Here is a 115,343-nt window from a genome sequence, read left to right as displayed (position 1 = left end):
GGATGAACGCTTGCGGGCCAATAGAAGACATCAGCCAAATCGATGCAGCAAGCCTCTTATAACCGGTTATAAACTCATAGCATCTTCGCCTAAACGCAGCCCTATAAATATCCGTCTGCCGTTGCTCATCCCTGTAGACACATACAACAGGGAGTTCCTCGATGTTTTTATTCAAACAACAACTACCAAGGCTGACGCTGACGGCGGCGCTGGCGATGGGAGTGTGCACGACATCGGTGATGGCCCAGGAAGTGGCCGGCCAGGTGTTCACCTTCGATATCGCTGGCGGCCCGCTTGATACGGTGCTGCTGGATATCTCCCGGCAGACCGGGGTGATGATTTCGTTCAATCAACAGTGGGTGCAGGGCAAGCGCAGTGCCGCCATCCGCGGCGATTTGGGCAGCCTGCAAGCGGTGGACAAGGCGTTGCAGGGCAGTGGCCTGCAAGTGAGCGACAGCGAACAGGGGCTGACGGTGCATCCAGCACCCGTGACGTCCACCAGCGTCGCACCGGCCGAGGGCAAAAGTACTGATTACCGCCTGGAAAAAGTCACGGTGACCGGCTCGGCGATTCGCCGGGTGGACGCGGAAACGGCAGTGCCGGTAACCATCCTGCGGGTCGAGCAATTGCGCGAGCAGGGTGTGAGCACCACCGAGGAGTTGATCAACCGCATTTCGGCCAACCAGTCTGCCGTTGGCTCCGGGCGTTCGGTGGGTTCCAGCAGCGGCGGTGCGGCGTATGCCGACTTGCGCGGGATTGGCGCGAACAAAACCCTGGTGCTGCTCAATGGCCGGCGCCTGAGCAACAACGCCGTCAACACCACCAACGGTTCCGGGGTGGACTTGAACACCATCCCGTTCGCCGCCATCGACCGCGTGGAAGTCCTGCGCGATGGCGCCTCGGCGCTGTATGGCACCGACGCGATTGGCGGGGTGATCAACTTCATTACCAAGACCAGCCTCACCGGTGGGCAACTTTCCACCAACTACGATTCGCCCACACGCTCCGGCGGCGGCGACAGCCATAACTTCAGTGGCAGCTACGGTTTCGGCGATCTTGAAGAGGACCGCTTCAACGTGTTCGGCGTGGTCAGCTACGACAAGCAGACGCGCCTGGCGGCCAAGGACCGTGACTTCACCTACAACTATCAGCCCGGTCGCGGCCTGGATTTCACCTCCGGCACCGCCGCGCCGGCCAACTGGAGCCAGGGCAGCAACGCGACCAACCCGCTGGCCGGCTCCGGTTGCAATTCCCCCGGGCTGCTGTCACGCAATGGCATCTGCCGCCAAAGCCTGTGGAGTTACCTGGACCTGGTGCCGGAAACCGAAAAAACCTCGGCCTTTGCCAAAGCCACCGGCAAGCTGGCCGATGACCATACCGTCAGCCTCGAATACTTCTGGGCGCGCAACGAAAACCGTACACAGATTGGCCCAGGCACCCTGATGGGCGCCCAGGTCAATCCGGGTACGCCTTTCTATCCGGGCAACGGCATCACCCCGGGCCCCACGGGTTTCGCCCTGGACCCGACACAGCCGGTAGACGTGAACTGGCGTGAAACCGATGCCGGCGCGCGCAAGCACGAAGATGACAACACCAGCCAGCGCCTGCTGCTGAGTTTCGAAGGTAATGTGGCGAACTGGGACTACAACGTCGGCGCGTCCTACAACCAGAACAAAGTGGTGCAAACCATTCTTGATGGCTATGTAAACGACCAGACCATCAGCCAGGGGATTGCCAACGGTGTGATCAACCCGTTCGGGCCGCAGAGTGAAGCGGGCATGGCGTTGCTCGCCTCCAGCCGCGTCGATGGCGATTACGCCACTGCCGTGGGCCGAGTGAAGAGTATCGACGGGCGCGTAAGCCGTGAAATCGGTGACTGGTTCGGTGCGGGGCCGACGGGCCTGGCGCTGGGCGGTGAATATCGCAAGGAGGATTTCCACCAGGATTTCGCCCAGTTTGCCGAGACCGTGCAGAGCCTGGGCGTAGACCCCAATGGCGCGGTGCGCGGCAATCGCAGCGTGTCGGCCGAGTACGCCGAGGTCAACGTGCCGGTGCTCGAAAGCCTGGAACTGTCTGCCGCCGTGCGTCATGACAAATACAGCGACTTTGGCAGCACCACCAACCCGAAATACTCGTTCCGCTTCCAGCCGTTCAAGGAACTGGTGGTGCGCGGTGCCTACAGTGAAGGCTTCCGTGCGCCGTCGCTGTACGAGTTGTACAACCCGACCTACACCAGCTACACCGTGGCCAACTACAACGACCCGCGCCTGTGCCCGGGCGGCACCCCGGCCAATGGCGGGATCGGCAACCGCGACTGCGCCCAGCAGTTCCGCCGGCAAAGCGGGGGCAACGGCAGCTTGAGCCCGGAAACCGCACGTAACGTGACCTTTGGTTTCGTGTTCCAACCGATCGAGCGCCTCAGTGCCGGCCTGGATTTCTGGTGGATCACCATCGCCAACCAAATTGCCGAGTTTCCTGAGTCGTCGGTATTCGATGACCCGGATGCCTACGGCGACCGCCTGATTCGCAAGGCGGATGGCTCCATCGATCACATCGTTACCGGCCTTGCCAACCTGGGTAAAACCAAGACCAACGGCGTGGATGTGAGTTTCGACTACCGCTTCCCGAGCACCGCCATCGGTGACTTCGGCATCGGCCTGCAAGGCACCTACGTCAACGAATACAAATACCAGCAGGAGCTCAAGGGCGACTACATCGACAAACTCGGTGATTTCCGTGGCGGCGAGTTCTCCACCGCGGGCGCCGTTGCGCGTTGGCGCCACAGCCTGACCGGTACCTGGGCGCGGGGACCGCTGGGCGTCAGCCTGACCAACCGCTACACCAGTGGCTATCACGACTCGGACCCCGACACTCACGACTCTGTAGGCTCTTACAACGTCTGGGACCTGGCGGGTACCTACAACTGGAGCAAGTCCCTGGCCGTCACGCTGGGCGCGAAAAACCTGTTTGACCGCGCGCCGCCGTTCAGCAACCAGACCTATGCGTTCCAGAGCGGGTACGACCCGAAATACGCCGACCCGTTTGGCCGCATCCTCTATACCCGGGTCAGCTATAACTTCTGATTGTTCATCAGCGTCAGACACTGCGCTATAAAACCGACGGATCCGCTGCGCCTGCCTCGCAGGTGCAGCGGGTTTCGCCTGTCCATAACCTTATTCCAAAACGGTATTTCCAGGCTTTTCATAAGACTCCTTATGATCACGTCATAACTCGTTATGACAAGTGGTCCTGATGAACGAATCAACCGTCGCCTTATCCCCTCTGTCCAGCGTTCCGCTGCATGCCCAACTGCGGGACCTGCTGCGCAGCCGCATCCTTGATGGTGAGTACGCGCCGAACACCCAGATGCCTTCCGAGAGCGAACTGGGCACGCGCTTCAAAGTCAGCCGCATCACCGTGCGCCAGGCCCTGGGTGATCTGCAAAAGGAAGGCCTGATCTACAAGATCCACGGCAAAGGCACCTTTGTTTCCAAACCCAAGGCTTATCAGAACGTCAGCACCCTGCAGGGGTTGGGCGAGTCCATGACCGAGCGCGGCTATGAAGTGATCAACCGCCTGCGCAGCTACCGCTTCGTGCCCGCCGACAAGCTGGTGGCCGAGCGCCTGGGCGTGGAGGAGGGCAGCACTGTCGCGCAGATCAAGCGGGTACGGCTGATCAACCGCGAGCCGGTGTCGCTGGAAATCACCTACCTCAGCCAGGCCCTGGGCGAACGCCTGGAAAACGCCGACCTGGTAACCCGCGACATCTTCCTGATCCTGGAGAACGACTGTGGCTTGCAACTGGGTCACGCCGACGTGGCGATTGACGCGGTACTCGCCGACAGCGAGCTGACCCAGGCGCTGAACGTCGAGGCCGGCTCGCCGATCATGCGCATCGAACGCCTGACCCACACCGCAGACGGCCAGCCCGTGGACTTCGAACACCTGTATTACCGTGGCGACGCGTTTCAGTATCGCCTGCGCATCGACCGTCAGCGAGGTAGCCGCCCGTGAGCCGCCAAACCCTGGAACTGGAATACGACATCGTGGTGATCGGCGGCGGCACTGCCGGCCCCATGGCGGCGATCAAGGCCAAGGAGGCCAACCGCGATCTGCGCGTATTGCTGATCGACAAGGCCAACGTCAAGCGCAGCGGCGCCATCAGCATGGGCATGGACGGCCTCAACAACGCGATCATTCCCGGCCACTCCACGCCGGAGCAGTACACCAAGGAAATCACGATTGCCAACGACGGCATCGTCAATCAGGCGGCGGTGTACGCCTATGCGACCCACAGTTTTGAAACCATCGAGCAGTTGGACCGCTGGGGCGTGAAGTTCGAGAAGGACGAAACCGGCGATTACGCGGTGAAAAAAGTCCATCACATGGGCGCCTACGTGTTGCCGATGCCTGAAGGGCACGACATCAAGAAGGTGCTGTATCGCCAGCTCAAGCGCGCCCGGGTCAGCATCACCAACCGCCTGGTGTGCACCCGCTTGCTGACCGACAGCGAAGGCGCGGTGAATGGCGTGATGGGTTTTGACTGCCGCACTGCGGACTTCCAGGTGATCAAGGCCAAGGCGGTGATCCTCTGCTGCGGCGCGGCCGGCCGCCTGGGCTTGCCGTCCTCGGGTTACCTGATGGGCACCTATGAAAACCCGACCAATGCCGGCGACGGCTACGCCATGGCCTACCACGCCGGAGCCGAACTGGCGAACCTGGAGTGCTTCCAGATCAACCCGCTGATCAAGGATTACAACGGCCCGGCATGCGCCTATGTCACCGGCCCCTTGGGCGGCTACACCGCCAACAACAAGGGTGAACGCTTCATCGAGTGCGACTACTGGAGCGGGCAGATGATGTGGGAGTTCCACCAGGAACTGGAAAGCGGCAACGGCCCGGTGTTCCTCAAGCTCGATCACCTGGCGGAGGAAACCATCCAGAACATCGAGCAGATCCTGCACAGCAACGAGCGCCCCAGCCGTGGCCAGTTCCACGCCAACCGGGGCACCGACTACCGTAGCCAGATGGTCGAGATGCATATCTCCGAGATCGGCTTTTGCAGCGGGCATTCGGCGTCGGGCGTGTGGGTCAACGAGCGCGCGGAAACCTCGGTCAAGGGCCTGTATTCAGCGGGCGACATGGCGGCGGTGCCACATAACTACATGCTCGGCGCGTTCACCTATGGCTGGTTTGCCGGCACCAACGCGGCAAGCTTTGTGGCCGGGCGCGAATTCAGCGCGGTGGATGCCCGGCAAGTGGCCGCCGAGCAGGCTCGGGTCTATGCGCCACTGGACCGCGAAACCGGTCTGCCGCCGGCCCAGGTCGAGTACAAGCTGCGGCGCTTCGTCAACGATTACCTGCAGCCGCCCAAGGTCACCCGCAAGATGGAAATCGGCTTGCAACGCTTCGCCGATATCGAGCGCGACCTGGACCAGATGAAGGCGCACAACCCCCATGAATTGATGCGCGCCATGGAAACCAGCGTGATCCGCGACTGCGCCGAAATGGCTGCCCGCGCCTCGCTGTACCGCGCCGAAAGCCGCTGGGGCCTGTACCACTACCGGGTCGATCACCCGCAACGCAACGACGCCGACTGGTTCTGCCATTGCCACCTGAAAAAGGGCGAGGACGGGCAGATGGTCAGCTTCAAGAAACCCGTCGAGCCCTATGTGATCCCGCTGGATGCCGAAGAGATGCAGGCTTACGACCGCCTGCGCGTAGGGGCTGACGCCGCCTGAATGTGCCCCCCCAAGCTCGCTCACCACAGGACACCGTGAAATGGCCTATCAGCCCCAGGAAATATTCTTTCGCTCAAACGCCCCGGTAACGGTGGACGAGGACAAGTGCATCGCCGAAAAAGGCTGCACGGTCTGCGTCGACGTGTGCCCGATGGACCTGTTGGCGATCAACCCGGCAACGCAGAAGGCGTACATGGCGTTCGATGAATGCTGGTATTGCATGCCCTGTGAAAAAGATTGCCCCACCGGCGCAGTCAAGGTCGAGATTCCGTACCTGTTGCGCTGAGACCTGCCGCAAACGCCATCCGCCAACCCCGGACGCAGCCCTAGCCACACCCCCTCGTTTCCCACCGCGCCAGACCGTGGCGGAGACGATTCCTTCAACCATGATTCGAGGGGAACTACCCAATGTTATTGCGCGCAACCCTGGCCGGCCTGGTGCTGGCTTGCTTGAGCCTGTCGGCCCAGGCACAAACGATCCGGGTGGCCATCGGCACCCAGGACACCACCATCAACTGTGCCGCGGGCGGCTTGCTGATCCGCGAGCTGGGGCTGCTGGACAAATACCTGCCGCACGACGGCAAGTACAAGGACGCGACCTACGACGTGCAGTGGAAAAACTTCACCAGTGGCGCGCCGCTGACCAATGAAATGGTCGCCGGCAAACTGGACTTTGGCGCAATGGCCGACTTCCCCGGTGCCTTCAACGGCGTAGCGTTCGAGGCGGCGGGCAAGCACAGCCTGTTCATCAGCGTGTTGTCGGGCAACATCAAGGGCAGCGGCAACGGCATTGTGGTGCCGGTCGCTTCCAGCGCCCAGTCCCTGGCGGACCTCAAAGGCAAGACGATTTCCGTGCCGTTCGCCTCCACGGCCCATGGCATGTTGCTGCGCGCTGTTGCGGCCCAGGGCTGGGACCCGCTCAAGGACGTCAACATCATTGCCCAGGCGCCCGAAGTGGCAGGCTCGGCGTTGCAGGCCAACAAGATCGACGCCCATGCCGACTTTGTGCCGTTCGGCGAACTGTTCCCCAACCGTGGTTTCGCCCGCAAGATCTACGACGGCTCGCAATCCAACACCCCGACGTTCCACGGCGCGCTGGTGGACGAAAGTTATGCCAAACAGTACCCGGAAGTGGTCGTCGCCTACCTGCGCGCGAGTATCGAGGCCAATCAGTTGCTGGCCGCAGAGCCGGAGAAGTACAGCGAGCTGATCGAAAAAGTCACCGGCGTCGAAGCCGAGGTCAACTACCTGTTCCATGGCCCGCTGGGCGTGCAGACCCGTGACTTGAGCTGGAAACCCGAATACCGCCAGGCCGTGGGCACCGCGATCGACACCCTCAAGCTGCTGAAAAAGGCCGACCGTGGCCTGGACCTCAATACCTTTATCGATGACCAGTACATCCGTGCCGCGTTCAAGGCCTCGGGCCTGGACTATGCGGCGCAATTGGGCAACTACGCCCAGGCGCCGTTGAAGGCCAACGACGCCCTGAGCGGCGCGCCGATCACTGACTGGAAGCACGTCGCGCAAATCTGGGTCAAGGGTGAGCCCAAGGTGCGCGATTACGCGTCGGCCGAGGCGGCGTTCACCGCGCTGGACAGCCTGAACAAACAAGGCAAGGCGGTGCGCGCCGTGTATGCCCAGGCCGAAGACAGCGGCATCAAGCTACTGGCGAGCCAGGCCTGGTTTGCCACCAACCAGCACGGCCAACTCAGTGCATTCCTGCTCAAGGGCCAGGCGCAGCAATTTGCCCAGGCCCAGGGCGGCAAGGTGTTCAATTTCACCGACGCCGGCGCGCAGGCCGTTGCCGGTCGCTGAGGGAGCGTGTTCATGACAAGCACCCCATGGCGCTGGCTGCCCAAGGCCGCTTCCTTGCTGTTGTGCCTGCTGTTCTGGCAGTTGGCGGCCAGCCAGCACTGGAACCTGTGGCTGGTGACGTTTGCCAATGTGCCCACGCCGGGCTCCGTGGTGCAGGCTGCCCTGGGGCTGGCGGACTCGGGCAAGCTTGTGCGGCACTTGAGCGCAAGCCTGACCCGGGTGTTCGAGGGCTACCTGGCGGCCGCGCTGGTGGGGATCGGCCTGGGCATCGCGATTGGCCGCTGGAAGTGGGCGGAAGACCTGCTGTTGCCGCCGCTGGAGGTGATCCGGCCGATCCCGGCGGTGGCCTGGATTCCGCTGGCGATCCTGATGTTCCCGTCGTCGGAGCTGTCGATGATCTTCATCACCTTCACCGGCGCGCTGTTTCCGGTGCTGCTCAATACGGTGCATGGCGTGGAAGGCGTCGATCCTCGGCTGATCGCCTCGGCGCGCAGCCTGGGGGCAGGGCGCCGGGCGATCCTGCTGGAGGTGATTTTGCCGGGCGCCGCGCCGAGCATCATCACCGGCCTGGCGATTGGCATGGGCACTTCGTGGTTCTGCCTGGTGACAGCGGAAATGATCTCCGGCCAGTACGGCATCGGCTATTACACCTGGGAGTCCTACACCATCCAGAACTATGCCGACATTGTCGTTGGCATGCTGTTGATCGGCGTGCTGGGCATGGGCAGCAGCCTGTTGGTCAAGCGTCTCGGCGCACTGTTCACTCCCTGGCATCGACCACGAGGTAAAGCCTGATGAGTCATCTTGAAGGCCGTGTCGACATACGCGGCTTGTCCATTGTATTGGGCGAACAGCAGCAGGCATTCGAGGCGGTGAAAGCCCTGGATTGCAGGATCGAGCCGGGGCAGTTCGTGTGCATCCTCGGCCCGTCCGGGTGTGGCAAATCGACCTTGCTCGGCGCGCTGGCCGGGCATCTCACGCCAAGCCAGGGCACGCTGGAAATGGATGGCCGGCCGGTTGCCGGGCCGTCCCAGCAACGGGGCATGGTGTTTCAGCAACACACACTGTTCCCTTGGCGTACGGTGCGCGAAAACGTTGCCTTCGGCCTGAAGATGCGCAGCGTAGGCAAGGCCGAGCGCCTGGCCGCCGCCGATGAGATCCTTCACCTGGTGGGCCTGGAAGGTTTTGCCGAGCGCTGGCCCAACCAGCTGTCGGGTGGCATGCAGCAGCGGGTGGAAATTGCCCGGGTATTGATCAATCGTCCCGGCCTGCTGTTGATGGATGAACCGTTCGGCGCGCTGGATGCCCTGACCCGCATGAAGATGCAGGCCTTGCTGCTGGACATCTGGACGCGCATCCGCACCACCGTGGTGTTTGTCACCCATGACATCGACGAAGCGCTGTTCCTGGCCGACCGCATCCTGGTCATGAGCCCGCGCCCCGGGCGCATCATCGAGGATTTCCAGCTGACTTTTCCAAGGCCGCGCAGCACCGAACTGATGACCTCGCCGGAATTTACCCACCTCAAGCGCCATTGCCTGGAACTGCTGCACCACGAAGATGGTCGCCAGTTACCACGGCTGAACCCGCTCGGGCTACCCAACGATCACCCAAGACCGCGATTTGCCATATGACCTATGAAACCGAAAACCCCGACATCCAAGCCCTGCGCCCCCGGCTGCAAGCGCCGGATGCCGGCATGCGCCGGATCGCCCTGATTGACCTGGCTGACCTGGAAGACCCCGACGGCCTGGTGTGGTTGGTGGACAGCCTGCGCCACGACCCGGCCACCGACGTGCGCGCCCAGGCTGCCAGCCTGCTGGAGGCGTGGGAAGAAGACGCAGTGGTCGAGGCGCTGTGCCAGGCGCTGACCGACACTGAAGCGTCGGTACGTGATGCCGCCGCCCAGAGCTTGAGCGTACTCAAGACGACGCAGGCGGGCCGGCTGTTATTGCCATGGGCCACCCACGCTGACGTCAGCGTGCGCACGGCAATCTTCCGTGCCCTGCGCGAGTTGCGCCTTGAAGCGGCGGCGCCGTCGGCAATGCTGGCGCTGAACGATACCGATGCGGGGGTGCGCCGCGAAGCGGTCGGTGTGCTCGGCTGGCTCAAGCACCTGCCGGCATTGGAGGCCCTGGCGAGGTTGGCCAGCAGCGATCCGGACACCGAGGTCCGGCGTGCCGCCACCGGCGCCCTCGGCCTGGCCAGTGATGAGCGGGTACTGCCGGCGCTGTATGAAGCGTTGCAGGACGCCACCTGGCAAGTACGGGAAGAGGCCGCGACCACCTTGGGCAAAGTCGGTAGCACCCGCGCGGGAGACGCCTTGATCACGGCGCTGGCCGATGACTACTGGCAAGTCCGCCTGCGCGCCACCCGCAGCCTTGGGCGCCTGCGGTATGCACCGGCGTTGCCGGCGCTGCTCCTGACGTTGGGCCACAGCATCAGCAACCTGCGCAAGGAAGCCGCCCTGGCGCTGGGCGAGTTGGGCGACCGACAGGCCCTTGGCCCGCTGCGTGACGCGGCCGACGATGGCGACCCGGAAGTACGCAAGGCAGTGCGCATTGCCCTGGCACAACTGCAATGAACAGTGCACCGAACGGCATTGGCCGCGATGATGATGGGCGCTTGAGGCTGGAATGGCGCGACGGCGTGCAATGGATCGACCACGCTCGCCTGCGCCGTGAATGCCCGTGCTCGCAGTGCCGGGCCTTTCGGTTGAGAGGCACGCCGCCGCTGGTGTCGGACCGTGTCCGGGTGCTGGAGGTCCATCCCCAGGGGTATGGCGTGCAGTTGATTTTCAGCGATGGGCACCAGCGGGGGATTTACCCGTGGGCTTATTTGGCACAGATGGAGCCCCAGGCCGGGGCTCCGTCGGACTAAAACAACGCGGCGGTATAACTTCCCGTCACACGGTCCGGATCAGACAAGCCCCGTGAGGTAGTACACGCCAATCACGAAAAACGCCGCCAGTACCTTGAAGATCGTCATGCCGAAAATGTCTTTATAGGCCTGGCGGTGAGTCAGGCCGGTGACCGCCAGCAAGGTGATGACCGCGCCGTTGTGGGGCAGGGTGTCCATGCCCCCTGCAGCCATGGCGGCCACACGGTGCATGACTTCCAGCGGGATATGCGCGGCGTTGGCGGAGGCGATGAAGGTGTCCGACATCGCCGCCAGGGCAATGCTCATGCCACCCGATGACGACCCGGTAATACCCGCCAGCAAGTTAATGGTGATGGCCTGGTTGATCAGCGGATTGGGGATCACCTTGAGCGCTTCAACCACTGCAACGAAGCCAGGCAACGCCGCAATCACTGCGCCAAACCCATATTCCGAGGCGGTATTGAGCGTAGCGAGCATGGCCCCGCCAACGGCGGTGCGGCTGCCTTCGGCGAGTTTGCTGACGAGGGTGCGCCAGGCGAATGCAAAGACCGTGACGATGCCTACCAGCAAGGCCGCCTGGACCGACCAGATGGCGATCATCTTCGATACCTGGGTCTGTATCGGTGCCTTCAGTCCGGGCAGGTCAATTTCATAAATGCTGCCGTACCACTGTGGAATCCAGTGGGTGAAGGCCAGGTTCATCACGCCTACCAACAGCAACGGCAGCAACGCCACTAGCGGGTGGGGCAGGGCGATGTCCTGGGGCGTTTCGGGCTCATTGCGCAGGTCGGTGCCATAACCCTCGCCCGCGCGCCGGGCTTTGCGTCGCTGGCGCTCCAGGTACAGCATGCCGCCGATCAGTACGAACAACGAACCCAGGACTCCCAGCCAGGGCGCCGCCCAGGACGTGGTACCGAAAAACGTGGTGGGAATGATGTTCTGGATCTGCGGCGAACCAGGCAACGCATCCATGGTGAAGGTGAAGGCACCCAGGGCGATCGTTGCGGGCATCAGGCGCTTGGGAATGTTGCTTTGGCGGAACATTTCCGCGGCAAACGGATACACCGCAAACACCACCACGAACAGCGAAACACCGCCGTAGGTGAGCAGCGCACAGACCAGCACAATCACCAGCATGGCCTGGCTGCTGCCGAGCACCTGGATCACGGCTTTGACAATGGAGCGGGAAAAGCCGGACAACTCAATCAACTTGCCAAACACGGCGCCGAGCAAAAACACCGGAAAGTACAGTTTGATAAAACCGACCATCTTGTCCATGAAAATATCAGTGAACGCCGGCGCAACGGCGCCGGGGTCAGTCAGTAGAACGGCAGCGAGTGCGGCGAGAGGCGCGAAGATAATGACGCTGTATCCCCGATATGCAGCGAGCATTAACGCGAACAACGCCAGCAAGGCGATGATGACACTCATGGGATGTCCTTCGAGGCTGGGCCTTTGGCGCAGAGGGCCAGTGTTGGGCTGCGCGATGGCTATGATTTTTGTTGTTGTCGGGCCGCGCACGTGGCGCGACCCGTTGTAGCCAAGCTGTTTTTATTCTGCGATACCGGCGTAAGGGACGTGCTTGTGGCCGTAGCGACGCACGCGGATGTTGGCCTGTTCGCCATGCCCGGAGAACCCTTCGAGGGCACACAGGCGTGAGCAGTATTCGCCGATGAGGGAGGAGGCTTCGTCGGTCATCACTTTCTGGTAGGTGCAGGTCTTGATGAACTTGCCGACCCATAGCCCACCGGTGTAACGCGCGGCTTTTTTGGTGGGCAGGGTGTGGTTGGTACCAATCACCTTGTCGCCGTAGGAGACGTTGGTGCGAGGGCCGAGGAAGAGGGCGCCGTAGTTGCGCATGTTGTCCAGGAAGAAGTCCGGGTCACGGGTCATGACTTGTACGTGTTCGAACGCCAGGTCATTGGCAATGGCGAGCATCTCCTGTTCGTCTTCAGCGACGATCACTTCGCCGAAGCTTTCCCAGGCCTGGCGCGCAATCCCGGCGGTCGGCAGGATCGTCAGCAAGCGCTCGATTTCAGCCATCGTCTCGCGGGCGAGTTTTTCCGACGTGGTGAGCAGGATCGCCGGGGAATCCGGGCCGTGTTCGGCTTGACCGAGCAGGTCCGTGGCGCAGATTTCACCGTCCACGGTTTCATCGGCGATTACCAGGGTCTCGGTCGGACCGGCGAACAGGTCTATACCGACGCGGCCGAACAATTGACGCTTGGCTTCCGCCACAAACGCGTTGCCCGGCCCCACCAGCATGTCCACCGCAGCAATCGACTGGGTGCCCAGGGCCATGGCGCCGATAGCCTGGATGCCGCCCAGGCAGTAGATCTCGTCGGCACCCGCCATGTGCTGTGCGGCGACAATCGCCGGTGCCGGCTTGCCATGGAACGGCGGGGCGCAAGTGATGATGCGTGGAACCCCGGCGACCTTGGCGGTGATCACCGACATGTGCGCGGAGGCCAGCAACGGATACTTGCCACCGGGTACATAGCAGCCCGCCGCGTTAACCGGAATGTGTTTGTGGCCGAGCACTACGCCCGGCAGGGTTTCGACTTCCAGGTCACGCATGCTGTTGCGCTGGTGCTGGGCGAAATTGCGCACCTGGGTCTGGGCGAATTCGATGTCGGTGATGTCGCGCTTGGTCAACTGCGCCATGCAGGCATCGATCTCGGCGCTGGAGAGCCGGTAGTCATCCCGGTCCAGATTGTCGAAGCGGATCGACAGCTCACGAATCGCGTCATCACCCCGTTCTTCGATGTCTGCCAGGGTCTTTTCGACGGTGTCACGCACCTCACGCGCTGCTGATTTGATGACGGACGCTTCTGCGCCTTTTTTGAGCCAAATTGCCATGGGATGAATTCCTAGCGTTGTTGTTTTAGATATTGCATACGTATGCAATTGAGCCGATGCTAAGCCATTCCCGGACGAGATGAAAAGGGGGAGGGCGAAAAAAGACCGAGAAATTTGCGCGAGACGGGCGAGCATGGGACGGGCGACACACCTCGCTTTAAATGGCAGGTATGATCGGCATTTGAAATGTGGATGCAGACTCAATGGCAGACTCCAACGACCCTTCCAGACACCCGATCACTGCCCATGATGTGGCCCGGTTGGCCGGTGTCTCGCAGTCTGCGGTCTCGCGAACGTTCACCAAAGGCGCCAGTGTTTCGCCGAAAACCCGGCAGAAGGTGGAGGCGGCGGCGGCAGCATTGGGCTACCGTCCGAACCAGTGGGCGCGCTCGTTGATCAAGCGGCGCTCCAACCTGATTGGCGTGGTCGCGCCAAGTATGGAAAACCCGTTTTATTCTGCAGTGCTGGAAGCCTTGTCGGCGGCGTTCGAAGAGCTTGGCTATCGGGTACTGTTGTTCTCCACGGCCAACCACGAAGACTCTGACCCGGTGCTGGAAGAGATACTGGGCTACCGCGTGGAGGCGCTGGTGCTGGTGTCGGCGAGCCTGTCTTCGCGGTTTGCCGAGGAGTGCAAGCAAACCGGGTTGCCAGTGGTGCTGGTCAACCGTCGAAATGACAGCACCAGTATCTCCAGCGTGACCAGCGACAACGCCCAGGGCAGCATGGAAATTGCGCAGTTCCTGGTGGCTGGCGGGCATCGCGAGCTGGCTTATATCGCCGGCAAGGAAAGCTCCTCGACCAGTCGTGACCGGGAAATCGCCTTCGTCGACGCACTGCAACGTCTTGGGCATCCGGTACCGCAACGCGCCGTGGGTGACTACACCTTTGAAGGCGCGATGGAGGCCGTACGCCGGCTGCTGTCGAGTGCCAGTCCGCCTGACGGGATTTTTTGTGCGAATGACATCATGGCCCTGGGCGCCATCAATGTCGCACACGAGGAGTTCGGGCTCACACCGGGCAAAGAGATCTCGATTGTCGGGTTCGATGACATCGGCCTGGCCGCCTGGCCAGTGTTTTCGTTGACCACCTACGTTCAACCGGTGAGCGATATGGTGAGTCGTGCGGTTGGGATCATCTGCGCGCAATTGGAAAACCCCGATACGCCTGCCATTCAGGAAGTCGTAAGGGGGCGGTTGATCGTACGCAAAAGTGCGAAAGTCCCGGACAGCGGGGTAGAGCAGGGGCCCGACTGCCGGGTGTGGCAACCCCAGGAACAGGCGTGAGCCATTCGGTCGAAGGCTGGCGACGACCTACCCGGCGTCGCTATGACCCCGCGCGGGCCAGGTGCGGTGGCAATCGGTTGAGGGTCCACCACGCAGTCAGCATCGCCGCCACCGCGCTCAGGGCGATGCCGATCAACATCGGTGCCGGGGTGTGGTCGGCAAACACACCCACCACCGCCATGCACACGGCGGCGGTGATCATTTGGATCGCGCCCAGCAACGCTGATGCAGAACCGGCCACTGCGCCATGGTCTTCCAGGGACAATACCCCGGCCGCCGGCAACAGCAGCCCGAGAAAACCGAAGCCGATAAACAGCAGCGCCATCATCAACGGCAGGCTGTTGACCCACAGCGTGGTGAGCGCCAGCAAGGCCATGACCGTTGCCACGCCCGCCACCGACCAGCGAATCAACGGCGCGAGGCCGAAGCGTGCACTCAAGCGCGCGGTCAACTGGCTCAGGGCAAAAAACGACGCCGCGTTGAGGGCAAAGCACAGGCTGAATTGCGTTGGCGTGAGCCCGTAGTACTCGATGTAAACGAATGGCGCGCTGCCGATGAACACGAAGAACGTCGCAAGGCCAAAACCGCCCACTACCGACAACCCGGTAAACACCGGATCACGCAGCAACGCGCCGTAGCTGCCGAACGCATTGCCCAGGGTCTTGCCCAGGCGGCGTTCGGCGGGGTGGGTTTCCGGCAATTGCACGGCGGTCATGATCAGGCACAGCACTGCGGCCACACCCAGTACCCAAAACACTTCGCGCCAGCTCCACACGGCAATGATCACGCTGCCGGCCAGCGGTGCGAGAATCGGTGAAATGCTCACCACCAGCATCAGCAACGCCATCAGGCGCGCGGCTTCATGGCCGGTGTACAAGTCACGCACAATCGCCCGCGGAATCACCATCCCGGCGCAGGCGCCAAAGGCCTGCAACGCCCGGAAGCCGATCAGCACCTCGATGGAGGGGGCGAGGGCGCAACCAATGCTGGCCACGATGAAAATCGCCAGGCCGGCATAGATCGGCGGCTTGCGCCCGAACACATCGCTGATCGGGCCGTAGAACAGCTGGCACACACCGATGATCATGAAGAACACCGTCAGGCTCATCTGCACCGCGGCAGGCGAGGCATGCAGGCTGGCGCCGAGTGTCGGCAACGCCGGCAGGTAGCTGTCGATGGCAAACGGGCCGACGGCGGTGATCAACCCCAGCAGCAGGGCGAGGTGGGCGATACTTCGAGACATGGTGGTTCCGGGCGGCGGTAAAAAAGAGGGGCCAGCTTAGTGATCGCCCTCGGCGCATACAAGCCGGTGTTTACAGACTCGCTACATAGTCACCAACGGCAGGGTGTCGTGAATAGGCAATGGATACGGGAGATAGACGTAAAGTATTGATTTAACTCAACTAAATATCCATTTAGTCGAGTTGGATATTTCGCGAATTTAAGGCTGGGCGAGGGCGGTCGTTCGGCGCTCACTAATGCGTTCAACCGCCAGCATATGGTCGGTGCCCCATTGGCAAAGCGGCCCCAATGCCTGGGCCAGCGAGCGTCCGAAGGGAGTCAGGGAGTATTCGACCTTTGGCGGTATCTCCTTGTAGTCGATGCGCGCGATGATCTCATCGCGTTCCAGCTCCTTCAATTGCTGGATCAGCACCTTGTCCGTCACGCCGCCAACGGCGCGCCGCAGTTCGCCATAACGGTGAACTTCATGGGCCAGGTGATACAGGACCAACGGTTTCCATTTCCCGCCAATCACCGCCAGGGCGGCGTCGAGCCCGCAGTTAAAGGTGCTGTTTGACATGTTTTTGCCCTCAGGCTGAGGTACTTACCAAAAGGTGCATACTATTCAAACCAATAGCGCAGATCTACGCTTGGGCCTCAACATTTGAGGGAAACACTCATGAACAGGCTCAACGGGAAAATCGCCATCGTCACCGGTGGCAACAGCGGGATCGGCTTGGCCAGCGCCATACGCTTTGCGGCCGAAGGTGCACAGGTCGTTATCGTGGGACGCCGCCAGGATGAACTGGACAAAGCCTTGGTCCTGATCGGGCATGACGCGATCGCGATCCAGGGCGACATTTCAAACCTTCGTGATCTTGAGCGGGTATTCGCGCAGATCAAGGCTGACAAAGGTCGTGTTGATGTGTTGTTCGCCAATGCGGGCCTTGGGGATCTGGAGCCCATTGGTGCGATCACGGAGGAATCGTTTGATCGCACCTTTGGCGTGAACGTGAAAGGCACGTTGTTCACCGTACAGAACGCGTTGCCATTGATGAGCGCCGGTGGCTCGATTGTGCTGACAGGTTCGACGACGGCCTCGATGGGCACCGCAGCGTTCAGCGTCTACAGCGCGTCGAAAGGCGCACTGCGAAACTTCGCGAGAAGCTGGGCGCTGGATCTGCAAGGCACAGGTATTCGCGTGAACGTGCTATCACCTGGGCCGACAACGACACCGGGTTTGGACAGAGCGCTATCAGGTACCGGCCAGAAGGATGCGATTGTCGATTCGATGGTTACGCGTGTACCGCTGGGTCGTATGGGGCAGCCAGATGAAGTGGCGAATGCGGCATTGTTCCTGGCATCGGATGAGAGCAGCTTCATGACGGGCAGCGAGATGTTCGTGGATGGCGGTTTCGCTCAGGTGTGATCCAGGCTCATCGACCAAATCGAGACAGGCTGGGTTTGGTCGATGAGGAGCGTGGTGCACTGGTTGAAATCTGGCTGGCACTGACCCTGATAACGGATCATATGATTACGCATAATGTATATTATGTTAAATTACGTATGGCGCCCGGGATTTGCTTGAGCAGGAAATGCGCTCGAGTGGCTAACGCACCTTGCCCTTTCAGATCAAACCGACCGGCCATGTACTTGGGGACAGTCAGTGCCAGCGCGACGACAGCCAACACCAGCGGTAAAAGCGAAACCCACAGCACTGTATTCCAGCCATAAGCCGACAGCAGCCCACCCGACGAAAAAGACCCGACCGCCATTACGCCGAACACTCGGATCTGGCCTACTACGTCATTTATCGGCCTGAGTGCGCCAGCCTGCCCAAACTGACGACGTTCCGGGACTGGTTGTTGGCAGAAGCACAGCAGACGGTAAAGCGTGAGATCAGCGCCCACTAGGCTGTACTACTCGCGATTCCTCAACGACGACGCTACCAGCAAATCCCGCGTATAGGCATGCTCCGGCGCGTCGAACAACTGCTCGGTACTCCCCGCCTCCACGACCACGCCATCCTTCACCACGATCAAGTCGTGAGCCAACGCCCTTACCACCGCCAGGTCGTGGCTGATGAACAAGTACGTCAGCCCATGCTCCTCCTGCAACCTGCGCAGCAAGCTCACCACCTGCTTTTGCACAGTGCGGTCGAGGGCTGAGGTGGGTTCGTCGAGCAATATCAAATCCGGCTTGATCACCAGTGCGCGGGCGATCGCGATGCGTTGGCGCTGGCCGCCGGAGAATTCGTGGGGGAAGCGATGACGCGTATCGGGGTCGAGTCCGACGTCGCGCAACACGGCAATCACTTGAGCTTCGCGCGCGCAAGCATTGAGGTCCGTGTGTACGCGCAGGCCTTCTTCGATGATTTGCTGCACGCTCATGCGCGGACTGAGGCTGCCGAACGGGTCTTGAAACACCACCTGTAGTTTGCGCCGCCAGGGACGCAAGGCCTTGCCTTTGAGTGCGTCGAGGGCCTGGCCCTGGAAGCGAATGCTGCCTTGGGCGTCGATCAACCGCAGGATCGCCTGGCCAAGGGTGGATTTGCCCGAGCCGGATTCGCCAACAATGCCCAAGGTTTTGCCACGTTGCAGGCGCAGGTCGATGCCGTCCACCGCCTTGATCGGCAGTTTGCGCCGCAGCAGGCCGCCTTGCGGGAACCAGACCTTGAGGTTGTCCACTTCCAGCAGGTTGTCCGCCGTCTCACGCACCACCGCCCTGCCCTCGGGCTCGGCGTCGAGCAACTGCCGGCTGTAGGCGTGCTGCGGCGCGGCAAACAGTGCCTGGCAGTCGGCCTGTTCGACGATCTGGCCGGCGCGCATCACCGCCACGCGCTGGGCGATGCTGCGCACCACGTTGAGGTCGTGGCTGATCAACAGCAGCGCCATGCCCAGGCGTTGCTGCAGGTCTTTGAGCAGCGCAAGAATGCGTCGCTGCACGGTCACGTCCAGGGCCGTGGTGGGCTCGTCGGCGATCAACAGCAGCGGTTCGCAAGCCAGGGCCATGGCGATCATCACCCGCTGGCGCTGCCCGCCGGAGAGCTGATGCGGGTACGCCGCAAGGCGCTGGCGCGGCTGCTGGATGCCCACCAGTTCGAGCAACTCCAACACGCGCTCACGCGCCGCCGCACCGCCCAGGCCTTTGTGCAGCAGCAGGGTTTCGGACAGCTGCCGTTCCACGCTGTACAGCGGGTTGAGCGAGGTCATCGGCTCCTGAAAGATCATCGCGATGCGATCGCCGCGAATCTGCCTTAAACGCTCCGGCCGCGCGCCGAGCAGCTCTTCGCCCTGGCAGCGAATACTGCCCTGGGTACGCGTGGTGTGGGGCGGCAGCAATTGCAGGATCGAGTGGGCGGTCACCGATTTGCCGGAGCCCGACTCGCCCACCAGCGCCAGGCACTCGCCCGGGTGAATATCCAGGTCGATGCCACGCACCGCTTTGTGCCCGTCGAACGCCACTTTCAGGTTACGAATTTCAATCAACGCGTCAGTCACGGCACAGCTCGCTTATCAGGATCGGGGGTCGAAGGCGTCGCGGCAGGCTTCGCCGATAAACACCAACAGGGACAGGATCAACGCCAACGCAAAAAACGCGGTCAGCGCCAGCCACGGGGCTTGCAGGTTGTTTTTCCCCTGGCCGATCAATTCACCCAGGGACGCACTGCCCGTGGGCATGCCGAAGCCAAGAAAATCCAGGGCGGTGAGGGTCGAAATGGCCCCGGTCAAAATGAACGGCAAGTAGGTCAAGGTGGCAGTCAGCGCGTTGGGCAGAATGTGCCGCAACATCACCTGAACATCGCCCACACCCAGGGCTCGCGCGGCCTTCACGTACTCCAGGTTGCGCCCGCGCAGGAACTCGGCGCGCACCACATCCACCAGGGTCAGCCAGGAAAACAGCGCCATGATCCCCAGCAGCCACCAGAAACCCGGTTCGACAAACCCGGACAAGATGATCAGCAAGTACAGGACCGGTAGCCCCGACCAGATCTCGATCAGGCGCTGCCCCAACAGGTCGACCCAACCGGCGTAATAGCCTTGCAGCGCGCCGGCGGCGACCCCGATCAAAGTGCTCACCACGGTCAGCGCCAAGGCAAATAACAGCGATACCCGGGTGCCGAAAATCACCCGCGCCAATACATCCCGGGCTTGATCATCGGTGCCCAGCCAGTTGCTCGCGCTGGGTGGCGCCGGCGAAGGGGTCGTGAGGTCGTAGTTGACCGTGTCGTAGCTGAACGGAATAGGCGCAAACAGCATCCAGCCGCCCTGCCCTTCAATCAGTTCATGCACGTAAGGGTCACGGTAATCCGGCTGAAACGGCAACGTGCCGCCGAAATCCTGCTCGGTGTAGCGCTCGAAGGCCGGGAAATACAGTGAGCCCTGGTACGCCATCACCAGTGGCTTGTCGTTGGCCAGCAGTTCGGCACCCAGACATACGGCGAACAGCGCCAGGAACATCCACAGCGACCACCAGCCGCGGCGATTGCGCTTGAAGTGCAGCCAGCGGCGACGAGTGATCGGAGTAAAAACCGGCATCAATGCGACCTCGCGGAAAAATCCAGCCGGGGGTCCAGCAGGCGGTAGCACAGGTCGCCCAGCAACTTGATGACCAACCCGACCAGGGTAAAGATAAACAGCGTGCCGAAGACCACGGGATAGTCCCGTGCCACTGCCGCTTCGTAGCTCAGGCGACCGAGGCCGTCGAGGGAGAAAATCACTTCAATCAGCAACGAGCCGCCGAACAACATCGCGGTGAGCGCCTGGGGCAGGCCAACCACGATCAGCAGCATGGCGTTGCGAAACACGTGTTTGTACAGCACCTGTTTTTCGCTGAAACCCTTGGCCCGCGCGGTCACTACGTACTGGCGGCTGATCTCGTCGAGGAAGCTGTTTTTGGTGAGGATGGTCAGTGTGGCAAAGCCGCCAATCACCAGCGCCGATACCGGCAAGACAAGGTGCCAGAAGTAGTCCACGACCTTGCCCGCCCATGACAGGCTGGCAAAGTTCTCCGAGACCAGGCCGCGCACCGGAAACCAGTTCAACAGGCTACCGCCGCCGAATACCACGATCAGCAGCAAGGCGAACAGGAACGCCGGCATGGCGTGGCCGATAATGACCGCCGCACTGCTCCACACATCGAAGCGGCTGCCATGGCGCACGGCCTTGCGGATGCCCAGCGGGATCGACACCAGGTAGCTGATCAGCGTGGCCCAGAAGCCCAGGGACAAAGTCACCGGCAGTTTTTGCAGGATCAGGTCGGTGACCTTGGCGCCGCGAAAGAAGCTATCGCCAAAATCCAGCCGCGCGTAGCTGCTGAGCATCAACCACAGCCGCGCGCCAAGGGGCTTGTCGAAGCCGTATTGGCGCTCGATATCGGCCACCAGCGCGGGGTCCAGGCCACGAGTTGTGCGCGATTCAGCGCTGCCGGTTTCCACCCGTGTGCCGGCCACCGACGCTTGGCTGCCGATGCCTTGCAAGCGCGCGATGGCTTGCTCAACCGGGCCACCCGGGGCGGCTTGCACGATAAAAAAGTTGACCAGCAGGATGCACACCAGCGTTGGTACGATCAGCAATAAACGGCGCGCGCTATAGGCCAGCATGTTGGGAAGCCTCAGTCAGTTGACGCATCTGTGCGGTGGTCAGCGGTGTCGGGCTCACTTCCCACCAGGTGTCGATGCCCACGTCATTGAGCGGCGCTGTGCGGGGCCGACCAAAACGGTTCCACCACAGCGAGGACGAGCCCGGCGGGTAATAGTTGGGAATCCAGTAGAAGCCCCACTGCAACACGCGGTCGAGGGCATGGGCGTAGCGCACCATGGTCGGGCGGTCGTTGGCGCGGACAAGGCCATCGATCAAGGCGTCCACCGCCGGGTTGCGCAGTGCCATGTAATTGTTGGAGCCAGGGTCATCGGCACTCTCGGAACCGAAGTAGTTGGTCAGCTCGCGGCCCGGCGATGGGCTGACCGGGTAGCCGTTGACGATCATGTCGTAGTCCCGTGCGCGCACGCGGTTGGCGTATTGGGCCGAGTCGATCATGCGGATCGTGAAGCCGATGCCGATCTGCGCCAGGTTGCGTTTGTAGGGCAGCAGCAAACGCTCGAAGCCTTTCTGGGCATTCAGGAAGGTGAACTGCAATGGCGTGCCCTCGGCGTTAACCAACTGGTCGCCGCGCGGGGTCCAGCCCGCCTCGGCCAGTAACTTCAGCGCTTGCGCCTGCTGCGGCCGAATGCGCCCGCTGCCATCGGTGCGCGGCGGCTGGTAGACCTGGGTGAACACCTCCTCCGGCACTTGCCCGCGCCAGGGTTCCAGAATGGCCAGTTCCTGGGCATCCGGCAGCTGGGTGGCCGCCAATGCGCTGCGGGAAAAGAAGCTGCGCTGGCGCAGGTACAGACTGTGCATCATCTGCCGGTTGCTCCAGTCGAAATCCCACAACAGGCTCAGCGCCTCGCGCACGCGGCGGTCCTGGAACTGCGGTTTTTGCAGGTTGAACACAAAACCCTGGGTGCCCTGCACGGCATTCGGTGCCAGTTGTTCACGTTGCAGACGACCGTCACGCAAGGCCTCGCCGTCGTAGCCCACCGAATAACTGGTGGCGGAAAATTCGCGATTGAAGTCGTAACCCTGGGCTTGCAGGATCTGGCGCGACACGTCGCCGTCGGCAAAAAACTCAAGCCGCAGGGTGTCGAAGTTGTACTGCCCCTGCGTCACCGGCAGGTCTCGCCCCCACCAGTCCTTGACCCGTTCGAAGGTGACACTGCGGCCGTTGTCCACGCTGCTGATACGGTACGGGCCGCTGCCCACCGGCGGTTCAAAGCCGCCGCCGTTGGCGAAATTGCGCCCCTGCCACCAATGTTCCGGCAGCACCGGCAGTGAAGCGAGGTCCAGGGGCAAGGTGCGATTGTCGGCGCTTTTGAAGGTGAACCGCACTTGGGTCGGCGATTCCACCAGCACCTTGTCCACATCGGCAAAGCTTTGGCGATACGCCAGGCTGCCTTCGGTGGTGAACAGCTTGAAGGTGTAGGCCACGTCCTGCGCGGTGATGGGCGTGCCATCGGCAAACCGCGCCTTGGGATTGAGGTAGAAACGCAGCCATGAATGGTCATCTGCCAGCTCCATGCCTTGCGCGACCAACCCGTACACGGTGTACGGCTCATCCTGCGAACGGTACGCCAACGGGCTGTAGAGCCAACCCTGGATCTGGGTGATGCCGGTGCCTTTGTCGACATACGGGATCAGGTGATCAAACGCCCCGCCTTCCATAGACGAGCGACGAAAACTGCCGCCCTTGGGCGCGTTCGGGTTGACGTAATCCAGGTGTTTGAAGTTGGCCGGGTACTTGGGCGCTTCGCCGTATACCGTCAAAGCGTGCGTCGGTTGAGCCAGCAGTGACGGCGCCCAAAGGCCCGTCAGCAGTGCCCACACCATGAAGCGAAACAGGCTCACAAACTCAACTCCTTTTCCAAAAACACTGAAGGCTCACTTATGCAGGGTTGTGCGTCGACGCCAGGGTTTTTATAGAGCACCGGTTAGACCGTTAGCGCATGTGCTTATGCGCTACTTGCCGAAGTGGTAACTCACGTCCAGCCAGACCTGGCGGCCATAGGGGTCGTAGTTGCCGCTGGGGTAATACGGCCAGCCGGCGGAGTCATCGTGCTTGACCTGATTGAGCAGGTTGTTGACGGTCAGGCCGACACTCGCCTGCTCGTTCACCTGGTAACGGGCGCTGGCGTTGAAGGTGGTCCACGGCGACAGGCGCCCATCGCCGGCGCCATTGGTCACGCTGCCGTAGCGAATGCCGGTCAGCGTGGTGGTGAGGTGCTGGTAGTCCCAGGTCAGGCTCGCGTTGACCTTGCTGCGCCAGTCGTGGTTGTCGGTGCTGGAGCGCAGGTTCTGGGTTTGCGCATCGTCCGATTCCTTGAGGTAGTGGGACAGCACCAGGCTGTAGCCAATCGCCGAACTGAACGCGCCGTACTGGCCTGCGCCCCAGCGAATATTACTCTTGAGGTCCAGGCCGCTGACCCGCTCGCTGGCGGCGTTGATCGCATTGACCTGCACCCGTTGCAGCACGTTCGGGTCCACTGCCGCCGTGCTGGCGTTGCGCTGGATGCGTGCCAGGACGTCGGCGCAAGTGGTCGCATCAAGCTGGCCGTTGCGGCACTGGTTTTCCTGTTGCAGCAAGCGGTTGATGTCGACGGTGGTCAACAGGTCCTTGATTTCGACGCGCCAGAAGTCGGCGGAGAAATCAAACTGATGCGAGGGCGACCAGACAAAGCCATACGTCCAGGACTTGCCACGCTCGGAGGCGAGGTCCGAATTACCGGTCTGGGTGTAATCCACGCGGCCTCGGTCACACGCCCCTTCTACGCCCTTGCTGCAACCGTAATAGTCGATCTGGTCAGGCGTGTAGCCATTGGTCGCGGCCTGGTAGAGGTAGTTGAGGTCGGGTGCGCGAAAGCTGGTGCCGTAGCTGCCACGAAACAGCAGGCTGGTCACCGGGCGCCATTCCAGGCCCAGGTTGTAGGTTTTTTGTTGCTCGGTGCGGCCACTGAATTTGTATTGGTCCCAGCGCCCGGCCGCCGAGGCGAGCAAGGTGTCGGTGACGGGAATGCTCAGCTCGCCACCCGCGGCATAGCGGTCACGCGAACCGCCTGAATTGGAGGCCGGCGTGGTGTTGTAAAACGTGCCGTCATTGAGTTGGTCGTCGACATCGACGCTGTAGGATTGCCGCCCCACTTCGGTCACACCGGCAAAGCCCACCGGCCCGGCGGGCAGCTCGAACAGGTCGCCGTTAATGTTGGCGCTGAAGGTTTGGGAAACCGATTTACTCTTCTGCACCAGGTTGCCGCGAAACTGATCCCACTGCTCCGGGGTCAGCGGCTGGTCCAGCCGCGAAGGGTCTGGCGCGAAGACCGGGTGCCCGTCCTGCGTGCCCAGTTGCGGCCCGAGGTAGTAATCGCGGATGCCGCTCAAAGGCGTGTAGCGGGTGGTGCGGTCGCTGGTGTACTCGGAGCGGTTCGCCGCAATCTGATAACCCCAATCACTGTTGGTGAACTTGTCTTCCAGGCCCAGGGTGCCGGTCCAGGACACTTCGCGCCATTTGCTGTTGTTGCTGGTCTTGCCACCGATTTCCTCGCTGGAAAAGTTGCGTGACCAGCGCTCCAGGTTGCCGGTGTTGCGGTTGATAAAGTCCGGCGAGGTGAAGCTTGGGCCGCGCGTGTTGTTCTGCGTGTGATCAAAGCCAAACATCAAGTCTGCGAACACTTTGCCGGTGTCGCTGAAGTGCCAGGTGCCGCGCGTGTAGCCGTCATAGTTTTCCTTTTGCGCCTGCAAGGTCCAGTAGTCGTTGTAGTACTGGTTGGTGGTGCAGCGGGTGCTGCTGCCACCGAGCTTGCCGTTGTAGATACCGCCGTAGGCACCGCAGCCGGGGCCGAGGTAGGCGCCGCTGTCGAGGTTACGGCGGTAGCCCACATCCTTGGCCGGGCCGTCGCTCATAAAGCCGCGCTGGTTGGCCCAGATCGGTTGGCGCTGGGTCAGCTCCAGGCCGAATACCCCGTCAAAATCGCCCCAGGTGTCGCCGCCGCTGATCTGCAGGCGCTGGTTGTCGCCGCCGCCACGCTCGGCGGCGCCACCACGCAGATTGACGTCCACGCCGCTGATTTTGTCTTTGAGGATGATGTTCACCACCCCGGCAATCGCGTCGGAGCCATACACCGCCGAGGCGCCGCTGCTGAGGATCTCGATACGCTCGATCATCACCGCCGGGATGTTCGCAAGGTTGGTGAAGTTGACCGCGCCGTCGTACGCCGTGGGGTAGTCGGCCACGCGCCTGCCGTTGATCAGCACCAGTGTGTGGTTCGGCCCCAGCCCTCGCAGGTTGAGGGCACTGGCGGCCGGTTGGAAGGTGTTGCCGTAGTCTTCGCCCTGGGTCATGCCGGTGTTCTGGGTTTGCGAAGCGATGGCGTCGTAGACGTTTTTGTAGCCCCTGCGGGTGACTTCGTCAGCGGTGATGACCGTGACCGGCGACGGCCCTTCAACCTGGGCACGGGCAATGCGTGACCCCGTGACCACGACCTTTTCCAACGCTACATCGCCCGGGACTTTCGCCGCCGTGGGCGCCGCCTTGACCGCCGCTGCAGGTGGCTTGGCCGCCCGGCGCAGGGTCCAACCGCCGTCGCCACTGGGCACGGCGTCAAGGGCTGCACCGCGCAGTGCCTGTCGCAGCGCTTGCTCGGTGGTGAAGGTGCCCCGCACCGGCGCGCTGGTCAGGCCTTGCACAAGGTCTTGCTGGAAGGAAATGATCTGCCCGCTGCTGCGTGACAGGGTCAACAGCGCTTGGTCGAGGGGGCCGCTGGCGATATCAAAATCAAAAGTCTGGGTGGTCGATATCGCAGACAGCGGCTGTGCCAGCACCGCCGTGCCATGTCCCGCCAAAGTCAGGCCAATCGTCAGAGACAGTGCCGCCAGAGATGCGCGACTGAGAGGTTTGAGTTGCATGGTTGAGGTTCCCATCATTGATATGCCGTTGATGGGTTGAACAACAGATCGGGGGTTTTTATAGGCGGCCGTTAGGCTAAAAAAGCATGGGTTTATAACGCCTCGAAACAACACTCCCAGGCAGATACACCCTGGCCTGTATTGGGTTGTGCAACAGTGGCGGGGGTTTTATAGGGCTGGGGAAATTATTTTTATCGGCGCTCGATACTGACCCAATAAGGGCTGTGATAATCGATCTGCACCGGCAAGGATTTGGCCAGTAATTGCAGGGCGCCCTGGCTGTCGTCCAGCGGGAAAATCCCGCTCAGCCTCAGGCTCGCCGCCTCGGGGCTGACGCGGATGATGCCGCGCCGGTAGTCACGCAGGGCTTGCACCACTTCACCCAATGAGCGGTCACGCACTTCCAGCAAGCCTTGGGTCCACGAGGCCTCGCCGCCGCTGGCGGTTTCCAGGTCGAGGATGCCGTGGGCATTGAACGTGGCTTTCTGGCCGGCACTGATCACCTGCACAGCGCCGTCGCGCGTGGTGATTTCCACTTGGGAATGCAGCATCGTGATTTGGGTTCGATCCTCGCCCTGCTGTACCAGAAACCGCGTACCCAAGGCGCGCATGCGGCCGTGTTCGGTCTCGACGATAAACGGTCTGAGACTGTCCTTGAAAACGTCCACCAGCAACTTGCCGTCGAGCAACTGCAACAGCCGTTGCCGAGCATCGAAATGCGTCAGCACCTTGCTGCGCGCATCCAGGGTCAATGCACTGCCATCCTCCAGCGTGAGGTTCAGGCGCTCGCCCGTACCGGTGCGCAAAGCGCCCAACGGCAACCAGCTGTCGGACAGCCGCGTGATCAGACTTCCAAACGACACAACGCCAACCAGCGCCAGGGTATTGCGCAAAAAGCGCCGGCGGCCCGACGGTGCGTTGAGGGTGTGCAACAGGCTGTCGCGGGGCATGCGGCGCAGTTCGTCATTGTTCAGCACGGCCGGAACGCCGCCCATCATGTTGAAGATTTCGGCACGCCGTGGGTCGCCCTCACTCCAGCGCCGGAACGCCTGGTGCTCCTGAGCACTGGCGTGCCCGGATTGCAGCAACGCCATCCACTGCGCCGCCTCGTTGATGATCGCCTCATCAGGCGCGCTGTGGCTCATGGCTGTGTCATCGCCAGGTAGCAGCGCTTGAACGCATCGGCCATGTATTGCTGAACCCGGCTGACCGAGACCTGCAGGCGCTCGGCAATCTGCGCATAGGTCAAACCGTCCAGCTGGTGATACAAAAACGCCGCCTTGGCCTTGGCCGACAAACCGTCGAGCAATCGGTCGACTTCCAGTAGCGTCTCGATCAACAGCAAACGCTCCTCGGGCGACGGGTGCACCATCATCGGCGCCTGGACCAATGCTTCCAGGTAGGCACGTTCCAGGTCCTGGCGACGCCAGCCCTCATACATCAGGCGCCGCGCGATGGTGGTCAGCAACGCCCGCGGCTCGCGGATTTGCGAAGGGTCGGGCAATGCCAGTACCCGCAGGAAGGTCTCCGATGCAATGTCCTGAGCCCCATGGGCGCAACCCATCGCCCGGCTTACCCGCGTGCAAAGCCAACTGTAGTCACTTTTGAACATCTGCCCAATCAGACCGAAATGTGGGTTCTGATTCACACCCATTGCATGCTCCATGCGAATAAAGGCCATTCAGCCTGGCGGTTGATGAGCAATGGAAAGCCATCGCTGGAGGCGGACTTTGCATGAGGGGAGCATAGGTTAGGAAAGAATAAAAAATAACAGCAGTCTGTCAAATTGGCATATGCAGAAAAATCAGATACGGGGCAGCGCCCTGGCTGTCAGGTCAGTGCGAAGACACATAGACAGAAGGCTGCGCCGGCGCTGGCAGCGAATAGGTTGCTTTCATCCATTCGACTTCAGCATGGGGTGTGCGGCCGAAGTAGCGCTTGAACTCTCGGCTGAACTGCGATGCGCTTTCATAGCCCACGTTAAAAGCCGCAGATGAGGCCGACATGTCGTCGCGGAGCATCAACAACCTTGCCTGGTGCAGACGAGTCGATTTCAGGTACTGCATGGGTGAGGAGTCGGTGACTGTTCGAAAGTGCAGATGAAAGCTGGGTACGCTCATACTCGCCTCCTGGGCCAGGCACTCGACGTCCAGCCGCTCCTGGTAACAGCTGTGTATCTTGCGAATGGCGCGGGTCACCTTTGCGAAATGGCCTTGCTTGCCAAGGGCCGCCCGCATGGACCCTCCTTGTTCACCTGCGATGATCCGGTAGTAAATCTCGCGCACCAGCGAGGGGCCGAGGATCGGGCCGTCGACCGGATGGCTCATCGCTTCGAGAAAGCGCAGTGTGGACTCGCGCAACATCTCGTCCATCGGCGAGGAATACATGCCTTTGGGACGTTCGTGGGTCGGACCGGATTTTTCGTCAATTTCCAGGATCAGTTCGCCAGCGAGTTTGAAATCCAGGCGCATGTATACCGCCAGCATCGGTTCCTCTTCGCTGGCGTCGGTTTCCATGGTGAAAGGCACTGGCACAGACACCACCAGGTAGTGCTGGGCGTCGTAAAGGTAGACCTCATCGCCCAGATAGCCGAGCTTGCGCCCCTGGCACAGGATGACGATGCCAGGCTCGTAGAGCACTGGCGTGCGGGTCAGCGGGCGATTGGAGCGCAGAAAGCGTATGTCTTCCAGTGCGCTCAGGTTGTAGCCCTCCAGGGGGGCCAACTGCTCCATCAGTTGGACCATGCGCCGGGTTCGCGCTGCAAAATGATTCATAGGCCCCTCTTGCGGTTTCACGAAGCGTGACCATCCGTAGAGCGTGTCAGTGCTTCCCATTGGTCGATGTCACGCAGGGATTGCGTCAGCTTTTCGCGCACAAAGCCTATGGCATCGCTGCCGAGCAGCAGGTGGGCCGGTGGGTTGTCGCTGGCGATCAACTGCAGCATGGCTTGCGCGGCTTTTTGCGGGTCCCCCAGTTGGTGGCCGCTTTTCGCTTCGCGCGCCTGGCGTACCGGATCAAAGCTGGCATCGTAGTCGGCGATGCTGCGGGGCGTACGCTGCATCGAGCGGCCGGCCCAATCGGTGCGAAATGAGCCTGGCGCCACGGCGGTGACAAAAATGTTGAATGGCTTGAGTTCTTTGCTCAGGGTGTCGGAGATGCCTTCCAGCGCGAACTTACTGGCGCAGTAGTAGGCGATACCCGGCATCGTGATGGTGCCGCCCATGGACGTGATGTTGATGATGTGCCCGCTGCGGCGCTGGCGGAAGTACGGCACGAACGCCTTGGTCACGGCAACGGCGCCGAACACGTTGACGTCGAACTGACGACGCATTTCTTCCAGCGGCGACTCTTCGAAAATGCCCTCATGGCCGTAACCTGCGTTGTTCACCAGGACATCCACCGGGCCGTAGCGGGTCTCGATCTCGGCAACGACGCTGTCGATCCGCTCAAAGTCGGTGACATCCAGGATCACGCCATGAGCACGCTCCGCTGATAATGCCTCGAACGTTTGCAGCGCGGCTTCGTTGCGAACGGTACCAATGACACGGTGGCCTGCAGCCAGTGCCTCGGTCGCGAGGGCCTTGCCAAAGCCGCTGCTGATGCCGGTGATGAACAGGGTTTTGCGAGTGCTCATGGAGATTCCTCTCGGTTACTGAGTGCTAATGGTAGCCAAGCCACCGCTGGCGACCTATGCCGGATCATCTATGAGGCTTGCCTATTCCTATTCGCTTCTGCTCATACGCTCAATTGTCCCGATGTGGCTCGATTGACGCAGGCTGATGCGTGGTCCGGCCCGCCCCAGTGGGTGTCACTGAGGCGGTCGGCACCACTCCACGTTACGTCAGCCAGACATCGACCTGCCGCTCCGCGCCCTCTATAAACACCAAGGCCTCGACCTGCCCCGCCTCTATCAGGTCTTGGCTGACGCCTTTTATCAGTTCAAGCTGCGCGGCGCTGTCGACCAACTCAACACGTGCTACCGGAGCCTTCATGGACTGGCTGGCATCAGACTTTGCTTTGCGAATCGCAGACAGCACGCTGCTCAGGCTCATCAATAACTGTTCAACAGCCGCGTCAGGGCAAGCGCCCCCTTGCGGCCAGGGCGCCTTGTGCACTGAGCCGCAATTCCAGGATTGCCAGACCTCCTCACACACAAAGGGCAGAAATGGCGCAAACAGTCGCTGCTGCACGCTCAGCGCATGTGCCAATGCATTACGCGCCGAGTAGCCGTCGGGTCGATAGGCACGACGCTTGACCAATTCGACGTAGTCATCGCAAAACCACCAGAAGAATCCTTCGATACGCGACAACGCCCCGCTGTAGTCATAGGCCTCCAGCGCGACGGTAGCGTCCTGGACTACGCCACCCAAGCGTTCAAGCATGGCTTGATCCAGCGGTTGGTCGATATCCCCGGTGTCATCCTTCGCAAAGCCTTGAACCAACCTCGAAAGATTGAACAGCTTGACGGCCAGGCGGCGGCCGATTTTCATCTGCTGCTCTTCAAAGGCTGTGTCACTGCCGAGCCGCGCCGAGGCAGCCCAATAGCGCACGCCGTCACTTCCATACTGGTCGAGCAAGGCTTGAGGGGTGACCACATTCCCCTTGGACTTGGACATTTTCTTGCGATCAGGATCAAGGATCCACCCGGAAAGCGCGACGTTGCGCCATGGCGCGCAACCGTGTTCAAAATGGCTGCGTACCAGTGTCGAGAACAGCCAGGTTCGGATTATGTCGTGACCTTGGGGCCTGAGGTCCATCGGGTATATTTTGGCAAACAACCCATCGTCCTCTCCCCAGCCGCCGACAATCTGAGGCGTCAGGGAACTGGTGGCCCAGGTGTCCATGATGTCTTGTTCGCCGATAAACCCGTTGGGTTGACCACGTTGTTCGGGTCGATACCCAGGCGGTGTATCCAGGCCCGGATCAACAGGCAGGCTTGCCTCACTGGCGATAATCGGAGCGCCATGCTCGGCTTCGCCTTGCGCGTCCAGGCGATACCAGAACGGAATCGGCACGCCGAACGTACGTTGACGACTGATTAGCCAGTCTCCATTCAAGCCCCCTACCCAATGCTCGTAACGCCTGAGCATGTGCGGCGGATGCCAGTTCAACGCCTGGCCAGCGTCGAGCAACACGTCCCTCAGGTTCGCGTCGCGTCCGCCATTGCGCAAGTACCATTGCCGCGTCGCGAGAATTTCCAAAGGCCGGTCGCCTTTCTCGAAGAACTTTACCGCGTGGTTAATCGGTCGTGGTTCATCTCGCATGGCGCCGCAGTCACGCAACATCGAAACGAGCTGCGTACGAACCTGGGACAGGGTACGGCCGGCCAGGCCTGCGTAGGCCTGTTGGCTGCGCGGAGTCGTCAACCAGGAGGGCGTCTCAAGTAACAGGCGCCCGTCCTTTCCCAGGACTGACCGTGTGGGCAGCTGTAACTCCCGCCACCAAATCACATCGGTTAGATCGCCAAAGGTGCAGACCATCGCCAACCCGGTGCCCTTGCCGGGGTCACCCAAAGGGTGGGCCAGCAGCGGAACGTCCAGGTCAAAAATCGGCGCACGCACGGTCTGCCCGAACCTCGCCTGATAACGAGCGTCGTCCGGGTGAGCCACCAGCGCCACGCATGCCATCAGCAACTCAGGTCGAGTCGTAGCAATCTTCAGTTCGGCACCATCAGCCGCGTCGAAGCCGAGTTCGTGATACGCACCCGCAACCTCGCGCTCCTCAAGCTCTGCCTGGGCTACGGCCGTCTGGAACGTCACATCCCAGAGGCACGGAGCCTCCTGGCTATACAGTTCGCCACGCTGGTAGTTACGCAGTAACGCGCGCTGACTGGCTCGTTGGGAGCGTTCATCAATGGTGGCGTATGAAAGACTCCAATCAACGGACAAGCCCAGTTGCACGAACAGTGCACGGAACGCTTGCTCATCGATGGCCGTCAGCTCATGGCACAACTCGATAAAGTTGCGCCGACTGATGACGGCAAAGTCAGCCCGTTTTAATGGAATTGACTCGGAGGGTTTGAAGCCAGGCTGGTAAGCGGCCAACGAGTCGCAACGTACGCCGTAGAAATTCTCGACCCTGCGTTCGGTCGGCAAGCCATTGTCGTCCCAACCCAGGGGGTAGAACACAGCCTTGCCGCGCATCCGCTGGAACCGGGCGATGATATCGGTGTGGGTGTAGCTGAAGACATGGCCAACATGCAACGAACCTGAGGCTGTCGGTGGCGGCGTGTCGATGGAGAATACAGCGTCGCGTTGGGCGCTGTGGTCAAAGGCATACGTGCCTTCGAGCTGCCAATGCTGAGACCAGCGTGTTTCGAGGTTTTCAAGCGAGGGGGTGACGGTTTGATCGTTTAGAACTTCATCACGTTTAACGGTGACATAGCTTCCTCCTGTCAACATCATGGGGCGCAACAACGGTTGTGCGCCGAAGCAAACTTTATATTCAATCGCCTGCGGAAAGTAAAGCCCTTGAACCAGGCCATTTTTTCCACAAAATAGCGTAAAAACAGTCCGGAAGATTTCTCACATTCAACAGGTACCCTATGCACACCCCCGTCACAATCATCGGTGCTGGCCTGGGCGGTCTCATCCTGGCCCGCGTGCTGTACGTCCACGGTATTGCCGCCACCGTCTATGAAGCAGAGCCGTCGGCAACCGCACGCGCCCAAGGCGGGATGCTCGATATCCACGACTACAACGGCCAACTGGCCTTGCAGGCAGCGGGCCTGACGGACGAGTTCCGCGCGCTTATCCTGAAAGGTCGCGAGGCGACTCGGGTGCTTGATTGGCAGGGTGCCACTCTGTTGGATCAACCCGACGACGGCACAGGCGGCCGTCCCGAGGTCATGCGTGGCGAACTGCGCAAGATGCTCCTCGATTCACTGCCCGCCGGTACTGTGCGTTGGGGCCACAAGGTCAAGAGCGTGCGCGCCCTCGGCGAGGGTCGCCACGAAGTGAGCTTCGCCGACGGTACTTGCGTTGCTACCCACCTGCTGGTTGGCGCGGACGGAGCCTGGTCAAAGGTCCGGCCGCTGCTCAGCGACGCAGCCCCCGAGTACATGGGCCGCTCGTTGATCGAAACCTACCTGTATGACAGCGACGCCCGGCACCCGGCCACCTCCAGGGCGGTAGGTGGCGGTGCGATGTTCGCACTTCAACCGGGAAAAGGGATCCAGGCGCACCGTGAGACGGGCGCCACGCTGCACACCTACGTAGTGCTCACCGAATCCCAAAGCTGGTTTGCCGCCATCGATTTCACCGACACGGCAACGGCGGCGGCACGGATCGCGCAGGAGTTCGCAGGCTGGTCCCCTGCCCTCACGGCATTGATCACCGACAGCGACACCGAACTGGTCTGGCGCCCGCTCTTTATGCTGCCGGTTGAGCACCGCTGGGAGCGGGTGCCGGGCGTAACGCTGATCGGTGATGCCGCACACCTTGCGGCCCCGAATGGCGAAGGCGCGAACCTGGCCATGTACGATGGTGCCGAACTCGGCAAGGCCATCGCCTCATACCCTGATGACGTCGAAGCCGCCCTGGGCGAATACGAACAGGCCATGTTCCCGCGCAGCGCGCAAATGGCTGCCGAGGGGAATGAACTGCACGAGTTGCTGTTTGGTGACGATGCACCCTATAGCCTGGTCAGCATGTTCAACGGGGTTGCGTCGCAGCGGTGAAGCAACCGGCGGGCCACAGGCATTGATTCTTGGGGCGATCACGCTCGTCTTCATACCTGATCAACACCGCCAGGCTGTATGACCCAGCATATCCACCCTATCCTTCAGGTTTGCTTATAACAGTAAGAACGCCAAGCCTGGAGGTCGGTGCATCAGTTGAAAGCCGCACTAGCTCGATAATATAAAACGTTTCAAAGACCGGATGTTATTTTCAGAGCACTCCTAAATACGGCGAAAAACTTAGTCGGTAGGCTCGGCAGCGACTCATTATTGAATCAACGCTGAGAGGCAGACAGCCGTGATAAATAAACATTTGCGAATATTGGTTCTAGATAGCATTCACGCGCAATCTATGCAGCTGGAAAAGATGCTAAATACAATGGGGTACTTCTGTATTGCCACAAGTTCTTCAGTCGATGAGTGCGTCAAGTTGAGTTTTGCCGGGTTAAAAAGATTTGATTTACTGTTGGCCGCTGAACCCTTGTTAAGACAGCGCCAGCTGGCAGCGTCCGAACAGTTTGAAATCAGTAACCTTTTCGCCTATAGCTGCCCTTCAAATGGTCCCGCGGCGCGGTGCTCGGTAAGAGGAGCGATTTGTTACAAATACGGCCTGCCGGAGTACACGGTGCTTGAGCAGTTTATGGCCCGTTTGGTGCCTGCCCCCGAAGACTTTCGTCGCACCACGCATGACTGGCGACTCGCCTGCAGCGATGAATATTGAATTGTTCGACACCTCGTTCGAACCTCATTCAAATTCTACGATGCTTCCTGTGCAGCGCTGGTAACCGTGTTGCGAGTACCGCAGCAATCAACGCGCTGCCTGACATTAAAAGTAACCCCGCCAACGCGTAGCCCATTGCAGCCTCTGCTATCTGGCACAAGCCATTGGAAAAAACGTTAGGTGTGATCAGGCAGCAGAAAAAGAATCCCATGACAGGGGCTCGCTGGGCAATAACAACGGAATCAATCATCTCTGACAGCAACGAAACCGTCGCGATACCTCCCAGGAAGACCCCCAGCAGAATTGAAAGCATGACGTGGACGAATGCGTACTGCCAACTAATGGTAAAGATGAAGAACGACAGCATGCCCGTCAGCGCAAACGAGGTGATCAGTACTCGGCGCGCGCCATATCTTCTAAATACTGATGCGCCATAGAAGGCGAACAGATTTCCAAAAGCGTACGCGCTGACTGCCAACTGCCCGAATTGCCAGGTAAAGCCACTCTCTTCACGGATGTGGTAAAGGTAGTTATCGCGAAAGCTGGAAATGCATAGGCTTAACAACACGGTCATCACTCCCAGTAACATAATGCGACCAGACCATATTGAGCTGCCCGGTGGTTGTTGTACTTGGTAGCTGTCCAGTCGCAGGTGCCCGGCTGCCTCACTGAACCAGGGTTTTGCAAACACAAATATCGCTATCGCAATCGGCAGGCCAGCCAAACCGAACGCGACCAGGGTCTCATGCCAGTCCGTTGCTTCGCCGATAATAGTTCCCAAATTCACAGCAATTAAAGCGCCTGCCCCCATGGAAAAAAACACCGCCGCGACCACATTGGATCGGTGACGCGGGAAGTAATTGATGCCAATTGTCAGAATGGCCAGGATATGAAACGCGATCCCCACTCCCACAATTAACCGCGTAGCGAACATGCCTTGGAATCCCACGGCATACGCAGTCCACACCGTTGCCAATGAGGCTATCAACAGCCCCGCTACCGCTAATCCCTTACGGTTGACGACTCGTAACAGGTAACCAGCGCCGAAACTCGCTGCCCCCAAGCCGAACTGGATGGCTTCCGATGCCATTTGTACTTGGCGCTGTGTCAGCCCGAGGTCGTGGCGAATACCGCTGGCCAGCACCCAAAAAATACGCCGGTCCACCGACACCAACAGGCACGACAGGCCGAGTAGCGCGAACATCCAAAGTGCCGCCGAGTGTTTATCTTTCATAGTCGGATGCCGAGAGTTCCTGATCAAGTTGACGCCACTGCTGCATGATCTCTCGCAAGTGCGCACGGCAATGTGATTCGTCCATCGGTGATTTGGTGCGCAGCAGGCTTTCAAACTTTTGTAAGGCCAATGCGATGTCGATCCACCCCATTGAAAGTGCTGCACCGTGCAGGCGATGGGCTCTGTGCAAGGCAAGTTCCGAGTTACGTTGGATCACCGCTTCCAGCAAGTGAAGTAAGTCTTCGAGCATCAACACTCGGATCTGGTTGAGACCAAGGCTGACCAGGCTGTCTGGCTCAGGCTGCTTTTGCACAACGCAAACGTCACACCACGACTCAATAGTCGACTTCAACTTGGCCAACTGAATGGGCTTGCTGAGCACGCCATCCATATCTACCTCAAAGCAGCGCTCGAGATGGTCATGCCCGGTGGACGCAGAGATCGCAATGATCGGGCAACGCGCACGTTCCTGGCTAACCTCAAGGGCCCGCAGTTCAGTGGCCACGGTGTAGCCATCCTTGTCGGGCAAGTCGCAATCCAGCAATACCAGGTCAAACACCTGCTCTTTAAATTGCAAAACGGCCTGGGCCGCATTGGGTGCGAGTGCCGCGTCGAATCCAAACTGATGGAGCTGTGCCAGCAACACTTCCTGGTTGGCACGGGCATCCTCCACCAACAGTATGCGCAGAATTGCAGGCGAACCGTGGCCCGCCTCCGGCTCGTTAACCTCTGCTGAAGTGAAGAGCGCCGGGGTGAGTTGTACGCCTGCGGCATGCTCGTTAATCTGCGCTGTCGCTGATTGCGAGAGTATGGAAAGCGCCATGATCGTGCCCTCCCCCAGCTTGCTGGTGAGCGACAGGGTGCCCCCCATCAGCTCAACCAGTTCGCGGCATATCACCAGGCCAAGTCCGGTGCCTCCGGACCGTTTGTACGAATGTTTCGCCTGTGAATACGGCGTGAACAGGCGTTCCTGGAGGTGTGCAGAAATACCGATACCCGTATCCACTACCACAATATCGAGCTTCTTCAGCTCAGAGACGTCGGTAGCGCTTACCACCACCTTGACCTGCACCGAACCGTATTCAGTGAACTTAATCGCATTCGAAATCAGGTTATGCAATATCTGCGTTACCCGCCCCTCGTCCAGCATCAGGTACCCAATCGTCTCGGGCGCTTCCAGGGTGAGATCGATACCCTTGGTCTGGGCACGGAGCCCGTAGAGCGCAACCGCCTCTCTCGCCAGCGCGGCAGGATCTACAGCCTCCAGTTCCAGGAGCATTTGCTCGGCGTCGAGCCGTGACAAATCCAGCACATCATCGAGGAGCGTCAGCAGTGTATTGGCGCCGCTGCTGGCCAATGAGGAGAGATGACGCTGTTCGTGATTCAGGCGTGTCAGGGACAGCAGTTCCACGGCCGCCAGGACCGCGTTCATAGGCGATCGGATTTCGTGGCTCATTACCGCCAGGAACTTTGCCTTCTCACGCTCACTGCGCACTGCCCGACGACGTTGCCGGTGGGTTTGATGCACCAGGCCCAGTAATATCGCCAGCATCAAGCCTGCGAGGATTACTTCGTGCAAATAGTCTTCAAGGATTGACTTAGAGCTCGTCGTTGCACCATATCCCGAGGCGAGCAGCCAATGCTGGTGCATATGGTAGGCGCTCTCTGACGATATCGATCCCAACGTCTTTTGCAGTATTGAAAGCAGCATCGTCTGGTCATCACGTACCGCCATGCGGATCTCGGAATTCATCGAAGCAATCACTCCGGACAGCTGCAGCACACCCTCGAACCTCGAGTCGAAGTACGGAATCAGGTAAGTCTCGGTACCGAGTACTGCGTCAGCGTCCCCCTCTTTAACCAACCTTAAGGCTTCCAGCGCTGAATTGCTTTTTATGATGCTGACGTTCTTGAGGGTACCCTCAAGAATGGACTCAAACGGCCCCTTGGCTGCGATCGCTACTCGCTTGCCTTCCAGTTGGGCCAGGTCAAATATCAACGGTGTTTTAGCCCGTGAGATCACGACGGCAGGACTGGAGTGGTACGGATCAGTCATTGCGAGGCCAGGAATCTGCAATGTCGGGCCGATGCTCCGCATTGTGGAGATCAGGTCCACTTTGCCCTGTTGCAAAAGAGTGATTCGCGTACTGCCACCCTCTGTCAGTACATAACTGAACGTAATGCCCAGCTTGTTTGAGATCGCATTGAGGTATTCGGCCGACAGTCCCGAGAGCTTGGCGTCCTGCATGTACTCCAGCGCACCAAAACCTTCCAGGACTGCAACGCGCAGCGTCGGATGCTGGGCAATCCAGGCACGTTCGGCATCGGTCAGTTGGAGTGTTGTGTCCGACTCATCTGCCTGTGCGCCTGTGCCAGACAAGGTAAAGGCCAGTACAAACATTGCGAGCCAAACACGCTTCATGGCGAGCCAAGGGTTTCTTTGAGCTTGAACAGGCCGTTATTTGAAGTCACACCCAGCTTGCGAAATGCAGCGGTCTTCTGGGTGCTGATCGTCTTGATACTGCGGTTGAATTTTTCCGCAATTTCCGAGACCGTCATCCCCGCCAGGTAACAGCGAATAACCTCCTGCTCCCGCGCAGACAGCGAGGCCGCTTGTAACGCATCAAACGACTCATCGGTGGGTTGGACACTGCTTTGCGTGGTCGCTTCGGCAACGCTGTACGACATCTCGGCGTTTAAATAGACCGTGCCGGATGCAACGGCGTGAATGGCGCGAACGAGAGCCGACAGATCCTCACCCTTGCCGACAAAACCGCGCGCGCCCACACGCAATGCAAGCGCAACGGTGGAGGGATCATGGTGTGCGGACAAAACCAAAATACGGCAGTCAGGGAATTTTGTACGGACCGCTCGAATCAATGACACCCCGTCCAGCTCATCCGGACCCAAGCCATAATCAAGCAGCAAGAGGTCCGCCGGGGCATTAGGCATTCCAGCCATCAGCTCGCGAGTAGAGCCGTAGTTGCCGACCAATTCAAACAGTGGCTCTTCACTGAGGTGGGCAGAAAGACCATGGCGGATAATCGCGTGGTCGTCCAGGAGGGCAATGCGAAGGCGTTTCATAATTTGGGTATACCAAGCTCGCGAGACAGCATGACTGCCGGGTGTGACTGGAAGCAGATTAGTCAGTTTTTAGGCCGCGCGTACGGGTTTTCGCGAGGTCCGGATCAAAAGTGGCCAAAGCGGGTGCATCAGGTATTTCTCTGCGCGCCGGGTGCAGGGCTCAAAGGTAGCAGTCGTGCGCTCGCGTGTTTCTCCATCGTCAACCTGCTCAAGAAATCTTGCACCTCCATTGGTCTGGAAAGTACGAAACCTTGCCCGTTCGTGCACCCAAGCCTGCGCAACAATATTCGGCATGAGTCTGTTTCGATACCTTCGGCAACCACCGTCATGTTCAAGCGTCGCGCCAATGCTAGCGTGGTCGCTATCACACGACGTGCCGTGGACTTGTTGTCCAGGTCGCGGATCAGCGCGCCGTCTATCTTTACTTCATCGAATGGCATGCTGGCAATTTGGCGGAGCGTCGCCGAGCCGGAACCAAAATCGTCAAGTGACACCCCGAAGCCTCGAACCTTGAGCGCGTTAATCGCCGCCGACAGGCATAGTTCGTCCATCACCGGGATGTCCTCGGTGAGTTCAATCTTCAGCAAGTGATTGGGCAAGCCCGCGCGCATCATCCGATCGGCCAGGCGTGCTGAAAACCCCGTGGTGCAAAGGGTATCGACCGAAGCATTGACTGAGATCGGGATCTCCAGGCGCATGCTTTGCAAGGAACACAACACCTCAAGCACCCTGGCCTTTACAAAACTGAACAACAGCAAATGCAAGCCCAGTTTGTTCACCAAAGGGATCAGTACCACAGGTGAAATATCCCCATGCTCAGGGTGGCGCCAGCGTACCAGCGCCTCAGCAGCCACGATCTCTCCCGTGCGCAAATCATGCTGCGGCTGGAATACCACGCGCAGCCCTTCCCCCGTAGCGAGCGCAATAATCACGTCGTCTTCACTCGGTACATCATTTCTGGCGGGTAATGGCCGATGAGCTATCTTCGGCATCGCAAAAAGCCCGTGCAGCGCATCACTCATCGCCTTGGCACTGAAGGAATACAGGGTTGTTGCGACGAAACCGGCGGCGCATGCCAGCTGAGCGTGAGCATCGAGCGCCTTGATGGATATACCCTGCCCCCGAACAGACGTTGCACCCGCGTGATGTTCCGCCAACGCGGTGAACGGCAGTAACGGTTCGGCGTCTGCCAACCAGAGAATGCGCGGGGCCTGCAAACTGCACGCTGAGCCATAGTGCTGCTTTAACGCGCTGGGTAACATCAGCCCATCGTTGCTGGTCGCACGAATCTCGGTCACCAACACATCCACCTGCGTTTGGCTTAGCTGCAGGCTGAGATCCTGAAGCCCTGACACGACACTCAGATGATGGATGCCCAAAGAACGCAATATTGATAATAAACGCGCTGCCCGTGGAATATCAGACTCCACCACTATGACGTGCAGGCGCTCAAGTTCACAGGGCCCGCAGGCAACGATTGAATTCACGACATTTTTCCAGGAGTTAGACACTGCGCTACCTTAATGAACGCAGAAAACGGCCGACATAGGACTGGGACTAAAAGCAAACGCCCCTGGCTGTTTTAGGTGCTGTCACCGTGACTATTGCCTAGGAGTCGGCCTGTCGTGATGGGGCATACGTCAGCAATAGGCAATGCTTACCTCGCTACTGATAAATAAGCGTGTAGTTCGCCACGGCATTTGCGCTACCGGCCGTCACGGTGTTGGCGGTTTGCAAATAACGAGCGGAGAGGTTGACCGAGAACCCGGTTGTGCCCGCAGCAGGTGAAATATTGAGGACGCGGTTCTGTGACAGTGGCTGCACTGCTCCGGATACGCCGCTGAATAGCTGGACACCAACGCCCGTCGCCACGCCTGTAACGGGCGTCAAACTCAAGACACCGTTGGCAGCATCAATCGCCGTGTACACCGGGTCTACCCGGAAGCTCACGGTGTTGGGAACCCGCGTCCCGATATTGGTCACTGCCGATTGCGAAGCTGCCGGTATTGCACCCGCACTGGGGTTACCGTAATAGCCGGGAAACCCCGGGCAATTGGTGACGTCAATTTTAAAGTTCACCTGCTGTGTGCCTGAACCTACGCCTTTGAACTCAGACGTTTTATAGCTACCCATTGGTACGTTGACGTTGGGTGTGTTACAGGTCATGGCGACCACATTGATGCTGCCAGTAACGCCGACTTCAGAAATCGAGAACGCCGTACTGGTTTCAACCACAGTGGAATACACCAGCCTGCCGAAATCACTTGCGCGGATAGTACCGGTGCCTACGGGACCTGTCTTGATCAAGACCAGTGCAGCTAAAGGGCCCAACTTCAATGGTAAGGTCTTGCAGCTGTTGCCGGTCCCCGTACAACCACTTGGAACAATCTGCAATGTATTGTTACCTGCCCCCGCCGCTCCGGGGACAGTTTGTCCGGACCACCAGGAAACGCCGATACCGGGCACTGAAGTTGCGTAGACCTTACCTGCGTAGCCTCCAGTGTTGAAATCAACTTTACTGCCCAAACCATTAACGCTGAATACGTTGTAGGTGGTCACCGGTGACGTACGGTCAGTCGTACAAGAAAAGGTGACCCCTTCGCCCGCTTGGTGAAACTCTTGTATATAAAGCCGTGTACCGATGGCAGCGTCTCTGGGGACGGACAAGCTACCAATGTTAAGCGCCATCGTGCCGTTGAACGGGCGCACTGCAGTCGCATACCCGCAGCTTGTCGCCGCGCTGGCGGTTTGGCTACAGCCCCACAGGAGCAACCCCGCAGCTAACACACCAGATGGAGTTGCCATGTTCATAACCTTGCCTCAGTGATAACGCTAAACAGAAAGTTGATCGGTTTTTTATCCGCAGACTTCATCGCCCGGCACTCTTGTGAGTGCTGCTCTCATCGACCTCGGTCAGTCGCGTGTCGTCCAGGCACATCGCATTGGCCTTGAACAACTGGCCCTGCGCTTTAACCTCGGGCACTTTCAGCGTGCAAGCCTGATCGTCCTGCCCGCCCCAACTGACGTGCAGGCGTTGAGTGCCTTCCTTGACCCGCGCATACAACTGCCCACCCTGCCCCACGGTTCCTGCGGAATTGCCGGCGTCATCGATCACTTTGGCGCCAAACGGCAAAGGACTCTGGTCCTTCAGTCGCACGCTCAACAACAGCGCATCGCCCCTGACCGTAGCGAAATCCACCGACACGACGGCACCGGCACGTGGCGCTATCTGTTGGCTGGTCTCGCTCAACTCCACTCCTTCGTCAATGCCCTCAGGGTCGATCGCGATTTCATTACGTTGATAAGGCTGTAAATAACTGACGACCGCCGTACCTTTGCCATCGAGCCGCAACCCTGGATACCCCACCACCTTTGCACCGGCCGCACCGGGCGCGTTGATTACCGCCATGGTTTCACCGCTGAAGGGCGTCAAGGTCACCCCGTTGGGGTGAGCGACAATGGCGCCGCCGCCGCCCACCGAGGCACTGCTGTAGCCATCACCCTGGCTGAGGCTACCGTTGACGCGCATTTTCGAACCTTGGTATTGGCCGTTAACCGAGGTGCTGGTGGAGCGGCTCATGCCTTCGCGGCCTGCGGTCAGGCTATAACCGTACTCACGGTCTTCGCCGGCACTGCCACTCACGGTTGCCTGATGGTTGTAGTGACCCTGGCTGTCACGTCCCATTCGAGCGGATAGCTGCGGCACGTTGGCAGACGAGCCAAACTCCAGCGGCATGCTCACCGTGAACAACAGGGTGTTTTCCATATCACCGAAACCGGCGCGGCTGCGGCTGAGGTTTACGCCATAATTGACGTACCCGAAGTGCTTGCTGTAACCCATCTGGTATTGCACGTCTCGCCCCGGCTGGTTCCAGTAGTTCTGGGTAAAGCCACTCAGGGACAAATGACCCCAGCCGTCGAGGCTCTGGTCGACGGACAACGTGAGACGATTGCGCGGACGGCCAAAGGTGGTCGTGTCGATGCCGGTCTTGTCGGCATCCCGAAAAAGCATCGCGTTGTTAAAGTCCAGGTAACCACTGGTGGAGAATCGATAGGCCGCCAGCGAGAAGTTGCTGCCGGTACTTTGGATATTTTTGCTGTAGGACAGGCGCATGCTTTGCCCTTGTTCGGCACCCGCCGCCAGCTCTGTGCGGGCCTGGGTCACGTCAACCGCCATCGCTCCGATTGGCGTGCCGAACGCAACACCGCCGAGCAGGGCCGTGTAGCCTTCACTCACCTGAGCGCCAGTGAAACCAGTCAGTGAGTTAGCCAGGCCGCGCTGGTAAGTGCCTTGCGCGAGCCTGGCCTGTTCATTGACGTAATTACTGCGGGTTTCGCCCACCGTCAGGCTGAAACGCGTAGTGCCTGGGCGTAGCAACTGATTGACCGAGGCGTACGGCACAATAAACCATTGCTCGCTGCCATCGGCCTCAAGCACCGTTACTTGCAGGTCGCCGCCATACCCCGTGGCATACAAATCCTCGATGGCAAAGGCGCCCGGCGACACGGTGGTTTGCAGCAGCAAATTGCCGCCCTGGCTGATGGATACCCGTGCGTTTGTGCGCGCGATGCCACGCACCACCGGCGCGTAGCCGCGCAGTGCATCGGGCAACATTCGGTCGTCACTGGCCACCTCGACGCCGCGATAAGCCAGGGTGTCGAAGATTTCACCGCTGGTATTGGACTCGCCCACCGTCAGCTGGCTTTTCAAACCGGTCAGGTCGCGCTGGGCGAAGGTATTGATCTGTTGGTATTTGCCACCGTCCAGGGTTTGCCATCTGAACGATCCGTTGTGCCGAAGGCGCCAATCACCCACGTTTAGCCCGGCATTCAGCCCCATGTAAGCCGAATCGTACTGCCCGGACTGGGTTTTGTTCCGGTTGGCGTTGAAGTCGTAGCCAAGCATCGCCGAACCGACACCACGATCCCACAGCTCCGGGCTGACATACCCACGCGCGTTACGCCGCATGGCGACCTGCGGAATACTGAAGTCCAGCTGCTGGGTGTCAGTGGAGAAAAACGCCGTAGCGCCGTCAATCACTTCATTGATGACGGGGCACTGCCCCTGCGCCGCCAGCACGGCGAGCGCCGTTGAAGACAGCGTCTCGACGTTTACGCCAATCAGTTCCAGCAAACGCGTGTTCACACACACTCTGGGCTTCTTGCCCTGCTTGTCGGAAACGATGCGAATATCCTCCCGGCCGCTGAGGCTCGAGTTCACCAGGATATCGGCTCGGTACTCACCAGACATGACCGGATTACCGCTCTGGTATAACTCCAGGTCAATCCCGCTTGAACCGACCGGTAGAAAGGCATCGTTGAACTGCACCTCCTCAGCCATCGCCTGGGGCATCAATAATGCGCTACAGATCAGGGTAATTCGCCCCCCCCAAACTTTGGAAAGGCGGGCGTCAGCGCAGGGAAAATCCCTGCGGCAAATGCGCAGATCAAAAAGCGGGTTCATAAATTACCTGAACAGCAGAAGGGGGAAGTAACTGAGGCCTGGCATAGCTAGGGCGTGACAGGCTTTCGAACCGGGACCAACGCGCCGTAATCATTGATGGCGCTGTATTCAACTTCCGCCCCGGCAGCGGGCATTGATTTCAGATCAGGCAACGCAAAGAGCTGCGTCTCCCCGGGTGCAATCATTCCAGGCTCACTGAAAACGGTCTGACTGCCGGTAATCAGTTTCAAATCACTTTGTGATACATGAAACGCAGTGGGGTTAAATGCTTGCAGGGCGTAAGTTCCGCTCGACTGCGCGATAACTTTAAACTGCACGGCATCCACAGCGGCTGCAGGCGTACCCGGCAACTTGGCGGGACGATAAAAAACTTTAATTCGCGAGCGAAACGCCATTTGCAAAACATTCTGGTCTTCGTGAGTTGTTACTTTGGCGGGAATCTCCAACACGTTGAGCCAGAACACTGACTCTTTGTCACCGGACAATGGCGCGCCGGTAAACATCAGGCGCAAGCTCTGCCCCTTGCCAGGATCGACCCGCGAAACAGGTGGCGAAATCACGAACGGCGCAGAAGAATTACTGGGTGTCGAGGCAGGGTCGCCTTGATCAACCCAGGATTGAACCAATACCGGGTTGCTGCCTTCGTTGTTGATCTTTACCGTGACTTCCTTTTTATCCGCCGGGTATACCACTCTCGTCCCGGTGATAACCACAGAAGACATCGCCTGGGAACACCCGAACAAGGCCACCATCAGGACTGCATAGCGACACCAGGCTTTTTGACCGTGCATACATTTTCTCCCGATCCTGCCAGCGCACCTGACTCGTTTCAGCGTGCGCCGACAGTTCAGCATTTACTGATAGTTGATCGAGTAGGTCACCGAGCCTACGACCGTGCCGGCGGTGGAAGCACCGCTGGCTACGTATTGAACGGCGTAAGGCAGTACAGCGGCGGCGCCGGTAACCGGCGTGCGCGCGGTGTTGGCGAGTTGGGTGCTATCGCCGGCACGGATTACGCGACCTGCCGAGTCGAGCAACTGGAATTGCACGTTGGTGGCGGTACCGGTGGCGTTTTTAACGTTACGCGTCACCGAGTCAACGCCTGCGCCAGCTTCAAAGAATGCAGCGGCCGTGGCGATCGTGCCCTGGCAACGACTCAGTTCGATCGTGAAGTTGGTAGCGCCTGCAGTAGCACCGGCAGTCGCCAGCGAAGCAATGCTGAGTCGAGGCAAGGCAACGGTCGCTGCGTTGGCAGTGCCGTTAATGGTCGAGGTACAGGTTTGAGCAGTCAGTTCGCCCGTGAAGTTGATGGTGCCATCGTTAGCCTGTGCGACCGACATGGCGAGCGTGGAGGTAAGCGCTGCGAAAGCAAGTAAGGTGCGGTTCATAAGTTGCCTTTTAAGAATCTAAAACATCAGTTGGAAAAAGCCAGAAGGGCTAATTTTTTTATTACGCCTCGTTGCCAAACGTCTCTCTTGCCACGGTTCGCCAAACAGCGATCCAGCCGTTGCAAACGGTTAGCCCAGTGGTCGAACTAACAAGCCTCGCGCTATAAAAGCTGTGGCTGCCGAACGAGTAACGATTATGTAGGCCTGCAAGATGGGCGTATTTAGGAGTGGTCCGAAAATATAGGCACGAACAATAAAAGTGCCGGAAGAGAAACGTATAAAGTTAAAAGGTGAGTCACGGCTGACGGGCGTGAGCGTTACTCTTGCGCCTGACCATGCAGCGCAGCTTCGGCTGGAGGGTTATTGACGTGTTGAGCATGACTGGCTGCGGGCGCATGGTGCGCGAAGCGCAAAAGCTGATCGCGGTGAACCGCGTAAGGCTGTCAAGTGCAGGTGGGGTCAATCACGCTGTGAGGACTCAAGGACGTTATAAATTTCGGAAACCACCTGCCGTGTTGCGCCCTCAATGGTTCCTTCATTCCGGCATAACACCCAGCCGTGATCCGCAACCGCTCGCTCGAACGCCTGGGTACAGGCGACATGTTCTGCCAGCGTGTGGATCACGGTACTGCTCAGCCCACGTCGGCGTGCCGCGGCCCGTGCCCATGAAATATCAGGGTCGGTGACGACCCCGATATGCAGGTCCGGCACTTGCACGTTTCGATCAATGTTCAACTGCAGGATTTCTGCCAGCGGGACTTCCCGGCGAAACGCGGCATCAGACGGGTACCAGCGGTCGATCAGGACGATGCTGCCTGGAGGCTGTCTAGCCAGCACGTGCCGGGAAATCCACGCGCGGCTATCAGCGAAGCGTTCACAAACCTCCCACTCCAGATCCAGGCCGGGATGCCTGGCGAGTCTGTTAACGAGGGTCATTGTTTCACTTCTGAAGGGATCGCTTTTTCTCTCGCAAAGCCGGATCACCATTCTGTTGTCAGCCCTCAGTGCTTTTGTAACGGCCTCCAGCAATGTGGTTTTGCCGGTGCCCTTGGGCCCATCCATGGAAACAAACAACGGACGGCCAGCCGCCTGGCTCAACACGGCTTGTCGATCCGGCTGCGCATGGTTTCGGCGATCACCCTGGCCAGTGCAGATTGATCAAATGGCTTGGGTAAGCGCGTCAATGTGGTCTTGAGGTCCAGGGAGATTTCCGCAAAGCCTGAGGAAAGAATGATGGGAAGGTTGGGATACAACGACTCGATGTTGCCGGCAAGCTCGATCCCGGTCATGTCCGGCATTGCCATGTCTGTCACGACCAGGTCAAAGCACGCGCCTTGCGCCAGGAACGCCAACGCAGCATGCCCGTCTCCTGCCGACACAACATGATGGCCCAGGTCTTCAAGCATCGCCCCGGTGCTGATCAGCACCAGCGGGTCGTCATCTACCAGCAGAATCTCGAGGCATTGCTGATGGGCTGCATCGGGTGTATCTGCAGTTGATGCCAGCGCCGCAGACTGTGTGGTGTCGGTCACCGCCACCGGTAACCAGAGCTCAGCGGTTGTGCCCTCTCCTACCTGGCTCTTCAGCACAAAGTGGCCCTGTGACTGTGCCGCCAGGCCATGCACCATCGAAAGCCCAAGCCCGGTGCCTTTTCCCGCTCCCTTGGTGGTGAAGAACGGCTCCATGGCCCGTTGCAAGGTCGCGTCATTCATCCCGGGGCCGGTGTCGATGACAGAGATGCAAATCAGCCTTTGCGAGTCATTCGCCCCGTCGGGAAACGCATCCTCCCGCGCTGAAATCAGGATCCTGCCCCGACCTTCCATTGCGTCCCGAGCGTTGATCACCAGGTTCATCACAGCCATTTCCAGTTGGCTCATGTCGACCAATACCGGCCGCAGGATCAATGGGAACTGTGTGTCGACGTTGATGCCTGCGCCCAACATGCGGGACAGCAGGTCTGACATGTTGCGGATCAGATCGCCCACATCCACAGGCTGAGGGTCAAGCTCCTGGCGACGGGCAAAGGCCAGCATGCGCTGAGTCAGCGTTGCGCCCCGCTGGGCGCCCGCGATGGCATTATTCAGTAAGGCGCAGGTTCTCGAGTCCTGCGGGACACGCTTCTTGGCGAGTTCAAGACTCCCCAGAATCACCATCAGGAGGTTGTTGAAGTCATGGGCGATGCCGCCGGTGAGCTGGCCCAGGGACTCCATTTTCTGGGATTGGAATAACGCCTCTCGGGTTTCCTTGATCTCCTGTTGAGCCTGGACGCTTTCGGTAACGTCCCGGGTGATCTTCGCAAACCCCACCAGCTCACCCAGTTCATTCTTGATCGGGTCGATAACCACATGGGCGAGGAATCCCGTGCCGTCCTTGCGCAGGCGCCAGCCCTGCCCTTCGTAACGACCTTCCCTGACCACCGTTTCAAGGGCGCGCTGCGGGACCTTGTGGTCTACGTCCTCACGCTGGAAGAACATGGAGTAATGCCTGCCGATGACTTCTGCCGGCCGGTAACCCTTGATGCGCTGGGCGCCGGCGTTCCAGGTGGTGATCACGCCGTTGGGGTCCAGCATATACAGCGCGTAGTCGGTGACGCCTTGCACCAGCAGGCTGAATTGCTGCTCGCTCTGGCGCAGCGCCTGCTCCGCGGCCTTACGCTCGGTCAGGTCCCGTGTGACCTTGGCGAAGCCAATCAACGTGCCGTCGTCGGCGCGTATCGGGTCGATGATCACCAGTGCCCAGAGACGAGTCCCATCCTTGCGGATGCGCCAACCTTCGCCCTCGAAGCGCCCTGACTGCTCGGCGCTCTTGAGTGCCCGGCCCGGCAAGTCCGAGGCCAGGTCTTCCGGGGTGTAGAACAGCGAAAAATGCCTGCCCAGCACTTCACTCTGTTCGTACTGCTTGATCTTTCTCGCCCCGGAGTTCCAACTGCGAATCAAGCCGTTCGTATCAAGCATATAGATGGCATAGTCGACCACTGCGTCGACGAGCAGTCGATACCGGTCGTCCTGATTGAAAGGCCCTTGCGCAGGATGGGATGGCATCAGGAAAGTCTCGGGACAAATGAGTGGCTTGAACCCTCAGTATGTCTAAAAAAATCCCCGGCTCACCAATTTATTCATCTGGACAGTTGTTTTGAGTCAACCGCCGCCGTTGCGCGCAAACCGTGGAATCTTCAATCCCAGGCTTTCCCGCAAGGTCGTACCTTCATAAGCCGTGCGATACACGCCGCGCTCCTGCAACAACGGGATGACCTCGTGCGTGAAGCGCTTGAACTGCTCCGGATGGCCGATGTAGATGTTGAAACCATCCACCGCGCGGGCTTCAAGCCAGTCAGCCATTTTCCGAGCGACGGTATCCGCCGATCCGACAAACGCTCCCGGGCGCAGTTGCCGCCCAAACTCCACCGCCTGGCGCAATGTAAAACCTTTCTCCCGTGCCTGATCGGCAATGCGTTTGGCCGCGGTAAAAAAGCTGCTGCGTGCCGCCTCCAGGCTCTCCTGCGGGAACGGCGCATCAAGGTCGTACTGGCTGAAATCATGCCAGCCGAAATTGCGTCCGAACTCCTTCAGCGCCAGCTCGAAACTGTGGTCGGCCTGATGGTAGTGCCGCTCGGTTTCACGCGCCTGTTCATCGGTATCGCCTACATAAATCTCGGCGCCGGGCATCACCAGCAATTGCTCCGGGTCACGGCCATGTTGCAGCGCCCTGCCCTTGATATCCCGATAGAAAGCCTGGCCCTGCTCGATGCTGGCCGCATGGGTAAAGATCACATCGGCCGTGGCCGCACCGAGGTCGCGGCCTTGTTCCGAATCGCCAGCCTGGAAGATCACCGGTTGGCCCTGGGGTGAGCGCTGGATATTCAGCGGCCCGACCACGGAAAAGTGCTCGCCCTTGTGATTCAGGCTGTGGAGTTTGGCGGGGTCGAGAAACCGGCCGGTGGCGCGGTCACGCACGAAGGCATCTTCCTCATAGGAGTTCCACAGGCCCTGCACGACCTGGACGTGTTCGGCCGCCCGGCCATAGCGGGTGTCGTAGTCATAATGTTCGTCGCGGCTGTAGTTGCCGGCGGTACCGGCGTCGCCGCTGGTGACCACGTTCCAGCCGGCGCGGCCTTTGCTGATCAGGTCGAGTGAGGCCAGGCGCCGCGCGACGTTATAGGGCGAGTTGTAAGAGGTCGTCAGCGTACCGACCAGGCCCAGGTGCCGGGTGCTTACGGCAAGTGCCGATAACAGCGTCAGCGGCTCCAGCCGGTTCAGGTAGTGGGATGGCGAACCCGGTGTGATGAATTGGCTGTCGACGATGAACATCAAGTCGAACAATGCCGCCTCGGCCTGGCGTGCAATGTCGATGTACCAGTCGACGTTGACGCTGGCATCGGCCGGCAATTGCAGGTCGAGCCACAGATTGTGGCGGCCGGGCCCGCCGCAGCCCATGGTCAGGGCGCCGAGTTTGAGCTGTCTTTTAGTCATGTCCAACGTATTCCTGGAAACGTTCAGGGCTGGGTTCTGGCGACGGCTGGTTGCAAGGACGCCGCGAAGGAGTCGTCGAACAGCTTGGCTGCCGGGTAAGACTTGACCAGTCCCTGGCTTGCGAAAAAGTCCACGGTCTTTTGTGCTTCTACAGGCGACTGGGCTGTCACCGGTTCGACCGTCGTGCGTGCCCGGGCAAACCAGGCGCGGGCAATGTCTGCATCTGCGCGGGTGCGTTTGGCCCAGGCATCTGCATACGCGTCGGCGTTGGCCGGGCTTTGGCGCGTCCAGTCACGGGCTTTCTTCAGGCGTTGGAGAAAATCGCTGATTTGCGCACGCTTGTTATCGACGGCCCTGGTGCTGGCGGCGACGAAACTCTGGGCCGGGATCAGCCCGTCTGCGGTCGCCAATACCCGTGCACCCTGGCGTTCCTGTTGGGTGACGTAGGGTTCCCAGGTGGCAATGACGTCGACCGAACCGCCTTCCAGTGCGTGGGAAGCATCCAGTGCACTGAGGTAGCGCAACTCCAGGGCGTCTTTCGGCACGCCGGCCTTATCCAGTGCGGTCAGCAGCAGTTGCTGGCTCCAGGAGCCTTTCCAGATGGCGGCGCGCTTGCCTTTGAGGTCCGCAAGGCTGTGGATCGAGGAATCCTTTTTCACCAGGATGGCCACGCCCTCGAGGTTTTGCCGGCTGATGGCAATCACCTTGATCGGTGCGCCGAGTGCACCGAGGAACAGCACGGGCGCATCGCCGAGCAGGCCGATGTCGAGGCTGTTGGTATTGAGGGCTTCCGCCACCGGAGACCCGGCGGTGAATTGCTTCCATTCAAGGGTGTAGGGCAGATCATCCAGCACCCCCGCCGCTTCCATCACGGCCTGGGCGTTGTAGCTTTGGTCTCCGACCACCAGCGTTTGCGCGTTCGCGGTCAGGCACAGCAGCGTGGCGGCCAACCCGGCCGCCAGTTTTGTCAGGTAACGCACGTTCGTCTCCAGATGCCTTCTCAAGCATTGAAAGTCGATCCGCGCGTGCGGTCTCGGCAGTGTTCGTAGGGAGGGCTACGATGAGGGGCTGACGGCTGCATGTAAAATACTTATAACGCATAACCTAATTCGATATTAATGCGTTAAATGCATTTTTGTGGGTGGTCGGCGCGCACGGACATTGCGTACCCGCCTGCACCACCTACACTGATTTGAATTCGGCGACTCTCGCGCCATTTTTTCAGCCGTATGGCCCGATGCCCGCGCACTCATTGCTCAACAAATAAAGCAGTTAACCAACTGATTAATCAGAGTAAATATGAAAGAGCAGCCTCGGCAGCTTGCATCGGCACCGCAACCAGTGGCGCACAGCCGCGCCCTTTTTCGACCACCACACCTTCTGGCTCCCTTGAGCCTGCTGTGCATCGCCCTCGCCGGATGCACCGTCGGGCCCGATTTCGCGCGCCCTGAGGTGCCGGCGAACGCCGATTATTCACGAGAAAAACTCACCTCCACCACCAAGGCCGATATCGACACCGGCGGTGCGGCGCAGCGGTTGATCGCCGGGATGGATATTCCCGGGCAATGGTGGACGCTGTTCCGCTCACCGGAACTGAACGCGCTGGTGGAGGAAGCCTTGCGCGCCAACCCGGATGTCACCGCCGCGCAGGCGGCATTGCGCCAGGCCAACGAGCTGGTCTATGCCGACCAGGCGTCGCTGTTTCCCTCGGTGAGCGGCAACGTGCAGAAGGCCCGCGAGAAAGTATCGGGCGTCACCTCGGGCCTGCCGGAGTCGCCGATTCTCACGGTGAGTTCGGCGTCGCTGAGCGTGTCCTACGCCCCGGATGTGTTCGGCGGCACGCGCCGGCAAATTGAATCCACCTCGGCCCAGGCCGAGTACGAACGCTTCCAGTTGGAGGCGACCTACCTCACGTTGACCTCCAATGTGGTGAACACCGCAGTCAGCCTGGCCTCTATACGCGACCAGATCGCCGCCACCGAAACCATCATTCGGCTACAGAGTGATCAGCTCGACGTCCTGCAGGCGCAGCGCCGGCTGGGTGCGATCGGCGACTCCGACGTGCTCACACAGCAGACCGCGCTGGCGCAAACCCGTGCCACCTTGCCGCCCCTGCAAAAGCAGTTCGCCCAGACCCGCAACCAGTTGATGGCCTACCTCGGCCGGTTTCCCAACCAGGACCGGGACGAGCGCTTCAACCTCGCCTCCCTGCACCTGCCCGAAGAACTGCCGCTCAGCCTGCCTTCGGCCATCGTTGGCCAGCGGCCCGATGTGCGTTCCGCGCAGGCGCAACTGCATCAGGCCAGTGCCAATATCGGCGTGGCCGTCGCCAATCAGTTGCCGCAGTTCAGCATTACCGGGTCGGTGGGCTCCACGGTGGCCAGCGGGACCAAATTGTTTTCGGCGGGCAGTGGGGTCTGGAGCCTAGCCGGGTCGATCACCCAACCGATCTTTGATGCCGGCGCACTCGAACATCGCAAACGCGCTGCCGTGGCCGCCTATGACGAGTCGGCAGCCCGCTACCGTGGCACGGTGATCGGCGCGTTCCAGGACGTGGCCAACGCACTGCGGGCGCTGGAGGCGGATGCCGATGCGCTCAACCAGCAGGTGGTGGCCGAGCGCTCTGCGCAAGCCAACCTGGACCTGGTGCAGGCGCAGTTCAAACTCGGTGCCGTGGCGTACATCAACCTGCTCACGGCCCAGCAAACCTACCAGAACACCGTGCTGGCCCGGGTCAGGGCGCAGGCCTCCCGCTACAGCGACACCACCGCGCTCTTCCAGGCATTGGGTGGCGGATGGTGGAACCGTGCCGATGTGGACCCTGCCACCAAGGGCCGGCCTGATCGGTTCGGCCTGCCGTCGTGGAACGAGATCATGCCGGCCAGGAACGAGGCAGCGCCTGCCGATTCGGCACGGTTCAACTGAACTGAACTCTTGAAACAGCGAGAACATCCATGGCTGACGTCATAACCGCCTCTCCCCTGCCCACCGAGCCCGGCGCACCGCGCAAGCGCCGACTGTGGCGGCCGATGATCATCATGATCGTGGTGGTGCTGGTGATTGTCGCGATCATTGCCGGGGTGAAGTTCGTGCAGATTTCGGCGCTGATCGCCCAGTCGAAAATGCCCCTGCCGGCCTCCGTGGTCACGGCCATGAAGGTGCCGTTCAGTGATTGGCAACCGAATGTCAGCGCCGTGGGCTCAATGAAAGCGGTCAGGGGGGTGGATGTGACCACTGAAGTGGGCGGCATCGTGCGCACCATCGGCTTCACGCCCGGGCAAGAAGTGGCGGCCCAGGCGCTGCTCGTCCAACTGAATGCCGACTCGGACATCGCGCAACTGCATTCCCTTGAGGCCACGGCCGACCTGGCGGTGATCGTCCTCAAGCGTGACAAGGCGCAACTGGCGGTTAACGCCATCTCCCAGGCACAAGTGGACACTGACACCGCCGACCTCAAAGCCAAGCTCGCCGCCGCCGAACAACAGCGCGCGCTGGTGGCGAAAAAAACCATCCGCGCACCGTTTGCCGGGCGCATCGGCATCACCAGCGTCAACCCTGGCCAATACCTCAACCCCGGCGACAAGATCGCCACGCTGCAAACCTTCGATCCGATCTACATCGACTTCACGGTGCCCCAGACTCAAATGGAGGCCATCGCCATCGGCCAAGGGGTTTCGGTAACGGCCGACGGCCTGTCGAATCAAACCTTCACCGGCAAGATCAGCACCATCGACACCCAGTTCGACGCCACCACGCGCAATGTCACCGTGGAATCCACCGTCGACAACCCCAAACAGAACCTGGTGCCCGGGATGTTTGCCCGCGCCGTGGTCAACTCCGGTGCGACGCAGCGCTACCTCACCGTTCCGCAGACATCGGTGACCTACAACCCTTACGGCACCACAGTATTCATTGCCACATCGAGCAAGAACGACAAGGGTGAGGAAGTCCTCACCGCGCAACAGACCTTTATCAAGACCGGACCGACCCGGGGCGATCAGGTGGCGATCCTGTCGGGCGTGAAGGAAGGCGACCTGCTGATCACCAGCGGCCAGATGAAGCTCAAGAATGGCTCGCCGGTGAAGGTCGATAACAGCGCCGCGCCGCTGAACGATCCTGCGCCGACTCCCCAAGAACACTAAAGGTGTCCCATGAAGCTTACCGATACCTTTATTCAGCGGCCGGTTTGGGCGATTGTCGTCTCGCTGTTCATCCTGATCCTGGGGCTGCGCTCGATCTTCGAATTGCCGGTGAACCAATGGCCACGCACCGAAAATACCGTGGTCACCATCACCACCGCCTACTACGGCGCGGACGCCTCCACCGTTGCCGGCTTTATCACCCAGCCGCTTGAATCGGCCATCGCCCAGGCCCAGGGCATCGACTACCTGTCATCAACGAGCATCACCGGTGTCTCGACGATTACCGCCACGCTGCGGCTGAATTACGACGCGAGCAAGGCCCTCACCGAGATCAACACCCAGGTCAACTCGGTCAAGAACCAACTGCCGGCGCAGTCCCAGGAACCGGTGCTGACGGTGGCGGTCGGGCAGACCACCGACGCCATGTACCTGGGTTTCTACAGCGACACCCTGCCCACCAACAACATCACCGATTACCTGGTGCGGGTGGTCAAGCCCAAGCTGGACTCGATCCAGGGCGTGCAAACCGCCGAAATCCTCGGCGGGCGCCAGTTCGCCCTGCGTGCCTGGATGGACCCGAACAAACTGGCGGCGCATAACGTGACCGCCCAGGACGTGTCCACCGCCCTGGCCAACAACAACTACCTGTCTGCCGTCGGTTCCACCCGTGGGCAAACGGTGACGGTCGACCTGACGGCCGGGACCGACTTGCACACGGTGGATGAATTCAAGCGGCTGGTGGTCAAGCAGAAAGGCGATGGCCTGGTGTACCTGGAGGACGTGGCCACCGTCACCCTCGGCGCCGAAAGCTACGACAGCAGCGTGGCGTTTTCCGGCAAGCGTTCGGTGTTCATCGGCATCAAGACGGCGCCGACTGCCAATATCCTGACGGTGGCCGACAGCGTGCGCGAGGCCTTCCCCGAGCTGCAATCCCAGTTGCCCACCGGGGTACGCGGCGAGATCGTGTATGACTCCACGGAGTTCATCAACACCTCGATCTATGAGGTGGTGAAGACCCTGGTCGAGGCGATGATCATTGTGTCGGTGGTGATCTACCTGTTCCTCGGCTCGTTCCGCGCGGTGATCGTGCCGCTGGTGGCGATCCCGCTGTCGCTGGTCGGGACCTTCTTCATCATGTACCTGCTGGGGTACTCGATAAACCTGCTGACCCTGCTTGCCCTGGTATTGGCGATCGGCCTGGTGGTGGACGACGCGATTATCGTGGTGGAGAACGTCGACCGGCATATCAAGGAAGAAGGCAAAGGCGTGCTGGAGGCTGCGCTGGTTGCCGCGCGGGAACTGGGTGGGCCGATCATCGCGATGACCGTGGTGCTGATCGCCGCCTACGTGCCCATCGGGCTGCGCAGCGGCCTTACCGGTGCGCTGTTCAAGGAGTTCTGCTTCTCGCTGGCGGGTGCCGTGACTGTGTCGGCCGTGGTGGCGTTGACACTCTCGCCGATGATGACGTCCCGGCTGTTCAAGTCCGGGCAGGAAGAAGGCCGGTTTGCCCGCAAGCTCGATCAGTACTTTGACTGGTTGCGGGGCCGTTACCACCGCGTACTCTCGGGTGGCCTGAACGTATGGCCGGTGCTGGTGACGTTTGGTTTTGTGCTGTTCCTGCTGGTGGCCGCCAGCGGCATGACCGCCAAAAGCGAACTGTCGCCCACCGAGGACCAGGGGCTGGTGTTCATGCAGATCAAGGGCCCGCCCACCGCCTCGCCGCAGCAGATGGAGCGCATCGCCGACCAGGCCTTCCAGATCGCCAACAAAGAGCCGGAATACGCGCAGATGTTCCAGCTGACCGGGTTGCCTATCCTCAACCAGGGCCTGGGCGGTGTGCTGCTGAAAAACTGGGGCGACCGCTCGCGCTCCCAGGCCCAACTGATATTGGAACTCCAGCAGAAATGGAACCAGGTGCCGGGCGCCACCATTGCGGCCTTCCCGCTGCCGTCGCTGCCGGGCGCCCAGGGCTTGCCGGTGCAGTTCGTGATCACCACCACCGACTCGGTGGAAAACCTCAACGAAGTCGCCCAGGCCGTGGTGGCCGAGGCCCAGAAACAACAGCTGTTCTATTTCTCCGACATGGACCTGAAACTCGACAAGCCACAAGCCAAGCTGGTGGTGGACCGGGAAAAAATCGCCGCACTGGGCATGACCCAGGCCGACGTCGGTGCGGCGCTGTCCGCGGCACTGGGCGGCAACTACGTGAACTACTTCTCCACTGCCGGGCGCTCGTACAAAGTGATTCCCCAGGTGTTGCAGGTTGATCGCCTCAACCCGGACCAGATTCTCGATTATTACATTCGCACGCCATCCGGCAGCATGATCCAGGCGCGGACCGTGGCGCATATCGAAACCTCGACCCAGCCGGAATCCATCAACCACTTCCAGCAACTCAACTCGGCGACCCTGTCGGGCGTCAGCGGCGTGGCCCAGGGCGAACTGCTGGCGAAACTGAACACCATTCTGACCAATATTGCGCCGTCGGGTTACACCTCGGACTTCTCCGGCGAATCACGCCAGTTCATGCAGGAATCCGGCGGGTTCTTCGGCCTGCTGATGTTTTCGATCCTGATCGTGTACCTGGCCCTGGCGTTTCAGTTCGAGAGTTTCCGCGACCCGGTGGTGATCCTGTTCTCGGTGCCCCCTGCACTCTTCGGAGCGTTGGCGTTTATCACCATGGGGTTTGCCTCGATCAACGTGTACACCCAGGTGGGGCTGGTGACGTTGCTGGGGTTGATCACCAAGCACGGGATCCTGATCGTGCAGTTTGCCAACGAGTTGCAGCGCGCCGGTCACAGCAAGCGCGAGGCCATAGAAGAAGCCGCCGGCGTGCGTCTGCGGCCGATCCTGATGACCACCGCCGCCATGGTGCTGGGCGTGGTGCCGCTGGTGTGGGCCTCCGGTGCCGGGGCTGCGGGACGGCATGACATGGGCCTGGTGATCTTCGCCGGGTTGTCGATCGGTACCGTGCTGACGCTGTTCATGGTGCCGGCGATGTATATGTTTATTGGCTCCACCCACCATCAGGAGGTTGAACGGCCGGTCCCTGGCCAGGATGAGGAGCCAGGCGTGGTTACTGATAGATAATGGTGTAAGTCGCCACGGCGTTGGCTGAACCTGCTGTCACCGTGGCGGCCGTTTGCAAATAACGTGCGCTCAACGGGATGTTCAACGCCGTGGTGCCAGCGGCAAGCGGAAGGCTCAGCAACTGATTCTGGGACAGCGCCCAAGGCGCGCCTGAAGCATCAAGCACCTGTAGACCGACACCCGTCGCCGGGTCTGCACCCGCCGACAGGCTCAACACACCATGGGTGGCATCAATCGGTGTGTCGACCGGGTCCAACCGCAGGCTGAGGGTATTGGGCACGAGGGTGCCCGCACTGATGACCGCCGATTGCGAGCTTGTCGGGATCGAACTGGCGTTGCCGTAATAGCCTGGAAACCCTGGGCAACCCGTCAGGCTGATCATGAAGTTCACCGGGGTGCTGGCCGAACCTATCCCGCTGAACGACGCAATCTTGTTGGTGCCCATGGGTACGTTAACGTCCGAGGTCATGCAGGTCAGGGCGACGATGTTGATGCTGCCGGTCAGCCCCACTTTGTTGGCGACAGAGGTAGGGCTATTGGGAACAGAGAAATCCTGTTCCAGCGTACCCAGCGAACTGCCGCTGATGGTGCCCGTACCCACTGGTCCGGTCTTTATCAGCACTATCCCGGTTGCTGGCGCAATCTTGAGGCCCGATATGAAACAGTCGGCGCTTCCCGACAATGCGCAGCCATTTGGAATCGCTGCCCTGACGGCAGCAGTTTGCACGGATGTTCCGTTAACCCAGGCGACACCAATGCCGGCTACGCCTGTTTGATAGACGAAGCTGGCGTAAGGGCCCGCGCTGTAGCCGGTATTGGCCAACGTGCTCTTCAGCGTCAAAAGAGTGTTCAAGGTTGCCGCCCCGCCAGTACTGAGGCACTTGAAGTCGGCGCCTGCACCGCTCTGATTGAAGTTCTGCTGATAGAGCACTGTGCCTACTGGCGCATCCCTCGGCACACTGAGGGAGCTGATCTGCAATGCGGTCGTGCCTACAAACCCCTTGTTACCATTGATGTAGACACAATTGATCGCTTGGGCCGACTGCGCAAGGCCACACAACAGCAGAGCGGCGATCAGGGAATAAAGCACCTTCATGGAATTACCTCTGCACGAATAGTTGACTGAAGACGGCACCGCTGCATTCGCCGCGTACCTCATGACCCAGCACTCAGGCACAGCGCGTTGCCCTTCAATATCTGACCCTGCTCTTTAAGGGCCGGCACTTTCAGCGTGCAGGTCTGACCACTCTCTTTACCCCAATTGACCAGCAGGCTTTGTGTGCCGTCCTTGATACGTGCATACAGTTGCCCGCCCTGCCCTACAGTGCCTACCGGGTTACCTGCGTCATCCACCACGGTGGCACCGAACGGCAACGGACTCTGGTCCTTCAAGCGCACGTTCAACAGCAACGCAGTGCCGTGCACCGTGGCGAAGTCCACCGCTACCACGGCACCCGCCCGGGGGGCGATCTTCTGGCTGGTTTCGCTCAGCTCGACGTCCTGGGATATACCGTCCGGGTCGATAGCGACCTCGTTCAACTGATATGGCTGCAGATAGTTGATCACCGCCGAACCGTTGCCATCGAGCCGCAGGCCTGGATAACCCACCACCTTCGCGCCGGCCGCACCGGGGGCGCTGATCACCGCCATGGTTTCACCGGTGTAAGGCGTCAACGTCACACCTTTTGGATGGACCACAATCGTGCCGCCACCGCCCAGGGACAGGCTGCTGTAGCCATCGCCTTCGCTGAGGGAACCGTTGACCCGGGCTTTGGAGCCCATGTATTGGCCGCTGACCGAGGTGTCGGTCGACTGGCTCGCGCCATCACGGTCTGCCGTCAGGCTGTAGCCGTATTGCTGATCTTCACCGGCACTGCCGCTCACGCTCGCCTGCTGGCTGTAGTTGCCCTGGCTGTCGCGCGCCAAACGGCCGGAGAACTGCGGTGTATTGCTTGAGGACCCGAACCCGATCGGCATGCTCACGGTAAATAATTCAGTGGTTTGCATCTCGGCCAGGCCGGAGCGGCTGCGACTGAGGTTGAAGCCCAGGCTTACCCGCCCGATCTGTGTGGTGTAGCCCATCTGGTACTGGATATCCTGGCCCGGCTGGTTCCAGTAGTTCTCGGTAAACCCGCTCAACGACAAATGCCCCCAGTTGGCCAGGCTTTGGTCGAGGGACAGGGTCAGGCGACTGCGCGGTTGGCCAAACTGGCTGGTGTCGGTACCGTTCTGTTCCGCATCCCTGAACAGCACGGCGTTGTTGAAATCGAAGTAACCGCGGGTGGAAAAACGATAAGCCGCCAGGGAGAAGTTGCTCCCGGTGCTTTGGACATTCTCACTGAAGGACACGCGCAGGCTCTGCCCCTGCTGGTCACCGGAGCGCAGTTCGGTCTGGGCATGGGTCACGTCGACCCCGAAGGCTCCGATGGGTGTGCCGAATGCAATACCGCCCAGCACCGACAGGTAACCATCGCTGGCCTGGCCACCGGTATAACCGGTCAGCGAGTTGGCCAGGCCGTACTGGTAAGTGCCTTGCAGCAGCTCAACCTGCTTACTGATGTAATTATTGCGGGTTTCACCGGCTGTCACGCTGAAACGTGAGGTGCCAGGGCGCAACAACTGGTTGACCGAGGCGTAAGGCACTATGAAGCTTTGCTGGGTGCCGTCGGCTTCCAGCACGTTCACTTGCAGGTCGCCGCCATAGCCGGTGGCATACAGGTCATCGATGACAAAGGCGCCGGGCGCCACCGTGGTCTGCAGCAATACATTGCCGCCCTGGCTGATGGTCACTCGGGCATTGGTGCGGGCGATACCGCGCACCACGGGCGCATAACCGCGCAGCGCATCCGGGAGCATGCGGTCATCGGTCGCCACCTCGACGCCACGGTAGGCCAGGGTGTCGAAGATCTCGCCGCTGGTGTTAGCTTCGCCTACCGTCAGCTGGCTCTTCAAGCCTGTCAGGTCGCGTTGGGCAAAGGTGTTGATTTCCTGGTATTTGCTGCCAGTCAGGCTGTCCCAATTGAACGAACCATTGTGCCGCAACCGCCAGTCACCCACGTTCAGCCCCGCGTTCAGGCCGAGATATGCAGAATCGTCAGTGCCTGAAAGGGATTTGTTGTGGTTGGCGTTGAAGTCATAGCTGAGCATCCCTGCGGTCACGCCGCGGTCCCATAATTCAGGGCTGACGTACCCTCGGGCGTTACGCCGCAAGGCCGCCTGCGGAATGCTGAAGTCCAGTAGCTGGGTGTCGGTGGAAAACAGCGCCGTGGCACCATCGATCAGCTCATTGATGACAGGGCATGGGTCAGTCGCCAGCTTGGCAGTTGCCGTCGGCGACAGGACTTCTACGTTTACGCCCATCAGTTCCAGCATCCTAGTGTCGACACAGACCCTGGGGTTCCTGCCCTTGGCGTCGGACACGATACGGATATCCTGACGCGTGCTCAGGTTCGAGTTCACCAGAATGTCGGCACGGTACGTACCCGACATCACCGGGTTCCCGCTCTGGAACAGCGTCAGGTCAATTCCGCTCGAGCCTGCCGGAAGAAAAGAGTTATCGAACTGCACGTCTTCAGCCACGGCGTAAGGCATCAACAATGCACTGACAATCAGTAAAGTTCGGCGACCCCAAACCGGCAAATCGCTGGCGTGGGCGCAAGCGATTTCCTTCCGGCGCGCGCGCAGAAGAGACAGCGTAGTCATAAATTACCCGGACGACGGAGGGTGAAAAACGATTAAGGCCTGATAGGCCTAAGGCATGACGGATTCGTGGGTAGGAACCAGAGCGCCGTAATCATTGATGGCGCTGTATTCAACTTTGGCGCCGGGTGCCGGCATCGACTTCAGGCCGGGCAAGGCAAAGATATGGGTCTCACCGGGCGCAATCATTCCCGCCTCACTCAGTATCCGCTGGCCGCCGTTAACCAGCACCAGGTCACTTTGTGAAACGTAAAACGCCGTTGGGTTATAGGCCTGCAGCCCATAGGTACCATTGGGTTGCGCAACAACCTTCCACTGCAGCGCCTCGATGGCCGCTGACGGTGTGCCAGGTAAATTCGCTGGCCGATAAAACACCTTGATTCGCGAGCGAAAGGCCATTTGCAGCATGTTTTGATCGCTGGTGGCCTTGACCGGAATTTCCAGCACATTGAGCCAGAACACAGACTCCTTGTCTGAAGCCAGCGCAGTACCGGTGAACATCAGGCGCAGGCTCTGCCCCTTGTCAGCATCAACCCGGGAGACCGGTGGCGAAATCACAAATGGCGCTGAAGAATTGCTTGGCGTGGACGCGGGATCACCGCTATCAATCCACGACTGAACCAGTACGGGCTTGGTGCCGTTGTTGTTAATCTTTACGGTGACTTCCTTTTTATCCGCCGGAAAAATCACACGAGTGCCGGTGATGACGACCGAAGACATCGCCCGGGAACAACCCAGCAGGGCCGCCATCATCACGACATAACGACACCAGGCTTTTTTACGCTGCATATCACTCTCTCCCAACATCGTCGGCGCATCTTCCAGGTCCTGAAAGATGCGCTGACCGCGCAGCTTTTACTGATAGTTGATCGAGTAGGTAACCGAACCCACGACAGTACCGGCGGTGGTTGCCGCGCTGGCAACGTACTGAACGGCGTACGGCAGCACGGCAGTGGCGCCGGTCACAGCGGTACGTGCAGTGTTAGCGGTTTGGCTGGTATCACCGGCCTTGATCACAGCACCATTGGAGTCGAGCAACTGCAGTTGCACGCCAGTCGCATTACCGGTGTTGCGGATGTTCTGGGTGGTCGGGTCGACGCCCGCGCCCGCTTCAAATATGGCAGCGGCGGTCGCAATAGTGCCCTGGCAGCCGCTCAGGTTAATGGTGAAGTTGGTGGCACCAACAGTCGCCCCCGCGCTTGCCAGCGACGCAATCGAGAACGTCGGAAGCGTTACGGTGCCCACATTGCTCGTGCCATTGACCGAAGTGGTGCAGGTTTGAGCCGTCAGTTGGCCACTGAAGTTGATAGTGCCATCGGAGGCTTGTGCAGCAGACATCACGAATGCGGAAGTCGCCGCTGCAAGAACGAGGTAAGTACGGTTCATAAGTTGCCTCAAAATCATTAGTTGGATAAATGCCTGGCAGGCCACTCGCAATTGCAATATGGCGGTGCGTTGTGCACAGAGTGAATGATGTTTCTTTTGGTGAAACCCTTCAAATTGAAAGGTCCTGCAAAAGCTCCGGAAATTTCCTACCAGAGTTAAGACTCTTCCGAAGGCTTGAACTTTTAATTCGTATCAGTGCAGCCATACGGCTTTTTGGTTTAAATGGATATATCAAAGACTTGACCAGCGATATCGCTCTCAACTCCTTTTGGGCTTTAGTTATAGGCGATGGAATAGGTAACCGAGCCCACGACGCTGCCCGGCGCAATAACATCGTTGGCGATGTACTGGACGCCGTAAGTCATCACGCCACCGTTGGTGGCGAGATTGGTAATGGCCGGGGTCCGCGGTTGTCCCGGATCACCGGCCTTGATCACATCGCCGCCGGAATCAAGCAACTGGAGCTGCACGCCGGTGGCACCACCGGCGTTAATAATGTTCCGGGTGGTGGGATCGACGCCTGGGCCGCTCTCAAAGTAAGTGGATGCCGTCTTGCCAATCACACTATTGCCCGTTAAGTTTTGCAGGAAATCCTGGATGTTACTCCCAGTGCCGCATGCACTCAGCCCAATGGTGAACTGGGTTCTACCCGCGGTGGCGCCTACGGCGCCGAGGGCCATAGTGCCCAGTGTAGGCAGCGTGACGGTGCCCATGTTGCTGCCACCGTTCACACTGACGGTACACGTCTGCCCAATCAGTTGGCCTTTGAAGTTAACGGTGCCATCGCCTGCCTGCGCAGCCGGTATCACGAAGGTCGACGTCAGCGCTGCGAGCGCGAAGATGCGGTATGTGCGCGTCATAAGTTGCCTCGAAAGGTTAAAACATCATTGATCGAAATGCTCGGCGAACCGTTCACTGCTTCGCTGTGACTGCGCACCTTGCATGCAGTGAATAATGTTTTTCCCGGCCAACCCCTTCAACGTTAAAGGTCCCTTTGCAATTAGGGAAAATTCCGACTGAAGCAATGACATTTCCAGCACCGTTAGTATTTTTCCTGATACACCTGTAACTAAACAGACACCCGCTGCTTGCCATAAACCTCATGCAACTCGACCTTGTCGATAAAGCCCATTACTTGTTTGATGGCCTCTCGGTCCGGCGGACAAGGCAACTCAAAGCGCATCGACGATGATGACGACTCAACAGTGGAAAGCACCTGCAGCGTATTGCCCTGGTAAACCAGTAAATGTTTGATCGCCGGCGAACTTCGTACTAACTGCTCAAGCACTTCGCCTGCGTTTTCCAGCACGACCTGGTGAATAATCAGCAGGTCAAACGGGCATAACGCGTTATCCAGAATCACCAATAAATCCCGGAATGATGTCAGCGGGGCAACACGACTGTAGCCAAGGCCCGACAGGTTCTTTTCTATGCTGACTAGCCTGGATTGTTCTTCGTCGACCAACAAGACACGCAACTTTGGATTCACCATGAAACACCCTTCCTGGCCCACGAGAAACTGAACACCCAGTAAGCATTCAGCCGCATTGATGGCCTGTATTCAGACGTTGTTGATCGACGCGCGCTGCGAGTCCAGCCACAACAGCACCCGATTGGCGCTCATGGGCCGCGCACAGAGATAACCTTGAGCGTGCACACAGCCCAGCTTGATCAATGACTGGCGCTGCTTTTCGGTTTCGACACCCTCCACCACCACCGACATGTTCAGCGCCTCACCCAGCGCGAGGGTGCTGCTGACAATGGCGCGATTGGCGGCGTTGGTATCGAGGTCCTGAACGAAACCGCCGTCGAGTTTTATCTCGGTAAAGGGCAGCTGGCACAGGCGCTCCAACGATGAGAACCCCACGCCAAAATCGTCGATGGACAATCCGGCGCCCATCATCCGCAAACGGATCAGGCTCTCCAGCACCGCCGGGGAAGTTTCGAGCAAACCGCTTTCGGTAATTTCAAAGGTCAGGCAGGACGCCGGTACCTGATAGCGTTCAATCAACAGACTAATGCCGGTGACCAATTGCGGATTGCTGAACTGCTCTGCCTGCAGATTGAATGCAAGGTTCAATTGGCGCCCGGTTGCCAGGACTTCCTGCCACACCATCAAGCCCTGTTCAAAGAGCGCGAAAAACAGATCGTCCATCAAATAGAAGCTGTTTAACAACGGCAAAAAGTCGCCAGGCGACAACAAGCCATAGCTTGGGTTGTCCCACCGCGCCAAGGCTTCCAGGCTGTCGACCGCACCAGTGACCAGATTGAATTTTGGTTGAAAAAACGCCTTGAACTCGTTATCCAGAATCGCTCTTTTCAATTCGGACTGAGTAAACCACTTCAAATTGATCGAGTTGGAAACGTCGGTCCTGCGCACGGCAACCGACTCCAGGAAAGCACCGACCATCGGGCCCAACTCACTGGCGCGCACGGGCGTATCGACATACCCCAACACTTTCACGCCGTGCATCGACAGCATCCGGCCCAACGCCCCGTGCAAGTTCGCCGGGTACACACTGCAAATGATCAGTGCCTTCAGGAAGCCGCCACGGCTGAGGTCCTCGATCACAGACAGGCCCTGGGTGCATTGCAGTTTCAAGCTGCACAACACGATATCCACCGGTCCTGTACGTGCCAGCATCTCCAGCGCGGCAGCCCCGTCAGCCACCGCCGTCACGTCTTCACAACCGAGATCCTGAAAAACGCGGGTGGCGATAAGTCGTTTGAAAGGCTGTTCTTCGATTACCAGAACGCGTATCGGTAGGAAAGACATGGCGGCTTTTACACAGATGATGGGGACAGGTAAATTATTGCGCCCCGCCCCCGCCGTGTATTTAGGATTGCTCCTAATGGCCTTTGGAAAAAACCTACACGCTCAATGGAAATTTCCTGCTCATTCGGAAATTTCCGAACCTCCATCCCACCGGGCGTGACCCCATTTCACACCAGGGCAATCAAGGCCGCTTTCAGTGAGATCATGGCTTGCTCCAAGGCCAGGGTGGCGGCAGTCAGTTGGGCAGGCGTCGCCTCTTCACAGGCCGCCTCCAGCTGCGCACAACGAATCAGCACGTTCTGCGCACCGACAATCCGGCCGCCGCCCTTTATCCGGTGTGCCAGCGTTGCCAGCCCTTCGACGTCCTTGTTCGCATAGCATTGCATCAACACGCCCATGTCCTCTTCCAGGCTGAGTGCCAGGTTCTTGATGATGGTGTTCACCGACTCCTCGTCGCCCCGCGCCAATTGAATCAGCGAGGTCAGGTCGAGGTTGATCCCCTGCCCCACCATCGCCATTGGCGCTTCATTCGGATGTATCAGTGGCTCGATGACAGTCAATCGGGCACTCAGTTCTCCGAGCCGGATGGGCTTGAACAGGCAATCGTCCATGCCTGCGTTCAGGCACCGCTGTTTCTCTTCCGGCTGGGCATTGGCGGTCAAGCCTACGATCACGCAGGGTTTCGAGCCCTGACGCTGCTCTTCGTCACGGATGGCGCGGGCCAGGTCGTAGCCATTCATGATGGGCATATGGCTGTCGGTGATCACCACGTCATACGCACCCTGGCGCCACGCTCTCAGGCCATGTGCACCGTCCTCCGCATCACTGACGTCATGTCCCAGGTAAGTCAGTTGCTGCGAAAGCAGCAAACGGTTCGCCGGGTAATCGTCGACCACCAGTACGCTCAAGCGTTTGGCACGCACTACCGGTGCTATCGAATCCGCGATCGGCGGACCAAGGCTCTCAAGGACTGGCAAGCGCAACGCAACATCAATACGGGTACCGCGCCCCAACTCACTGGACAACGTCAACTGCCCGCCCATCATCTCGCACAACTTGCGGGAAATGGCCAAGCCCAGCCCGGAGCCCGTACGCATGGCTTCCGCTGGTTGGCCGACTTGGGTGAAGGGGCTGAACAACAGGGCCTGATCCTCCGGCGAGATGCCAATGCCGGTGTCGATGACACTCATCGTCAGGTCCAGCTCGGAGCCGGCCACAACCGGTGTGCAGCGCAGGAAAAAACGCACCTGGCCTTTAACCGTGAATTTGATCGCGTTACTCAGCAGGTTCGACAACACCTGCTTGACGCGCATGGCGTCGACGAGCACGTCGCAGTCGGCCTGGGGGTCGAGTTCAATCTGCAGTTCGAGAAATTTTTGCTGTGCCACACCGTCGAAGATGCGCGCGACCTTGAGTACCTCGTCATGCAAATTCGCTCTTTTCGGGGCCAGCGTCAGTTGGCCTGATTCGATGCGCACGATGTCGAGGATATCTCCCAGCAAATCCACCAGGCTGTTGGCCGAGCTGGAAGCAATGTCCAGTGACACCCGATCGATAATGCCTTGCTCGGCGCGTTTGGTGGCCATTTCGAGCATGCCCAGCACCGCGTTCATGGGCGTACGGATTTCATGGCTCATGGTCGCCAGGAACAAGGTCTTGGCGTTGTTGGCGTCGTCCGCTTCTTTTTGCGAAGCCTTCAACTGAATCATCAACTGCTCGCGGTCGCTGACATCGACCCATCCCGCAATCACCCCGACCGCTCGCCCCCGCGAGTTGAAACACGGGAAAATCCAGTAGAAAAGCGCCAGCGTTTCACCGTAGGGCGCCACCAGGCTACCGCTGCCGATCATCGGGATGCCGTCGCGCACGACCCGCAGGTAATGCTCATGGTACTGCCGGGACTCGGACAGCGGCATCAACTGCAACTCGGTAATTGGCTTGCCAATCACCTGGTCCAGGTCCATGGAAAGGAAGTCCAGGTAACTGTCGTTACACGCGACCAGCCGGCCCTCATGATCGCGGATGAACACCGGCCGCGGGACGTTATCGAGCATCAGGCGCATGTTGGCGACAAAGGTTGCCAGGACCCGGCGCGGGTCATCGGCCCTGCGACGCCACAGCATCACCGCAAGGTGCCAACAGATGATGGAACCCACCCCCGCAAGCACCATGCCCCAATAGAGCGTGGATTTACCCTGGGTACGGAACACCATGTCGAGTTCGAAGTCGGAAGTCCCTGCTATGTGCGGTTCGGCGCGTACCAGCAACGGCAGCCCGGCCATCAGCAACGCGGCAACAATCGTTTTGGCGGCTTTCATCAGATAATACTGTTGCGCTTGGCCACTTCCGAAAGTGACACGACGGATGTCACTTCAAAGCGCTCCAGCAGTCGCGTCTTGTACGTGCTGATGGTTTTATTGCTGAGCAGCATGGAGTCGCCGATTTCCTTGTTGCTGAGCCCCAGGGCAAGGTGCTTGAGGATCACAAGTTCGCGATCCGACAGGTTTTCGATCACCCGCGCTTCATTCATTTCGACGTCACTGCGACGAACCGAACCGATCGCCAGGTTGGGGAAATGCGTGTAGCCGGACATCAGCACTTTCACAGCGCGACGCAAGTCGTCCAGGTCGTCGATTTTCGAGATGAAACCGGCAGCACCGGCACTCATGCAACGCTTGAGATACAAACCTGCTTCCAGGGACGTCAGTACCAGGATTCGCGTGGCGATATTCAGATCGACGATGCGCCTGATGACTTCCAGCCCATCGAGCTTGGGCATCGAAATATCCAGCACCACCAGGTCCGGCAACTCCTGACGTGCCTGTTGCACGGCGTCGGCACCGTCGCCCGCTTCTACCACCGTTTCGAAACCTTCCTGTTTCAAGACCATTTTGACCGTCGCCCGAACTATCGGGTGATCGTCCACTACCAGCGCCTTGCGCATATCTATCTCACTTATTCTGTTTATCTGGACACAGATCACGAAACGAGAAGGCGTAGAGGGAGGCAAGCGACTACACCGGCAAAGTCTAGTCCAACCGCACCTGAACAATGCAGGTTATTTTGCCCTTCGCGCGTTGTGATTTTCAGATTGACTGAGTCAGTCCAGCCACTCTTTCAAGCGGCGTGCACTCATGGGTTTGGCCAAGTGAAAACCTTGTGCAAAGGTCCCGCCCATGGCGAAGGCCTGGTCACGTATTTCCTGGCTGCTGACACCCTCGATCACCAGGTTGATATCCAGCGCCCGGGCCAACGCAATCGTGCTGAGCATCATGGCCCTGCTGTGCAGGTCGGACAAATCCTGCACAACCGAACTGTCGAGTTTCAACTCCTGGAAAGGCAATTGGCACAGCAGCGTCAACGAGGAAAATCCTGTGCCAAAATCGTCGATGGACAAGCCGCATCCCAGTAGCCGCAAACACAGCAAACTTTTCTGGGTGGCCACCGACATATCCAGCAGGCCGTTTTCGGCCAACTCAAACATCAGTGCGCAGCCGGGTAGATCGTGCTCGATCAACGCGTTTTCGATGTGCAGTGCCAAATCGAAACGGGCCAATTGCGAGGCGTGGAGGTTGAACGCAACCTGCAGCGTGATATTACGTCCACGCAGGGCAACCAGCAGGTCAAGCCCCTGGGCGAAAACCTGCTTGAACATCTCGTCGATCAGGTCGTAGGCCAGCACTGCCGGCAGGAACTCACCGGGCAGTAACAAGCCACGGGTCGGGTGCTCCCAGCGCGCCAACGCTTCCACGCCGCACAGGGCTCCGGTGCGCAAGTCGAACTTGGGCTGGAACCACGCCTTGAACTCTCGCGCTTCCAGGCCCTTTCTAACCTCGGACTCGGTAGGCAACTTCAAGGAGTCCGGGGCCAGCAACGGTGCGAAGGTTTTGTGCTTGATGTAGTCACGCAGAATCGAGCTCAAGTCATGCAGGGGCGCGTCAGGCCCCATCACGCCGATCAGCCTGAGCTGTGAAAACTGATTGATACACTCCACCGCGCGCAAAAACTGAGGCTCAAGCGTCGAGCCTAAAACCAGCGCATTGACCAGGCGTGCCCGTCCTGCGGCTATCATGAAATCGAAATAGCCACGTTTCTCGTGGCTCAAGTCGCAGATGACAATGTCCACGCCTTCTGCACGGGTGATGAGGTCCAGGGCTTTGTCACATTCGGCCGCATGGAAAACCGCGCGCACACCCAGCTCCGCCAACATCTGAGTAATGGCTTTGCGGCGTGGCAGGCGATCCTCAAGTACGAGGATTCTTAAAGAAATCATGTCGGTACAGGCCTTGTTTTCGTTGCGGCCATGCTGCCGTCTTTATTGACGAATTACGAAAGCCGTTTTCCTGCATATCGCACGGAAATTTCCGAGGGTATGGCAGAAGGCTTTTATTCGTCGGACTGGACACCTGGTGTCGACGGCCCTGCCTGTAGAAGGCGCCTACTGATAAACGAACGTAACGCCGATAACGGACTGCACATTTCCTGCGACTACCTGCCCACTGGTCCTCGCGTAGGAGGCCGTCATCCCAAGTTCCACGGGACTGACCCCTACTGAACCCATTGAGATATTGTTGTTGGTAGCAATCACGCCATTGGGGTTAGATAGCTGCACACCAATTCCTGCTGCGGGGGAGATGGAAGCCGTATTGCTGAAGATTGTGTTGGCGCTGTCTGTCGTCGGGCCAGTCAGGAAATAGGAGAGGTTTTGATTTTCCGCACAGTGGACATTCAACGGGACTGCCGCGGTTCCCGGATAATCAGGAAGGGTGACGGTGACATCGCGCGCCGAAACATCACAACCCCCCGTGGGAACAACAACGGTGTTGTTGGCATAAATGTTCCAGGTAATGAGTTGATACGGAACGGAGTTGACTTTCTCCATCGTGAGAATGGCCAGCAACTGCCCCGATTTGACCGTAATTCCTGAGGCGCCACTGCCGATAACTTTTAAATACAGTATGGTATTCCATGGCATGGGTGTGCCCCATGTATGGTCGACCGTAATCGTGGGTGTGTTAATAGGGAAGTCATACGACGCCCCGTAATAGCTTATGCTGCCAGCAAGATTATTGAGCGGTCCGGTGTATTGGCCGGAAATAATCCTTATAGGGTCTAGAAAGTGAGCCGGGTCCTCGTTCACACAACTTATACTGTTGCCCAGGTGAACGACAATGTTTTGGCCTATTTGAACGGACGGATCGAGGTTGACATAGACGTTATTGCCGCCACCGCCATCGACAGTAATAACGCCGTTCACATAGCACAAAAAAGCATTGGCACTGGTTGAAAGCCCCAAGGTTAGCAACAGCACTAGCACGGCGCTGATTTTTATCTTCATTTGTCGCACCTTTACTAGGAGTATGTATACGTAACGTTAATCGTGGCTTGAATACTGCCTTGCTTTGCATTGCCATTGACGGATAACGCACGCACCTGCAGCGACAGGCTCGCTGACTGCGTCGACCCATCTACATGGACGGTAGTGGAATTGCCATTATTCAAGTTGTTGCCGTGGGTATCCTGCAACTCCAACTGAAGATTGAGCGCGTCGCCCTGGTTCTGGTAGTAGCCGGTGTCGTCGGCAACGCCTGTAAATGTCGCTGTTACGCTTGATGTTCCCACCGGGCAGTTAGTCAAACCCAGCGTCACCCAGTACCAGCCTGAACTTGATCCTGCCTGACTGAAATTGGCGGCAAACAGGTCTCCCAGAGCAACGGCTGCCGGTGGGGTTGAGACCGTACAAGGTTGCGCTACAACTCGCCCATTGACCGTAATGGTCACGTCTTCCGCATGGGCGTTGATGATTCCGGCAATCAGTAATAATCCTGCCAACAGGATTGTCTTCATAGCGTTCATTCCCAGGCTCCTTTATTGAAACTCGAGCGTGAAATTGGCAGTCGCATTCACAACTCCCGCCGTCACAGGGGAATGGGTCGCCATCAGGCACGCATAAAAATTCAGGGTATTTGATTGGCCCGCGATCAGGTGCGTCCAGCGGAGGGATTGTTCAGTGGTGTTTAAAGGGATTGCCTGTTTGTCACTGTTCAGTATCTGTATGCCCATACCGCTGGCGGCATTAACGCCCTCGTCAATTTTAAGCAGTGCGATATTGTCATTGTCTGATGTGCCACTGTAGCCAACCCGGACGCCAGTCGTTGAGCCACCGCACTTATCAAAGACTATCGTGAAGGGAACAGGAACAGTCGTCGTCCCCACATGATTGAGTTGTTTGGCCGCATTGCTCATCAAGTCCACAGTAAAGTCTTTGGAATCGACCGACACCGAACAGGAATTGTCTTTAAGGTAACCGGTGATAGAAATGCTGGTGTCCGCTGCATAAGATTGATTGGCGAGGCACGGCATCAGGCACAGGATACGAAGGTACTTTTTCATGGCTGGATCATCCTGTTTTAATTACTGGCACGTCGCCGAGGCATAACTCAAGGCCTGCGCCAGGCTCTCGGCCGGCAGGGTGTACGTTGCGGTACAGCGATCGTTCGTACCGTCCCCCCACTTCACGTTTACTTGCCCTGTCGGCGACAGCCCGGTCAGATAGACCTGACCACCTTCGGCAACAATGCTCCCCCCCAAGCCCTCGCCGTATGAGGCGATTGAGCCGAATGGCACCGGCTTGTCGTTGTGGGTCAGCGTCATCAGGACTTTCATCCCGACGCGGGCTTTAAAATCAGCACGCACAACTGCCCCACGCGTCGGCACGACGCTCAATATCGGGTCTTCCAATTCAATGTTATTGGCCAGCGAGTTAGTGTTCAGGGCTATCCGGTTCTCACGATAATCCGTCGCATACGGGAGCACGGCATATCCCCTCCAGTCGGTGCGTATGCCGGTCTGGTTTTCGACGGCGACATGCTCTGCCCCCGGTACTTTTATCAGCACCATGGTGTCGTTCAGCGGCTGACTGAAGGTCACGCCATCCGCGTGCGCCAATACGCCACCGCTGACGCCGTAATACACCTGGCTGTAGTCTTCACTGGTGCTGTACCCGATATTGGAATTGCCGTAGGGGCCGCGATAGTTCAAAGAGGTGTTGCCGGTTTTCGAAGCGTCTTCGACACCACCACTGGCGTATCCGGTTTGTACGCTGTAACTGAGGTTGTGATCATCAAGCAGCGTGCCATAGAGCCCTGCCGTGCTGGTGTCCCGACCTTTTAAATCACTGGATGTATTGAAGCTGGCATTGGTGTTTTTAAAGGATGAGTGACTGTCTGAACGCATCCAGTGGCTAAACGGAATACTGAGATTGATCGCCAGCAACTGATCTTTATTGTCCGCCCAGGCGCTCTTTGTCAGGCTGTAGCTCACCCCCCAACTAATGTCTCCGATTGTACTGTTGTACCCGAGCTGGAGTTGTTCGTCCGACTGCCGCGTTCCCCAATAGCTCTGTTGGCTACCGGTTAAATACACCGTAGACGTCTTGCCCACCTGTTGTGTCAACGTGGCCTGGAAGCGACCACGCTTGCTGTAGTTCAGATTGTAGGCATCCGTGATCTGCGGCGTTATCTGAACCGATTGATCCTGGCTGACCAGCGTGAAGCCACTCATGTGGCTCCATGCCGTGTCAGCCAGGGTGTAGAAATTTTTCGTCGAGTAGCGGTAGCCCAACAGTTGCAGGTTGGTCCCCCACTGGTTGATGGACTTATTGTAAAGAAACCGCAGGGACTGCCCTTGGTGTTGGGTGTCGTCAGGCAATATCGCACGGGCCTCGGTCAGGTCGGCCGATATCGCGCCGAGGTCGCCCAGGTTCTTGCCCAAGCCAATGTCCAGGGCGTGATAGTTGTTCGAGACCTGCGTGCCTCCGAAGACTGTCCAGTCATGAGGCAAACCCCAAAATGCGGTGCCTTGGAGAAACTCCGGCGTGTCTTGCTGCGCATTGCCGCTGCGATACTGCCCCCCCGTCAGCGAATACTTCAGTTGGCCTTCACGCTCCAGCATCGGCACAGATGAATAAGGCACCGTGAACGATTGCGTTGAACCGTTAGCCTCTACAACCGTGACCTGTAAATCGCCGCTGGTGCCTGGTGCATAGATGTCGTTGATGGTGAAAGCACCGGGGGGCACGGTGGCCTGATAGATTTCATACCCATTCTGTTTCACCGAAACCTTGGCTGTGCTTCGCGCGATACCGCGCACAACGGGCGCAAAGCCTCGCTGACTGTCCGGGAGCATGTTGTCGTCCGACGCAATTTGAGCGCCCCGGTAGTTAATGCCATCGAAAATATCGCCAGCGGTGAAACCGTCACCCAGGGTCAATCGGCTGTGCCACGAGGAAATGCCCCGCTCCACATAGGTGTTGGTGTGTTGCCACTGGTTCTGCGTCACGCCCGCGCCGTGGCTGTAGCTCCACGTGGTGGTGTCCCTTAATCGCCAGGCGCCCAGGTTGAGGCCGCTTTGCAGGCTGAGGTATGAATAGTTGGACACCCCGCCCTGCTCGCTGCGCACTTCGCTGCCGGTGTAGTTGTAATTGAGCAATCCCGCGGTAATGCCGTCATCCCATAGATCTGGCGAAATATACCCACGGGCCTGGCTACCCATGAATGCCTGGGGAACGCTGAGGTACAAGCGTTGCAGGCCAACGTCAAATCGGCTGGACGCATCATTGATAAACCGGGTGAATGGAACACAGGCGGTGCTCTTCATGGCAACGACATCGGGCAATGCGAGCGTATTGACGCCAAAAGAAGACAATTGAGAACGCGTCAGGCACGGTTCCAGTTTCTGCCCATCGGCGCTTTTATCAAAGGCAACATCCCGGGTCGCCATGTACCCATCGTTCATATAGATGTCGACACGGTAAGTGCCGGGAGGCGCCTCCAGGCCTTTTTCAAAGCCGGACAGATCCGCGACTGATGCAGGATCATCGGACAGGAAGCGAGGATTGAAATAGTTGTCTGCTCGCGCAGAAAAAACGGGGCCTGCCAGAAGCAATGCCAAGGGTGACAACAGTAATCGGTTAAGTGCTAATTCCCGGATTCCATTTTTCATTTTGCGTTATCGCCAGTTCCATAACCCAGGTACGACATAGCCCCTCCCGCACAAAAAAACGTGCAGGCTCTGGATTGACCCGCCTGATGCAAGGTCCATAATCAAGGCTTGATTAGCACAGCAATGTTTACTGAAGAGTTCCCTTCAGCACTGCAGTCAATGCGCCGTAATCGTTGATAGTTCGATAATTAATCGCACTGGCTGTACTTCCAAGCAGGTCGACGGTCACAAAACCCATTGGCGGAACCATGGTATTTGCCAGCGCCTGTGTGCCGGCGTTCAGTTCTGTGATGGTCAGGAAGTAAGGGGTTGGATTAGTAATGAGCAGCGACTTTCCGCTGCGCTTGAACGTCAACTTTGCCGGTGCATCTTCCGGGGAGATCCTGAGGTCTCGTGGTCGATACAGGAGTTTTATCCGGCTGGTAATTGCCAGTTGCAGCGTATTGTCTTTTTGTTGCGCTTTATCTGCAGAAGGGATTGCCTTTACGTTGATCCAGAATAAACTTTCGCGATCTTTTACCAGGTTATTGTTGGTGGCATCGACAATGCGCAGCGTATTGTCTTTTTTTCCCTGCATCACAAACAATGGCGGTGTAATGACAAACCTGCCATCTTTCTTGCCATCACTGTTCTCGACCCATGACTGGATAAGATAGGTGTCTTTGTCATTATTATTGCTTAAACCCAGCGCCGTCTGTTTCTGATCGGCCGGGTAAATAACGCGCGTCGCACCCAGGGCCACGCCCGCTTCCACGCGATTGGCCAGAAGCACCACCGCCAACGCGAGCACGGTTCTAATTGTCTTTGCGGTCATCATCATTTTTTCACGTCAATCTTGTAGGCGAACACGAACCTTGTGCGAAGATGGCCTCCCTGGCCTGCGCACATCCTTGTCAGTTGCTCGTTACTGGTACTGCACTTTGAAGTTTGCGTTGGCGTTCGCAGTACCCGCAGTGGCTACGCCTGTGGCGATGTAACGTGCCTGGAACGGCAAGGTGTTGGTGCCATCATTCAGGGTCAACGGCTCGCTGAACGTCGCGCCGTCGAACGTCAGAGGAGTACCTACGCGGTCCAGCACCTGAACGCCGACGTTGGTGGCAGCGCCGGCAGCGGAGCTTTCCAGAGCCAGTGCTTCGGTGTTGGTAGGGTCAGTTACACCAGTGAAGGCGACGGAGGCTTGAGTTGAAACTTTGGTATCGCAGTCATTCAGCTGGATATTAAAGCCAACGGCGGAGCTGGTCTGGCCGGCCGCGCTAAGTGCTGCGGTTCTTACCTGGCCCAGTTGTACAGTCTGGTCAGCAGAGCCGGTATCGACGGCGCACGCCGCGTTAACAACTTCACCTTGGAAGTGAATGGTGCCACCATTAACGGTTACATCGTCGGCGTGAGCCACACCCACGGCAAGCAGTGAGACAGCTATTACACTGTTAATCAGATTGATTTTCCGCATAAATCTAAACTCCATATCTTTGGGGATTCCAGTACTTGGTATAAGGCAACTCAAGCACACGAACTATAAGTAGATAGTCCGGGAATAAGAATGGAGAGAGATCCCGCCAGTATTTATGAAACCTCTTGGGTTTAAAGCGATAATTCGGCACGCAGGAGAAATTTCCGTACACGTGCCGGGGAGATCTTATTACAACTAGCCACGCACGTTCAGTACTTCATCGGCGAACGACTCACTGCCCGCAGCGCCACCCTTCAGTCGGACACGGCCGGGCCCTTTTGCAACGCAACCGTTGTCGCCCCCGCCGCTGCTAATCAGCGCTACCTTGCGCGCGTCCGCCGATAAATCTGTCATTCGAATGCAATAAAACCCTGCCTAAGATCCGGCCATGGATCTCCACTATCGGCCTTTGAGGTTTATCCCCGGGCCGATTTTCAAAGTCAGTTATCTACGCGCGTAGATAACTGTAGAAGCAGAGCAAACACACCTAATGGTCATGTCCGGGCCTTCCTTGGATCAGGAGTTTTTTGATGTCGACAGTTGCAAGTGCTATTCCGTCCGGTGCGCCTATCCCATGGGGCGCAGCGGATGAAAGCTTGATAACCCCGCAAGGACGCCGGGAGTTGTATCGCGCCACCCTCGCCTGTTGGCTTGGCACGGCCATGGAGTACGCGGACTTCGCCCTGTATGGCTTGGCTGCGGGGCTTATCTTCGGGGATGTGTTTTTCCCCAATGTGTCGCCCGCCATGGCGTTGCTTTCCACCTTCGCGACCTGGTCGGTGGGGTTTGTGGCGCGGCCGATCGGTGCGCTGTTCTTCGGGTGGCTGGGTGATCGCAAGGGCCGCAAGGTGGTCATGGTCTCTACCGTCGTGTTGATGGGCGCTTCCACCACGTTGATCGGCTTGATCCCCAGTTATGCATCGATCGGTATCTGGGCTCCGGCATGCCTGGTACTGCTGCGTTTTACCCAAGGCTTCGGTGCAGGCGCCGAATTGGCCGCAGGCACGGTGATGCTCGGCGAGTTTGCACCCGCCAAACAACGCGGCCTGATGTCTTCGGTAGTTGCCTTGGGCTCCAACAGCGGGACCCTGCTGGCTTCATTGGTTTGGCTTGCCGTGGTGCAAATGGATCAACAGCAATTGCAGGATTGGGGATGGCGCATTCCGTTCCTCTGCAGTTCGCTGATAGCCCTGGCTGCCCTGTGGCTGCGGCGCAACCTGAGGGAAACGCCGGTGTTTGAACGTCGAAAGGCCGAATTGCAGGCCCAACGCAATCACGCCCTCACCGCCCCTGCGCAGCCCGCAGGCTTCTGGAAAGGCAGCCGGGCGTTTCTCACCATGGTCGGTTTGCGCATTGGCGAGAACGGCCCTTCCTACCTGGCCCAGGGTTTTATCGTCGGCTATGTGGTGAAAGTGCTTGCGGTGGATAAATCTGTCGCGACCCAGTCCGTGTTGATCGCGTCAATTCTCGGCTTTTTGATCATCCCCTTGGCGGGCTGGCTGTCTGACCGGTTTGGTCGACGCATCGTGTACCGCTGTTTCTGCCTGCTGTTGATGCTCTACGCCTTCCCGGCGTTCATGCTGCTGGATTCCCGTGACCCGGCGATTGTCATGGCGACTATCGTGGTCGGCATGGGTCTCGCTTCACTCGGCATCTTTGGCGTACAGGCGGCCTGGAGCGTTGAAATATTCGGCGTAAAAAACCGCTACACCAAGTTGGCCCTGGCCAAGGAACTGGGCTCGATCCTCTCGGGCGGTACCGCGCCGCTGGTGGCTGCAGCGCTGCTGACCTGGACCGGCCACTGGTGGGCGATTGCCGGGTACTTTGTCGCCATGGCCGGGATCGGTTTCGTGACGACCTTTGTCGCCCCGGAAACCCGTGGGCGCGACCTCAACGCGCTGGAAGATGCCATCTAGTTTCATCCCCCTGAAAAACCACTGACGCCTCGTAGAAAGGCGCAAACCCGCACGACTGTTTAACCACAGATCGGGCGAAGCCATGCCTGTAAATCGGCAAATCCATCGGAGCATTTACATGAAACGGTCCACCCTTGCACTGGCAGTCACCACTACGATCCTTGCGCAACAAGCGCTGGCCGCAGGCTTTATCGACGACAGCACGGCGTCGGTCAGCGCGCGTACTTTTTACCTTCGCAGTGATAACCCCAACACCCCAGGCGTTGATCAGAACGAACTGACCCAGGGTTTCAAACTCGACTATCTCTCCGGGTTTACCCAGGGCACTGTCGGTCTCGGCCTCGACGTTCAAGCCATGCAGGCGTTCAACCTTTCCGGGGGGACCCAACACCCTAGCGCCAGCACCTCGAACTCACTCGCACCGGTCGATTCGGACGGCACGCCGGTGGACAGCTGGAGCCGCCTCGGGGCCAACGCCAAGCTTCGCGTGTCCAAGACCGAGTTCCATGCCGGCAGCGCGCTGCAGCCTAACCTGCCGATCCTGGTGGCCAACGACGGCCGGTTGCTGCCGCAAACCTTTGAAGGCGTGACGGTAACGTCCAAAGACATCGATAACCTGACGATCAATGCCGGGCAACTCAACCGCTCCACGGGGCGTGCGTCGTCCAATTCCACAGGGTTGGCCATTGCCGGTGGTACCCAGGACAGCAACTCATTCACCTATGCCGGAGCCGACTGGAAAATCACCCCCACCACGACCCTGCAGTATTACCGTGCCGACCTGAAGGACTATTACACCCAGGATTTTTTTGGCCTGTTGAACACCACGCCGTTGGGTGAAAACTCCCGCTTTAAAACCGACCTGCGCTACTTCAACAGCAAGTCCCAGGGTAAAAACGGCACCACGGGCTACCTCTTCAATAACAACGGCGGCTACGCCAGCGAGCCGGGCAAAGTGGATAACACCACCTGGAGCGCAGCGTTCACCTACTACCTGGGAGGCAACGCCTTCATGCTCGGTCGCCAGCAGGTTTCCGACTCGGGCGGCACTGTTTACCTGAACCAGGGCAACGTAGTGAGCGGCGCCGGCAACAATGAAGGCAACGGCGGCGCCAGCGTCTACCTGATTACTGACGTGATGGATAACTCGTTTATCCGCGCAGGTGAAAACACCAACTTTGCCCAGTACTCCTATGACTTCGCGGCGCTGGGCGTGCCCGGCCTCTCGGCCTCGGCGTTGTACCTGCATGGCGACAACATCCGCTCGGTGGACGGCGCCAGCCGCTACTCGGAGTGGGAACGTGACATGCGGATCGACTACGTGGTGCAGAGCGGTCCGTTGAAAGGGTTTGGCACCTCGTTGCGCGAAGGCAGTTTCCGCAGCGGCATTCCCAACGTGGGTGCGGTGGACCAGGCGCGTGTGATCTTCAGCTACACCTACGCGATCTTCTGACCCTGAAGGGGCTGCGGGTGTCTAAGCGAAGCCGTACACAGGTCATCAAACTGAAATACACCAGCAGTGATAATGCCGCCCATCTCAGCCCCTTCTCTTGCCGTAAACATCTACGCGGGTAGACCTGTTACCGGGTACCGCCCGCGTGTCCATCGACTCACAGGAAATGGCAGGTCGCTTTGACAAAACAGTATCCAACCAGGGCCACACGCGATGATGTGGCCCGCGAAGCAGGCACCTCGGTCGCGGTCGTCAGCTATGTGATCAACGACGGCCCAAGGCCCGTCGCCAAGGCGACGCGCCAGCGTGTACTGGATGCGATAAAACACACCGGTTACCGGCCCAATGGCGTCGCTCAGGCATTGGCTTCGGGCAAAACTCGCACGTATGGGCTGGTGGTGCCGAACATCTCGAATACCTTCATCGCCTCTTTTGCCCATGCGCTGCAACAGGAAGCCTTGGACAACGGCCTGGTCATCCTGCTGGGCGATTCCGGTGACTGCCGCAAGCGTGAACTGAACCTGATCAACAACCTCCTGAGCCAGCGGGTCGATGGCCTGTTCTACACCAGTGTCGACCGCCACCCGCATATCGAGCTGATCCAGGCCAGCGGCACGCCTTTCGTGATGCTCGACCGGGTCAGCCCCAGCCTGGCCGTCAATATGCTGCGGGTCGACGAGCGCGGCGCAGCACGTCAAGTTACCACCCATTTGTTGAGCCATGGTTACCGCGAAGTAGGCATCATTTGTGGCCCCCTGGAAATGCTCAACGCCCAGGACCGCTTGAACGGCTGGCGTGACGCACTGGCTGACCACGGCATTGAAGAACGCGCCGAATGGATATTGCCCGCCAGCTACACGCGGCAAGGTGGGTATGACGCAACACAGCGCATGTTGGCCGACGGCCCCCCCGCCCGCGCGCTGTTCTGCTCCAATGAAGCGCAAGCCATCGGCTGCATTCGGGCCCTGGCGGAACACGGCATAAAAGTCCCCGAACAGGTCGCGCTGGTGTGCTTCAACGGTACCGAGGAGTCGGCGTTTTATGCACCGTCACTGACCACCGTGTGTCAGCCGGTCGGAGACATGGCCAAGGCCGCCATTGCGATGCTGCTGGCCTGGAATGGCGAGGTGAAGCTGCAAGAGTTTTCTCACCGCCTGGTCATTGGCGAGTCCTGCGGATGCGGCGCTGTGCAAACACCGCGAGTCTAAAAAAGAAGGTGAAATGAAACGTTTAATTATTGATTGCGATCCCGGAAACGGGATTGCAGGCGCCAACGTTGACGACGGTCTGGCATTGGCGCTGGCACTGGCGGCACCCGAGCTGTCGCTTGAACTGGTCACCACTGTGGCAGGCAACACGCCCAGCGCCGTGGGGTACAACGTCGCTAAAGACCTGATGGCCAGAACCGGCCGCTCGCTACCCGTGGTCAGGGGCAGCAACCAGGCACTGCAGGAACCCGGCGGCCCCTGGCGCGATGCTCTGGACAACACCGTCCACAAGCGCCAACTCGCGCATTTATGGAATGGCGTGCGCCCTCCCCTTGATTTCGAGGCTCCGGCCCAGGAAGCGGCCGACGCCATAGGCCAGTTGATTTGCGCAAACCCCGGGGAAATCACCCTGGTGGCGATTGGGCCGCTGACCAACGTGGCGCTGGCGATTGAACGCTACCCGGACATGATCAAGGCAGCCAGGCAAATCGTTATCATGGGCGGTGTTTTTGCCCTGGATGACTTCATCAAGGACACCAACTTCGGCTTCGATCCGGAAGCGGCCGACCTTGTCCTCAGTTGCGGTGCGAATATCACCCTGGTGCCCCTGGATGTCACCACGCAAACCTTGATGACTCACCAGGACCTGGACCGTATCCAGCAACTCGATACGCCCCTCGCCAATTTTATCTGTGAGACGTTCAGGCCCTGGATCGATTATTCAATGGCCACCCGCAGCCTCGCCGGTTGCTGGATCCATGACGCTTTGGTGATTGCCTGGTTGCTGGATCCGCGCGTGGCTAACGCCACGCAGTACTACACGGAGGTAGAACTGCGCGCCGGCCGCACGCGCGGCAAAACCTGGCGTTATAAACAGCCCCTGCGGCTGGACGTCGCTATCACGCCGCCCACCAGCGGCCTGGTCAGCGTGTTGCAAACCGTGGACAACCGCTTGCTGCTGGAAATCATCGAACGGTACTTGTCGATGGCGCCTCTCAAATCATCGGCGAACTACTGACTACCCGCAGCGCCAAGCCTTCATACGCATCCAGCGTGATGGTGAAATCACCCTCGGGCGTCAAATCACCCTCCACCCGCTCATTGATGATGTCCACCACCGGCCCGGGCGCAATATCGGGCAGGTGCAGGGTTTCAGTAATCGGCGTCGAGCCGAAGTTCAGCGCCGTGATCTGGGTACCTTTGCCCGCCGGCAGCTCGTGCACCATGATCAACAGCCCCGGGTGCTGCACATCCGGCACCAGGATCTGGCGGCTGGCGGCGATGTCGTAGGCTCGGCGCACCGCGAGGATTCTTTGCAGTTGCGAGGCAAACGAATCCGGGTCGGCCAACTGGCTGATCAGGCTGCCATACAAGGTTTTCGGGCGTGGCATCTGCCCGGCGGATTGCTCCGCATCCGGATTCAGGTCCACCAGGTCATAGGCGCCGCGATGGATCCAGCGTGTGTCGCCATCCAGCATCAAGTGGGCCACCTCCTGCGCCGGTAACGGCAATGCGCCCACCAGGTCCCAGCCGGACAGTGCAAACACCCCCGGTTGCATCGCGTTGTACATCACCAGCAGCAGGTGAATCTGGCGGATCTGCTGGATATCCGCCGGGGTAATCGCCTCAAGGTCGCGAATGCCCAGCGCCGCCGTGATGATGCTGGCGGTGGTGCAGGACACGCCGTTGGTCACGAACTTCAGGTTATACGGCGCGTGTTCGCCAGCCAGGCGTTCGTACATCTGCTCACGGATATGCTCGCGCAGGATGCCGCCGGGAAAGGTCTGCCCCTGATAGAGGTAGGTGTCATGGGCGTGCAACGTCCAGAAGTGCACCAGTTCCAGGGTCAGCTCGTCATGGTTCTGCAAGGCGTGGATCAGCGAGCCGGGGTCGATGCCCAGGGTGTGCATCTCCCGCAGCATCAGGCGCAGGAATTCGGTGTCGCCCATCAATAACGCGTGCTGGTAAGCCGGGCGCGTGATGAAGTCGTAGGACAGGTCGGCGCCGCCGTGGGACATGGCGGCGATGTCGTCCACCGTCAGGTTCAGTTCCTGGAAGCTGAAACCGCCCGCCTTGCGAATCGCGCCGCCCAGGATCTGGTTGCCGGTGATGGACAGCGGATGGCTTTCAGACCAGGCGTTACCTTCCAGTTTTCGTTCCACACCGAGGAAACCGTTGGCATCCAGGCGCAGGATTTTCGCCCCCATCACGTCGATGGCGTGCAGGGCGTCGCCGATGATCATCTGCTGCGCGGCGAAGGTCGGGTCCAGCCAGTTCAGCGACGGCTGCCCTTCCTTGAAGTAATGCAGGTACACCCAGCGGCGGGGCTTGCCGTCCACGCCGATGACCACATCGGTCGCGCTCCAGTCGGTTTCCTTGACCCCGGGTTCGAAGAAGATCACCCGTTGCAACTGGCCGACGATGTAGTGCTTGTCCCTGAGCACGTCGACCTGCTGCGGGCTGAGGTTCTGCGCATCGCGGCCCTCGCTGATGTCGGGCAGCAGCGGCCAGTCTTCTTCGCGGATCTCCACCATGTGGTAGAGCCCGGGATAGTCTTCGTAGGCCATCTCGGCCAGGCGGAAGTCCGCGCCCTTGCCGGTGTGGGACGGGATCACATCGTCGATGATCACTGCGTTGTGCGCGGCGGCCATGCGGGCCAGCGCCTGAAGCTGGGCTTCGGTGCCCAGTTGCGGGTCGATGTCGAAGCTGATGCGGTCAAAATTGCCGTCGATGGTGGGGGTGGGGGTGTGCTCGGTGCCGGAAAGACCGCCCGAGCGTTTCAATGGACCGTTGTGAATGCCCTGGATGCCGATTTTTGACAGCGCGTGCCACAAGGTTTCATCGCCCAGGGCCTCCAGTACGCTGCCGTTCTCGCGGGTGACGATGGACGCCGGATAGGCCGTGAACCACACCGATGCCAGGGCTGAAGCATCACGGGGCCGGGTATGGGCATATGGCTGTTGCCACAACCGGCCTTGCCCCGAATAAAGCCTGGCGCGTTGCTTGGCGGCATGCAGCATCGATTGTTCCACCAGCCAGGCCACATGTTTCTTATCGGCGTCCGTCATAAATCAATCACCTGCACCCATGAAGTAGTCGGTTGCGGTGGCTGCATATGAACCACCGTTCGTTACTGTATGAGGCCCCGGGCGGCGATTCGTTGCATCCGGGATGGCGACCCTTCCCCGGCCTAGACCCAGCCGCCGTCCACAATGAAGTTCTGTGCGGTACACATCGCCGATACATCAGAGGCCAGGAACAGCGCCATATTGGCGATATGTTCCGGCTCCACACTGCCCGGCAGGCACTGGCTGCGGGCGATCAACTCCCGGGCCGCGTCATCCACCCACATCGCCAGTTGTTTCTCGGTCATCACCCAGCCCGGCACCAGCGTATTGACCCTGATACGGCTGGGCCCAAGCTCCCGCGCCAGGGCCCGGGTCATGCCGTGGGCGGCGGCTTTGCTGGCGGCATATACCGGGTAGCCGCTGGAAGCCATCATCCAGCCGATGGAACCCAGGTTGATGATCGACCCGCCGCCTGCGGCCTTCATCATCGGCACCACGGCCCGGGCCGCGAAAAACCCGTGCTTCAGGTTGACCGAAATCAGTTGGTCGAACCGCTCCGAGTCGATTTCATCCAGGGTGTGCCGAACGTCGTTGGCGGCATTGTTCACCAGCACGTCGATCGGTCCAAGGCTCTGCGCCAGGCACGCTATCGCGGCCTTGTACGCGATCTCGTCGGTGATATCGCAATGGGCGAATTCGACGGCATGGCCCTCGGCCGACAATATCGCCGCCAATCGGTCGCCCTGCCCTTGCGCCCGGTCCACGAAGGCTACCTTGGCCCCCTGGCGTGCGAAGGCACGCACCATGGCCTCGCCTATCCCGGAAGCACCGCCGGAGATCAGCACGGTTTTATCCCGCAGGTCCGGGTACATCGCCTGCGCGCCGGGCTGTTTTTCAGTGTTCATGGGGCAGTCACTCCGCTGTATTTAGTCTTATTTTATATTGCATGTTTTGCGATATTGGCTATAAATCAGCCCTGCAGCCGAATAAATAGTAGAACTATTTAATCAACAACAATAAAGGTAGCTCAGTCATGCGGCAATCCCGATTCCTGCTTACCGGCCTTGGCCTCTCCCTGGCGGTGGCCAGCCTGGGCGCTCAGGCGGCTGGCTTGTCCAGCGAACACAAACCCTTCGGCAAAACCAATGACGGCACCGCCGTCGAGCAGTATGTATTGCGTAACAGCCATGGCGTACAAGCCACGGTCATCACCTATGGCGCGGTCTTGCAGTCGCTGAAAGTACCCGACAAACACGGCCAGTTCGCCGACGTGGTGCTGGGGTTCGATGACGTCCAGGGCTACCAGGCCGGTACCGCGTTCTTCGGCGCGACCATCGGCCGTTTTGGCAACCGCCTGGACAAGGGCAGCTTTGAACTGGACGGCAAACGCTATCAAGTGCCCCTCAACGACGGGCCGAACTCGCTGCACGGCGGCCCGCAAGGTTTCGACAAGCATGTGTGGAAAGCCCAGCCGGTCAAGCAGGACGATTCGGTGGGCGTGACCCTGAGCTACCTGTCCAAGGACGGCGAGATGGGTTTCCCCGGCAACCTGAAAGTCGATGTCACCTATAGCCTCAACGACAAGAACGAACTGCACATCGACTACAAGGCCACCACCGACAAACCCACGGTGCTCAACCTCACCAACCACAGTTACTTCAACCTCGCCGGCGCCGGCAGCGGTGATGTGCTCAAGCAGGTCGCCACCCTGCATGCCAGCCATTACACCCCGGTCAACAGCACCCTGATTCCCACCGGCGAACTGGCCCCGGTCGCCGGCACGCCGATGGACTTTCTCAAGCCCACTGCCATCGGCCAGCACATCAAGGACGATCATCCCCAGCTGAAATTCGCCGAACCTAAACAAGGTGGCTTTGACTTCAACTGGGTGCTGGATGCCAAGGGTGATATCGGCAAACTGGCCGCCGACGTTCGTGACCCGCAGTCCGGTCGCCGCTTGCAACTGTATACCAGCGAGCCTGGCGTGCAGTTCTATACCGGCAACTTCCTCGACGGGACGATCAAGGGCAAGGGTGGCAAGCCTTACGCCCACTGGAGTGCGTTCACCCTGGAAACCCAGCATTTTCCCGACGGCCCCAACCAGCCGAGCTTCCCCTCTACCCGTCTCGATCCTGGTCAGACCTACACGCAGAATACCGTGCTGAAATTCTCTGCTGACTAAACCTGTGGGAGCTGTCGAGCTTTGGCGAGGCTGCGATGACGTCGGCACTATCAATATCCAAGGTACCTGACCCACCGCTATCACAGCCTCCGCTGAAGCTCGACAGCTCCCACAGTACCGGCGTTAGCAGGGCTGCCGGGAAACGTCAGCGGCCATCAGTTCCACAAACCGATCTTTTCCAGCTCCTGTTTGAAGTTCTCGCGGGTGATCAGCGTCACCTCATCCATCGCCGTGTACTTCGGCGGCTCCTTACCCGTAGTGACCCACTCGAACATCATGCTCGCGGTGTTGTAGCCCTCGATGTGCGGGCTGGGCAGCATCGAGCCGAAGAAGCCGCTGTTGGCTTTCTTCAATTCGCCAATGGCATCGGTGCCGTTGATGCCGATGCCGATGACATTCGCCGCCGCAAACCCGGCGCTTTCGGTGGCGCGCACGCCGCCAAGCACGGTGTTGTCATTCATGCCGCCGATGATCAGGTTTTTCGCGCCGCCGGGCAGCTTGACCAGCGCCGAGTTGGTGGCGTCCATGCTGCCGGGGACGTCGAGGGTCTTGAGGGCTGCGTACAGGATGTGGTCATCCGGAATACCCGCAGCCTTCAGGGATTTGACCGAGCCATCAGTGCGCTTTTTACCGGTATCGAGTTCGTTGTAGGTGTTGATCACCGCATAGGTGTCCTTCCAGTCCCAGCCACGTTTTTTCGCTTCAGTGGCCATGGCACTGCCCTGCTTCTCGCCCACTTCAAACGCGGCCATGCCCAGGTAAGGCACGTCTTCCATGAAGTTGCCCTTGGCGTCCACAAAACGGTCATCCACGGCGATCACTTTCAAGCCGTTGGCTTTGGCCTTGGCCATGATCGCCGGGCCGAGGGACACGTCCGGCGGGCAAATCACAAAACCCTTGGCACCGTTGGCCGCCAGGCTGTCGATGGCCGAGAGGGTTTTCTCGCCGTCGGGCACGGCGATCTTGATCACCTCGAAGCCCTTGTCCTTGCCGGCCTTTTCGGCGAAGGCCCATTCGGTCTGGAACCAGGGCTCTTCCGCCTGCTTGACCAGAAAGCCGATCTTCACCGGCTCGGCCGCCAGCAACAGGCTGCTCAGGCCGACGGCGGACACCGCCACAGCGGCGCAGCACAGGGAACGGATACCACGACGACGATTCATAGGGTGACTCCTTGTTGTTGTTTTTGAGTGCGTTAAACAGCCTGTTGGTTATCCTGCAAAGCGGTGGCAGGTTTTCCCCGGCACATCGACCTCAATGGCCAGCACCGCACCGTCCAGCGGGTGATCCAGCGGGCTGGCGGCACTGGTGATGTACAAGGTCTTGAGGTCGGGGCCTGCGAACACGCAACTGGTGGGACGGCTGACCGGCAATTCGATGACCCGGTCAACTTCACCGTCCGGCGTCAGCCGCAGCAGGCAGCTGCCGTCCCAGCGGGCGTTCCAGATATAGCCTTCGGCGTCCATGGCCGAGCCGTCCGGGCCGCCCCGGGAGTGAGGCCCGAACCAGACTTGCGCAGGTGCGAGCTGGCCCTGTTCATTAATCGGATATTGATAGAGCGTGCCGTCCAGGCTGTCGCCGAAATGCACGTGGGTGGCGGCGTCGTTCCAGAGCAAGGTGTTGGGAATGCCCAAGCCTTGCAGCAACGGCGTGACCTGCCCGTCGGTATCGACCCGGAACAGGCCGCCGGAACGTCGCAGCACCGGCAAGTCTTCACCGTGCTCGCCGATGTTGTTCTGCATGGTGCCCAGCCACAGCCGGCCCTGGGCGTCGCAGCGGGCTTCGTTGGCACGGTTGCCCGCTTGCGGATCGGCGACGCAAAGCAAGGTCAGGCGCGGATCGCTCGGCGTCGAATCGAGGTCGAGACGATACACGCCGCTGCTCAGGGTCACCAGTGCATCGCCGCTGGCGCACGGAATAAACGCCGAGACCGGCTCAGGCAATTGCCAGGTGTGCAATTGCCCGCCCTGCAGGCGCAAGGCCTGCTGGCCGATGATGTCCACCCAATACAAGGCCTGGCCCGGTACATCCCAGAACGGCCCTTCGCCCAGCCGAGCCCGGTGCGGTGTGACTGCGGTCCACGACATGAAACCTCCTGCTTTCTTGTTGTTTTCAGGTGGTACCGGTTACAGCGCGTCGCGCGACGGCTGCCCATCTACCAGACGCTGAATGCGCAACGGGTTGGCATTCTTCAGCGCGTCGGGGAGCAGGCTATCAGGGTAATTCTGAAAGCACACAGGTCGCAGGAAACGCTCGATCGCCAGGGTGCCCACGGAAGTGCCACGGGCATCCGAAGTCGCCGGATACGGCCCGCCATGGACCATCGCGTCACACACCTCGACGCCCGTGGGGTAGCCGTTGAGCAGGATGCGGCCAACCTTTTGCTCCAGCAGCGGCGTCAACTCGCCGAACTGGGTGAAATCCGCCGGCTCGCCGATGATCGTCGCGGTCAATTGGCCGTGCAGGCCGTGCAACGCCGCAGTGAGTTGGGCCTGGTCGGCGACTTCCACGAACACCGTGGTGGGGCCGAACACTTCCTCCTGCAGCACTTCATCGCCGTTGATCAGCAGGCTGGCGTCCGCTTTGAATAGCTGTGGCTGCGCCTGATTGCCGGTTTGCGTCTGGCCCGCCAGGTGCTCGATGCCAGGATGGGCCAGCAGCGTGTGCAGGCCTTTGCCGTAGCTGTTCAAGGTGCCGGCATTGAGCATGGTTTGCGCGGGCTGGCCGCCGATCAGTTGGGCGACCTGTTGGGTGAAGCCTGTGAACGCTGGCGAGGCAATCCCGATCACCAGCCCCGGGTTCGTGCAGAACTGGCCGCACCCCTGCACCACCGAGGCGACCAGGTCGCGGGCGATGGTGTCTGCCCGGGTTTGCAGGGCCTGGGGCAAGACGATCACCGGGTTGATGCTGGACATCTCGGCGAACACCGGGATCGGTTGCGGGCGTGCCACCGCCATATCGCACAACGCCCGGCCGCCTTTGAGCGAGCCGGTGAAACCCACGGCCTGGATCGCCGGGTGCTTGACCAGCGCTTCCCCCACACCGCCGCCGAAGATCATGTTGAACACGCCGCCGGGCATACCTGTGCGCTCGGCCGCCCGCATGATCGCATCGGCGACCCGCTCGGCGGTGGCCATGTGGCCGCTGTGGGCCTTGAACACCACCGGGCAACCGGCCGCCAGCGCGGCGGCGGTGTCGCCACCGGCAGTGGAAAAAGCCAGGGGGAAATTGCTCGCCCCAAACACCGCGACCGGCCCCAGGCCGATGCGGTATTGGCGCAGATCCGGGCGCGGCAAGGGCTGACGATCCGGCAGCGCCTGGTCGATCCGCGCGCCGTAGAAATCACCGCGCCGCAGTACCTTGGCGAACAACCGCATCTGGCCGCTGGTACGACCGCGCTCACCCTGGATACGCCCGGCGGGCAACGCCGTTTCGCGGCAGACCAGGGCGACAAAGTCATCGCCCAGGGCGTCCAGTTCATCGGCTATCGCCTCCAGGAACGACGCACGATGCTGCGCGCTCAGGCTGCGATAAGCCGGGTAAGCCTGAGCGGCGGCGTTGGCCGCGGCGTCGACCTCCTGCGCGGTGGCCTGGTAGAAATCAAAGGGCAATGCCTCGCCACTGGTGGCGTCGATGCTCTGCAGGGTGATGCTGCCGGCAGCGCTGCGCTGGCCGCCGATGTAGTTGTGGCCACAAATCCGGGTCATGCCTGTCTCCTTCAAAGGGTGCCTATGCCGCCAGGTGCCACGCCGCTGTTGGCCACGGCAATGCCGTTGATCAATGGCGCGCCGAATTCGGCCTGGCTGATTTCAAACACATCGCCTGGCTGGGTACGAATGCCGTCGGCAAACGACAAGGTGGCGGTGCCGAAGAAATGGATATGCACGTCACCTGGGCGCAGGAACTGGGTGTATTTGAAATGGTGGTATTCAAGGTTTTCGAGGCTGTGGCACATGTTGGCTTCGCCACTGAGGAATTCGTGCTGCCACAACACCTCGCCATTGCGCACGATACGGCTGGTGCCCGCCAGGTGCCGGGGCAGTTCACCTAGGCGCAACTCGGGACCGTAGCTGCAACTGCGCAGCTTGGAGTGGGCCAGGTACAGGTAATTCTTGCGCTCCATCACGTGGTCGGAAAACTCGTTGCCCACCGCGTAGCCCAGGCGATACGGCTTGCCGTCGTGACCAATCACATACAGCCCGGCGATTTCCGGCTCTTCGCCGGCGTCTTCGGCAAACGCTGGCCACGGGAATGGCTGGCCCGGACGCACCACGATGCTGCCGTCGCCCTTGTAGAACCATTCCGGCTGCACACCGGCCTGGCCAGAAGCCGGTTTGCCGCCCTCCACGCCCCATTTGAAGATGCGCATGCTGTCGGTCATCGCGCTTTCGTCACTGGCGTTCTGGTGCATCTTGTCCCGCGCCGACGCACTGCCCAGGTGGGTCAGGCCGGTACCGCTGACCAGCGTGTGGGCCGGGTCCGGGTGATCCAGCGGTGGCAAGATCTTCTGCGCGGCCAGCAGTTTGGCGTAGTCGTGGCTCTCGGCCAGGCCGAGGTGGTCTATGTGCTGTTGCAGGGTGACGCCAGCCTCGATGGCGGCGAGTGCCAGGTCGCGTACCGTGCGGGCGGCCCGCACCTCGCGTACCTGATCGCCGTCGACCACGCCCACTCGGCGTTCGCCGTTGTTCAATTCAAACTGCACTAACCCCATGAGTGTTCTCCTGATTGCCAATTAAGTACGCGTGGCGCCACGGGCGCTGGCGGCGAACTGGTCGGGCGGCAGCACGTGCCTGCGCTCCAGCAACCGATAGACCACCCCGGTCAACACCACCCCGAACAGCATCACGCACGCCAGGAAGTACAAGCCCGACGCAAGGTTTCCGGTGTACTCCTTGAGGGCGCCGATCACGAACGGCCCGATGTAGCCGCCGAGGTTGCCCACCGAGTTGATCAAGGCGATGCCCGCCGCTGCACTCGCGCCGGCAAAGAAACGTCCCGGCAAGGTCCAGAACACCGCCGTGCAAGAAAACAGCGCAAACGCCACCAGGCACAGCGCTGCCAGTTGCCACAGCGGCACTTTCAGCCAGGCGCTGAGGAACAGGCCGATGGCGCCCAACACGTAGAGCACGGCAAGATGACCGTAGCGATCATTCAGGCGATCGGAACTGCGCGGGACGATCAGCAAACCGATGATCCCGAAGATGTAGGGCACTGCCGACACAAACCCGGTGGTCAGGTCGCTGCCGCCAAACTGCTTGATCAAGGTCGGCAGCCACAGGCCCAGCCCATAAATGCTCAAGGTCACCGGCAAGTAGAACAGCGCCAGCAGCAGCACGCGTTTGTCCTTCAGCGCATGCAGCGGGTTGCCGTGCCGGGTCTGGCCGTAGGCTTGCAGGTCTTTGGCCAGCTCGCCGGTGAGCCAGGCCTTCTCCGCCTGGTCCATCCATTTCACCTGTTGCGGCCCATCCGGCAGGTAGCGCAGCACCGGCCAGGTCAGCAGGATCGCTGGGGTGCCGATGACGATGAACAACCACTGCCAGCCGTGCAGGCCGAGTATCCCGTCCATGCCGAGCAAGCCGCCCGCCACGGGGCCGGTGATCATCATGGCGATGGGTTGGGACAGGATGAACAGCCCGAGGATCTTGCCGCGGTGCCTCACCGGGAACCATTGGGTGATGTAGTAGAGGACACCCGGGAAGAACCCGGCTTCGGCGGCGCCCAGCAGAAAGCGCATCACATAGAAACTGTGGGGGCCCTGGACGAATGCCATGCCGATGGTTATCGCGCCCCAGGTCACCATGATTCGTGCGAACCAGCGCCGCGCGCCGAAACGGTCGAGCATCAGGTTGCTGGGGATTTCCAGCAGGAAGTAGCCAATAAAGAACAGCCCTGCTCCCAGCCCATACGCCGCATCGCCGATGCCGACATCCGCGCCCATGTGCAATTTGGCGAAGCCCACGGCCGAGCGATCCACGTAGGCAATCAGGTACAGCAAGATCAGGAAGGGAATCAGTTTCAGCGTGATGCGACGTATCAGCCGCTGTTCCTGGCTCATGTGAGCGGTCTCCGATTGTTATTTTTATAGAGCGTTTCGGGTCGCCTCTCGCGGAAAACCGCCAGGGCCAGGCCTCGTTGAATCTGACTATATAGTAATACTATTTAATCAACAACACTTCCAAATGCCCGAATTTACGCCTATGTTAAGCCGAGAATGGATCAATATAGTCTTACAATAAGAGAGTCAGCCATGTCCGAGAAAAAGCCCGTCCTGCGCTCCGCAAGCTGGTTTGGTACCGCCGATAAAAACGGCTTCATGTACCGCAGCTGGATGAAAAACCAGGGGATTGCCGATCATCAGTTCCACGGCAAACCGATCATCGGGATCTGCAATACCTGGTCGGAGCTGACGCCCTGCAACGCGCACTTCCGCCAGATTGCCGAGCATGTGAAACGCGGCGTGATCGAAGCCGGTGGCTTTCCGGTGGAATTTCCGGTGTTCTCCAACGGCGAATCGAACCTGCGCCCCACCGCGATGCTCACCCGTAACCTGGCCAGCATGGACGTGGAGGAAGCCATTCGCGGCAACCCCATCGACGGCGTGGTGCTGCTGACCGGCTGTGACAAGACCACCCCGGCGCTGCTGATGGGCGCCGCCAGTTGCGACGTGCCGGCGATCGTCGTCACCGGCGGGCCGATGCTCAATGGCAAGCACAAGGGCCAGGACATCGGCTCGGGCACCGTGGTGTGGCAGCTCAGCGAACAGGTCAAGGCGGGCACCATTACCCTCGACGATTTCCTCGCGGCCGAAGGCGGCATGTCCCGCTCGGCGGGCACCTGCAACACCATGGGCACCGCCTCGACCATGGCCTGCATGGCCGAAGCACTCGGCACTTCCCTGCCCCACAACGCGGCGATTCCCGCGGTGGATGCGCGGCGTTATGTACTGGCGCACATGTCCGGCATGCGTGCGGTGGAGATGGTGCGTGAAGACCTGAAGCTGTCGAAGATCCTGACCAAGGAGGCTTTCGAAAACGCGATTCGTGTGAACGCAGCCATCGGCGGCTCGACCAACGCGGTGATTCACCTGAAAGCCATCGCCGGGCGCATCGGCGTCGAGCTCGACCTGGACGACTGGACCCGCATGGGCCGTGGCATGCCGACCATCGTCGACCTGCAGCCGTCCGGGCGCTTCCTGATGGAGGAGTTCTACTACGCTGGCGGCCTGCCGGCGGTGCTGCGCCGCCTCGGTGAGGCCAACCTGATCCCGCACCCGAATGCCTTGACCGTCAACGGCAAGTCCCTCGGCGAAAACACACGGGAAGCGCCGATCTACGGCCAGGACGAAGTGATCCGCACCCTCGACAACCCGATCCGCGCCGACGGCGGCATTTGTGTGCTGCGGGGCAACCTCGCGCCACTGGGTGCAGTCCTCAAGCCCTCGGCTGCCAGTCCCGAGCTGATGCAGCATCGCGGGCGTGCCGTGGTGTTCGAGAACTTCGACATGTACAAGGCACGGATCAACGACCCGGAACTGGACGTGGATGCCAACTCGATCCTGGTGATGAAAAACTGCGGGCCCAAGGGTTATCCGGGCATGGCGGAAGTCGGCAACATGGGCTTGCCGGCCAAACTGCTGGCCCAGGGCGTGACCGACATGGTGCGGATTTCCGATGCGCGCATGAGCGGCACGGCCTACGGCACCGTGGTGTTGCACGTGGCGCCGGAAGCGGCGGCCGGCGGTCCATTGGCGACGGTCAAGGAAGGCGACTGGATCGAACTCGATTGCGCCAATGGCCGCCTGCACCTGGACATCCCGGACGCCGAACTGGCGGCCCGCATGGCCGACCTTGCGCCGCCCGAGCAGCTGATTGTCGGGGGCTACCGGCAGCTGTACATCGACCACGTATTACAGGCAGACCAGGGCTGCGACTTCGACTTCCTGGTGGGCTGCCGTGGCGCCGAAGTGCCGCGTCATTCCCACTAATTGGGACGGGAGCAATGTTATGATGCCGCGTATTTCGCCAGAGTAGCCTCCCTGTTATGGATCAGCAGCCGACCAAGCCGCGCAAGAGCATGCACGCCCAAATCGTCCAGGACTTGGGCATGCACATCGTTTCCGGGCGCTTCAAGCCGGAAGAACGGTTGCCCATGGAGGCCACCTTGTGCGAGGAGTACAAGGTCAGCCGCTCGGTATTGCGTGAGGCGACCCGGGTGCTCAGCGCCAAGGGCCTGGTGATTTCCAAGCCCAAGGTCGGCGCCGTGGTGCGCCCACGGGTGCAGTGGCACTTGCTGGACCCGGACGTGCTGACCTGGCTGATGCAGTCGACACCCCACAGCGAGTTTTTCAACACCCTGGCCGGTGTGCGCCGGATCCTCGAGCCGGAAATCGCCGCGATGGCCGCGACCACCGCCACCGACACCGACATCGCCACCATCGAAAAAGCCTACCTCGGCATGGAAACCGCCAATACCCACGAAACGTTGCTGCAGGCCGACCTGGACTTCCACCGGGCGATTGCCGATGCGACCCGCAACGACTTGCTGGCCTACATGTGCAATATGCTGTCGCTGCCACTTCGCGAGTCCATCAACATCACCAACCGTCGCCCCGACATCCAGGGCCTCAGCCTGCCCCGGCACAAAGCGATCCTCACCGCGATCAAGAACCGTGACGCCCTTGGCGCGCGGCATGCCTCCCTGGTGCAACTGGACGATACCCGGGTGGCGCTGGACACCGTGATGAACGTGCTGACGCCGCTGTAGCGCCAGGCAACCCACCGTCAAGTCGAGGCCGCCCTTGGATTACTTCGCTGCGTTAACCGCCTTTGTCGAAGCCGCCGAGGGCAATAACTTCTCCCGTGCCGCCGACCGGCTTGGCATCAAGGCTTCCACGGTTTCACGCTACGTGAAGGACCTTGAACAGGACCTCGGCATCGCCTTGTTCAACCGCTCTACCCGTACGCTGCACCTGACCGAGGGTGGCCAGACATTCCTGACGCACGCACGCCGGGTGCTGGACGAGCTGGAACAAGCCAAGGCGGCCACCTCCGCGCTGAACGAACAACCACGGGGCGTGCTCAAGCTCAACCTGCCGCCCGCCTTTGCCCGCCACCATATCCTTCCCACCTTGAATGCCTTCCTGGCCCGCTACCCGCAGATCAAGCTGGAACTGGTGCTGGACGACAGCCACGTCAACCTGATTCATGCCGGCGCGGACCTGGCGATCCGCATTGGCACCCTGGCGGATTCCACGTTGAAGGCACGCAAGATCTGCGATGAGCGCTACCGGCTGGTGGCCAGCCCGGCGTTTTGCCGGGAGTATCCGGCGCCGGTCAACCCTGCCGACCTGGCTGCCATGCCGGCGATTCTGGGGGCGGCTGACAGTGCATTTGCCAACGGGCGTGAGGTGTCACCGCTGGTGCATAAAGACAGCATCCGGATCAACGACCTGGACGCACAATTGATCGCCGCACAACAGGGCCTGGGATTTGCCTTGCTGCCCGACTGGCTGGTAGCCAAACCCATTCAAACCGGCGAGTTGCTGGTGTGGTTGCCTGAGTGGGATATCCGCATCGCAGGCCGTGAATCGGCGGTGTGGTTCGTGTATCCACCCAAGCGCATCGTGTCTTCCAAAGTGCGGTGCTTCATCGACTTTATCGTCGAGCAGATGGGCGAAACACCGCACTGGAAGCGTTTCAACTGAAGCGGATATCCAGCGACCGCAGATAGGTTTGCAGCCCCGCATCCTGGATCGGAATCAGGAAGGCTTCCGTATCGGACTCGTTGAAGTGAGCATGCCAGTAGCCTGGCGGGGTGACGAACGCCAGGCCCGGCGACCAGTCGACCCGCACCGGGTTGCGGATCTGCCCATCGGCGTCCAGTTCGGTGCCCACCAGCGAATAGCAGCCCTTGGGGCAATCAATGATGAAATCCAGCGCAATCGACTGGTGTCGGTGGGGCTTCTGAATCGAGCCGGCGGGCAGAATCCCATACATCGCCCACAGCACATGGGTCACGGTACGGGTCTGCGGGAAGTTGCGATTGCCCAGCAGGATGCTGATACGGCTACGGTCCTGGGCGCGGGGATCATCGGCCGCTTCCCGCAGTTTTGCGTTGGCCAGCTCCGCGGGATACAGCGTCGGCACGAAGCGATCGGCACTGCGGGTCACGCCCAGGTAACGCAACAGCGGCTCATCGTGGACGTAATACAGGCGCGCATCCTCTGATGCGCTGAACCGCGCTTGCTGCAGACCTGGCAGCGCAATGAAGCAGCCTTTGGTCCAGTCGATGCGGTGCGCGCCCTGAACCACACTGCCCTGCCCGGCGATGACATAAAACACCTGTGAGGTGGCGTTGGGGTGCAGTTCCAGCGTATCGCCGGCGTTCAGGCGAATGAAGTTCGCACACAGCCCCGGACCGGTGGCCGGACCTTCGCAACCCAAGGCATCGCTGAGGTCCAGCGGCACTACCCGAGAGGGCCCACTGTCGTACAGCGAGGCCGGGAAGCTGTGATAGGGAATGCGGGTGATCAGGTTGGCGCTGATGGGATTGGCGGCCTTGCTGTATTCAAAGTATTCGGCATCGAGCAGGTGCAGCGGTTGGGTATCGGCCACGTCAGGCTTGAATTCGCTATTCATTATGATCACCTCAATCTACGACTGGATTTCGCATGCCCCGTAGGACGTTGCGACGGTGACAGAACTATAGGCACTGTACGGCAGTGGATTAACCCCCCAAGTCGCACAGCAGTTGTGCGACCAGGGGCAGGTAAATTGTTAAAAGTAGTACTTGGCGACCAACTCATACTCATCCTGCCCCGTATAGTCGCCTTGCTTGTTCCTGGCCATATCGAACTTCCTCTCCAGGCCAATCGCCAAAGTGTCATGCAAGGTGATCAGGGCAAAACCGGCCACCGAGTAGCCGCTGCGCCCTGAGCTGTTCTTGTCCGAGAACAGGTTGATCCCGCCATACGCCTTGAAGAATCCCAGCTCGCCCATTTCCGGAAACGAATAGCTGCTGTAAGACTCCAGTGCCTTAGCCTCGCGATAACCACTGGCGGTGGGCGCTGATGCATTCAGGTTGCGGTACTCGCCGTAAACCACCGCGTGATACCAGGGCGCATTGGTGTAGGTCACCCCCGACAACCAGCCTTCGACATTCGGGTGCCGAGTGTTGAGTTGAGCGTGGCCGTCCAGTGAACGCTCGCTCATTTCGGTGTAGCCGTAGGCCAGGCGCAATGACCAATGATCCGCCGGGCGCCAGACAGTACCCACCTGGTACAGCGCATTGCGGGAGCTGTCGACGAATTTGCCGGCGCCCACGCTGCTGGGGTTGACGGAGTTGTGTACCGGGCCGGTGCCCAGGCCATACATCACGCCAAATTCGAAATCGTCGCTTCTTACCCGGTAATACAGGGTTTTGTTCGGCCGGGAGAAGCCCAGCAACTGGTTGCCGCCATACCCATTGAACGTGCCCTGCCCTTTAGTGCCGTAGCCCAAATACCAGTCGGTGATCGAACCCACCATGTCGAAGGTCAGGGACTTTTGCTGACCGTAGCTCAGTTGCCCCCAGCGCGCATTGCGCACGAACACATACTGGAAACGCTTGGTCTGGGCGGCGGTGCCGTCGTAGTAGAACGGGTCGTAGGCCCATTCCTGACGCATGCCCACGGCCCACTGCGAGTCGAGCTGGTGGGTGTAGATCATGTTGATGCGGTGGCCGATGCTGCCGGTGTGACGGCCCTGGATGTAGACCTTGTCGTTTGACGCGAAAATGCCCTGGGCGTGCAGCTCCAACCGATCGCTGTCGGTCTTGATCAGATCGATGGCCATGGCTGGCTGCACGCTGCACAGCGCCAGGAAGCACGCCAGGATAAAACGATGACGCACGCAAAAGCCTTGTCCAGTTGGACGAACAGAGAAATTCATCGGTGAAAGCTCCCGCTGCGCCACCAGGCAATGGCGCAGACGTTCAAGAGGTAGGTGACGCTAAAGCCTGGATATTTTTATTTTTATGGGGTGTAACGGTCAGAACGAGACGACGTGGCTGGCCCTCACGTTGTCCGACGCACTGGCGAGTTTCAAGGTGCGCTGGCCTCGCGGCAGCTCCCAGGATTGGGTCTTCACCGCCCAATACTGGAGCTTGCGCAGCGGCACGGTGATGGACACCGCCCGAGTCTCCCCGGCCTTGAGGCTGACCCGATCAAACCCGACCAGGGTCTGCGGCGCGAACTCGGCACCTTCGACCTTGTGTTGCGGTGCACTCAGGTACAGCTGCGGTACTTCATCCCCCGCAACGCCACCACTGTTGGTCAGTTTGAAATCAACCTTGAGGTCGCCATTGCCCAGGCGATAGGTTTGCAGCGCGCTGTAATCGAAGCGGCTATAGGACAACCCATAACCGAATGGGAACAGCGGTGCCTTATGCTGCGACTCAAACCAGCGGTAGCCGATATTGACGCCCTCGGTGTAACTGACCACGCCATCCAGTTGCTGGCCACGCTCGGGGTACTTGGGATCGGTGGCGGGATAGTCCTGCAGGCTGCGGGCCCAGGTAAACGGCAGGCGGCCTGCAGGGTTGCTGCGGCCGGTGAGGATGTTCGCAGTCGCAGGGCCGCCTTCATCACCTGTCCACCACATCTGCACCAGGCCCTTGACCTTGTCCAGCCATGGCATCGCGACCGGGCTGCTGGTGTTGAGCACCACTACGAGATTGGGATTGATCGCGGCGATTTCTTCGATCAGTTTGTCCTGGTCGCCCGGCAAACCAAACTGTGGGTCGGTACGCGCCCAGGCAAAAAATACGACCTTCTTCGCGCTGCGGGCAGCAGCCAGCGCCTGCGCCCGGTTGGCTTCGCGCATGGCAGGCGTGACCCACGCCAGGCGTACTTGAACCGGTTCACCAGACGTGTCGTTATAGGTGCTGACTTCAATCAGATGTTCGCCACGGCTGAGCTTGACCATCCGCCGCACGTTGTTGAGGCCATCGGTGGTTGGCATCAGGGCATCCTGCCCCGGATGCACCACATCACCGTGCAGGGCGTTTTTCAACGAGCTGCTTTCACCGATGATTTTCCCGTCGACCTTCAGCACGGCACCGGCGCCAAGCATGTGCAGGTTGAGGTTGTAGTCGCCTTCCTGATCGATGGTCAGGTGGGTTTTCCAGCTTGGCAAGGTGTTTGCCGCCAGGGCATTCGCGCCAGTGAACTGCAGTTGTTGGTCACGCTGGTTCTGCCCCTCCTCGACTCTAACCCAACCTGGCTTGCCATCGAACGAAACCCGGTCTGCCGGAATCACGACGCCGGTCATGTCATTGGCCACCGTCACGCTAATCGCGGCATTCGGTTCGATTGCCTTTAGTGCAGTGGCCGGCCCGACTTGTAGCTGCGGCATGCCGATCGCGTGCTCGGCTGAAACTCCCAGCGCAACGGGCTGGACAGCGCCCGGGCCGATCATCGCTATGCCCGTGAGGTCGTCCTTCGATAGCGGCAGTACGTTGTCCTGGTTTTTCAGCAGCACCGCCGAATGCTCACTGGTGCGGCGCACGATGGCGGACAACCCGGCCACCATCGGGGTCGACTGTGGCTGGTGGCTGCCCTTGTCCAACAGGCCGAAACGCTCCATCTGCCCGAGCACGCGCCTGGCGGCCGTGTCGATGTCCTGTTCCCTGACGGTTTTATCCCGCAGGGCTTCAAACAGGTTGCTCGGCTTCTCGTCGTTGGGGAATTGCCCCAGCAGCACGTTTGGCCGCTGGCCGACCATCCACTCCTCCGGCATGGGCCGAGCGAAGACCTTTTTCATGCTGCCCATGGACGTGTGCAGCGCAGGCTGTTGCTGCTCGGTGTTGTCGTAGTAGGAACGCATGATGTCCCAGAATGGGTGCTGTTCATCGATGCGCCCGGGCATCTCCATGTCCATGCCCCGCTTGATGTATTGCGCACTGTGCACGCCGCCCCAGTCAGAGGTGACAAAGCCCTTGAAGCCCATCTGCTTGCGCAGCACCTGTTCCAGCAATTGTTCGTTGCCGCAGGCGAATTCGCCGTTGAGCTTGTTGTAGGAGCACATGATTGACGCTACGCCGGCGTCAACGGCGTCCTGGAACGGAGCCAGGTACACCTCGTGCAAGGCTTGCTCGGGGATGCTCACGTCAAAGCCGGTCATGTCGTAGCCGACCAGGTGCTTGGCTTGCGCCATCACGCCCTGGCCCTGGATGCCCTTGATCAATTCAGCGCCCATGCTGCCGGTCAGGAGCGGGTCTTCGCCATAGGTGTTCCAGCCGCGCCGAAAGCCCGAGTCGCGGAACATGTTGATGAAGGGCTCCAGCGCCACGTCGATGCCCAGGCGCTTTGCTTCCTCGCCAATCACCGTGCCGTTATCAAAGGCATCCTGTTTGCTGAAGGTGGCGGCCAGGCCCATGGTCGAGGTGGGAATGATCGAGGCCTTGCGGGTCAGGATACCGGGTGGCCCGTCTGCCATGCGCAGGGCCGGCACGCCGAGGCGCGGTACGCCCGGCAGGTAGCCGGCCTGACCCTGGTTGGTAGCATCCGCTTCGGTCATGCCGCGGATCAGGTTGAACTTGTCGTCAAGGGTCATCTTTTTCAGCAGGGCATCCACCCGGGCCTCATCGGTTTCCCTGGCCATGGACGGCCCCGCCAGGGTTGAACACAACACCGCCGCTGCCAGCGTCGACAGTCGGAAAAAACCAGGGCATACGCGCCCGTACCGCGTTATTGAGGTAGTCATGAAAAGCTCCGTTACTTCTGGGTTAACGTTGAGTGGGTTCTTTGACAAGCGCCAGGCCCAGCAGGGAAACCAGCCCGCACACAATCAGGTAGAACGCCGGGGCGCTGGGGTTGCCGGTAAGTGAGATCAGCAGCGTGCAGAAGAACTGCGCAAAGCCGCCGAAAATGATGCTGGCCAGGGCGTAGGTCACCGAGAGGCCTGTCGCCCGGACCTGAGCGGGGAAAATTTCCGCAAGCAACACCAGCGAAGGCACGGTATTGCACACCAGCAACGCCGCCAGGGTACTCGCTACAATCACCAGCGCGGGCAAAGTAGGCGAGTGCTGCAACAGCACGAACGCCGGGTAGATCAACAGCAACAAGGCCAGCCGCGACCAGAAAATCATGCGCTTGCGCCCCCAGCGATCACAGGCTCGGCCGGAAGCCACCGCCAGCGCCACTTGCACGGCACCCGCTGCGCAGCCGGTCCAGATCCCGGCAGACAGCGGCAGGTGTAACTGCGCCACGGCAAAATTCGAGAGGTAATGCAGGATTACATAGGAGCCCGAAGTGCCGCCGATGGCGATCAGGATTCCGGCGGCCAACGCACGTTTATGCTCGCCCCAGCTCAAGCGATGGCTGACGTCGTGCTTCACCTGGTCACTTTCCTGCAGGTGCCGGCGCATATACGAGCCCACCGGGATCACCAGCAGCCCGATCACAAATGGCAGACGCCAGCCCCAGGCCATGACTTGTTCCTCGGTCAGGGTGTAGTTCACGCTCAGGCCCACCACTGCACCGAGCAACACGCTCAGGCCTTGGCTGAAGAATTGCCAACTGGTGAAGTAACCTCGTTCGTGGCTGTCGGCTTTTTCCATCAGGTAAGTCGTCGACGCGCCGACCTCGCCGCCAATCGCGAAGCCTTGCAGCAGTCGGGCAAACACGATCAGCAAGGGCGCGGCGATACCTATCTGGCCATAAGTGGGCGTCAGCACAAAAATCAGCGAACCGATGGCCATCAGCCAAAGGGTCAATATCATCGCGGCCTTGCGCCCTACCCGGTCGGCATACTGGCCGAGCAAAATGCTGCCCAACGGGCGCATGAAAAAACCGATGCCATAGGTGGCGAACGCCAGCAGCAGCTGGTTTGAGCCTTCCATGGGAAAGAACTGCTTGCCGATCACCGTGGCGAAAAAGCTGTAGACCGTGAAGTCGTAGAACTCCAGGCCATTGCCGATGGTGACGGCGGCGATGTTGTTTTTCCTGCCGGGCTGGGCCGGTGCCGATGTGCGCACAGACACGGCGGACGCTTCAGTTGAAGTAGTTTCCATGATCGGGTCCGGCCTCAATTGACAGCAGCAGTGTGCTTGAGCATTTTTTCCACCAGCTTGACCCAGTAGGACGCGCCGACCAAAAGGCACTGGTCGTTGAAGTCGAATTTGGGATGGTGACACATGACGTTCTCCGCACTGTCGCCATTGCCGATGATCAGGTAGGAGCCCGGGCATTTCGCCAACATAAAGGCGAAGTCTTCGCTGCCTGTGAGCGGGCGCATATTCTCGATCAGGCCGTCTTCCCCGCACCATTCCAGAGCTGCACTGCGGGCCAGTTCCGTCTCCGCCTCATCATTGACCAGTACCGGGTAACGCCGGTTGTAATGCACGTCTGCGTTGCCGCCGTAACTCTGTGCGATGTGCTGCGCCAGGGTAGTAATGCGGGTTTGCAGCAGGTCGCGAGTGTCGGCTCGCAATGACCGAACGCTGACCAGCAGCTTGGCGGATGCCGGGATCACATTTGCAGCGGAACCTGCATGAATAGAGCCAACGCTGACGATTGCGGTGTCCAGTGGGTCGATATTGCGCGATACCACACTTTGCAGGCACAAGGTCAAAGTAGCCGCGATCACTACCGGATCCACTGTCTTGTGGGGCACTGCTCCATGCCCTCCCACGCCGTTCAGGGTGATCGTCGCCGTGTCGGATGAGGCCATGAACGGCCCGGCGAGAAAGCCCAGCTTGCCCTGGGGGAAGCCCGGCATATTGTGCATGGCGAAGATCGCATCGCACGGAAACAGCTCAAACAAACCCTGTTCGACCATTTCACGGGCGCCGCCCAAGCCTTCTTCCGCCGGCTGGAAGATCACGTTCAGGGTGCCGCTGAAGCGTCGGGTGTTGGCCAAGACTTTGGCCGCTGCCAGCAGTGTGGCGGTGTGACCATCATGGCCGCAGGCGTGCATTTTGCCGGGCTGGGTGCTAGCGTATTCCAGGCCCGTCTCCTCGGCAATCGGCAGCGCGTCCATGTCGGCCCGCAAGCCTATGCGCGCGCCGTCACCGTTGCGCAATTGCCCTACTACGCCGGTGCCGGCCAGGCCGCGATGCACCTCGAAGCCCCATTCCTCAAGTTTATGCGCCACCAGGTCACTGGTTGCAAACTCCTCGAAGCCCAATTCCGGATGAGCGTGGATAGCGCGCCTGATGGCTATCATCTCGTCCTGAATCTGTTCGATCTCTGCCAGAATCTTCATTTTTGTTGTCTCCTCAGACCCGATATGGGCTTGATTCTGACCCGTATTGACAGAATGAAAAGACAACCTTTAGGCTCGATGACAACATTTAGTTGTCATCAGGGGCAGCATGAAAACCAACCAGTTCACCGCTTTGGTGGCGGTCGCCGAAACCGGGAGCATCCGCAGCGCGGCCAAATCCGTCGGCCTGACCCAGGCCGCAATCACCCGCACCTTGCGTGATCTGGAGCAGCAACAAGGGGTGGAATTGCTGGAGCGCACCCACACCGGCGTGCGTTTTACCGAGGCTGGCAAAAGCCTGCTGCACCACGCGCGCCTGATACTCAGCGAGATTGAAAAGGCCAAGGCCGACCTGAACCTGATTCGCAGCGGGCAGGCCGAACGCCTGCGTATTGCCGTCTCGCCGTTTATCAACTTCAGCTTTCTGCCGGAATGCCTGAGCCTCTACCAGCAAGAGTACCCCCACGTATTCCTCGAGGTGTTCGAGGGGCTGCACGGCATTTCGGTGCCGCAGCTTCGGGACGGCTATCTGGATTTCGCGGTGATCCAGGCCAGTAATTTCATTACCGAAAACGAGTTCTCCATCGAACCGCTGTTTTCTTATCAGGCCCATGTGGTGGGGCGTAAAGACCATCCGCTACGGCACTCCAGTTCCATTGATGAACTGAATGCCATGAAGTGGCTGGCGAACTACCCGCCTTCGCTGCACAACACGTTTATCAGCGATCTGAACCGGGAGTTTCGCCTGTCACCCCCGCCCAGTCATGTGGTGAGCGTGCACTCGGCGGGGATTTTGCTGCCGGTGCTGTTGCAGACGGACTCGCTGACTGTATTGCCTGACTTATTGCTCAAATCCGCGTGTTTTGCCGATGCGGTTGCGCCGTTGAGTGCGTTCAAAGGCTCCAAATCAAGGATCCTCGGCGTGGTCAGCCGTCGGGGTAACGTGCGCAGCAAAGCTGCAACTGCCTTCATCGGTGTGTTGAAGCAGGTCATCAAGCAACACGCCAGGAATCCCGGTTCACGGTTCAGCGAGAGGCTGTCGCCGAAGGATTTGTTCTTTTGAGTGACCTCTTAACAAGCGATTAATCCGCCTAAAAATTTCTTAATTCCTCCCCGACATACTCCGCCTCAGCCCTCCCTCTGAGAACACACCTATGTCGCCCATCGAAGCTAAATCGCCGCCCGTGAACGCGTTGACCTCGTTTGTCGGGACACTGTGCCTGGCCAGCCTGTCGCTGCTGCCCGGCATCACCCTCGCGGCGCCAGAAAGCGACAAGGCATTTGGCTGGGGACTGGGCCTGGGGGCCGCCGTGACAAATTCCCCCTACCGCGGCCATGACAACGACAGCCAACTCTTGCCGGCGGTGTCCTATGAAAATCGCTGGATCAGCGTGATGGGCCCTGGTATCGACTTCAAGATTCCCAGCGACAGCGCGCTGTCCTTTCGTTTGCAGGCCCGGTACGGGCTGGGTGAAGGCTATGACGCCTCCGATTCCGAGGACCTGGACGGCATGCGTGACCGTGATCCCGGCATCTGGCTGGGGGGCAAGGCCATCTGGCAGAGCCCGGTCGCGCAGTTTTCCGCGCAATGGGCAGGCGATGCGTCAGGCAACAGTGACGGGCAAATCATCCGGCTGGCCGTCGAGCGACGCTTTACCGCGGGAAGCTTCGACTTCACCCCGCGCCTGGCAGCGGTGCACCTAGATGAAGATTACGTCGCTTACTACTACGGTGTACGCGCCCGCGAAGCCACGGCGACGCGTCGGGCCTACACCGGTGACGCCACCGTCAATATCGAGGCAGGGGTACGCGTTAGTTATCAGCTGGAGGCCAACCAGCACGTCTATCTGGACCTGAGCGCCACACGCCTGGGCAGTGAGATTGAAGACAGCCCGATCGTGGACCGATCCACCCTCGGTTCGGCACGGCTTTGGTACATGTACCGTTTTTGACTGACATGGCCGTCGCGGGCCCTGCCTGCGGCGGCTTTACGGTGCTTGCTCACGCCCACGGAGGCCCCATGAAATCACTCGGGACGCTGTTGTTGTCCTGCATCGCCGGCTGCGCCGAGCTGCCGGCCAGCCCTGTATCGCCGGTGCCGGCGAGTTTTGCCAACTACCGCCAGCAAACCCTCTTGCTGCTTGAACGTGACCGACGCTTCCAGGGCACGGACCATGCCCTGGAACTGGCCTGGAACGCCCCTCGCGAATGGCTGCCTGAACACCCCAACGGCAAGGGGATTCTGCTGGTTCACGGCCTGGGGGACTCACCGGGCTCGTTCATTGATATCGCACCACAACTCGCCGGCCAGGGTTATCGGGTGCGCACGCTGTTGCTGCCCGGGCACGGGACTCAACCCGCCGACATGCTGGGCGTCGATATCACCGACTGGCAACACAGCGTGGCGCGGCAAGTGGCGTTGCTGCGCCAGGACGCCGACGAGGTGTACCTGGGCGGTTTCTCCACCGGGGCCAACCTGGTGCTGGAATACGCCATGGACGACCCGGCCATCGCTGGCCTGCTGCTGTTTTCGCCCGCGTTCAAGGCCCGCCTGCCCTTCGATTGGTTGTTACCGTGGCTGTCCAGGGTCAAGCCCTGGTTGCGCCAGCCCGACGGCCCTGCCCCCCAGCAGACGCCGTTGCGCTACCAGAACGTACCCACCAACGGCTTTGCCCAGTTCTACCTCACCAGTACCGTCGTGCGCAGCAGGCTGGCGATGCAGACCTATGACCGGCCAGTGCTGATCGTCAGCGCCGCCCATGATTCGGTGGTGGATGTGGGGTTTGTGCGGGAGACGTTCAGTCAGCGCTTTCCGAACCCGGCATCCCGGATGATCTGGTATGGCGACCTGGTTGCCGGGCAGCGCCACCCTAGGATGCTGGTGCGCAGTGATCAGTTTCCCGCCGAACACATCAGCCAGTTTTCCCATATGAGTGTGCTGTTCTCGCCGGACAACCCCCAGTACGGTCGACAAGGCAAACAGCCGATGTGTTCCAACGGGCAGAACGCCGACGGCTACCGCCAATGCCTGGCGGGGGCCGCTGTGTGGTATTCCGATTGGGGCTATCGGGAAGCAGGCAAGGTGCATGCCCGCCTCACGTACAACCCTTATTTTGAATGGCAGGCCCAGGTTATGGCGCAGGTGCTGGAGGCGGCACAACCCCAGGAAAATACACGCTGATGGACAATCCCTTGCCGGCCAGGCCGCTGCTGGTGATGAGGCTTGCGTGGTGCCCTTGAACGATATTTTTCACCAGCGACAGGCCGATCCCGCTGCCCTGCCCGCCATTGCCGGGAACGCGGTAAAAGCGCTCGAAGATCGACTCCCTCTCGGCGGCCGCCACCCCCGGCCCGTCATCGGCGACTTGCAGGCAAGGCCCCTGGGGCGATGGGCCACAACTGATTTTTACGTGGTCGCCTGGCGCGGTGTAGCGCAGGGCATTGTCGATCAGGTTGCGCAGCAAAATGCCCATGGCGTCGACATCGCAGTCGATCAGGCACGGTTGGGTCTCCACCAGCAGCGTGCGCTGCGCCTGCGCGGCCTGCACCTCAAATTCATCGGTGACATAGCCGATGAGTTCGCTCAAATCGACCTGGGTGCGATGGGGTTTGTGCACCGCCTCCAGGCTCGCCAGGTCCAGCAATTGCTCAGACAAACGCGAGCTGCGCGCCACCACGGCCAGCAGCTTGTGCAAGGTCGCGTCCTTTTCAGCCAGGGTCGTGGCCCGCAGGGCAATTTGCGCATGGGCCTGCAAGGCCGAGAGCGGCGTGCGTAACTCATGGGCCGCATTGGCGATAAAACGCCGTTCACCTTCCAGTGCCTGGTCGAGTTGGCGCAGCAAGTGATTGAACCCCTCCACCAGCGGGCGCAGCTCGACGGGCAGCGCGCCCACCCACAACGGCGTAAGGTCAAAACGATGCCTGCCCCGCAGGGCATTTTCGATCACCAGTACCGGCCGTAGCGCACGCCGCAACACCTGCCACATCAACAGCCCTACCAGCGCCAGCAGCGATGAGGCGATACATAGCGCCACGAAGGCTTTTCGACGCATGTCCGCGCTGATCACACTGTGCAGGTAGCCGACCTGGACCGTCAGTTGCCGGTTGCTGTCGGAAATTGAATAGACCCGCCACTTGCGCCCATCGATCATCGGGCTCGAAAAGCCGTCCAGGAAACTCCCCTGCAACGCCGTCGACGGAGCGCCCGGCGCACCGGCCAGCAAACGGTCGTGGCGCCCCCACACCTGGTACGTCAACAACCCGGCTTCGGCCAGCCCGGCGCTGCGTAGTTGCGGGCTGGCGTCCTTGCCCGGGAGCTGCTCATTGTTCTGCGGGACAGCCAGCAACAGCTGGGTGGCGATGGCTTGCAGCTTGCTGTCCCAGATGCTGCTGGAGCTGACCTGGGTGTAAATCAGCAATGCCGTCAAGGCCAGCGCCCAGCAGATACCGATGGTCAGGAACAGCACACGCATCATGCGTTGGCGCAGGGATTTCATTGACGGGCCCCGGCGATCATATAGCCCTGGCCATGGACCGTGGTGATCAGCTCATCGCCCAATTTGCGCCGCAATTGGTGGATATACACGGCAATGGTATTGCTCTCGATGTTGCTGGCGTGGCCATAAACCACCGCTTGCAAATGATCACGCGCAAGCACGTGACCGGGGCGCTCCAGCAGCGCGAGCAACGTGCGGTATTCATACGCGCTCAATGCCACCCGCTGGCCGCCTCGTGTGACCACGTGACGGCTGCGGTCCAGCACGATATCCCCCAGGGTCAGCAGTGAGATCACCCGCCCTTCACTGCGCCGGCTCACGGCCCGCAAGCGCGCCCACAGTTCGTCGAGCTGGAACGGCTTGACCAGATAATCATCAGCCCCCGCATCCAGGCCGACGATGCGCGCACTCAGTTGCCCGCTGGCCGTGAGGATCACCACCGGTGTGGGGTCGTGTTGTTTGCGCAGGGCCTTGAGCACGCTCAAACCGGACTCACCCGGCAGGCCCAGGTCAAGCAGGACCGCGTTATAGGTATGTTCGACCAAGGCCAGGCGCGCGTGGGAGGCGTCCTTGACATGGTCAATGTTCCAGCTGTTTTGCCGTGCGCCATCGCAAATGGCTTCGGCCAGCATGGCGTCGTCTTCCACCAACAATAAATACACAGCAGGCCCTCGTGTGCTGCTTGGAATGGGGCAACACAATCCACACATACGGGATGATGAGCAAGGGCCAGAACCATAGACCGATTTTTTTAAGAAAGTATTAAAACGGAGGGAGTTGATCGGTTCACGTGCTGTCGCGCCAATAAAAGCGCCGGCAATTAGTTGTGAAAGTTAATAGAAAACAAAGTACTCGCCGTACTTTTTATAAACCCAACACTAAATAAATTTACATGGGGTATTTATAAAAAATCCGCCGCAGAGCCTGCGGCGGCAAACCAAAGGTTTTTGTCGAAGCAGAGCGGCTAAGACAGGCTCAAAGTTACACCAGCCTGCCGCCTGAAAAAGTGAATATTAATTAATCGAGTTTAAGATCCCTTCACTGGTTCTTTAACACAATTCGGTTAAAAATCGCCCGTCGCACACAGGCCAGCAATGCCCGCCAGGGTGGTGCCCGGCTAAAACTACAAGACGCGAAACCCGGCTTCAACGCCAGCCTTAATAACGCCTGCCGAAAAGTTATATACGCCATAAAAAATAAGGTCGTGCACCTGTGCACGCAACTTTTAGCGATTAATTAATCCGGGGAAGTCATTACCATGGTTAAACAGTGGAACCTATTAGCGCTGGTCATATCTACCAGCCTGAGCCAAGTAGCCTTGGCAGACACAGTAACGGATCAGGCCGCCGCCACGGGGTTTGTCGATGGCAGTAGCCTCACCGGGGTCGCGCGCAACTATTACTTGAACCGTAACCGGGAAGAAGGCCGGGCCGACCAGCGCGACTGGACCCAAGGGGTCATGGCCAATTACATCTCCGGCTTCACTCAGGGCACCATCGGGTTTGGCGTCGACGCCTATGCCTACGGCGGGCTGAAACTCGACTCCCAGCGCAAATACGCGAACACCGGCAACCTGCCCCTTGATCGCAACGGCGACCCTCAGGACGCCTACGGCTCGTTGGGGGGAGCGATAAAGCTGCGGATCTCCAAGACGCAGCTCAAGTACGGTGAAATGCAGCCCACCGCGCCAGTGTTTGCCGTCGGGGGTGTCGGGCTGCTTGACCAGACCGCCACCGGCTTTGACCTGACCAGCAACGAAATTGCCGGCCTGAACCTTGAAGCCGGCCACTTCACCGCGACCAACAGCGGCGATACCACCAACCATGAGCACGATATCTTTGCCACCTACGCCAACGTGGCGACCAAAAGTGCCAGTTTTGTCGGTGGCAAATACACCTTCACCCCGGACTTGAGCGCCACGGTGTATGCCGGCGAGTTGCAGGACGTGTGACGCCAGTACTACACCAACCTCAATTACGTGATGCCGCTGAGCAATGGCCAATCCGTGACCCTGGACGGCAACCTGTACCGCACACTGGATACCGGGAGTGCCAACGCAGGCACGATCAACACCACGGCGTACTCGCTGGCGGCGGCCTATTCGTTCCTGCAGGTCCACACGCTGACGCTGTCGTTCCAGAAGATCGATGGCAACGAGCCGTTCGACTACATCGGCGCGGGTGACAACGGTGCCGCCGCGGCCGGCGACTCGATCCTGCTGGCCAACTCGGTGCAATGGTCCGACTTCAACGGCCCTGGCGAAGCCTCCTGGGCCCTGCGGTACAACTTGAACATGGCGACCTACGGTGTGCCGGGGCTTAGCTTTATGAGCCGCTACATCAACGGTTCCGACATTGACGGCAGCCACACCCCGGCCAACAGTGCCTACCTCGGCGCCTACGGCAACGGCGCCAAGGAGCACGAAACCGACGTGGAAGTGAAGTACGTGGTGCAGAGCGGGCCGGCGAAAAACCTCGCGTTCCGCCTGCGCCAGGCCTACCACACCGGCAGTTCCGAGTCGGGCAGTGGCGGCGACGTCAACGATACGCGCCTGATCGTCAACTACCCGTTCAACATCCTGTAAGCCCTTCCCGGGACGTGCCAGCGACACAGGTCGCTGGCACGCTGAACAGCTATTTGGGTTGGCAGTTCTGCGGGAGGCGTTAAACTGCGCGGCCTCACTCTGCTGCAAAACGAGACCTTCATGGCCAACCACGACCTCGCGTTCACCCCCGACCTCGATCCGGACTCCATCTCTTCCGACGTCATCGGCTTCAACGGCATCCTCGTCTCCACCCAGATCCCCACCCGCGCCGACGGCAGCCTGGAACTGGGCGACATCACCCTGCAAAGCGAATGCACCCTGCAAGCCCTGAAAGTGGCCCTGGAACGCGCCGGCAGCTCGATTGACCGGGTCATGCACCTGACCATCTATCTGACGGACATGGCCGACCGCGCCGCCTTCAACGAAGTCTACAAACGCTATTTCGCCAAGCCCTGGCCGGTGCGCGCAGCGGTTGGCGTAGCCGCCCTGGCGGTGGAAGGCATGCGGGTTGAAGTCACGGCGATGGCCGCCAAGGGTTGATGGGATGCCTGGCGGGCATTTCACAGCTACAATGCCCGCCTCCGTGACAAGCCTGACTAAAAAAACTATGTCCTTGCCCAAGCATCACCTGGAATTGCTCAGCCCTGCGCGCGATGTTGCCATCGCCCGCGAGGCCATCCTGCATGGCGCCGACGCCGTGTACATCGGCGGCCCGAGTTTCGGCGCGCGCCATAACGCCTGCAACGACGTGAGCGATATCGCGCAGTTGGTGGAGTTCGCCCGGCGCTACCACGCGCGGGTGTTCACCACCATCAACACGATCCTGCACGACAACGAGCTGGAGCCGGCGCGCAAGCTGATCCACCAGCTCTACGATGCCGGCGTCGACGCGCTGATCGTCCAGGACCTGGGGGTGATGGAGCTGGATATCCCGCCCATCGAGCTGCACGCCAGCACCCAGACCGACATCCGCACCCTGGGCCGGGCCAAGTTCCTCGACCAGGCCGGTTTTTCGCAGCTGGTGTTGGCCCGTGAGCTGAACCTGCAGGAAATCCGTGCGATTGCCGATGAAACCGATGCCGCCATCGAGTTCTTTATCCACGGTGCGTTGTGCGTGGCCTTCTCCGGCCAGTGCAACATCTCCCACGCCCAGAATGGCCGCAGCGCCAACCGTGGCGATTGCTCCCAGGCCTGCCGCCTGCCCTACACCTTGAAAGATGACCAGGGCCGTGTGGTTGCCTTTGAAAAGCACCTGTTGTCGATGAAAGACAACAACCAGAGCGCCAACCTGCGCGCCCTGGTGGATGCCGGCGTGCGTTCGTTCAAGATCGAAGGCCGCTACAAGGACATGGGTTATGTGAAGAACATCACCGCCTATTACCGCCAGCGCCTGGACGAGATTCTTGAAGACCGCCCGGACCTGGCCCGCGCTTCCAGCGGCCGCACCGCGCATTTCTTCCTGCCGGACCCGGAAAAGACCTTCCATCGTGGCAGCACCGACTACTTCGTCACCGACCGCAAAGTCGACATCGGCGCCTTCGACACCCCAACCTTTACCGGCCTGCCGGTGGGGGTGGTGGAAAAAGCCGGCAAGCGTGACTTGCAAGTGGTCACCCATGAGCCGCTGTCCAATGGCGACGGCCTCAACGTGCTGATCAAGCGTGAAGTGGTGGGTTTCCGCGCGAACATCGCCGAGCCAAAAGGCGAGTTCGAAGAAGACGGCGAGAAGCGCTACCGCTACCGCGTCGAGCCCAATGAGATGCCGGCTGGCCTGCATCAACTGCGGCCGAATCATCCGTTGAACCGCAACCTGGACCATAACTGGCAGCAGGCTTTGCTGAAGACTTCCGCCGAGCGCCGTATTGGTGTGTCCTGGGCGGCTCGCCTGCAGGAAGACCGCCTGGAACTGACCGTCACCAGCGAAGAAGGCATCAGCGCCAGCGTTGCCCTGCCCGGCCCGTTTGGCGTGGCCAACAAGCCGGAACAGGCCCTGGAAACCCTGCGTGACCTGCTGGGCCAACTGGGCACCACCCAGTACCACGCCACTGCGATCGAGCTGGATGCGCCGCAGGCGTTCTTCATCCCGAACTCGCAGCTCAAGGCCCTGCGCCGTGAAGTGATCGAGGCGCTGACCGAGGCGCGTATCCAGGCTCATCCACGGGGCGGCCGCAAGGCGGAAACCACGCCGCCGCCGGTGTATCCGGAATCGCACCTGTCGTTCCTGGCCAACGTCTACAACCAGAAGGCCCGCGACTTCTATCACCGTCACGGTGTGCAACTGATCGATGCGGCGTATGAAGCCCACGAAGAAACCGGCGAAGTGCCGGTGATGATCACCAAGCACTGCCTGCGGTTCTCGTTCAACCTGTGCCCCAAACAGGCCAAGGGTGTGACGGGGGTGAAGACCAAGGTTGCGCCGATGCAGTTGATCCACGGCGACGAAGTACTGACGCTGAAGTTCGACTGCAAGCCTTGCGAGATGCACGTGATCGGCAAGATCAAGGGCCACATCCTCGGCCTGCCGCAACCCGGCAGCGTGGTGGGTTATATCAGCCCGGATGACCTGCTCAAGACCATCCCGCGCGGCGCACATTGAGTCGCGGGTGAGCGTCATGCTACGGCGTGACGTTCACCGCTGTTTTCGAGCGCCACCACCAACCCCGCTGCAATCCCGCCGCCGCCAGCAGAATGGCCGCCACGCCCAGCCATTGCATCCAGCCCAGCCGATGCCCAAAGGCAATCCAGTCGACGAAGATTGCCGCGATCGGGTAGATAAACGACAGCGCGCCGGTGATTGCCGTCGGTAACTTCTGGATCGCGCCATACAGCAATACGTACATCAAGCCGGTATGCACCACGCCCAGCGTCAACAGTGCCGCCCAAGCATCCATCGATGCAGACAGGCTGTGCCACTGCATCAGCGGTGCCAGCAGCAAGGCACCCGTGCTCACCTGAATCAACGCCATCAAATGGGGCGGCACTTCCTTCAGGCGCTTGATGATCAGCGCCGCAATCGCATACAGAAACGCCGCGCCCAGGGCCAATGCCACACCCGCCAGGTAGTCATCCCCAGTGTTTTGCTGACTGCCATGAGCGGTGACAATCGCCAGCATCCCGACGAAAGCCACGCTCAACCAGGCAAGTTTTTGCAAGGTGATTTTCTCCCCCAGGAACACCGCCGCCAGCATCACCAACATAAACGGCTGGACGTTATACACCGCCGTGCTGATGGAGATGGATGCCCTGGCGTAGGACTCGAACAGCAGCAACCAATTCCCCACGATCGCCACGCCGCTGAGCATCGCCAGCCCGAGTTTGCGGTAGTCCAGCAAGTCCAGGCGCAGATAGCCGAGCAGCCAGCACACCACCAGCAACGTCAGCGCGCCGATCACGCAGCGCCAGAACACCACTTCCACCACCGGCACTCCCGACACCAGCACGAACCAGCCGATGGTGCCGGATATGAGCATGGCGGCGACCATTTCCCATGAACCGCGACGTATGGATTTGTCCATGATTGAGCTCCTCAAGTGAGGCTCAATTATGGCAATCTGGCCTATAGCGACTCCATATTCTAAATAAGGCGAACCTTTCATTTCGCCTATTCTTATTAGGCAAACCTGAGCAATCGCTTTCGGAGCGACCATGATTGACAGCATTGACCAGCAACTGATCGCCGCGCTGATGGACGATTCGCGCCTGTCCCTCAAGGCCTTGGCGGGTATCACCGGCCTGTCCTCCCCCAGCGTCGGCGAGCGGTTGCGACGGCTGGAAGAGCGTGGCGTGTTGAAGAACTACACCGTGGACATCGACCCCAAACATTTTGGCTATCTGCTGCAAGCCATCGTGCGCATCCGCCCACTGCCCGGGAAACTGCAGGAGGTGGAGCGCCAGATCCAGGCGATCCCCGAGTTCACCGAATGCGACAAAGTGACCGGCGATGACTGCTTCATCGCACGCCTACATGTGCGCACCATGGACCAACTGGACACCCTGCTTGACCGGCTCAACGCGTACGCCGAAACCAACACGGCCATCGTCAAGAAAACCCCGGTAAAGCGCCGGCTGCCACCGCTGGGTGATTCGTGATTTTGAGTCACTGATGCAGTGACGGGATCGCTATTCTGTCAATCCAGGGCGGTGTTTATGCTTGATCCACACATTGGAACAACAGGCGTAAACACCATGTATGTCATCACCGGAATCACAGGCAAAGTCGGCGGCGCCCTCGCGCGCTTTCTCCTCAACGATCGTCAACCCGTGCGCGCGGTCATTCGCGATGCGGGCAAAGGCGCCGTATGGGCCGCCCTTGGTTGCGAGGTCGCCATCGCCAATATGGACGACGCTGCGGCCCTCACTGAAGCATTCAAGGGTGCCACCGGCGTGTTCATCCTGCCGCCTTCGGATTTCGACCCGGAGCCGGGTTTTCCCGAGGCGCGCAAGGTGATTGCCGCCGTCGCTCAGGCCATTGAAGCTGCGGCCCCGCAGAAAGTTGTTTGCCTGTCGACCATTGGCGCCCAGGCCGAACACCTGAACCTGCTGACCCAACGCACCTTGATGGAACAGGCGCTGAGCGCGTTGAACGTGCCGGTGACCTTTTTGCGTCCGGGCTGGTTTATGGAAAACACCGCCTACGACGTAATCACGGCCCGTGAACACGGAGTGATCCACAGCTTCCTGCAACCGCTGGATAAGACCGTACCGATGATCGCCACCGCCGACGTCGGCCGCCTCGCTGCGCAATTGTTGCAGCAACACTGGAGCGGGCGTCGGGTAGTTGAGCTGGAAGGCCAATGGGTCAGCCCGAACGACATCGCTCGCACGTTGACCGAAGTGCTTGGTCGTGGTGTGACAGCACAGGTGGTGCCTCGCGATGCGTGGGAGCCGATGTTTCGTGAGCAAGGCGCGCAGAATCCAATGCCGCGCATGCGCATGATTGATGGGTTTAACGAAGGTTGGATCTGCTTTGAGCAGGCGGACGTGGTTAAGGGTGAGACCACATTGCTCAAGGTGCTGCGGGAGTTGGCTGCAAAAACCTGATGCCATGCCTGCAAGCCAGCTCAGTGATTGGGTACATATCCGTTATTTGGGTAACGGCGGCGTATGGTTTCGCTCTTACAGCGAGTCACTTTGCAAAAGCGGCAAAGTCCACCAAACGGCATTGCTCCGCGGGCCGCCGCTCCGCAATACCTGCGTTCGGCCTCGGACTTATTGGGGATCAAAAGCAAGAGCACAGCGGCCTCCCGGCCGGCTTGAGTGTTAAAAGCAAAGAAAGCAGAGCGAAAACAGATCTGCTTTTCTGTGGGAGCGGGCTTGCTCGCGAAAAACCTGAGAGCGCCGCGTTCATCCAGAATGC

Annotated in this window: 90 protein-coding genes and 1 pseudogene; 32 read left to right on the top strand and 59 right to left on the bottom strand. The window is 59.9% G+C overall.

Annotation, left to right across the window (positions count from 1 at the left end; all coding sequences use genetic code 11):
- Positions 1–161: 161 nt before the first annotated feature.
- The 9 genes from HX839_RS23910 to HX839_RS23870 all read left to right on the top strand — a co-directional run bounded on the left by HX839_RS23910 (position 162) and on the right by HX839_RS23870 (position 10,436).
- The gene (locus tag HX839_RS23910) at positions 162–3,083 is read left to right on the top strand and encodes a TonB-dependent receptor (protein ID WP_177067767.1); all 2,922 of its coding nucleotides are present in this window, start codon (positions 162–164) and stop codon (positions 3,081–3,083) included.
- A 169-nt stretch (positions 3,084–3,252) separates the two neighbouring features.
- On the top strand, positions 3,253–4,014 hold the full coding sequence (locus HX839_RS23905; RefSeq protein ID WP_008433419.1) for a GntR family transcriptional regulator: 762 nt from the start codon (positions 3,253–3,255) through the stop codon (positions 4,012–4,014).
- Positions 4,011–5,741, top strand: a complete 1,731-nt coding sequence (locus HX839_RS23900; RefSeq protein ID WP_003217648.1) for a fumarate reductase/succinate dehydrogenase flavoprotein subunit — start codon at positions 4,011–4,013, stop codon at positions 5,739–5,741. Before HX839_RS23905 ends, HX839_RS23900 begins: the two co-directional genes overlap by 4 nt.
- A 40-nt stretch (positions 5,742–5,781) precedes the next feature.
- The gene (locus tag HX839_RS23895) at positions 5,782–6,027 is read left to right on the top strand and encodes a ferredoxin family protein (RefSeq protein WP_003217650.1); all 246 of its coding nucleotides are present in this window, start codon (positions 5,782–5,784) and stop codon (positions 6,025–6,027) included.
- 122 nt (positions 6,028–6,149) lie between these two features.
- Positions 6,150–7,556 carry an ABC transporter substrate-binding protein gene (locus tag HX839_RS23890; protein ID WP_087692993.1) on the top strand — a complete coding sequence of 469 codons (1,407 nt, stop codon included), beginning with the start codon at positions 6,150–6,152 and terminating at the stop codon, positions 7,554–7,556.
- Between the two features lie 12 nt (positions 7,557–7,568).
- Positions 7,569–8,351 carry an ABC transporter permease gene (locus HX839_RS23885; RefSeq protein ID WP_003217654.1) on the top strand — a complete coding sequence of 261 codons (783 nt, stop codon included), beginning with the start codon at positions 7,569–7,571 and terminating at the stop codon, positions 8,349–8,351.
- Positions 8,351–9,190 (top strand): ABC transporter ATP-binding protein, encoded by an 840-nt coding sequence (locus HX839_RS23880; RefSeq protein ID WP_177021101.1) that lies wholly within the window; start codon positions 8,351–8,353, stop codon positions 9,188–9,190. Before HX839_RS23885 ends, HX839_RS23880 begins: the two co-directional genes overlap by 1 nt.
- On the top strand, positions 9,187–10,140 hold the full coding sequence (locus HX839_RS23875; protein WP_102604343.1) for a HEAT repeat domain-containing protein: 954 nt from the start codon (positions 9,187–9,189) through the stop codon (positions 10,138–10,140). Before HX839_RS23880 ends, HX839_RS23875 begins: the two co-directional genes overlap by 4 nt.
- Positions 10,137–10,436, top strand: coding sequence for a DUF971 domain-containing protein (locus HX839_RS23870; protein ID WP_102604342.1), 300 nt, complete (start codon positions 10,137–10,139; stop codon positions 10,434–10,436). Before HX839_RS23875 ends, HX839_RS23870 begins: the two co-directional genes overlap by 4 nt.
- 39 nt (positions 10,437–10,475) lie before the next feature.
- Here the strand turns inward: HX839_RS23870 and HX839_RS23865 are convergent, their stop codons facing one another.
- Together HX839_RS23865 and hisD are read right to left on the bottom strand one after the other, a co-directional pair.
- A complete protein-coding gene (locus HX839_RS23865; RefSeq protein ID WP_003217660.1) occupies positions 10,476–11,867 on the bottom strand; it encodes a GntP family permease in 1,392 nt (463 codons plus the stop codon).
- A gap of 120 nt (positions 11,868–11,987) precedes the next feature.
- Positions 11,988–13,295 (bottom strand): histidinol dehydrogenase, encoded by a 1,308-nt coding sequence (gene hisD / locus HX839_RS23860; RefSeq protein WP_003217662.1) that lies wholly within the window; start codon positions 13,293–13,295, stop codon positions 11,988–11,990.
- A gap of 203 nt (positions 13,296–13,498) precedes the next feature.
- On the opposite strand from hisD, the gene HX839_RS23855 reads away from it, so the two are divergent.
- Positions 13,499–14,578 carry a LacI family DNA-binding transcriptional regulator gene (locus HX839_RS23855; protein WP_177067766.1) on the top strand — a complete coding sequence of 360 codons (1,080 nt, stop codon included), beginning with the start codon at positions 13,499–13,501 and terminating at the stop codon, positions 14,576–14,578.
- Between the two features lie 40 nt (positions 14,579–14,618).
- Here HX839_RS23855 and HX839_RS23850 read toward each other — a convergent pair whose 3' ends face one another.
- Positions 14,619–15,821 (bottom strand): multidrug effflux MFS transporter, encoded by a 1,203-nt coding sequence (locus HX839_RS23850; RefSeq protein ID WP_003217667.1) that lies wholly within the window; start codon positions 15,819–15,821, stop codon positions 14,619–14,621.
- A gap of 198 nt (positions 15,822–16,019) precedes the next feature.
- Positions 16,020–16,379 carry a helix-turn-helix domain-containing protein gene (locus HX839_RS23845; protein ID WP_177021099.1) on the bottom strand — a complete coding sequence of 120 codons (360 nt, stop codon included), beginning with the start codon at positions 16,377–16,379 and terminating at the stop codon, positions 16,020–16,022.
- Positions 16,380–16,478: 99 nt separating this feature from the next.
- Between HX839_RS23845 and HX839_RS23840 the strand changes: the two genes are divergently transcribed.
- Positions 16,479–17,228, top strand: a complete 750-nt coding sequence (locus HX839_RS23840; RefSeq protein WP_102369069.1) for an SDR family NAD(P)-dependent oxidoreductase — start codon at positions 16,479–16,481, stop codon at positions 17,226–17,228.
- A gap of 121 nt (positions 17,229–17,349) precedes the next feature.
- Here the strand turns inward: HX839_RS23840 and HX839_RS31475 are convergent, their stop codons facing one another.
- The 11 genes from HX839_RS31475 to valS all read right to left on the bottom strand — a co-directional run bounded on the left by HX839_RS31475 (position 17,350) and on the right by valS (position 32,699).
- Complete coding sequence (locus HX839_RS31475) at positions 17,350–17,709, bottom strand: hypothetical protein (RefSeq protein ID WP_218173672.1); 360 nt, start codon at positions 17,707–17,709, stop codon at positions 17,350–17,352.
- Positions 17,710–17,718: 9 nt separating this feature from the next.
- The gene (locus HX839_RS23830; RefSeq protein ID WP_177067765.1) at positions 17,719–19,299 is read right to left on the bottom strand and encodes an ABC transporter ATP-binding protein; all 1,581 of its coding nucleotides are present in this window, start codon (positions 19,297–19,299) and stop codon (positions 17,719–17,721) included.
- A gap of 15 nt (positions 19,300–19,314) precedes the next feature.
- Positions 19,315–20,337, bottom strand: a complete 1,023-nt coding sequence (locus HX839_RS23825; protein ID WP_173883025.1) for an ABC transporter permease — start codon at positions 20,335–20,337, stop codon at positions 19,315–19,317.
- Positions 20,337–21,401, bottom strand: a complete 1,065-nt coding sequence (locus HX839_RS23820) for a microcin C ABC transporter permease YejB (protein ID WP_102604328.1) — start codon at positions 21,399–21,401, stop codon at positions 20,337–20,339. The genes HX839_RS23825 and HX839_RS23820 overlap by 1 nt, the downstream gene beginning before the upstream one ends.
- Positions 21,388–23,226 (bottom strand): extracellular solute-binding protein, encoded by a 1,839-nt coding sequence (locus HX839_RS23815; RefSeq protein ID WP_177067798.1) that lies wholly within the window; start codon positions 23,224–23,226, stop codon positions 21,388–21,390. The genes HX839_RS23820 and HX839_RS23815 overlap by 14 nt, the downstream gene beginning before the upstream one ends.
- 129 nt (positions 23,227–23,355) lie before the next feature.
- On the bottom strand, positions 23,356–26,295 hold the full coding sequence (locus tag HX839_RS23810; RefSeq protein ID WP_177067764.1) for a TonB-dependent receptor: 2,940 nt from the start codon (positions 26,293–26,295) through the stop codon (positions 23,356–23,358).
- A gap of 191 nt (positions 26,296–26,486) precedes the next feature.
- On the bottom strand, positions 26,487–27,440 hold the full coding sequence (locus tag HX839_RS23805; protein WP_177067763.1) for a FecR domain-containing protein: 954 nt from the start codon (positions 27,438–27,440) through the stop codon (positions 26,487–26,489).
- A complete protein-coding gene (locus HX839_RS23800; protein ID WP_177067762.1) occupies positions 27,437–27,949 on the bottom strand; it encodes a sigma-70 family RNA polymerase sigma factor in 513 nt (170 codons plus the stop codon). Before HX839_RS23800 ends, HX839_RS23805 begins: the two co-directional genes overlap by 4 nt.
- 181 nt (positions 27,950–28,130) lie before the next feature.
- On the bottom strand, positions 28,131–29,069 hold the full coding sequence (locus tag HX839_RS23795) for an AraC family transcriptional regulator (RefSeq protein ID WP_003217685.1): 939 nt from the start codon (positions 29,067–29,069) through the stop codon (positions 28,131–28,133).
- A gap of 17 nt (positions 29,070–29,086) precedes the next feature.
- The gene (locus tag HX839_RS23790; RefSeq protein ID WP_003217687.1) at positions 29,087–29,929 is read right to left on the bottom strand and encodes an oxidoreductase; all 843 of its coding nucleotides are present in this window, start codon (positions 29,927–29,929) and stop codon (positions 29,087–29,089) included.
- A gap of 202 nt (positions 29,930–30,131) precedes the next feature.
- Positions 30,132–32,699, bottom strand: coding sequence for a valine--tRNA ligase (gene valS / locus HX839_RS23785; protein WP_177067761.1), 2,568 nt, complete (start codon positions 32,697–32,699; stop codon positions 30,132–30,134).
- Between the two features lie 140 nt (positions 32,700–32,839).
- On the opposite strand from valS, the gene HX839_RS23780 reads away from it, so the two are divergent.
- Entirely contained in the window at positions 32,840–33,973 is a 1,134-nt protein-coding gene (locus HX839_RS23780) for an NAD(P)/FAD-dependent oxidoreductase (RefSeq protein WP_177067760.1), read from the top strand.
- 352 nt (positions 33,974–34,325) lie between these two features.
- A complete protein-coding gene (locus HX839_RS23775; protein WP_052024243.1) occupies positions 34,326–34,694 on the top strand; it encodes a hypothetical protein in 369 nt (122 codons plus the stop codon).
- A 28-nt stretch (positions 34,695–34,722) separates the two neighbouring features.
- On the opposite strand, the gene HX839_RS23770 is transcribed toward HX839_RS23775, so the two are convergent.
- From HX839_RS23770 to HX839_RS23715, 12 genes are all read right to left on the bottom strand, one after another.
- On the bottom strand, positions 34,723–35,928 hold the full coding sequence (locus tag HX839_RS23770) for an MFS transporter (RefSeq protein WP_003217693.1): 1,206 nt from the start codon (positions 35,926–35,928) through the stop codon (positions 34,723–34,725).
- The gene (locus HX839_RS23765; protein WP_177067759.1) at positions 35,918–38,350 is read right to left on the bottom strand and encodes an ATP-binding protein; all 2,433 of its coding nucleotides are present in this window, start codon (positions 38,348–38,350) and stop codon (positions 35,918–35,920) included. Before HX839_RS23765 ends, HX839_RS23770 begins: the two co-directional genes overlap by 11 nt.
- Complete coding sequence (locus tag HX839_RS23760; protein ID WP_003217698.1) at positions 38,347–39,012, bottom strand: response regulator transcription factor; 666 nt, start codon at positions 39,010–39,012, stop codon at positions 38,347–38,349. The genes HX839_RS23765 and HX839_RS23760 overlap by 4 nt, the downstream gene beginning before the upstream one ends.
- A 128-nt stretch (positions 39,013–39,140) precedes the next feature.
- Complete coding sequence (locus tag HX839_RS31915) at positions 39,141–40,523, bottom strand: EAL domain-containing protein (RefSeq protein ID WP_177067758.1); 1,383 nt, start codon at positions 40,521–40,523, stop codon at positions 39,141–39,143.
- Positions 40,524–40,677: 154 nt separating this feature from the next.
- Entirely contained in the window at positions 40,678–41,817 is a 1,140-nt protein-coding gene (locus tag HX839_RS23750) for a fimbrial protein (RefSeq protein ID WP_043224613.1), read from the bottom strand.
- Positions 41,818–41,881: 64 nt separating this feature from the next.
- Positions 41,882–44,365, bottom strand: a complete 2,484-nt coding sequence (locus tag HX839_RS23745) for a fimbria/pilus outer membrane usher protein (protein WP_177067757.1) — start codon at positions 44,363–44,365, stop codon at positions 41,882–41,884.
- A 158-nt stretch (positions 44,366–44,523) separates the two neighbouring features.
- Positions 44,524–45,267 carry a molecular chaperone gene (locus HX839_RS23740; protein WP_003217707.1) on the bottom strand — a complete coding sequence of 248 codons (744 nt, stop codon included), beginning with the start codon at positions 45,265–45,267 and terminating at the stop codon, positions 44,524–44,526.
- 63 nt (positions 45,268–45,330) lie between these two features.
- On the bottom strand, positions 45,331–45,816 hold the full coding sequence (locus HX839_RS23735) for a fimbrial protein (RefSeq protein WP_236260823.1): 486 nt from the start codon (positions 45,814–45,816) through the stop codon (positions 45,331–45,333).
- A gap of 507 nt (positions 45,817–46,323) precedes the next feature.
- A complete protein-coding gene (locus HX839_RS23730) occupies positions 46,324–46,926 on the bottom strand; it encodes a dTMP kinase (protein ID WP_177067797.1) in 603 nt (200 codons plus the stop codon).
- A 32-nt stretch (positions 46,927–46,958) separates the two neighbouring features.
- Positions 46,959–48,905 (bottom strand): PAS domain-containing sensor histidine kinase, encoded by a 1,947-nt coding sequence (locus HX839_RS23725; RefSeq protein WP_177067756.1) that lies wholly within the window; start codon positions 48,903–48,905, stop codon positions 46,959–46,961.
- Between the two features lie 96 nt (positions 48,906–49,001).
- Positions 49,002–50,333 carry an LLM class flavin-dependent oxidoreductase gene (locus HX839_RS23720; protein WP_177067755.1) on the bottom strand — a complete coding sequence of 444 codons (1,332 nt, stop codon included), beginning with the start codon at positions 50,331–50,333 and terminating at the stop codon, positions 49,002–49,004.
- 23 nt (positions 50,334–50,356) lie between these two features.
- Positions 50,357–51,313 (bottom strand): ABC transporter substrate-binding protein, encoded by a 957-nt coding sequence (locus HX839_RS23715; protein ID WP_008433361.1) that lies wholly within the window; start codon positions 51,311–51,313, stop codon positions 50,357–50,359.
- A 409-nt stretch (positions 51,314–51,722) separates the two neighbouring features.
- On the opposite strand from HX839_RS23715, the gene HX839_RS23710 reads away from it, so the two are divergent.
- The 3 genes from HX839_RS23710 to HX839_RS23700 all read left to right on the top strand — a co-directional run bounded on the left by HX839_RS23710 (position 51,723) and on the right by HX839_RS23700 (position 57,565).
- Positions 51,723–53,258, top strand: a complete 1,536-nt coding sequence (locus HX839_RS23710; protein WP_256344743.1) for an efflux transporter outer membrane subunit — start codon at positions 51,723–51,725, stop codon at positions 53,256–53,258.
- Between the two features lie 104 nt (positions 53,259–53,362).
- Positions 53,363–54,475, top strand: coding sequence for an efflux RND transporter periplasmic adaptor subunit (locus HX839_RS23705; RefSeq protein ID WP_177067795.1), 1,113 nt, complete (start codon positions 53,363–53,365; stop codon positions 54,473–54,475).
- Positions 54,476–54,484: 9 nt separating this feature from the next.
- Positions 54,485–57,565 (top strand): efflux RND transporter permease subunit, encoded by a 3,081-nt coding sequence (locus HX839_RS23700; RefSeq protein ID WP_177067754.1) that lies wholly within the window; start codon positions 54,485–54,487, stop codon positions 57,563–57,565.
- On the opposite strand, the gene HX839_RS23695 is transcribed toward HX839_RS23700, so the two are convergent.
- The 16 genes from HX839_RS23695 to fimA all read right to left on the bottom strand — a co-directional run bounded on the left by HX839_RS23695 (position 57,552) and on the right by fimA (position 75,879).
- Positions 57,552–58,661 carry a fimbrial protein gene (locus HX839_RS23695; protein ID WP_003217728.1) on the bottom strand — a complete coding sequence of 370 codons (1,110 nt, stop codon included), beginning with the start codon at positions 58,659–58,661 and terminating at the stop codon, positions 57,552–57,554. The two genes, HX839_RS23700 and HX839_RS23695, sit on opposite strands and share 14 nt — an antisense overlap.
- A 59-nt stretch (positions 58,662–58,720) precedes the next feature.
- Positions 58,721–61,156: a fimbria/pilus outer membrane usher protein gene (locus HX839_RS23690; protein ID WP_177067794.1), complete on the bottom strand. Its 2,436-nt coding sequence runs from the start codon at positions 61,154–61,156 to the stop codon at positions 58,721–58,723.
- A 159-nt stretch (positions 61,157–61,315) separates the two neighbouring features.
- Positions 61,316–62,053, bottom strand: coding sequence for a fimbria/pilus periplasmic chaperone (locus HX839_RS23685; RefSeq protein WP_177067753.1), 738 nt, complete (start codon positions 62,051–62,053; stop codon positions 61,316–61,318).
- Between the two features lie 66 nt (positions 62,054–62,119).
- Positions 62,120–62,650, bottom strand: a complete 531-nt coding sequence (locus HX839_RS23680; RefSeq protein WP_063030192.1) for a fimbrial protein — start codon at positions 62,648–62,650, stop codon at positions 62,120–62,122.
- A 275-nt stretch (positions 62,651–62,925) separates the two neighbouring features.
- Positions 62,926–63,510 (bottom strand): fimbrial protein, encoded by a 585-nt coding sequence (locus tag HX839_RS23675; RefSeq protein ID WP_177067752.1) that lies wholly within the window; start codon positions 63,508–63,510, stop codon positions 62,926–62,928.
- Between the two features lie 209 nt (positions 63,511–63,719).
- A complete protein-coding gene (locus tag HX839_RS23670; RefSeq protein ID WP_003217737.1) occupies positions 63,720–64,142 on the bottom strand; it encodes a hypothetical protein in 423 nt (140 codons plus the stop codon).
- A 69-nt stretch (positions 64,143–64,211) separates the two neighbouring features.
- The gene (locus HX839_RS23665; protein ID WP_023658837.1) at positions 64,212–65,426 is read right to left on the bottom strand and encodes an EAL domain-containing protein; all 1,215 of its coding nucleotides are present in this window, start codon (positions 65,424–65,426) and stop codon (positions 64,212–64,214) included.
- Positions 65,427–65,593: 167 nt separating this feature from the next.
- On the bottom strand, positions 65,594–67,744 hold the full coding sequence (locus HX839_RS23660; protein ID WP_003217742.1) for an ATP-binding protein: 2,151 nt from the start codon (positions 67,742–67,744) through the stop codon (positions 65,594–65,596).
- Entirely contained in the window at positions 67,744–68,370 is a 627-nt protein-coding gene (locus HX839_RS23655) for a response regulator transcription factor (RefSeq protein ID WP_003217743.1), read from the bottom strand. The genes HX839_RS23660 and HX839_RS23655 overlap by 1 nt, the downstream gene beginning before the upstream one ends.
- A gap of 156 nt (positions 68,371–68,526) precedes the next feature.
- Positions 68,527–69,699: an EAL domain-containing protein gene (locus tag HX839_RS23650; RefSeq protein ID WP_023658838.1), complete on the bottom strand. Its 1,173-nt coding sequence runs from the start codon at positions 69,697–69,699 to the stop codon at positions 68,527–68,529.
- A 165-nt stretch (positions 69,700–69,864) separates the two neighbouring features.
- Positions 69,865–70,764 (bottom strand): fimbrial protein, encoded by a 900-nt coding sequence (locus tag HX839_RS23645; protein ID WP_177067751.1) that lies wholly within the window; start codon positions 70,762–70,764, stop codon positions 69,865–69,867.
- A gap of 14 nt (positions 70,765–70,778) precedes the next feature.
- On the bottom strand, positions 70,779–71,282 hold the full coding sequence (locus HX839_RS23640) for a fimbrial protein (protein ID WP_003217749.1): 504 nt from the start codon (positions 71,280–71,282) through the stop codon (positions 70,779–70,781).
- Positions 71,283–71,294: 12 nt separating this feature from the next.
- Positions 71,295–71,819: a fimbrial protein gene (locus HX839_RS23635; RefSeq protein WP_177067750.1), complete on the bottom strand. Its 525-nt coding sequence runs from the start codon at positions 71,817–71,819 to the stop codon at positions 71,295–71,297.
- 21 nt (positions 71,820–71,840) lie between these two features.
- A complete protein-coding gene (locus tag HX839_RS23630; protein WP_177067749.1) occupies positions 71,841–74,429 on the bottom strand; it encodes a fimbrial biogenesis usher protein in 2,589 nt (862 codons plus the stop codon).
- Positions 74,430–74,556: 127 nt separating this feature from the next.
- Complete coding sequence (locus tag HX839_RS23625; RefSeq protein ID WP_003217755.1) at positions 74,557–75,249, bottom strand: fimbria/pilus periplasmic chaperone; 693 nt, start codon at positions 75,247–75,249, stop codon at positions 74,557–74,559.
- An 84-nt stretch (positions 75,250–75,333) separates the two neighbouring features.
- Positions 75,334–75,879, bottom strand: a complete 546-nt coding sequence (gene fimA / locus HX839_RS23620) for a type 1 fimbrial major subunit FimA (protein ID WP_023658841.1) — start codon at positions 75,877–75,879, stop codon at positions 75,334–75,336.
- Between the two features lie 530 nt (positions 75,880–76,409).
- Here fimA and HX839_RS23615 point away from each other — a divergent pair.
- The 4 genes from HX839_RS23615 (at position 76,410) to HX839_RS23600 (ending at position 81,474) form a co-directional block, all read left to right on the top strand.
- Positions 76,410–77,795 (top strand): MFS transporter, encoded by a 1,386-nt coding sequence (locus HX839_RS23615; RefSeq protein ID WP_177067748.1) that lies wholly within the window; start codon positions 76,410–76,412, stop codon positions 77,793–77,795.
- 118 nt (positions 77,796–77,913) lie between these two features.
- Positions 77,914–79,248 (top strand): OprD family outer membrane porin, encoded by a 1,335-nt coding sequence (locus tag HX839_RS23610; RefSeq protein WP_003217762.1) that lies wholly within the window; start codon positions 77,914–77,916, stop codon positions 79,246–79,248.
- Positions 79,249–79,466: 218 nt separating this feature from the next.
- Positions 79,467–80,456 (top strand): LacI family DNA-binding transcriptional regulator, encoded by a 990-nt coding sequence (locus tag HX839_RS23605; RefSeq protein ID WP_256579844.1) that lies wholly within the window; start codon positions 79,467–79,469, stop codon positions 80,454–80,456.
- 13 nt (positions 80,457–80,469) lie between these two features.
- On the top strand, positions 80,470–81,474 hold the full coding sequence (locus HX839_RS23600) for a nucleoside hydrolase (RefSeq protein ID WP_003217765.1): 1,005 nt from the start codon (positions 80,470–80,472) through the stop codon (positions 81,472–81,474).
- Here the strand turns inward: HX839_RS23600 and treS are convergent.
- A complete protein-coding gene (gene treS, locus HX839_RS23595) occupies positions 81,452–83,524 on the bottom strand; it encodes a maltose alpha-D-glucosyltransferase (RefSeq protein ID WP_177067747.1) in 2,073 nt (690 codons plus the stop codon). The genes HX839_RS23600 and treS overlap by 23 nt on opposite strands.
- Before the next feature lie 122 nt (positions 83,525–83,646).
- On the bottom strand, positions 83,647–84,429 hold the full coding sequence (locus tag HX839_RS23590; RefSeq protein WP_003217767.1) for an SDR family NAD(P)-dependent oxidoreductase: 783 nt from the start codon (positions 84,427–84,429) through the stop codon (positions 83,647–83,649).
- 128 nt (positions 84,430–84,557) lie between these two features.
- Here HX839_RS23590 and HX839_RS23585 point away from each other — a divergent pair, with 128 nt between their 5' ends.
- Positions 84,558–85,706, top strand: coding sequence for an aldose epimerase family protein (locus tag HX839_RS23585; RefSeq protein ID WP_102369085.1), 1,149 nt, complete (start codon positions 84,558–84,560; stop codon positions 85,704–85,706).
- Between the two features lie 155 nt (positions 85,707–85,861).
- On the opposite strand, the gene HX839_RS23580 is transcribed toward HX839_RS23585, so the two are convergent.
- From HX839_RS23580 to HX839_RS23560, 5 genes are read right to left on the bottom strand one after another with little or no spacing between them, the layout of a single operon-like run.
- Positions 85,862–86,866, bottom strand: coding sequence for a substrate-binding domain-containing protein (locus HX839_RS23580; protein ID WP_003217769.1), 1,005 nt, complete (start codon positions 86,864–86,866; stop codon positions 85,862–85,864).
- Between the two features lie 48 nt (positions 86,867–86,914).
- The gene (locus HX839_RS23575; RefSeq protein WP_102369086.1) at positions 86,915–87,790 is read right to left on the bottom strand and encodes an SMP-30/gluconolactonase/LRE family protein; all 876 of its coding nucleotides are present in this window, start codon (positions 87,788–87,790) and stop codon (positions 86,915–86,917) included.
- Positions 87,791–87,829: 39 nt separating this feature from the next.
- Positions 87,830–89,410 (bottom strand): aldehyde dehydrogenase (NADP(+)), encoded by a 1,581-nt coding sequence (locus tag HX839_RS23570; protein WP_177067746.1) that lies wholly within the window; start codon positions 89,408–89,410, stop codon positions 87,830–87,832.
- An 11-nt stretch (positions 89,411–89,421) separates the two neighbouring features.
- On the bottom strand, positions 89,422–90,414 hold the full coding sequence (gene araD1, locus HX839_RS23565) for an AraD1 family protein (protein ID WP_177052014.1): 993 nt from the start codon (positions 90,412–90,414) through the stop codon (positions 89,422–89,424).
- Between the two features lie 21 nt (positions 90,415–90,435).
- Positions 90,436–91,758, bottom strand: coding sequence for an MFS transporter (locus tag HX839_RS23560; protein ID WP_177067745.1), 1,323 nt, complete (start codon positions 91,756–91,758; stop codon positions 90,436–90,438).
- A gap of 192 nt (positions 91,759–91,950) precedes the next feature.
- Between HX839_RS23560 and HX839_RS23555 the strand changes: the two genes are divergently transcribed.
- Genes HX839_RS23555 through HX839_RS23545 form a run of 3 tightly spaced genes read left to right on the top strand, consistent with a single transcriptional unit; the run spans position 91,951 to position 95,406 of the window.
- Positions 91,951–93,687, top strand: coding sequence for an IlvD/Edd family dehydratase (locus HX839_RS23555; protein ID WP_177009543.1), 1,737 nt, complete (start codon positions 91,951–91,953; stop codon positions 93,685–93,687).
- A gap of 56 nt (positions 93,688–93,743) precedes the next feature.
- Complete coding sequence (locus tag HX839_RS23550; RefSeq protein ID WP_177067744.1) at positions 93,744–94,466, top strand: FadR/GntR family transcriptional regulator; 723 nt, start codon at positions 93,744–93,746, stop codon at positions 94,464–94,466.
- Between the two features lie 34 nt (positions 94,467–94,500).
- Complete coding sequence (locus HX839_RS23545) at positions 94,501–95,406, top strand: LysR family transcriptional regulator (RefSeq protein WP_177067743.1); 906 nt, start codon at positions 94,501–94,503, stop codon at positions 95,404–95,406.
- Here HX839_RS23545 and HX839_RS23540 read toward each other — a convergent pair.
- The 5 genes from HX839_RS23540 to HX839_RS23520 form a co-directional block, all read right to left on the bottom strand.
- The gene (locus HX839_RS23540) at positions 95,399–96,340 is read right to left on the bottom strand and encodes a cupin (protein ID WP_177067742.1); all 942 of its coding nucleotides are present in this window, start codon (positions 96,338–96,340) and stop codon (positions 95,399–95,401) included. The two genes, HX839_RS23545 and HX839_RS23540, sit on opposite strands and share 8 nt — an antisense overlap.
- A 138-nt stretch (positions 96,341–96,478) precedes the next feature.
- Positions 96,479–97,591, bottom strand: a complete 1,113-nt coding sequence (locus tag HX839_RS23535) for a porin (RefSeq protein ID WP_102369092.1) — start codon at positions 97,589–97,591, stop codon at positions 96,479–96,481.
- Positions 97,592–97,729: 138 nt separating this feature from the next.
- The gene (locus tag HX839_RS23530; protein ID WP_256344742.1) at positions 97,730–100,444 is read right to left on the bottom strand and encodes a beta-glucosidase; all 2,715 of its coding nucleotides are present in this window, start codon (positions 100,442–100,444) and stop codon (positions 97,730–97,732) included.
- A gap of 22 nt (positions 100,445–100,466) precedes the next feature.
- Positions 100,467–101,753 (bottom strand): MFS transporter, encoded by a 1,287-nt coding sequence (locus tag HX839_RS23525; protein ID WP_023658845.1) that lies wholly within the window; start codon positions 101,751–101,753, stop codon positions 100,467–100,469.
- Between the two features lie 14 nt (positions 101,754–101,767).
- Positions 101,768–102,946 carry a M20 aminoacylase family protein gene (locus tag HX839_RS23520; RefSeq protein ID WP_177067741.1) on the bottom strand — a complete coding sequence of 393 codons (1,179 nt, stop codon included), beginning with the start codon at positions 102,944–102,946 and terminating at the stop codon, positions 101,768–101,770.
- 109 nt (positions 102,947–103,055) lie between these two features.
- Between HX839_RS23520 and HX839_RS23515 the strand changes: the two genes are divergently transcribed.
- The 3 genes from HX839_RS23515 (at position 103,056) to HX839_RS23505 (ending at position 106,127) form a co-directional block, all read left to right on the top strand.
- Positions 103,056–104,009 (top strand): LysR family transcriptional regulator, encoded by a 954-nt coding sequence (locus HX839_RS23515; RefSeq protein WP_003217786.1) that lies wholly within the window; start codon positions 103,056–103,058, stop codon positions 104,007–104,009.
- Positions 104,010–104,100: 91 nt separating this feature from the next.
- The gene (locus HX839_RS23510) at positions 104,101–104,898 is read left to right on the top strand and encodes a MipA/OmpV family protein (protein ID WP_177067740.1); all 798 of its coding nucleotides are present in this window, start codon (positions 104,101–104,103) and stop codon (positions 104,896–104,898) included.
- A 68-nt stretch (positions 104,899–104,966) separates the two neighbouring features.
- A complete protein-coding gene (locus HX839_RS23505; RefSeq protein WP_023658846.1) occupies positions 104,967–106,127 on the top strand; it encodes a carboxylesterase in 1,161 nt (386 codons plus the stop codon).
- Here the strand turns inward: HX839_RS23505 and HX839_RS23500 are convergent.
- Both HX839_RS23500 and HX839_RS23495 read right to left on the bottom strand, forming a co-directional pair.
- Positions 106,078–107,442, bottom strand: coding sequence for an ATP-binding protein (locus HX839_RS23500; protein ID WP_102369093.1), 1,365 nt, complete (start codon positions 107,440–107,442; stop codon positions 106,078–106,080). The genes HX839_RS23505 and HX839_RS23500 overlap by 50 nt on opposite strands.
- Complete coding sequence (locus HX839_RS23495) at positions 107,439–108,104, bottom strand: response regulator transcription factor (RefSeq protein WP_003217793.1); 666 nt, start codon at positions 108,102–108,104, stop codon at positions 107,439–107,441. Before HX839_RS23495 ends, HX839_RS23500 begins: the two co-directional genes overlap by 4 nt.
- A 596-nt stretch (positions 108,105–108,700) precedes the next feature.
- Here HX839_RS23495 and HX839_RS23490 point away from each other — a divergent pair.
- The 3 genes and pseudogenes from HX839_RS23490 to HX839_RS23480 all read left to right on the top strand — a co-directional run bounded on the left by HX839_RS23490 (position 108,701) and on the right by HX839_RS23480 (position 112,583).
- A pseudogene (locus HX839_RS23490) lies at positions 108,701–110,026 on the top strand (OprD family porin).
- Positions 110,027–110,146: 120 nt separating this feature from the next.
- Positions 110,147–110,527 carry a RidA family protein gene (locus HX839_RS23485; RefSeq protein WP_003217799.1) on the top strand — a complete coding sequence of 127 codons (381 nt, stop codon included), beginning with the start codon at positions 110,147–110,149 and terminating at the stop codon, positions 110,525–110,527.
- 67 nt (positions 110,528–110,594) lie between these two features.
- On the top strand, positions 110,595–112,583 hold the full coding sequence (locus tag HX839_RS23480; RefSeq protein WP_102369094.1) for a U32 family peptidase: 1,989 nt from the start codon (positions 110,595–110,597) through the stop codon (positions 112,581–112,583).
- A 19-nt stretch (positions 112,584–112,602) separates the two neighbouring features.
- Here HX839_RS23480 and HX839_RS23475 read toward each other — a convergent pair whose 3' ends face one another.
- Positions 112,603–113,502 (bottom strand): DMT family transporter, encoded by a 900-nt coding sequence (locus HX839_RS23475; protein ID WP_177067739.1) that lies wholly within the window; start codon positions 113,500–113,502, stop codon positions 112,603–112,605.
- A gap of 130 nt (positions 113,503–113,632) precedes the next feature.
- Here HX839_RS23475 and HX839_RS23470 point away from each other — a divergent pair, with 130 nt between their 5' ends.
- Both HX839_RS23470 and HX839_RS23465 read left to right on the top strand, forming a co-directional pair.
- Positions 113,633–114,076: an Lrp/AsnC family transcriptional regulator gene (locus HX839_RS23470; RefSeq protein ID WP_008433323.1), complete on the top strand. Its 444-nt coding sequence runs from the start codon at positions 113,633–113,635 to the stop codon at positions 114,074–114,076.
- A 96-nt stretch (positions 114,077–114,172) separates the two neighbouring features.
- A complete protein-coding gene (locus HX839_RS23465) occupies positions 114,173–115,027 on the top strand; it encodes an NmrA family NAD(P)-binding protein (protein WP_003217807.1) in 855 nt (284 codons plus the stop codon).
- A 20-nt stretch (positions 115,028–115,047) separates the two neighbouring features.
- On the opposite strand, the gene HX839_RS31470 is transcribed toward HX839_RS23465, so the two are convergent.
- Positions 115,048–115,343, bottom strand: a 296-nt coding sequence (locus HX839_RS31470) for a hypothetical protein (protein WP_218173669.1), incomplete at its 5' end; no start/stop codon positions are given.

The organism is Pseudomonas sp. I8001, assembly GCF_013385345.1.
Lineage (GTDB): Bacteria > Pseudomonadota > Gammaproteobacteria > Pseudomonadales > Pseudomonadaceae > Aquipseudomonas.
The sequence above is the reverse complement of the archived record's forward strand: the minus strand, read 5'-3'. Positions and strand labels throughout refer to the sequence as shown.

Bases quoted from the DNA above. Each gene is read 5' to 3' on its own strand.
- HX839_RS23505 (WP_023658846.1), top strand. From the start codon at position 104,967: ATGAAATCACTCGGGACGCTGTTGTTGTCCTGCATCGCCGGCTGCGCC.
- HX839_RS23655 (WP_003217743.1), bottom strand. From the start codon at position 68,370: ATGCGCAAGGCGCTGGTAGTGGACGATCACCCGATAGTTCGGGCGACG.
- HX839_RS23740 (WP_003217707.1), bottom strand. From the start codon at position 45,267: ATGCACGGTCAAAAAGCCTGGTGTCGCTATGCAGTCCTGATGGTGGCC.
- HX839_RS23665 (WP_023658837.1), bottom strand. From the start codon at position 65,426: ATGTCTTTCCTACCGATACGCGTTCTGGTAATCGAAGAACAGCCTTTC.
- HX839_RS23585 (WP_102369085.1), top strand. From the start codon at position 84,558: ATGCGGCAATCCCGATTCCTGCTTACCGGCCTTGGCCTCTCCCTGGCG.
- HX839_RS23570 (WP_177067746.1), bottom strand. From the start codon at position 89,410: ATGACCCGGATTTGTGGCCACAACTACATCGGCGGCCAGCGCAGCGCT.
- HX839_RS23640 (WP_003217749.1), bottom strand. From the start codon at position 71,282: ATGAACGCTATGAAGACAATCCTGTTGGCAGGATTATTACTGATTGCC.
- HX839_RS23875 (WP_102604343.1), top strand. From the start codon at position 9,187: ATGACCTATGAAACCGAAAACCCCGACATCCAAGCCCTGCGCCCCCGG.
- HX839_RS23675 (WP_177067752.1), bottom strand. From the start codon at position 63,510: ATGACGCGCACATACCGCATCTTCGCGCTCGCAGCGCTGACGTCGACC.
- hisD (WP_003217662.1), bottom strand. From the start codon at position 13,295: ATGGCAATTTGGCTCAAAAAAGGCGCAGAAGCGTCCGTCATCAAATCA.
- HX839_RS23530 (WP_256344742.1), bottom strand. From the start codon at position 100,444: ATGACTACCTCAATAACGCGGTACGGGCGCGTATGCCCTGGTTTTTTC.
- HX839_RS23850 (WP_003217667.1), bottom strand. From the start codon at position 15,821: ATGTCTCGAAGTATCGCCCACCTCGCCCTGCTGCTGGGGTTGATCACC.
- HX839_RS23580 (WP_003217769.1), bottom strand. From the start codon at position 86,866: ATGAATCGTCGTCGTGGTATCCGTTCCCTGTGCTGCGCCGCTGTGGCG.
- HX839_RS23890 (WP_087692993.1), top strand. From the start codon at position 6,150: ATGTTATTGCGCGCAACCCTGGCCGGCCTGGTGCTGGCTTGCTTGAGC.
- HX839_RS23650 (WP_023658838.1), bottom strand. From the start codon at position 69,699: ATGATTTCTTTAAGAATCCTCGTACTTGAGGATCGCCTGCCACGCCGC.
- HX839_RS23685 (WP_177067753.1), bottom strand. From the start codon at position 62,053: ATGCAGCGTAAAAAAGCCTGGTGTCGTTATGTCGTGATGATGGCGGCC.
- HX839_RS23765 (WP_177067759.1), bottom strand. From the start codon at position 38,350: ATGAAGCGTGTTTGGCTCGCAATGTTTGTACTGGCCTTTACCTTGTCT.
- HX839_RS23690 (WP_177067794.1), bottom strand. From the start codon at position 61,156: ATGCCTTACGCCGTGGCTGAAGACGTGCAGTTCGATAACTCTTTTCTT.
- HX839_RS23615 (WP_177067748.1), top strand. From the start codon at position 76,410: ATGTCGACAGTTGCAAGTGCTATTCCGTCCGGTGCGCCTATCCCATGG.
- HX839_RS23750 (WP_043224613.1), bottom strand. From the start codon at position 41,817: ATGGCAACTCCATCTGGTGTGTTAGCTGCGGGGTTGCTCCTGTGGGGC.
- HX839_RS23625 (WP_003217755.1), bottom strand. From the start codon at position 75,249: ATGATGATGACCGCAAAGACAATTAGAACCGTGCTCGCGTTGGCGGTG.
- HX839_RS23695 (WP_003217728.1), bottom strand. From the start codon at position 58,661: ATGAAGGTGCTTTATTCCCTGATCGCCGCTCTGCTGTTGTGTGGCCTT.
- treS (WP_177067747.1), bottom strand. From the start codon at position 83,524: ATGACGGACGCCGATAAGAAACATGTGGCCTGGCTGGTGGAACAATCG.
- fimA (WP_023658841.1), bottom strand. From the start codon at position 75,879: ATGCGGAAAATCAATCTGATTAACAGTGTAATAGCTGTCTCACTGCTT.
- HX839_RS23800 (WP_177067762.1), bottom strand. From the start codon at position 27,949: ATGGGTGTGAATCAGAACCCACATTTCGGTCTGATTGGGCAGATGTTC.
- HX839_RS23660 (WP_003217742.1), bottom strand. From the start codon at position 67,744: ATGAAAGCCGCCAAAACGATTGTTGCCGCGTTGCTGATGGCCGGGCTG.
- HX839_RS23525 (WP_023658845.1), bottom strand. From the start codon at position 101,753: ATGGAAACTACTTCAACTGAAGCGTCCGCCGTGTCTGTGCGCACATCG.
- HX839_RS23590 (WP_003217767.1), bottom strand. From the start codon at position 84,429: ATGAACACTGAAAAACAGCCCGGCGCGCAGGCGATGTACCCGGACCTG.
- HX839_RS23610 (WP_003217762.1), top strand. From the start codon at position 77,914: ATGAAACGGTCCACCCTTGCACTGGCAGTCACCACTACGATCCTTGCG.
- HX839_RS23775 (WP_052024243.1), top strand. From the start codon at position 34,326: ATGCAGCTGGAAAAGATGCTAAATACAATGGGGTACTTCTGTATTGCC.
- HX839_RS23905 (WP_008433419.1), top strand. From the start codon at position 3,253: ATGAACGAATCAACCGTCGCCTTATCCCCTCTGTCCAGCGTTCCGCTG.
- HX839_RS23825 (WP_173883025.1), bottom strand. From the start codon at position 20,337: ATGCCGGTTTTTACTCCGATCACTCGTCGCCGCTGGCTGCACTTCAAG.
- HX839_RS23475 (WP_177067739.1), bottom strand. From the start codon at position 113,502: ATGGACAAATCCATACGTCGCGGTTCATGGGAAATGGTCGCCGCCATG.
- HX839_RS23910 (WP_177067767.1), top strand. From the start codon at position 162: ATGTTTTTATTCAAACAACAACTACCAAGGCTGACGCTGACGGCGGCG.
- HX839_RS23575 (WP_102369086.1), bottom strand. From the start codon at position 87,790: ATGTCGTGGACCGCAGTCACACCGCACCGGGCTCGGCTGGGCGAAGGG.
- araD1 (WP_177052014.1), bottom strand. From the start codon at position 90,414: ATGGGGTTAGTGCAGTTTGAATTGAACAACGGCGAACGCCGAGTGGGC.
- HX839_RS23745 (WP_177067757.1), bottom strand. From the start codon at position 44,365: ATGCCCCAGGCGATGGCTGAGGAGGTGCAGTTCAACGATGCCTTTCTA.
- HX839_RS23880 (WP_177021101.1), top strand. From the start codon at position 8,351: ATGAGTCATCTTGAAGGCCGTGTCGACATACGCGGCTTGTCCATTGTA.
- HX839_RS23560 (WP_177067745.1), bottom strand. From the start codon at position 91,758: ATGAGCCAGGAACAGCGGCTGATACGTCGCATCACGCTGAAACTGATT.
- HX839_RS23635 (WP_177067750.1), bottom strand. From the start codon at position 71,819: ATGAAAAAGTACCTTCGTATCCTGTGCCTGATGCCGTGCCTCGCCAAT.
- HX839_RS23470 (WP_008433323.1), top strand. From the start codon at position 113,633: ATGATTGACAGCATTGACCAGCAACTGATCGCCGCGCTGATGGACGAT.
- HX839_RS23885 (WP_003217654.1), top strand. From the start codon at position 7,569: ATGACAAGCACCCCATGGCGCTGGCTGCCCAAGGCCGCTTCCTTGCTG.
- HX839_RS23485 (WP_003217799.1), top strand. From the start codon at position 110,147: ATGGCCAACCACGACCTCGCGTTCACCCCCGACCTCGATCCGGACTCC.
- HX839_RS23895 (WP_003217650.1), top strand. From the start codon at position 5,782: ATGGCCTATCAGCCCCAGGAAATATTCTTTCGCTCAAACGCCCCGGTA.
- HX839_RS23760 (WP_003217698.1), bottom strand. From the start codon at position 39,012: ATGAAACGCCTTCGCATTGCCCTCCTGGACGACCACGCGATTATCCGC.
- valS (WP_177067761.1), bottom strand. From the start codon at position 32,699: ATGATGTTGACAGGAGGAAGCTATGTCACCGTTAAACGTGATGAAGTT.
- HX839_RS23790 (WP_003217687.1), bottom strand. From the start codon at position 29,929: ATGAGCACTCGCAAAACCCTGTTCATCACCGGCATCAGCAGCGGCTTT.
- HX839_RS23480 (WP_102369094.1), top strand. From the start codon at position 110,595: ATGTCCTTGCCCAAGCATCACCTGGAATTGCTCAGCCCTGCGCGCGAT.
- HX839_RS23515 (WP_003217786.1), top strand. From the start codon at position 103,056: ATGAAAACCAACCAGTTCACCGCTTTGGTGGCGGTCGCCGAAACCGGG.
- HX839_RS23630 (WP_177067749.1), bottom strand. From the start codon at position 74,429: ATGAAAAATGGAATCCGGGAATTAGCACTTAACCGATTACTGTTGTCA.
- HX839_RS23855 (WP_177067766.1), top strand. From the start codon at position 13,499: ATGGCAGACTCCAACGACCCTTCCAGACACCCGATCACTGCCCATGAT.
- HX839_RS23840 (WP_102369069.1), top strand. From the start codon at position 16,479: ATGAACAGGCTCAACGGGAAAATCGCCATCGTCACCGGTGGCAACAGC.
- HX839_RS23720 (WP_177067755.1), bottom strand. From the start codon at position 50,333: ATGACTAAAAGACAGCTCAAACTCGGCGCCCTGACCATGGGCTGCGGC.
- HX839_RS23805 (WP_177067763.1), bottom strand. From the start codon at position 27,440: ATGAGCCACAGCGCGCCTGATGAGGCGATCATCAACGAGGCGGCGCAG.
- HX839_RS23795 (WP_003217685.1), bottom strand. From the start codon at position 29,069: ATGAATCATTTTGCAGCGCGAACCCGGCGCATGGTCCAACTGATGGAG.
- HX839_RS23555 (WP_177009543.1), top strand. From the start codon at position 91,951: ATGTCCGAGAAAAAGCCCGTCCTGCGCTCCGCAAGCTGGTTTGGTACC.
- HX839_RS23820 (WP_102604328.1), bottom strand. From the start codon at position 21,401: ATGCTGGCCTATAGCGCGCGCCGTTTATTGCTGATCGTACCAACGCTG.
- HX839_RS23770 (WP_003217693.1), bottom strand. From the start codon at position 35,928: ATGAAAGATAAACACTCGGCGGCACTTTGGATGTTCGCGCTACTCGGC.
- HX839_RS23645 (WP_177067751.1), bottom strand. From the start codon at position 70,764: ATGAAGATAAAAATCAGCGCCGTGCTAGTGCTGTTGCTAACCTTGGGG.
- HX839_RS23500 (WP_102369093.1), bottom strand. From the start codon at position 107,442: ATGAAATCCCTGCGCCAACGCATGATGCGTGTGCTGTTCCTGACCATC.
- HX839_RS23810 (WP_177067764.1), bottom strand. From the start codon at position 26,295: ATGCAACTCAAACCTCTCAGTCGCGCATCTCTGGCGGCACTGTCTCTG.
- HX839_RS23865 (WP_003217660.1), bottom strand. From the start codon at position 11,867: ATGAGTGTCATCATCGCCTTGCTGGCGTTGTTCGCGTTAATGCTCGCT.
- HX839_RS23465 (WP_003217807.1), top strand. From the start codon at position 114,173: ATGTATGTCATCACCGGAATCACAGGCAAAGTCGGCGGCGCCCTCGCG.
- HX839_RS23705 (WP_177067795.1), top strand. From the start codon at position 53,363: ATGATCATCATGATCGTGGTGGTGCTGGTGATTGTCGCGATCATTGCC.
- HX839_RS23600 (WP_003217765.1), top strand. From the start codon at position 80,470: ATGAAACGTTTAATTATTGATTGCGATCCCGGAAACGGGATTGCAGGC.
- HX839_RS23680 (WP_063030192.1), bottom strand. From the start codon at position 62,650: ATGAACCGTACTTACCTCGTTCTTGCAGCGGCGACTTCCGCATTCGTG.
- HX839_RS23510 (WP_177067740.1), top strand. From the start codon at position 104,101: ATGTCGCCCATCGAAGCTAAATCGCCGCCCGTGAACGCGTTGACCTCG.
- HX839_RS23730 (WP_177067797.1), bottom strand. From the start codon at position 46,926: ATGGATGGGCCCAAGGGCACCGGCAAAACCACATTGCTGGAGGCCGTT.
- HX839_RS23670 (WP_003217737.1), bottom strand. From the start codon at position 64,142: ATGGTGAATCCAAAGTTGCGTGTCTTGTTGGTCGACGAAGAACAATCC.
- HX839_RS23540 (WP_177067742.1), bottom strand. From the start codon at position 96,340: ATGAATAGCGAATTCAAGCCTGACGTGGCCGATACCCAACCGCTGCAC.
- HX839_RS23870 (WP_102604342.1), top strand. From the start codon at position 10,137: ATGAACAGTGCACCGAACGGCATTGGCCGCGATGATGATGGGCGCTTG.
- HX839_RS23815 (WP_177067798.1), bottom strand. From the start codon at position 23,226: ATGGTGTGGGCACTGCTGACGGGCCTTTGGGCGCCGTCACTGCTGGCT.
- HX839_RS23780 (WP_177067760.1), top strand. From the start codon at position 32,840: ATGCACACCCCCGTCACAATCATCGGTGCTGGCCTGGGCGGTCTCATC.
- HX839_RS23550 (WP_177067744.1), top strand. From the start codon at position 93,744: ATGGATCAGCAGCCGACCAAGCCGCGCAAGAGCATGCACGCCCAAATC.
- HX839_RS23735 (WP_236260823.1), bottom strand. From the start codon at position 45,816: ATGTCGGTCGCACAGGCTAACGATGGCACCATCAACTTCACGGGCGAA.
- HX839_RS23520 (WP_177067741.1), bottom strand. From the start codon at position 102,946: ATGAAGATTCTGGCAGAGATCGAACAGATTCAGGACGAGATGATAGCC.
- HX839_RS23700 (WP_177067754.1), top strand. From the start codon at position 54,485: ATGAAGCTTACCGATACCTTTATTCAGCGGCCGGTTTGGGCGATTGTC.
- HX839_RS23725 (WP_177067756.1), bottom strand. From the start codon at position 48,905: ATGCCATCCCATCCTGCGCAAGGGCCTTTCAATCAGGACGACCGGTAT.
- HX839_RS23845 (WP_177021099.1), bottom strand. From the start codon at position 16,379: ATGTCAAACAGCACCTTTAACTGCGGGCTCGACGCCGCCCTGGCGGTG.